Origin of the sequence: Thioalkalivibrio sp. ALE12, assembly GCF_000381105.1 — a bacterium.
Lineage (GTDB): Bacteria > Pseudomonadota > Gammaproteobacteria > Ectothiorhodospirales > Ectothiorhodospiraceae > Thioalkalivibrio.
In genome coordinates, this window is the sequence record NZ_KB905905.1 from 627,657 (window position 1) to 715,879 (window position 88,223).

Sequence of the window (88,223 nt, forward strand, 5' to 3'; positions counted from 1 at the left end):
ATGGATATTTGAGCGAGTCCAGGGTTCGAACCTGGAAGGTTCGGCGAAGCGCAGCGGAGCACTGCACGCGCGCCGCGCGTGCAGCCCCGAAGGGGTGAGGCGGCGTAGCCGCCGAATCATCCTGGTCCCCCAGCCATGGCGGTGTGCCCCTCGATGGGGCTCACCGTCATTTGCTTCAGAATGGTCACTCCTTCAGGTGAAGCCCCTTCGCGGGGCCCTTTTCTATGGATATTTGAGCGAGTCCAGGGTTCGAACCTGGAAGGTTCGGCGAAGCGCAGCGGAGCACTGCGCGCGCGCCGCGCGTGCAGCCCCAAAGGGGTGAGGCGGGGCAGCCGCCGAATCATCCTGGTCCCCCGCCATAGCGGTGTGCCCCTCGGTTTGGCATGTCCGCATTTCAGCATTGACGGGCAACCAACCATGCGGTGCTTCTCGCACGGGTCAGGCACGATCGCGCCCGTGAGTGGCAATCATTCCCTCAGGCCCTGCGGCGTCAATCTGCGTCCTGCCGAAGGTGGAGGGCTGTTGGCCCGGCCTCTTCTGGGTTGTGCTCCTCGGGTGGCTTCTCATCGTTGTTCCCGGCTCCGCTACAATCCCCGGGCGGGGATCGGGAATTGCAGGGAATTCTCCGGTCTTTTCTCCGTCCAATAACGCAGAGCCCGTCCACGGGCCGAATGGATACGCATCAAGAAGAGGAGTGGAGCAAAGATGTCGGTACCCGATAACCCCTACGAGCCCGTGACCGTCGATACCACCGCCCACGAAGTGGAGGGCGCGGACACCTGGTACATGATCGGGATCTCCGGCATCCCGGACCCCGACAATGAGGGCCACACATCGAACGCCGGATTCGTCGTGACCGACGAGGGGGTGGTGGTCTACGACGCCCTGGGGACCCCGCCGCTGGGCTTCGAGATGATCCGCCGGATCCGTGAGGTGACCGACCAGCCGATCAAGTACGTGATCGCCGGGCATTACCATGCGGACCACATCTACGGCCTGCAGGCGTTCGCCGACCATACCGACGCGAAGATCATCGGTCAGGCACGGGCACGCGACTACCTCGGCGGGCCAGGCGCGGTGGCGCGACTGGAACAGCGTCGCGGGGTGCTGACGCCATGGGTGGACGAGGACACGCAGATCATCCCGCCGGACGAGTTCTTCGATGACGAGTACACCATCCGTCTGGGCGGCAAGACCTTTCGCTGCGTGCACGCCGGCCCGGCCCATTCACCCGACGACATCATCATGGTGGTGGAGGAGACGGGCGTGGTGTTTGCCGGCGACATCGTCTTTGACGGCCGTATCCCGTTTCTGGGGGACGACGCGCTGGATTCGGAGAACTGGGTCAATCGTCTGGAAGAACTGATGGAGATGGACCTTAAATTCCTGGTCCCGGGGCATGGCGAGGCCACCGATCAGGCAAGCCGAGCGGTGAAGTTTACGCGTGACTACCTGGTGAAGCTGCGCGAGCACATGGGCGCGGCCGTGGAGAACATGGAGACCTTCGACGAGGCCTACGCGGCCATGGACTGGAGCGACTACGAGGATCTCCCGGCCTTCGAGCAGACCAACCGCAGCAATGCCAACGCGGTCTATCTCGAGATGGAAGAAAAACTGTTCTGAACGCGCCGGCGTTCGGCAAGGGAGTCGCTGCATGACGCTGCATATTGACCCGAGCCTGCTGATGGCCATCCTGTCGCTGGTGGCGGGGATTCTGATCCTGATCCGTCCCCGGCTCCTCAATTACATCGTCGCGATCTACCTGATCGTGATCGGGGTGCTGGGGCTCCTGGCCCACTGGTAGGGCACACTGCGGGACCGCCCGGGCCGCGAGCCCGGGTAGTTCCCGGGGGATAGTTTGGTGCCCAAAAGCATGGACCAACAGTGCGACTTCATGCGCAGGGCGCGCGGACCCGTTACTCTTTGGCCTCACTTTGATCGGGGGGCCACGCCTCAATGACCGCCGAACGCGTTCGAGAAATACCCTATAACTACACCTCCTTCTCCGACCGCGAAATCGTCATCCGTTTCCTGGGGTCCGATACCTGGGATCTCCTCAACGAGCTGCGTGGGGAGCGTCGGACGGGCGTGTCCGCGCGCATGCTGTTCGAGGTCCTGGGGGACATGTGGGTGGTCACCCGCAACCCGTATATCCAGGACGACCTGCTGGAGGACAAGAAGCGCCGCAAGGCGCTGATCGACGCCATGCAGCATCGCCTGGACCAGATCACGGCCCGGGCCGATGGCAACGAAAAGGCATTGAAGCTGGCCCAGCGCGCCCAGGCGGCGGTATCCGCCTTTGCCAAGGAATTCACCGACACCGCGGCGCTGCGCGACCAGGTGCGCAAGCGTATGAAGGGCCTCACGCACAAGGACAATATCCAGTTCGGCGGGCTGGCGCGGGTGTCCCACGTGACCGACGCGACCGACTGGCGCGTGGAACTGCCGTTCGTGGTGCTGACCCCTGATTCAGAGGAAGAGATGGGGCCGCTGGTCGCGGCCTGCATCGAGCTGGGCCTGACGGTGATCCCGCGCGGTGGCGGCACTGGCTACACCGGCAGCGCGGTCCCGCTGTCCAAGCGTTCCGCGGTGATCAACACCGAAAAGCTGGAGGGCCTCGGCGAGGTCAAGCGGCGACCGTTGCCGGGCGTGGAGCACGACGTGCCGGTGGTGCGCGTGGAGGCCGGCGTGGTCACCAAGCGCGTCTCCGAACTGGCCGATCGCAATGGCCTGGTGTTCGCGGTCGATCCGACCTCGCAGGATGCCTCGACCATCGGCGGCAACGTGGCGATGAACGCCGGTGGCAAGAAGGCCGTGCTGTGGGGTACCGCGCTGGACAACCTGGCGGCCTGGACGATGGTCACGCCCGAGGCGGAGTGGATGTACATCGAGCGCCTCGATCACAACCTGGGCAAGATCCACGATGCCGAGACGGTGCGCTTCCGCGTGACGCGCTATCAGCCGGATGGCAAGACCCCGAAGGGCGAGCCCGAGATCCTCGAGATGCCGGGGCAGCGCTTCCGCAAGCTGGGCCTGGGCAAGGACGTGACCGACAAGGCCCTGATGGGCGTGCCGGGCATCCAGAAGGAAGGCTGTGACGGCCTGATCACCTCGGCCGAGTTCATCCTGCACCGCATGCCCGACAACATCCGCACCGTGTGTCTCGAGTTCTACGGGACCGACCTGCACCAGGCCGTCCCGGCGATTGTCGAGATCAAGGACGCGGTGGATGCCGAGGACGACGTCCTGCTGGCCGGCCTCGAGCACCTGGACGAGCGCTATGTACGCGCGGTCAAGTACACGCCGAAAGGCGCGCGCGGCGACCTGCCGAAGATGGTGCTGGTCGCCGATATCGTCTCCGACGACGAGGATGCGCTGGGTCGGCTGGCCGCCCAGATGGTGCGCGCGGCCAATGCCCGAAACGGCGAGGGCTTCATTGCGGTCAGCCCCGAGGCGCGCAAGCGCTTCTGGGCGGATCGCGCCCGCACCGCGGCGATCGCCCACCACACCAACGCCTTCAAGATCAACGAGGATGTGGTGATCCCGCTGGAGCGTCTGGCGGAGTACACCGAGGGGATCGAATCCCTGAACGTGCGCGAGTCGCTGAAGAACAAGCTGACCATGGTCGACGAGGTGCTGGAGTGCATGCGCGGCGACCATCCCGAGCTGCGCGAGCTGCTGGACGACACCGGCGGCGAGGGCCAGCAGTGGTTCGAGTCCAAGCGCGAGCGCGCCGTGGAGGTCCTGGAGGCGGTGAAGAAGCGCTGGGAGGCGATCTCGGAGAACTTCTTCACGCTCGCGTCGGAGTGCGACGAGCTGCTCGACGAGTCGGCCCGCGCTGACCGTCGCGACCACGACAAGCTGATGAACCTGCTGCTGCGGCGCAGCCTGCGGATCTCCTACCGCGCCGAGGTCGAGCGCCCGCTGTTCGAGATCTTCGGTGGCCACCAGCTGGAGCCGGTGCGCAAGCGCCTGGCCGGGATCCACGACCGCGTGCTGACCAGCCGGCTGTTCATCGCCCTGCACATGCATGCGGGCGACGGCAATGTGCACACCAACATCCCGGTCAACTCCAACGACTACCAGATGATGCACCAGGCCGAGCGTCTGGTGGACGACGTGATGCGCCTGGCGCGCGAGCTGAACGGGGTGATCTCCGGCGAGCACGGGATCGGCCTGACCAAGATGCAGTACCTGGAACCCGAGCGCATCGAGTCGTTCGCGAAGTACAAGAAGCAGGTCGACCCGAACGGCGTGTTCAACGCCGGCAAGCTGCTCGAGGGCTCCGGGCTGTCCAATGCCTACACCCCTTCGCTGCGTCTGGTGAAGCAGGAGGCGCTGATCCTGGAGCAGAGTGAACTGGGCGATCTCAACGACGAGATCAAGGACTGCCTGCGCTGCGGCAAGTGCAAGCCGGAGTGCAATACGCATGTCCCGCGCGCCAATCTGCTCTACTCGCCGCGGAACAAGATCCTGGCCACCGGGCTGATCGTCGAGGCCTTCCTCTACGAGGAGCAGACCCGCCGCGGGCTGTCGCTCAATCACTTCGAGGAGATGAACGACGTCGCGGATCACTGCACGATCTGCCACAAGTGCCTGAATCCGTGCCCGGTCGACATCGACTTTGGCGACGTGACCATGCACATGCGTTCGATCCTCAACAAGAAGGGCAAGCGCAAGGCGACGCCGGCCACGATGATGTCCATGGCCTTCCTCAACGCGAAGGATCCGGCCACCATCAAGGGCATCCGCAAGGGCGCGATCCAGATGGGCTATGCCGCCCAGCGTCTGGGGCACTTCGCGTTCAAGAAGCTGAACCTGACCGGCGAGGGCAAGACCCCGCGCTCGACCACCGGCAAGGCGCCGGTGCACGAGCAGGTGGTGCACTTCGTGAAGAAGCCGATGCCCGCCGGCCTGCCGAGCCAGACCACGCGGCAGATGCTGGGGCTGGAGGATTCGCGCTACGTGCCGATCCTGCGCGACCCGGTGAAGACCGATCTGGATTCGGATGCGGTGTTCTACTTCCCCGGCTGCGGCTCCGAGCGCCTGTTCAGCCAGGTGGGGCTGGCGACGCTGGCCATGCTCTACGACGTCGGCGCGCAGACCGTGCTGCCCCCGGGCTACCTGTGCTGCGGGTATCCGCAGAACGCCGGCGGCGACTTCGAGAAGGGCCAGCAGATCAGTACCGAGAATCGCGTGCTGTTCCACCGGCTGGCGACCACGCTCAACTACCTCGACATCAAGACCGTCGTGGTGTCCTGCGGGACCTGCATGGATCAGCTGCTGAAGTACGAGTTCGAGCGGATCTTCCCGGGCTGCCGCCTGCTCGACATCCACGAATACCTGATGGAGAAGGGCGTGAAGCTCGAGGGGCTCAAGGGCGTGCAGTACATGTACCACGACCCCTGCCACTCGCCGATGAAGTCGCACAAGCCGACCGACGTCGCCTCCAAACTGATGGGACAGGACGTCCTGAAGTCCAACCGCTGCTGCGGCGAGGCCGGCACGTTCGCGGTGAGTCGCCCGGATATTGCCACCCAGGTGCGCTTCCGCAAGCAGGAAGAGCTGCACAAGGGCATCAAGGAGCTGACCGGCGAGGAGAAGGCAGAGAACGGCAACGTGAAGATGCTGACCTCCTGCCCGGCCTGCCAGCAGGGGCTGTCGCGCTATCGCGAGGACACCGGGCTGGATACCGACTACATCGTGGTCGAGATGGCCAACCGCCTGATGGGCGACGGCTGGCAGAAGAACTTCATCGACCGCGCGCGAGAGGGCGGGATTGAGAAGGTGCTGCTGTAGTTTCCGTTGCACACAAAGGGTGCGGGTTGGCTACAATCGGGCGAGGCGAGCGGCCGGGCCGGGGAATAAAGCCCCGTCTCGCCGCGTCGCCCAACGGGCGTCGAATACGCCCCAACAGGGCCGCGGCAGTGCGTGCGGCATGTTCACCCGTCCATGCAAGGGAGTTCGCATGACCTTTCGCTCTTTGAGTCCCCGCCTTGCCGTCATGGCCCTCTGTGTCGGGCTGGCCGGTGCCCCTGTCGTGGCCAGTGCCCAGGCCTTTGTCGAGTTCCCCGGACGCAGCCTGTACGAGCGCTTTGGTGTGGATGCCGTGGACCTGTTCGATCTGCGCGGTCAGCTGTCGCGTTCCACGGTGATCGACGTCCGCCCGCGCCTGGAATACGACATCCTGCACATCGAGGGGGCGCATCACGTCCCGCTCGGGGCCCCGGATTTCGAGGACCAGGTCCGTGCACTGGAGGAGCAGCACGGTGGCCCGCTGGTGTTCTACTGCAACGGTCGTGAGAGCTATCTGTCGTATCGCGCCGCGGCGCGTGCCAACTCCGCGGGGCTGGGCCCGACCCAGGCGTATGATGCCGGCGTCAAGGACTGGGCGGAACGCTATCCCGGACTGGCACTCCTGCGCGGTGAGCCCATCGAGGACCCCGAGACGCAGTTGATTGCCGACGACGCCTTCGAGGCGCGTCTGCTGGAGGCCGACACCTTTGCCCGTCGCGTCCGCGAGAACGACGATGCCGTGGTGGTGGATGTGCGTGGCAACGAGGAACGCGACGAGATTTCGCTGTTCGCCGGGCGCGAGATCTCCGCGCCGCTGGAGAATATCGACACGCTCAATCGGATCGTCGACCAGGCCCGCCGGGACGGTGCCCCGCTGCTGATCTTCGACCAGAACGGGCAGCAGGTGCGCTGGCTGCAGTATCACCTGGAGGAGCGGGGGGTCGAGGACTACCGCTTCCTCGAGGGCGGCCTGCAGCGCTTCTACGACGAGGTGATGGCGCGCTAGGCGAGGCCCGGAGCGTTTCCTGCATCCGCGTTTTTCGCACTGAAAAAGGGCCGGGATCATGCGATCCCGGCCCTTTTGTTTGACAGCGCGTGCGCTGGCGGCGGGTCAGCGCCGGAAAAGCGCCAGCAGGATCGAGATCACCACGCTGACGATGATCATGGTGGTGATCGGGAAATAGAACCGGCTGTTTTCCCCCTCGATCACGATATCCCCGGGCAAACGGCCCCAGGGGATTTTGCCCAGCCAGGGCCAGAGCAGGCCGATCACCACGATCAGCCCGCCGATGACGATCAGCCACTTGCCCGTGTCGGTCATGACGATCGCCCCGATCGATTACTTGGCGGTCATCTCCTCGACGCCCGTGGACGAACCCACCAGCATCACGTCCGCCGGCCGCCGAGCGAACAGGCCGTTGGTCACGACACCGGCGATGTGGTCCAGTTCGGACTCCAGCTCCACCGGGTTCATGATGCGCAGGTTGTGCACGTCGAGGATCACGTTGCCGTTGTCGGTCTTGAAGCCCTCGCGCAGCTCCGGGTTGCCGCCCAGCTTCGACAGGGCGCGGGCGACATGGCTGCGGGCCATCGGGATCACCTCGACCGGCAGCGGGTAGGCGCCCAGGTAGTCCACGACCTTGGTCTCGTCGACCACGCAGACGAAGGTCTTCGATGCGGCCGCGACGATCTTCTCGCGGGTCAGGGCCCCGCCCCCGCCCTTGGTCAGGTGCAGGTGCCGGGTGGCCTCGTCGGCGCCGTCCACGTAGATCGGCAGCGGGCCGGCGGAGTTCAGGTCCAGCACCTCGATGCCATGTCCGCGCAGGCGCTCGGCGCTGGCCTCGCTGGAGGCGACGGCCCCGTCGATCTTGCCCTTGATGCCCGCCAGGGCGTCGATGAAGTAGTTCGCGGTAGACCCGGTACCCACACCCACGATCCAGCCGTTCTCGATCCGTTCCAGCGCCGCCTCGGCCACGGCCTTCTTCATTTCGTCCTGATTCATCAACATCTCTCGCATGTACGATCCATAACCCATTGAGGATACCGACTGCTCCGGCCCCGGGACAAGCGGAACCGTGAACCGCTCGCATGCTATGGTTTCGCCATGCAAATCCCCTACCTCGAGAAGATCCTGACGGCGCGCGTCTACGACGTGGCCCGCGAGACACCCCTGGACTCGATGCCGACCCTGTCGCAGCGCCTGGGCTCGACGCTCTGGCTCAAGCGCGAGGACCTGCAGCCGGTGTTCTCGTTCAAGCTGCGCGGTGCCTACAACAAGATCGCCCAGTTGACCCCGGAACAGCGCGCAAAGGGCGTGGTGGCGGCCTCCGCGGGCAATCATGCCCAGGGGGTCGCGTTGGGGGCGAACCACCTCGGCATCAAGGCCGTGATCGTGATGCCGGTGACCACGCCCTCGATCAAGATCGCCGCGGTGCGTCGTTTCGGCGGCAAGGCCGTACTCCACGGGGATTCCTTCGACGAGGCCGCCGCCCACGCCCGCGAGCTGGAAGCCAAGCACGGCTACACGTTCATCCATCCGTTCGACGACCCCGACGTGATTGCCGGGCAGGGCACGGTGGCCATGGAGCTGCTGCGTCAGCATCCGGGCGAACTCGATGCCGTGTTCGTCTGTATCGGAGGCGGTGGGCTCGCCGCTGGCATGGCGGCCTATATCAAGCGCCTGCGCCCGGAGATCAAGGTCATTGGCGTGGAGCCGGACGACGCGCCCTCGATGTACAAGGCGCTGCAGCAGAACCGCCGGGTCAACCTCAAACAGGTCGGTATCTTTGCCGACGGCGCGGCGGTGCGCCAGGTCGGCAAGGAGACCTTCCGCCTGTGCCGCGATCTGGTCGACGAGGTCCTGCTGGTAGATACCGACTCCATCTGTGCGGCGATCAAGGATGTCTTCGACGATACCCGCGTGGTCGCCGAGCCGGCCGGTGCCCTGGCGGTGGCCGGGATGAAACAGTACCTCCAGCGCGAGGGCGTGCAGGGCGGGAACTTCGCCGCGGTCTTAAGTGGTGCCAACATCAATTTCGACCGGCTGCGCCATGTGGCCGAACGCGCCGAGATCGGCGAGCATCGCGAGGCCCTGTTCGCGGTCACCATCCCGGAGCGCCCGGGGAGTTTCCGCCAGTTTTGCCAGGCTATCGGCAAGCGCGGGATCACCGAGTTCAACTACCGCTATGCTGACGACGAGCACGCGCAGGTGTTCGCCGGGATCAAGCTGGAGGGCGGTGATCGCGAGCGCCGGGAGATCCTGGAGGCCCTGGAGGGGGCGGGGTACGAGGTGCTCGATATGACCGAGAACGAGGTCGCCAAGCTGCACCTGCGGCATATGGTCGGCGGCCATGGGGGCGAGGTCCGCAATGAGCGGATCTATCGCTTCGAGTTTCCGGAGCGACCCGGGGCGTTGCTGAATTTCCTGACGCATATGGGGCAGACCTGGAATATCAGTCTGTTCCATTACCGCAATCACGGGGCGGCCTACGGGCGTGTGCTGGTCGGTATGCAGATCCCGTCCGAGGATCGGGCCCGGTTCCGCGAGTTCCTGAAGGAGGTCGGGTATCCGTGGCACGAGGAGACCAGTAACCCGGCCTACTCCCTCTTCCTTCGCTGACTGCATCTCACCAGGCGCTTGTTCGTCAGCGCAGCCAGGTCCTTCGTCTGGCCGCCTGCCTTGCTGTGGCTGGTCCTGGTTCGTCCTCCGGTGTTTACGGTGCCTTCGGTCCGCAACCTGCCGATTTTTGGCTAGGCCTGGTTCAGCATCCGGTGTTTACGCGCCTTCGGTCCACGTACTGCCGTGCGCTGACTCGCCAGCGCGCCGCGAGGTACTTCTTTGCTCGTGCAAAGAAGTACCCAAGAAACACGCCCGACTGCCGCGACCCCGGCCCGCTGCGCGGGCCGGGGTTTCCCTCGCTCCGAGGCTTTTCGCGGGCGGCGCTGAACTCGCTGCGCCTGCGGCTCCGCTCAGACATCCAGCGCCTCTAATCCCGCGAAAACCCTCTCCGCTCGGCGCGACGACAACGGGGGTTCAAGGTCAAGACAACAGCCGTCCCGACGGTCGTGCCAGTGAAGGATGGCAAGGTCTTCGCACATCTTGGGCACGCTCGGCCTTCGGCCGTTGCTTGCCGCGCCCGCGCAGCGGGCGCCAGGGGCTTTCGGACGGCGTTGCCTATGGTTAGGCATAAAGGTGGGGATTTGTTCGGATTTGACCTTCGCTTCCCGTATAGAGCCCCTTGCGGAAGGGTTCTCGGGCCGGCCCGTTTTCTATAAATTCGGGGCGCTGGGTGTCTGAGCGAAGCGCAGCATAGCGAGTTCAGCGCCGCCGGCCCGAGGACCCTGGAGCAAGGTTCCCGGGCGAAATCCGGGTGCCCTTCTTTGGGTGCTTTCTTGGGCAAGCAAGAAAGCCAGTTGTTGATCAAAAACGGGCGGGGCGCGCTGGCGAGTCAGCGCACGGCAGTATGTGGACCGAAGGCACGTAAACACCGGAGGACGAACCAGGACCAGCCACAGAAAGGCATGCGGCTGAACAAAGTCTCCGGATACACCCGATGCCGAAACAGGGTCTTGATGGGGCCGGGCAACCGAGGCGCTCGGCCAGCGGCGGACAAGCCGCGTCACCCGTCCACTTTGGATGGCGCACCGAACGCGTCGCGCAGCCAGCCTCGCAGGGCATCAAACCCTTCTTCGGCAGACTCGGACGGCGGCTGCATCCCCGACACAAAGCCGCGCGCGCGGAACGGCTCCAGCAACTCTGGATCGCCCGAGATCACATGCACCGGCACCGCCCAACTGGCGTCCTGCCCGGTGATCAACGCCGCCGGCTGATGATCCCCCAGCAGGAAAAACAGCGTGTCCTCGTCCGCATAGCGTGCCGCATAGTCCCCGGTCACCTCCAGCGAATAGCGCACCGACTCTGCGTAGAAATCGCGCACCCGGCCGAAGTCGCGCCAGAGCACCTCCGGCTCCGGCCCCCTCCCCGCCCACTCGTGGAACCGTTCACCATCCCCGATGCCCTCCCAGTCCTCCAGGACCGGCAGGATGGGGGTCCACGGCGCATGCGAACTGACCAGCGCGAGCATCGCGAACACCGGTGCATCGGAAGGCGACCGAACCTGCTGTTCGAAGAACGACCAGGTGTACTGGTCCGGCATGGTCACCCAGAAGAACGGCGGGCCGGCGTAGTCAAAGCCATGCTTGTCCACGATCCGATCCCAGCCGAACCAGCGTCCCTCGGGCCAGTCGAGCTGGATGGCCGGGGACAGCATCGCCGTGTGGTGGCCGGTCGCCTGGAAGTCCTGCACCAGGGTGTCGCGCGGCGTGTCCTGCAGCGCGTCGTAGTGTCCGGCGTAGCGCACCGGCAGGCCGGATAGCAGGGAGGCATGAGCCAGCCAGGACTGCCCGCCCGCGATCGGCGCCTCCAGTACGCCGCTCACCACGTGCAGGTCCGCGGCCTCCAGGTCCTCTTCCAGCCGGTCGAGCGCGGGCACGATGACCGGCGCGTAGCGCGCGTCGAACACGGCGGAGACGCCATAGGACTCCACCAGCCCGAGGATCACGTCGACCCCCGCGAGTCCCGGAAGAGCTACCGCAACGGCCTCTTCGCGGGTCGCCTCCAGACGGGCACGAAAGCGCTGGTTCTCGGCAAGGGCCGACCGCCCCGCCGCGACCTGCTGCTGGATCATCGCCATACCCGGCGCAGCCGTTCCCGGGGGTGCTGCTCCGCGCTCGGCGGCCAGCACGCCCCCCAGACCGACGCCAAACGCCCCGATGGCGATGGCCAGCGGAACACGACGACCGCCCCCCGCAGGCGCCGCGAGGGCACCGAGCCCCCGCCCGGCTCCCCAGATGACCGCCACCAGCAGGGTCACCAGGAAAACCCCCAGCAGCCCGGTCGCCAGCGCGCCCAAGTTGCCGGTCACCAGGCGGTAGACGGCGTCCAGCAGCACCCAGTCCTGCACCACGTTCAACGGTCGGGACAGGCTCGCGCGGGTCAGGGCATCGAACAACGCCAGCACCACCAGGATCAGGAGCACCGAAGCAACGAGCCAGGCCAGCCCCCGCGCAAGCCGGCCCGCCGGCAACAGTGCGAACAGGCCGACCAGCACGAAGGCCTCCCAGGCCAGCCCGTACGGCGCGAGCCCCGCATGACGCGGAATCTCCAGCCCCAGAAGGACCGCGTTCAGCGCCACCAGCGTCAGCAGCCACCGCGTCATCGGTATGCCGGGATCAGGATCGGCCTCGCCCGAAGGTCATGCGCTGCATCACCCCGTCGCGGCGAATGCGCCAGTGGTAGAGCGCGGCAACCACATGTCCCGCCACCAGGATCAGGGTCACCCGACCCAGGGCCTGATGCCAGGCGAACAGCGTCTCCGACAACGCCTCGTTCTCCGGGAACAGGCCCGGCAGGATCAGCGGTCCCAGTTGCACCGGGTAGCCACCGGCCGCGGTCGCCCACCAGCCGATCACCGGCATCAGGATCAGCAGGACGTACAACAGCCCGTGCACGGCCTCGGAACCCATCCGCTGCCAGCGAGCCAGCGCGACCGCATACCCCGGCTTGCCGCGCCGCAGGCGCAGTCCGATCCGCACCAGCATCAAGACCAGAATCAGCACCCCGAAACTCTTGTGCCAGGTATAGAGCGTGTTGGTCGCCGCCTCGCCAAAGCGCGCCTGCAGACCCTCGAAGCCGAACCAGCCAATGGTCCCGCCCAGCCCCAGCGCCCCCAGCACCAGCACAGCCACCAGCCAGTGCAACACCCGCTGCGCGAGGCTGTAGCGCGGCCAGACGGCCGCATCCCCTTGCTGTCGCATCCCGAACCACCTCCTCGAGTCGGCTTTGCTGTCCGAAGGAAACACCCTATCAGTCCGCCACGCCCGAAGTATCCCCAACGACATCGGCCATATAACCGCTGCGTGCGGTGCCCGCGCTACCCTTGCGTGGATGAACCGTTCCCCCATCAGCGGACCGTCCCGGTCACATCCACTCGACCCGACCCGCATCCGCTGCCTGACGTTCGACCTCGACGACACCCTGTGGCCGGTGATGCCGGTCATCCACCACGCCGAGGCGCGCTTCTACGCCTGGCTGCGGGAACAGGCCCCCGCGGTCTGCGAACGCTTTGATCCAGACGCCCTGATCCAGTCCCGCACGGCCTTCATGCGCGCGGCCCCCGACCACGAGCGCCACGACCTGACCCGCCTGCGCAAGCGCTGGCTGCGCGAACTGGCCGAGACCTGTGGCTGCTGCCCGGAGCGTCTGTCGGGTGAAGGCTTCCAGGTGTTCTGGGAGGCGCGCAACGAGGTCACGCCCTACCCCGAGGCCGCGGGCGTGCTGACTACCCTGGCCCGCCACTTCCGTCTGGGCGCAATCAGCAACGGCAATGCCGACGTATTCCGCACCCCCCTCGGGCGGCACTTCGACTTCGCCATCGCCGCAGGCGAAGCGGGTGCGGCCAAGCCCGACCCGCGCATCTTCCACCAGGCCCGCGAGCAGGCCGGAGTCGAACCCGACGCCATCCTGCACGTTGGCGACGACAGCACCGCGGATGTCCTCGGTGCCCTGCAGGCCGGCTTTCGCGCCGCCTGGTTCAACCCGGCGTCCCTGCCCTGGGAGCACGGCCAGCCGCGCCCCTGCCTGACCCTCGGGCGTCTCGGCCAGCTGCCCCGCCAACTCGGCATCCCCACCTGACCCTGCACCGCCTTCCGTAGGAGGCCAGCCCCCTGGCCGATAGGGCGCTGATGAACACCGAATCGGCCAGGGGGTCGGCCTCCTACAGGGGGGACACCACCACACCCGTGGGAGCCTGCTTGCAGGCGAAGCCCCTGCCCGCGCCCGACTCTGGCAGGGCTTCGCCTGCAAGCAGGCTCCCACGGGGCAGAACCGATGAAGGAGCCCATCCTGCGATCCGGGATTGGCTTTGCCCCGCGATTCTTCCAAACTGCCGCCATGATCCCGACTGCCTCCCTGCGCCCATGAAGCTCCTGTGCGTGGGCGACATCCACCTGGGCCGTCAGCCCTCGCGCATCCCGCCCGCGGTCGATGACGCGGTCGGCATTGCGGCGCTCGGCCCCGCGGCGGCCTGGCGGCGCAGCGTCGACTACGCGCTGGAACAGCCGGTCGACGCCGTCCTGCTGGCCGGCGACGTTGTGGAACAGGAGGACGACTTCTTCGAGGCCTACCGCGACCTGCGCGAAGGCGTTCAGCGCCTGACCGCTGCCGGCATCCGCGTCCTCGGGGTCGCCGGCAACCATGATGTCCAGGTGCTCCCGCGCCTCGCAAAGGCCCTGCCGGCGTTCGAGCTGCTGGGCGCCGGTGGTCAGTGGGAGACCCGCGAGCTTCAAAGCCGCGAGGGCGGCCGCGCGCGTATCGCGGGCTGGTCATTCCCGCAGGCCCGCGTCAGCGAAAGCCCGCTGGAGTCCGGCTTTCCCGAGCCCGTCGACTGCCCCACCCTCGGTCTGCTGCACTGCGATCGCGACCAGGCGCGCAGCCCGCATGCACCGGTGCGCAGCAGCGCGCTGGAGGCGGCCCCGGCGGAGGCCTGGCTGCTCGGCCATATTCACCGCCCCGATGCCCTCGCCGCGCCGCGCCCGATGGGCTACCTCGGCTCCCTGACCGGCATGGACCCGGGCGAGCCCGGGCGCCACGGCCCCTGGCAGCTGGAACTGGCCGCGAACGGCACGCTCTCCATCCAGCAGATCCCGCTGGCACCGCTGTACTGGGACACCCTGGAGATCCCGGTCGACGGCCTGGACGTCGCCGCGGACATCCATCACCGCGTAACCGAGGCCCTGGAACGCCTGCACACCGAAATCGAGCAATGGCCGCAGCGGCCACGGGCGGTCGGCTGCCGGCTGCGATTCACCGGCCGCAGCGACCAGCGCGCGGCACTGGAGCGCGTCCTGAATGCGGACGATCCGCGTGCCACGGTGCAGACCCTGGGGGATCGCCTGTACTTCGTCCACGACTGGCGCCTGGAGGCCCAGCCGGCCGTGGACCTCGAGGCGCTGGCCGCGGGGAGTGACCCGGCCGCCCTGCTCGCGCGCAAGCTTCTGCTGCTGCAGGGGGCGGACAGCGAAGCGCGCCGCGCCCTGCTGGACGCCGCGCGCGAGACCCTCGCCGAGATAACCCGCGCCCCGCACTACCGCGCGCTGGGGCGCGAGGCTCCGGATGACACCGCGCTCGCGGCGACCCTGGAGGCCGCGGCCCTGCACGCACTGGACCGCCTGCTGCTGCAGCGCGAGGGCGACCAGTGAAGCTGGAATCCCTGGACATCCACCGCCTCCCCGGCATCCATCCGGGCTTCCGGCTGGAGGCCCTGGGACCGGGCGTGAACGTCGTGGTCGGCCCCAACGCCTCGGGCAAGTCCAGCCTGCTGCGCGGCCTGCGCGCCGCCCTCTATCCACAGGAACAGCGCAACAGGGGCGTGCAGGTCGCGGCCCGTTTCAACGACGCACAGGGCCGGCTCGAGGCGCAGCGCGTCGGCACCGACCTGTACTGGCTGCGTGACGGGCAGCGCAACGACCCGCCGCCGCTGCCGGATCATCGTTTCATCGACTGCTACACCCTGCACATCGAGGACCTGCTGGCCGCGGACCACGCGACCGAACGGGCGATCGGCGACTGGCTGGCGCGCGAACTGGCCGGCGGCTACGACCTCCCCGCCCTGCGCGCGGACCCCGCCCTGGCCCTGAAGACCACTCATGCCCGCAACGAAGCACAGGCCCTGGCCACCGCCGAGCAGGAGCTGCGCCAGCGCACGCGCGAACAGCGCGCCCTGCAGGAGGACGAACAACGCCTCGCCGAACTGGAGACGCAGCGCCAGGACGCGCAGCGGGCCAGCGACGCGGCCGCCCAGTACGAACGCGCCCTGGAGCTGCTGGAGGCCCGCCGCGAACGCCAGTCCCTGGAGACCCGGCTGGCGGCCTTCCCGGACGGCCTGGCCCGGCTGCGCGGCGACGAACTGGACAGCCTGGAACAGCTGCGCAAGACGCTGCGCCGCCTCGACCACGAGCGCCAGCAGGCCCAGGCCCGGCTCGATGCGGCCCGCGACCAGCTGGATACCAGTGGACTGTCCGAAAGCCCCCTGGAAGCCGCCGCGTTCGACGACCCGCGCGCCCGCGTACGCGAACTGCAGGGACTGGAGAGCCGCGCCGACCAGGCCGCACGCGAGCTGCAGTCCGCCCGTTCGGCCGTCGCCTCGGCAGCTGACGCCCTGGGCGCCGACCCGGCTGCCGTCCCGACGCTGGACCCGACCGCGGTCCACACGACGGAACAGGCCCTCGAAACCCAGCGCCAGCTGCAGGCCGCGATCCGCCGCCGCGAGGACGAACTGGCCGGCCTGCCCGCGGCCGACCCCGACCGGCCCGACCCGGAGGCGCTGCGCCGCGCACGGGACGAACTGCTGCACTGGCTCGGCGCCCCGCGCCCGCCGGCGAACTCCGTCCTGCACCGAGCGGCGCGGATCACGGCCCTGGCCGCAGCTGCGGCGGCCATCGGGAGTGCGGCCCTGTGGGTCCACTGGGGCTTCCTCGTCCTGGCGCTCCCCGTGGCCTGGTCGGGCTGGATACTGGCACGACCGAACTACGACGCCGTCCCGCGCCAGGCGGCCGAGGCGCGTTACCGCGATACCGGCATCGAGCCACCCTCGGCCTGGACGCCGGAGGCGGTGCGTGAACGCCTGGAGGCCGTGGAACGGGACCTGCGCGCAGCCGAGGCCGACCGCCACGCGGCCGAACGCCGCACCCGGCTGGAGCGTGAACTGGAGGAGAAGCACGACGCGCTGGCAGCTGCTCGGGAACAACTGCGCCAGACGGCCGCGGCGGTCGGCTTCGACCCCGAGTGTCTGGATGCCTCGTTGCAGCGCTGGATCCACCTGAGCGCGGAACTGGACCGCGCCCGTCGCGACGAGGCCACGGCCCGGGGCGAGCAGGAGCAACTGACGGCCCGTATGGACGAACTGCGCACGGCCCTGGTGCGGTTCCTGGACGCGTACGCGGCCGCCCCGGAGGACGCGCAGCCCACGGCCGACGCCCTGGCGCAGCGTCTGGAACGGCTGGCCCGCCGCCTGCAGGATCGGGACGAGGCACGCCGCGAACAGCACGAGGCGCAGCGCGAGCTCGAGCGCCTGGAAGTCGAGGCCGACACCACGCGCGCACGCGTCACCGAACTGTACGCCCGGGCCGGGCTGGAAGAGGATGACGAAGCGGGACTGCGCGAACACCTGCGGCTGCGGCCGGAATGGCAGCGCCTGCAGGATGAGCTGCGCGACGTCCGCGCCCGCGAAGGCGATCGCAGCCGTCACCTTGAGGCACAACCGGACCTGGTGGCGCTGGTCGATCAGGACGCCGAGGCGGCGCTGCGCGAAGCGCTGGCCGAATGCGAACACCAGGCGCAGCAGCGCGACGAGCTCACCCGCGAAATCACCCGCATCGAGACCGAGATCGACCGCGCCGGACGGGATCGCGCACTGGAGACCGCGCGCGCCCGGTGGGCCCAGGCCCGCGACGCCCTGGACACGCGTCTGGACGAGGCCCTGTTCGCCACCGCGGGCCAGTTTCTGCTGGACCAGGTCACCATCGAGCACGAAGAGACCGCGCAGCCCGCTGCCCTGCGCCGGGCACGTGACTGGTTTCAGCGTTTTACGCGCCATCAATACGAGCTGCTGTTCAGCCCCGGCGAGACGGCCACGCCATTTGGCGCGCGCGAGACCGCCAGTGGCGACACCCGCGGCCTGTCGGAACTCTCCAGCGGCACGCGCATGCAGCTCGTGCTGGCCGTGCGCATCGCCTTCGCGCTGGAGGCCGAACGCGGGCGCACGCCCCTGCCACTGTTCCTGGACGAGGCCCTGGGCACCGCCGACCCCGAGCGCTTCCGCGCGGTCGCCGAAAGCCTCCAGCTACTGGCACAGGAGGATGATCGGCAGGTCTTCTATCTTACGGCCCAGCCCGAGGATGCGCGCTACTGGTCCGCCCGGGACGCCACGGTGCGGATCATCGACCTGCCGGCCGTGCGCGGCGCCCAGCACGCCATCACCGATGCCGGTGACCTGGCCCTGCCCGAACGCCTGGCGATCCCGAGCCCGGGCGACGCCCGCCCCGAGGACTACGCCACCACGCTCGGCGTGCCCGCGATCGACCCGTGGCAGGATGCGGCGCGGATCCACCCGTTCCATCTGCTGCGCGACGACCTTGACGCCCTGCACCGGCTGCTCACCCTGGGGGTGGACAGCATCGGCACGCTGGAGACCGTCCTGCGCGGGCCCGATGCCGAACTCCTGGGGGACCCGGCGCGGCGCGAGCAGCTTGCGGCCCGGGTCGAGGGCGCGCGCGCCTGGCTACGCGCCTGGCGCCAGGGCCGCGGGCGCCCCGTGGACCGTGCCGCGCTGGAGGTCTCCGGCCTGATCAGCGATGCCTTTATCGAAGCGGTCAGTGAACTGGCCGCGCAGGTGGACGGAGACGCCGAGGCCCTGGTCCGGGAACTGGAGCAGGGCGCGGTCAAGCGCTTCCAGAGCGCGACGCGCGAGCGCCTGGAGGCATGGCTCGGCGAGCACGGCTACATCGACCCGGAACCGACCAACAGCGACACCACCCTCGAGCACCGGGTGATCGCCACACTGCAACCCTTCAGCCCCTCCCCGGACGCCGCGACCCGCGACGGCCAGGCCCTGGCGCGCAGTCTGCAGGCGGGCCTGCGCTCGAACTGAGTCCGCGGGCGGGGATCAGGCGCGGGCACGCCCGGACAGGAAGGCGTCGACGCGGTCCAGGTCTTCCGGGGTGTCGACGCCGGGGGGATGGGCCTCGGTGCGGCGGCCGACCTGGATCCACGCGCCCATGTCGAGGGCGCGCAGCTGCTCCAGCTGCTCCAGTTGTTCCAGCGGGGCCGGCGGTTCGGCGCTCATACGCCGCAGGAACCCGGCACGGTAGGCGTACAGCCCCAGATGACGGGTGGCCTGCTCTACTGCCGGTACCTGCCCGGCGCGGTGGGCCTCGCGATCCCAGGGGATCGGGGCACGGGAGAAGTACAGCGCCCGGCCGCTGCGGTCGGTCACCAGCTTGACCTGGTTGGGGTCCGCCAGGTCCTGTGCGCAGCGGATGGGCACGCCGAGGGTGGCCATGTCCGCCTGCGGGGTCTGCGCCAGCAGGGCCGCCAGGTCATCCAGCAATGGTCCCGGGGTCAGCGGTTCATCGCCCTGCAGGTTGACCACGATGGACTCGTCCCCCCAGCCCTCGGCGGCCGCGACCGCGGCGATGCGGTCGGTGCCCGAGGGCAGCGCGGGATCGGTCAGGAAGGCTTCGGCCCCGCACTGGCGCGCGACCGCGAGGATGCGCTCGTCATCCCCGGCCACGATCACGCGGCCCGCTGCACTCTCCTGCGCCCGGCTGATCACATGCGCGATCAGCGGGCGCCCGGCGACCGCCGCGAGCGGCTTGTCCGGCAGCCGGCTGGAGGCCATGCGGGCCGGGATCACCACGACGAAGCCCGTCATGCGGCGACTCAGGCCTCGCGCCAGCGTCCCTTCTCGTCCTCGGAGAGCACGCGGGCCTCGTCCTCCAGCATCACCGGGATGTCGTCGCGGATCGGATAGGCGAGCCCGGCGGAGACCGAGATCAGCTCCTGGTTCTCGCGGTCATATTTCAGCGGACCCTTGGTGACCGGGCAGACCAGAATATCGAGCAGACGCTTGTCCATGCATTACCCCAGGTGTTTGAGCCGACTGACGGTCTCCAGACGCGCGAGCAGCGCCGGCTCGAAAGTGGTTGGCAACCGGGCCGCGATCGGCCAGTACCAGTGATTGTCCTGCGCAAACGACCGGCATTTTACGGCATCCTTCTCGGTCATCAGAACCGGCAACTCGTCATCGAAGCGGATCTGGTGCGGCAGGAAGCGATGATGGTCGGGAAACGGATGTCGAATGATACCGATCTTCGCCGCCTCCAGGGTACGGAAGAAGCGCTCCGGATCGGCAATACCGGCGATCGCGTGGGCATCGCGCCGGGCAAACCGGTGGGGCTTGCGCGACTCGTCGGCCCCATCCACCCGCAGCAGCCGGCTGGCCGGGACCAGTTCCATCGGAATCTCGCCGGGGCCGGCTTCGCCCCCGGTCACGATCACGAAATCCGCCCGCTCGCGCGCCCGCCTGGGCTCGCGCAGCGGCCCCGCCGGCAGGCACAGCCCGTTACCGAAGCGGCGCTTGCCGTCGACCATCAGGATGGTGATGTCGCGCGGCAGGCGGTGATGCTGCATGCCGTCATCGGCGATGACCACGTCCACCCCCTGCTCGGTCAGGGCCCGCGCGCCGCGAACCCGGTCGCGGTCCACCTGCACCGGCACCCCGGTGCGGCGCGCGATCAGCAGGGGTTCATCCCCCACCACCACCGGATCGGAATCGGGGGTCACCGCAATCCCGGCGACGTCCCCGCGCCCGCCGTAGCCACGGCTGACAATACCCGGCCGATACCCGGCGGCACGCAGACGCTTGGCCAGCCAGACGGTCATCGGCGTCTTGCCACTGCCACCCAGCGTGAGATTCCCCACCACGATCACTGCCTTGGCCGGGATGGTGATGTCGCGCCGCAATTGTTCCTGGCGCTGACGGTTCCACTCGGCCAGCCCGGCATACACCAGCGACAGCGGAAACATCGCCGCCGCGAACGGCCCGCGCTGGCTCCACTGATCCCACAGCCGGGCACCAAACCATGCCTGCAGCGAGCCCATGGCTACCAGTCCCAGACCTGCTGCAGTACGGCGTCGAAATTTGCATCCACCTGGCGTCGCTCCTCCCAGAAGCGTCGGCGGGCCGCATCACCCTGCTGGCGCCGCGCAGCCGGGTCGTCCCGCAGTGCCTGCCAGGCCGCCAGCACCGCGGCCGGCTCGCCCAGCACCGGGCAGGGCACCTCCGCGGCCGGCGCCTCGCCCAGGCTCACGGCCGCCCCGCCAGCCAGGCCCTGCCACAGGGCCTGGCGATCCGGCGCGGCCAGATGTACTGCATGGGCGGCACTGGCCGCGGCCGCGAACCAGCGCCGATCATCCAGGTGCAGGATGGTCCCCGGCGGCAACGCCGACCGGTCCCAGCCCGAGACCACCTGATCGGCACCCGGCAACGGGGCGGCGTCCGTCTCCCCGCGCAGGCTGGCCAGCAGGATGTCGGCCTGCCCCCAGCCGGAGCCCTCCCAGGCCGCCCGCCACTCCGCCCACTGCGCCGGCGTGCCATGCCACCACCACAGGCGTTCCACCCCGCCCCCGACCAGCGAGCGCAGCACCACATCGGCCTGCGCCTCGACGAACCGGGCCTGGGGGTCGGCCGGGTCCAGCGCCCGAACGCGGGCGGCCGGCCAGCCATCAGCGGCGACAGGATCGACGGGCCAGTGGCAGGCCACCGGGGACATGGCCCCGGCAGCCGGCTCGGTGTTCACCGCGATCACCGGCGCCTCGGTCTCCTGCAACAGATGGACCGGCGCCCGGCCACCGGCCAGCAGGATGCCGTGGGGCTGAAAGCGCCGCAGCACCCTGCGCACCACCCGCGGCCGGTCGCAGGGGCCGTAGCCCACCCCGACCTTGCGAAACGGCTGCATGTGGCGCTCGAAGAGCTCCGGGTAATCCTGCTCGAATGTCAGGACGATGCGCACGTCCTGGCGCTTGTCGCGCACCGCACCCAGCAGCTCGATCCCCAGGCGCACGTCCTCGGGGCTGCCGCCGGCCTTGATCCAGATCAGCCGCCCGCGATCCGCGGGCGGGGTGAGGAAACCCCGCCGGGCCCGTGCCCGGCTGCCATCGCCCCGGCGGTAATCCCGCCAGGTCGCGCGCCAGACCGGGAGCGGACGATCCCCGTAGCCCCCGGCATCAGCCCGCATCCCCCGCCTCCTCGCGGAACTGCAGGCGGTGCAGGTGGGTGTAGACCCCGCCTCGAGCAATCAGCTCCTCGTGCCGCCCGCTCTCCACGATGCGGCCGTTGTCCATCACCAGGATGCGGTCGGCGCCCTCGACCGTGGAAAGGCGGTGGGCGATGACCAGCGTGGTGCGCGTGCTCACCAGCGCATCCAGCGCGGCCTGCACCTGGCGCTCGGATTCGTTGTCCAGGGCGGAGGTGGCCTCGTCCAGGATCAGGATCGGGGCGTCCCGCAGCAGGGCGCGGGCGATCGCCAGACGCTGGCGCTGCCCCCCGGAGAGACGGGTACCGTTTTCCCCCACCAGGGTCTGCATCCCGTCGGGCAGGCGCTCGATGAATTCCAGTGCATGCGCGGCGCGCGCCGCCTCGCGGATCTCCGCCTCGGTCGCCTCGGCGCGCCCATAGGCGATATTGGCGGCGACGGTGTCCGCGAACAGGGTGACGTTCTGGCCGACATAGGCAATCTGCCGACGCAGGTCGCGCAGGCGGATGGTCTCGAGGTCGTGGCCGTCCAGCAGGATGCGCCCCTCGGTCGGGTGATAGAAACGCGGCAGCAGATTGACCAGCGTGGTCTTGCCGCTGCCCGAGCGCCCGACCAGGGCCACGTTCTCGCCTGGCTCCACCGCGAAGGAGATGGCCTTCAGCACATCCGGGCCGTCCGCGCTGTAGCGAAACGCCACGTCCTCGAATGCCAGCTGGCCCTCGGCGCGGTCCAGCGGCACGTGGCCGGTGTCGCGCTCCGGCGTCTCGTCCAGCACCGCGAAGATGTTCTGCCCGGCCGCGATACCGCGCTGCAGGGTCGCGTTGATCATCGACAGCCGGCGGATCGGGCTCAACAGTAGCAGCATGGCGGTCAGGAAAGAAACGAACGTGCCGGCCGTGACCGTGTCGTCGCCGAAATCCGAGGTCGCGACCCAGATCACGAAGGCCAGTACCGCCGCGACCAGGAACTGGATGGTCGGGGTATAGGCGGCCTTGATGCCCTCCATGCGCATATGCAGCCGGCGGTTGCGCTCGTTGATGTCCTCGAAGCGCCCGCGCTCGTAGGTCTCGCCGCCGAAGATGCGCACCACCCGGTGGCCCTCGATCACCTCCTGGGTCACGTGGGTGACATCGCCCATGTTGTACTGCAGGCGGTGCGAGATGCGGCGAAAGTGCTTGGTGACGACGCGCACCAGCACGGCCAGCACCGGGGCGATGATCAGGATGGTCAGGGTCAGGGTCGGCGTCAGCCAGAACATCCAGGCCAGCAGCGCGATGATCGTCAGGGTGTCGCGCACCAGGGTACTGAAGCCGTCGGTCGCGGCCGTCGCCACCTGCTCCACGTTGTAGGTCACGCGCGAGATCAGCTCGCCGCTGCTTTGCTCCTGAAAGCGCTGCACCGGCATGTGCAGCAGCCGCTCGAACAACTCCTCGCGCAGGCGCTTGACCACCTGCCGCCCGACATAGCGCATCGCATAGACGGACCCGAACTCGGCCACGCCGCGGACCAGAAACAGGCCGATCAGGGCCAGCGGAATCCACGCCACCAGGGGATGGCCCTCGCCCTCGGCGAAGGACTCGTCCATCAGCGGCTTCATCAGCGCGGCGAAGCCCGCCTCGGTCGCCGCCATGCCCAGCATCGCGACCGTGGCAATCGCCAGCAATGGCCAGTAGACGAAGGCATAGCTCAGCAGGCGACGGTAGACCGTCCAGCCGGAATCGAAGTGCTGCGGGTGCTGCTCGTCAGTCGTCATCGGCAGCCTCGCCCAGCGTGGCGATCGACACGGATGTAATGCCCAGGCGGCCCACCACGTCCAGGGCGCGCACGACCGACTGATGGCTGGCGTTGGCGTCCGCTCGGATCAGCACCGGGTCATCTTCGCGACCCTCGCGCGCCTCGGACAGCACACGCTCCAGGGTCTCGGCGCGGCGATTGATCAGCTCCTGGCCGTTGATGAAGTAGTTGCCGTTGGCATCCACCACGATGTCGATCCAGGCGCGCTCCACCGCTTCGGCCTCGCGGTCGGCCGAGGGCAGGGTCAGCTCGATGTCCGCATGCTGGTCAAAGGTCGTGGAGACCATGAAGAAGATCAGCAACAGGAAGACGACGTCGATCAACGGCGTCAGGTTGACACCCGGCTCCTCCTGGCGGCGTGGCGCGCGGAAGTTCACGCCTGCGCCCCGCCCTCGGCCGCGCCGGCCGCGCGCTCGCCGTGGATCACCTCGACCAGCTTGGTGGCCTCCTGCTCCATCTCCAGCACCAGCTCGTCGATATGCCCGCGGAAGTAGCGGTGGAAGGCCAGTGCCGGGATCGCCACGCCGATGCCGGTCGCGGTGGTGATCAGGGCCTGGGAGATGCCCCCGGCCAGATCACGCGGACTGCCCACGCCGATCTCGGTGATCACGGTGAAGACCTCGATCATCCCGACCACGGTGCCAAGCAGGCCCAGCAGCGGGGTGATCATCGCGATGGTGCCCAGCGTATTCATGTAGCGCTCGAGCTCATGCGCAACGCGCCGGCCGGCCTCCTCGATGCTCTCCTGCGTGATCTGGCGCGCGCGGTCATGGGTGGCCAGGCCGGCAGCCAGGATCGCGCCCAGCGGTGACCCTGCACGCAGGCGCTGGATGTCGTCGAGCTTGAGCCCCTGGGTGCGCATCTGCTCCCACACCGAGGTCAGCAGGCGCGGCGGGACCACGCGCGAGCGGCGCAGCGTCCACAGCCGCTCCAGCACGATGGCGACGGCCAGTACGGAACACAGCAGGATCGGCAGCATCAGCCACCCGCCCGCTTGTACGATCTCCAGCATGCAATTCCCCTCGGATATCGACGCGCGTCAGGCGCGCCGGAATACGGCCATGGATTCCACGTGCGCGGTATGCGGGAACATGTCCATGATCCCGGCCCGCTCCAGGCGATAGCCATGATGATGCACCAGGCGCTCGGCGTCACGGGCGAGCGTGGCCGGGTTGCAGGACACATACACCATGCGCTCGATCCGCTGCGGCGCCAGCGCCTCGATCACCGCGGCCGCGCCGGTGCGCGGCGGATCCAGCAGCACGCGATCATAGCGTTCGGCCAGCCAGCCGGCGTTCTTCAGGGCCTCCACGTCATCCAGGTCGGCGCGTTCGTAGCGGGTGTTGGCGATGCCCTGGTCGCGGGCATTGGCGCGCGCCCGTGCCAGCATCGCGTCGTCCACCTCGACACCAACTACTTCGCCGGCCACCTCGCCGTTCGTCACGCTGCGCGCCAGCGGCAGGGTGAAGTTGCCCAGCCCGCAGAACAGATCCAGCACCCGCTGGCCCGGCTGCAGGTCCAGCGCGGCCAGCGCCTGCGGGACCATCTTGCGGTTGATGCCGGCATGCACCTGGATGAAATCCGTGGGCATGAACGGGACCGACACGCCGTAGTCCGGGTGGCGATAGACCAGTGGCTCGATCGGCCCGGCCAGCGGTTCCACCGTCTCCGGGCCGCCGGGCTGCAGGTACACCTGAATGCCCTCGGCCTCCGCCCAGGCCGACAGGCGCGCGCTGTCTGCCTCGGACAGCGGATCGAGGTTGCGGAAGATCAGCGCCACGCGCTCGTCGTCATCCACCGCCACCTCGATCTGCGGCAGGCGGTCGCGCGCCTCGAGGCCGCCGATCAGCTCGCGCAGGGCCCGAATGCGCTGCCCCACGGCCGGGTGCAGCACCTCGCAGTGGTCCATCTCGGCCAGATACGGGCTGCCGCGCTCGCGAAAGCCAACCAGCACCCCGCCCTTCTTCGGCACGTACTTCGCCCCCAGCCGCGCGGTGCGGCGGTAGCCGAGGGTGGTGTCGGTCAGCGGCTCGAAACGGGCCTCCGGGGTCACGTGGCCGATACGCTCCAGGGCATCGAACAGGGCCTGCTCCTTGATCGCACGCTGGGTCTCGATGGAGGCATGCTGCAGCTTGCAGCCGCCGCACAGGCCGAAAAACTCGCAGGGCGGATCGACTCGGCCCGGGGCCGGCTCCAGCACCTCGACCACCTCGGCGCTGTCGAAACGGCGCTTGCGCCCGGTCTGCTGGGCCATCACCCGCTCGCCCTTCAGGGCACCGTGGATGAAGCAGGCCTTGCTATCGCGGCGGATTACCCCCTGGCCGTCCAGCGTGACCTCCTCGATGGTGGCCTCGAACGGGGTCTTGTCGATGCGTGCCATCAGTCCGCGCGTCCGGCCGGCTGCCAGGCGTCGAGGAATTCGCGGTGGTGGGCCGCGCCGCTGGCCTCCAGGTACTCGGCCAGCTGCTGCTGGCGACTGGCCAGGGCCGCGTCGGTCAGATTGCCGCGCATGTACTCGAAGCGCAGCCAGACCAGATAGGTGTTCAGCACGTCGTGCTCCACATAGTCGTGGATCTCGGCCTGACGCCCGTCACGCCAGGCCGGCCAGACCTGGGAGCCATCCATGCCCAGCTTGCCGGGGAAGCCGAGCAGGCTCGCCATCATGTCGAGGCTGGTGACCGCGCGGCCCTGGAACCCCGCCAGCACGTCCATCAGGTCCACATGGCGCCAGTGGAAGCGCGACAGGTAGTTGTTGTAGCGAAACTCGCGGTCGTCGTCGCCCTGCTCCCAGTAGCGCGGGGCCTGCACACCGTTGACCAGCGCGCGGTAGTGCAGCACCGGCAGGTCGAAGCCGCCGCCGTTCCAGCTGACCAGCTGCGGCGTGCGCTTGTCGATTACATCGAAGAACTGGCGCAGGAGCTCGGCCTCGGTCGGTGCCTGGCCATCCTCGCCCTCGCGCCCGAAGGCGGAGAGTTTCAGCGCGTCGCCCCCCTGGTAGAGCACGCCGATGGAGACGATACGGTGCAGCGGGTGCTTCAGGAACTCCGTGCCGGCTTGCGCGCGGCGCAGGGCGAACAGCGCCTCGGCCACCTCGTGATCGCTCAGGCCCTCGAAGTCGTGCAGGCGCCGGGCGCCGTCGATGTCGGGGACGGTCTCGAGATCGAAGATCAGGACCGGGGCACTCATGACGGGAACACGCCGGTGGAGATGTAGCGGTCGCCGCGGTCACAGATGATCGCGACGAAGGTGCCGCCCTCGGTCGCGGCTGCAAGCTTCAGGGCCGCGGCCACGGAACCGCCGGAGGAGACCCCGGCAAAGATGCCCTCCTCGGCGGCCAGCCGGCGCATGGTGTCCTCGGCCTCCTCCTGGGTCACGTCCACGGTCTGGTCCACGCGCGAGGCCTCGAAGATCGTCGGCAGGTACGCCTCCGGCCAGCGCCGGATACCGGGGATCGACGATCCCTCAGTGGGCTGCACGCCGACGATCTGCACACTGGGGTCGCGCTCCTTCAGATAGCGCGACACGCCCATGATGGTGCCGGTGGTCCCCATAGCGGAAACAAAATGGGTCACCGTGCCCTCGGTGTCGCGCCAGATCTCCGGCCCGGTCCCGATGTAGTGGGCTTCGGGGTTGTCCGGGTTGCCGAACTGGTTCAGTACCCGGCCCTTGCCCTCGGCCTCCATGCGGTCGGCCAGATCACGCGCGCCCTCCATGCTCTCCTCGCGCGAGACCAGCACCAGCTCGGCGCCAAAGGCCTTCATCGAGGCGCGGCGCTCGGCGGACATGTTGTCCGGCATCACCAGGACCATGCGATAGCCCTTCATCGCCGCGACCATCGCCAGCGCGATGCCGGTATTGCCGCTGGTCGCCTCGATCAGGGTATCGCCGGGCTGGATGTCGCCGCGGCGCTCGGCCGCCTGGATCATGTTCAGCGCGGGCCGGTCCTTGACCGAACCGGCGGGATTGTTGCCCTCGAGCTTCACCAGCACGGTGGACGGCAGGTCCGCCGCCATGCGCTGCAGGCGCACCAGCGGCGTGTTGCCGACAAAGTGCTCGAGGGTCGGGAAGGATTCAGGGTGCAGGCGTTTCTTCATGCGCGCAGAGTATAACGACCGGGCCCTGTCCCTGCCCATGCACGCGACGGTCCGGCGTCGGGGCTTCCCATGGAGATTGCTTCGTCGCGCTGCTCCTCGCAATGACGCGAAGGGGGCACCGTCATCGCGAGATTCCGCCGGGGGCGCGGCAACTTCCGTCCGGAACCACCGGAACCGAATTTCGGGCGCCCCGCAAGCGTCAGGCGATTGCTTCGTCGCTTGGCTCCTCGCAATGACACCAAAAGGGCACCGTCATCGCGAGGCGCGCAGTGCCGTGGCGATCGGTGTGATCAGGCCGCCTGCGCAAGCTTATCTCGCAACCTTCCGGCTTCCGGCCTAAGATCCAGTCATGCTCGTACTGCTGGAATACCTCGTCGTCACCTTCCTGGCGGTGTTCGTGATCGTGAACCCGCTGACCACAGCGTTCATCTTCACGGCGATGCTGCCACGCGCCTCTGAGGAGAAACGGCGCGCGATCGCGCTGCGTTCGGTGAAGGTAGCCACCTCCCTGCTGTTCGCCTTCGCCCTGCTGGGCGGGGTGATCTTCCAGTTGTTCGGAATCACCCTGGCCGCGTTTCGCATCGCCGGCGGCATCATCCTGTTCGGCATCGCGATCGGCATGATTCGGCAGAAGGGAGCGACCGAAAAGGAGACCGCCGAAGAGGTGAAGGCCGACAAGGGGCACGTGACCGAGGATATCTCGGTGATCCCGCTGGCGATCCCGTTCATGAGCGGTCCGGGTGCGATCGCCACGGTGATGATCCTGACCAGCGAGGCCCCGACGGTCTATCACACGGGGCTCGTGTTCCTCGGCGTACTGGCCTGCATGGTGGCCTGCTACTACGCGATGATCTATTCGCGCTACATCGTCCAGTACCTGGGCGACACCGGGAAGGACATCCTCACCAAGGTCTTCGGCCTGATCCTCGCAGTGCTGGCCGTGCAGTTCGTGATCAACGGCATCAGCGACGCCGCGATCGGCTTCATGCTGGATACGCAGATGCTGGACGAGAACGAGGTCGAGGACCCGCGCATCCCTCCGCGCGAGCTCGACTGACCTGCCCCGTCCCGCTACGACTGGGCGCTGGCGTGCCAGGACCGCAACGTGGCCACATCCACCGCCGGGCCCGGCAACGCGGGACCGGCCAGAACCCTCGCCGGTGCGTCCGGCTCGCCGAACCCGTCCAGCACCGCCAGCGCGCCCTCGAAGTCCTGTTCCCGGGTGTAGTCGTTGGTGGTGACCACCACCTCCAGCCCGGCGCCGCACGCGGACCGGACCCCGTTGTCGGAATCCTCCAGGGCGAGGCAGGCGCTGGCGGGCAGGTTCATCGCCTCCAGCGCATGGGTGAAGATATCCGGCGCGGGTTTCTTGGCCGGCACCACGTCCCCGGCGGAGATCACCTCGAAGCGGTACGGCCCCGCGTTTCCCAGCGTGGCCTCCAGCAGCGCGGTCACGTTCTCGGGGGTGGTGGTGGTCGCGATGGCCAGGCGCAGTCCCTCGGCCTCCGCCTCGTCCAGCAGGCGGCGAACGCCCGGGCGCAACGGGATCGCGCCGGACTCCAGCATGGCCACGTAGTGACGCGTCTTGGCCGCATGCAACTCGCGGATGCGGGCATCGATCCCCGGCTCTTCGAGAGCCTCGGGATGATCTTCCGACAGGTACTGGCGAATGCGTTCCTTGCCGCCGGTGACCCGCAGCAGTTCGCCGTAGCGCGCCACACTCCAGTCCCAGTCCAGGCCCGCGTCCGCGAACGCCTTGTTGAACGCCACCCGATGACCGTCCCGCTCGGTGTCCGCCAGCGTGCCGTCGACGTCAAAGATCAGTGCCTGCAATTCCGCCATCGTGATTCTCGGTCCCTTCTCGTATCTCGCTGAAAACAGTGCCCCGCCGCTCGCAGCCCCTGCAGGTCCGGAGGCGACCGGGCGCAAACCGTCATGGCACGGGACTTGCCCGCCCCGTCCGACTCTGGTACTAAGTGCGCCTCATTTTTCCAGCCGGAGAAAGCCCGCATGGCTGCAGACGAAAAGACCGACAAGCCCTCCACCCAGCACATGGTCGCCGGGGGCATTGCGCCCTACGAGCCGAAGCCGGACGAAGAGTACATGAATCCGGATCAGCTGGACCATTTCCGCAGCCTGCTGCGGGCATGGCGCCAGGAACTGGCGGAGGAAGTCGATCGCACCGTGGGGCACATGCGCCAGGACGCGGCCAACTTCGCCGATCCGGCCGACCGCGCCACCCAGGAAGAAGAATTCGGTCTGGAACTGCGGGCCCGCGACCGCGAGCGCAAGCTGTCGAAGAAGATCGACGAGGCCCTGCGCAAGATCGAGACCCACGACTACGGCTACTGCGAGACCTGCGGCGTGGAGATCGGCATTCGTCGCCTGGAGGCCCGCCCGACGGCCACCATGTGCATCGACTGCAAGCAGCTCGACGAGATCAAGGAAAAGCAGCGCGCCTGATCCCGGCCGGGCCGTGACCCCCACGCCCGAACCGCAGTCCCCGGTCGACGGCTACGTCGGCCGGTTTGCCCCGACCCCTTCCGGCCCGCTGCACGCGGGCTCCCTGCTGGCCGCCGTCATCTCCTGGCTGGACGCCCGGAGTGCCAATGGCGAGTGGCACCTGCGTATCGACGACATCGACGCCCCCCGGGTTCGCCCGGGGGCGGCCGATGCCATTCTGCGCACCCTCGAGGCCTTCGACCTCGGCTGGGACGGACCGATTGTCTGGCAAGGCCAGCGCGGCCCCACCTACCAGCGGGCCCTGGATACCCTGATGGACACCGACCGGGCCTTCCCCTGCGGGTGCACCCGCAAGGACCTGGCTACCCACGGCCACCCTGGCTGGGAAGGCCCCGTCTATCCGGGCACCTGCCGCCACGGCCTGCCGCCCGGTCGCGAGCCCCGCGCCCTTCGCGCCCGCGCCAGCCGGCGCCACTGGACCATCGAGGACCGTTTTCTCGGTGCGGTCGCCTTCGACCTGGAGGCCCTGGGCAGTGACTTCATCATCCGCCGCGCGGACGGCATCGTGGCCTACCAGCTCGCCACCGTGGTCGATGACCTCGACCTGGGCGTCACGCATGTGGTCCGCGGGATCGACCTTCTGGGCTCTACACCGCGCCAGATGCAGCTTTACCGGGCACTGGGACACCCCCCGCCAGCCTATGCCCACCATCCGGTGCTGGTCGCGCCCGGCGGCGACAAACTCGCCAAGGCCACGGGTGCCACAGGGATTCGAGCGGATGCGGCGCGGCGCCACCTCGCCGACACCCTGGGGCAGATCGGACTCGCGCCTTCCGACCGACAGGCCCCGGACGCGCCCGGTGCCCAGCTGGCGGAGGCCCTGGAACCGCTACGGCGCCGGCCGCTCGCGGCATATCTGCCGCTGCACGCCGCGCTGCCCGGAGCCACCGCCGCGGTGTAGACTCGCCGCATGCTATCCCGCCGCGCGCCAATCCGGAAGGCCCCGCAGGAACCCGTGCCCCGCAGCGGCCCGGCACGGGGGAACATCTGACCATGGACGCCCCGCGCGCCATCCTGATCGCCCTCCTCGGGGCCCTGCTGTTCCTGAGCCCGCTGGTGATCTGGGTCGCCCACCTGAGCCCCGCCTGGTGGTGGCCGTTCGCCGCCTGGGCAGTCTTCATCCTGGCCATCGCGGCCCTGAGCCGGGGCGGTCGTCGTGACCCTTAGCCTCGGCCTGCTCTATGCGGTGGGCGTGGCCTACCTGGCCCTGCTGTTCGGCATCGCCTTCCTGGCCGACCGCGTCCCCCGGGTCGGCCGGCTGGCGGCGAACAGCTGGGTCTTCAGCCTGTCGCTGGGGGTCTACGCGACCTCCTGGACGTTCTACGGCAACCTCGGCTTCCTGGCCGACCAGGGCTATCTGTACCTGACAATCTACCTGGGCGTGACCCTGGCCTTCGCCGCCACGCCCTGGCTGCTGCGCCCGATCCTGCGCGTGACCCGCGAACAGCAACTGACCTCACTGGCCGACCTGTTCGCCTTTCGCTACCGCAGTCGCCTGACCGGACCGGTGGTGGCCCTGTTCATGCTGGCCGGCGTGCTTCCGTACATCGCCCTGCAGATCAAGGCGGTGGCCGAGTCCGCCGCGGTCCTGACCGCGGAAACCCCGCCCCACCTGCTCGCCCTGACCTTCAGCGCCACCATCGCACTGTTCGCGATCCTGTTCGGGGCCCGCCACATCGCCCCGCGCGAGAAGCACGCCGGCCTGGTGCTGGCCATCGCCTTCGAATCCATCGTCAAGCTGATCGCCATCCTCGGCATCGCGGCGGTGGCCCTGTACGCGGTGTTCGGCGGTTTCGCCGGCCTCGACGACTGGCTGGCCGCGCATCCCGAGGCGGTCGATGCGCTGTACGCCCCGGTGCGCGAGGGTGGCTGGTTCGCAATGATGATTCTCGCCTTTGCCGCGGCCTTCCTGCTGCCGCGCCAGTTCCACATGCTGTTTACCGAGAACATCAACCCCCAGGCCCTGACCACCGCTGCCTGGGCCTTCCCGGCGTTCCTGCTGCTGCTGAACCTGCCGATGCCGATCCTCTACTGGGCCGGCGAGGCGGCCGGCCTCGGCATCTCGCCGAACTACTACGCCATCGGGATCGCCGGACTGCTGGAGTCGCCCAGCCTGGCGCTGCTGGTCTTTATCGGCGGGCTGTCCGCCGCCAGCGCCATGATGATCGTGACCACCCTTGCGCTGGCCCACATGGGGACCAACTACCTCTCGCCGCTGACCCGGCTGCACGAAGAAGAACGCAGCGCCAACATCTATACCCGCCTGCTCTGGGGGCGGCGCATCTGGATCGTGTTCATCATCGGACTGGGCTATGCCTTTTACGGCCTGTTGCAGGTGGTCGAGGGGCTGGCGCAGCTGGGGCTGATCTCGTTCGCCGCGGTGGCCCAGCTCCTGCCGGGCCTGATCGGTCTGATGCTGTGGAAACAGGCGACTCGGGTCGGCTTCCTGCTCGGACTGGCCGCGGGCATCGCCGGCTGGGCCTTCACCCTGGTGATGCCGCTATTGTCGGATGCCGGCATCGCCACCGGACTGCCGGACCCGCAACAGTGGCTGCTGGCCGGGATGCTGGACCCGTGGACCTTCGCCCTGATGCTGAGCCTGGGCATCAACGCCCTGCTGTTCGTGACCGGGTCGCTGCTGACCCGCCCCAACCGCGAGGAGATCGAGGCCGGCCGAGCCTGCTGCCCCAACGAGTCCACCGGGGCCGGGGCCGGCCTGCCCCTGGCTGGCGACGTGACCGAGATGGAAACCGCCCTGGCGGCCACCCTGGGGCCGGGTGCCGCGCATCACGAGGTCCAGCGCGCGCTTGACGACCTCGGCCTGCCGCGGCACACGCGCTCGCGCAGCGACCTGCGCCACCTGCGCGAGCGTATCGAGCGCAACCTGTCCGGTCTGCTCGGGCCGGTTCTCGCGCGCATGATCGTCGACCAGCACCTGCGCCTGGATGCCGCCGGCCGCCAGACCCTCAGCGAGAGCCTGCGGCGCATCGAGGAGCAACTGGAGACCCGTTCCCTGCCACTGTCCGGTCTGGCCGCCGAACTGGATGCCCTGCGCCGCTTTCATCGCCAGATCCTGCACGAGCTGCCGCTGGGGGTGGCCAGCCTGACCAACAGCGGCGAGATCACCGGCTGGAACCAGGCGCTGGCGCAACTCACCGGTGTGGCCACAGAGGACGCCGTGGGCCAGAACATCGGCCGGCTCGACAGCCCCTGGAGCGGCCTGCTGACGGCCTTCCTCGAGAGCCCGGACCGGCAGTGGTACAAGCTGAACGTGGACCTGCCCGCCGGCAATCGCCGCCTGAACCTGCACCGTTCCGAGCTGCAGGATGCCCATGGCCAGGTGGAGGGGCGCGTGGTCCTGATCGAGGACGTGACCGAGCGCGCCCAGCTCGAGTCCGAGATCGCCCACGGCGACCGTCTGGCCTCCATCGGCCGCTTTGCCGCCGGGGTCGCCCACGAGATCGGCAATCCGCTGACCGGGATCGCCTCGCTGGCCCAGACCCTGCCGCTGGAGGACGATCCCGACGAGATCCGCGGCATTGCCGACGACATCCTCGCGCAAACCCGGCGAATCAATGCGATCGTGCAGTCCCTGATCACCTTCGCCCACGCCGACGAGGGGCCGTCCGCGGGGCACTTCGAGACTATCGCGCTGGACGAACTCCTGGCCGAGGCCATCCGCCTGACGCGCCTGGCCGGGCGCAAGGACCTGCAGTTCTCCACCACCGGCCTGGAGGGGCTGCATGTCCGCGGGTCGCATGCCACGCTGCTGCAGGTCTTCATCAACCTGCTGACCAACGCCGAGCAGGCCTCGCCCGAGGGCTCCACGGTCGTGATCGCCGCGCGCGTCCATGGCCGCCACATCCAGATCACCATCGACGATGCCGGCCCCGGGATCGACGAATCCAGCCTGGAACGCCTGTTCGAGCCCTTCTTCACCACCAAGCCGGCCGGTCAGGGCACCGGCCTGGGCCTGCCGGTGGCCTACAGCATCGTGCGCGACCACGGTGGTACCCTGATGGCCGCCAACCGCCCCGAGGGTGGGGCCCGATTCCTGCTCATGCTGCCGCACCAAGACCGATGACCCGCATCCTGCTCGTAGACGACGAAGCCCCGATCCGCCGCGCCGTGCGCCGGTTCCTGGAGCATCACGGCTTCGAGGTCGGCGTGGCCGAGAACCTGGCCGAGGCGCGCGCCCTGGCCGCGGCCGACCCCTACGACCTCCAGCTGGTGGACCTGCGCCTGCCGGACGGCGAGGGCATCGAGCTGCTGCCCGAGTTCACCCGCTCGCCCACGGTCATCATGACCAGCTACGCATCGGTCCCCTCGGCGGTAAACGCGATGAAAGAGGGCGCGGCCGACTACATCGCCAAGCCGTTCGACCACGACGCCCTGTTGCTGACCCTGCGCGCCGCCCTGCGCGAACGCGAGGCGCGCGACCGCCTCCCGCCCAAGGCGCCCGACGCCGGGACCGAAACCCTCAGTCACCCGGGCCTGGGCCTGATCGGCGACAGCCCCGCGATGCAGCGGCTGCGCGACCAGATCCGGCGCGTGGCGGCCACGCACTCCACCGTGCTGCTGCGGGGGGAATCCGGCACCGGCAAGGAGCTCGCCGCGCGCGCCCTGCATGAACTGAGCCCGCGCGCCGGGGGGCCCTTCGTGGCCGTCAACTGCGCCACCATCCCGGAGGGCCTGGTGGAGGCCGAGCTGTTCGGGCACGCCCAGGGCGCCTACACCGGGGCGGTCAAGGCCCGCACCGGCCTGATCCAGAGCGCCCATGGCGGCACCCTGTTCCTGGACGAGATCGGCGAACTCGCGCCGGCGGCCCAGGCGCGCCTGCTGCGCGTACTGCAGGACGGCGAGATCCGTCCGGTGGGCGCCAACGAGAATCAGAAGGTCGACGTGCGCCTGCTGGCCGCGACCCATCGCGATCTGGAGGGCATGATCGAGGATCAGGCCTTTCGGGCCGACCTCTACTACCGCCTGCGGGTACTGGAGCTGGCGATCCCGCCCCTGCGCGAGCGGCGCGAGGACATCCTGCCGCTGGCGCAGCATTTCCTCGAGGGGCTGGCCGGATCGGGAACGGTCCCCCGCCTGACGCAAGCGGCCCGGGATGCCCTGGAGGCCCAGGACTGGCCGGGCAACGTGCGCGAACTGGCCAATGCCCTGGAGCGCGGATGGGTCCTCTGCCCCGATGGACACATCGCGCCGGAGCACATGGGCCTGGAGGCCCCGGACGCCGGCGCGGCCGGGGAACACCCCAACCCGGCCTTCCCGACGCGCCGCAAGCCCCGGGGCTCGAGCCTGAACGAGTACTTCCGCCAGTTCGTGCAGGAGAACCAGGACCGCATGACCGAAACGGAACTCGCGCGGGCGCTGGGCATCAGCCGCAAGACCCTGTGGGAACGCCGTCAGCGCGAAAATCTGCCGCGACCACGCACCTGAACCCGCCGCCGTGGCCGAGGTACCCGAGTTCCGACGAGTCTTCCTCGCCCTGTGGCCCGACACGGCCACACGCGAACGACTGGATCGGCTGGGACGCACCCTGGATGGTCCCGGCCGTCCGATCCCGCCCGAACATCTGCATCTGACGCTGGCCTTCGCCGGCACGGTTCCCGCCGGGCAGGCCGAGTGCCTGGCCGGTCACCTCGGGGCCCTGGCCTCCGAGCCGCTGGAACTGACCCTGGACCGGCTGGGGCACTTCGCCCGTCCGCGCATTACCTGGGTAGGCCCAAGCGATCCGCCAGCGGCCCTCCTGGACCTCGCGGATCGGGCCCATGCCCTCTGCCGGGAGTGCGGCATCGACACCGGCCCGCCCCGCCCGTTCCGGCCTCACGTTTCGCTGCGCCGCCACGCGGCGCCGCCCGCCCGCGAGCGGATCAAAACGCCGCTGCACTGGGCGACGGACACGATTGCCCTGATCGAGTCCGGCCGCGACGGGCATCCCGGGCCCTACCGCATCCTCGCCCGGACGTAAGGCGGGCCCGCTTCGCGCCCTCCCGGACGAAGTGCGATGTCCCGGGCCGCCGCGATCAGTCCACCGGCGGGAGATTGCCCGTTTCTGCAGGGTCCGCCGGCTCTGCCGGATCGGCGGGTTCGGCCGGGCGGTTACCGGTGTCCGGCCGCGTCGGGGTCTGGTCCCCCAGCGGAGGCGCATCCGCGCCTCGGGGCTGACGCTGCTGGCCCAGCGGCGGCGCGTCCTGGGGCTGCCCCTGGCCACCGGGCGGCTGGCCCTGCCCCTGAGGCGCCGTCGGCGCGCCGCCCTGACCGGGGGCCGGCTGACCACCGCGCTCCATCTGGCCCGGCGGCTGGCCGGGTGCCTGCTGTGGCTGCCCCGGGGGCATGCCCTGACCACGCTCCTGGCCCTGGCCGCGCGGCATGCCCTGACCGTGCTCCTGGCCCTGGCCGCGCGGCATGCCGCCGTGCCCCGGGGTGTCCTGCCCGCCCGCCGGAGGGGCACCCCGCTCGGCGGGGGGTGTACCCTGGCCCATGCCACCTTGCTGGCCGCCTTGCTGCGCCTGGGCATGGGCCGTTCCCACGGCGAAGAGCGAGCCAAGGGCAATGATCAATGCGGTACTGCGAAACCGGGTCATGGGAAACTCCTTGCGGCCGTGAAGCCATTGGTTCAGGCCCCCGGTGATAGCAGCCGGGCCCCGCGGCCCCCAAGGCGCACGGGCGAGTTCCCCGGAATTTCGTGAAGCACTTCACTTCGTGGAGGCTGCCTGACTGTCCGGCCGGATCAATTCTTCAAGTCGACGGGCACGGTAAACATCAGCAACCCATAGTCCGACTCGTACTGTTCCTTGAACCGGGCCGCGATCCGCTCGCACAGCTCCGACGAGGCCACGACCTCCAGCTTGATGTTGCCACCGGCCCGCCAGTTGCCCCGGCGCTTGCCGTGCCGGCCCCAGCCACGCGCATCGGTGACGGTGTAGCCGGCTGCTCCCATCGCGCGGACCTCGTCGATCAGCATCTCCTCCAGGATCGCCTCGGCCACCACCGTCAGCAGGTACATGTCATCGCCTTGCATCGAGCTAGCCTCCGAGCGAATAAAGGGTCTGGGCCATCCAGAAATACAGCGGAACGCCCAGGAAGATATTGAACGGGAACGTCACACCCAGCGAGGCCCCGATCGACAACGCGGGGTTGGCCTTGGGCACGGCAATGCGCATCGCGGCCGGCGCCGCGATGTACGACGCACTGGCATACAAGGTGGCCAGCAGCAGCGTGCCCCCCAGGCTCATACCCAGGCCCCATCCGAGCAGGATCCCGAGGATCGCGGAGACGATCGGCATGACGATCGCAAAGACGATGAGGAACAGCCCGTACTGGCGGACATCCGCGATGCGGCTGGAGGCCACCAGCCCCATCTCCAGCAGGAACAACGCCAGCACCCCCTTGAACAGATCAAAGAACATCGGCTCCAGCGGCTCGATGTGATCCGGGCCGGCAACGAACCCGATCACCAGTCCACCGGCCAGCAGGAAGATGCTCTTGCCAAAGATGACCTCGTGCAGGGTCTTGCCCCAGCGAGTGGGGCCCCGGCTGCCCATGCGCGCCAGCAGGATCCCGATGACCAGCGCCGGCATCTCCAGGAGTACGAGGAACACCACCATGTGCCCCTCGTAGTCCAGACCCCGGGACGCCAGAAACGCGACCGCGACCGAGAAGGTCACGACCGACACCGAACCGTAGTGGGCCGCAATGGAAGCCGAATCCGCCCGCGGCATCCGCCCGAGAAGGTACAGCACCGGAAACGCGATCAGCGGGATCAGCGAACCCACGGCGAGCACCGCCAGGCCCGGCAGCAGCAACGGAAGCAACTCGCTTTCCGCCAGCTTGACCCCGCCCATCAGGCCGATGGCCAGCAGCAGGTAGATCGACAGCGCCTCGTAGATCGCCATCGGGATCTTGAGGTCCGACTTCGCCAGACCCGCGATCGCCCCCAGCAGGAAGAACAGCACAACCGGATCGAATGCCATTTCGCCTCCGCGTCCCGACGCTACAAGCCACCGCAGCGCACCCCGTTATGGTAGGCAAGACCCTCGTGCCAGGGAACCGGTTTCCGGAGGCGTTTTTGGCGGCCAACCAACCGCCCCCTCACACCACGGCCCGTACCGGAACCACCGCGTCCGCCGGCTGGGCTACGCTTGGGAAACGGGCTCAGCCATCACGAGGGCCAACGCATGACGCGAATCCTGATCCTCCAGGGGCACCCGGACCCGGCCGGCGGCCATCTCGACCACGCGCTCGCCGACGCCTACCGCGAGGGGGCCGAACAGGGCGGCTTCGCGGTGGACACCTACACCATCGCCCATCGTGATGTCCCGCTGCTCAGGAGCCAGGCCGAGTTCCTCGACGCAAGCGTCCCGCCCGCGATCCTCGAGGCCCAGGCCCTGATCGAGGCCGCCCACCACATCGTGCTGATCTACCCGCTGTGGCTGGGCGACATGCCGGCCGGGGTGAAGGCCTTCCTGGAACAGACCCTCAGGCCAGCCTTTGTCGCCGATGGCGACATGAACCGCCTGCGCCACACGCGGCTGAAGGGCCGCTCAGTGCGCATCGTGGTCACCATGGGCATGCCGGCCCTCGCCTACCGCTGGTGGTTCGGCGCCCACAGCCTGAAGAGCCTGGAGCGGAACATCCTGCGCTTCTGTGGCTTCGGCCCCGTCCGCCACACCCTGATCGGCCAGAACGGCGGCAACGCGGCTGCGCGCGAGCGCTGGCTGCAGCAGCTGCGCACGCTCGGCCGCCAGGCGAAGTAACGGACCAGTCGGTGCACTTGGGGACCATTCCCATCCAGCCGGCCTGTGTGTACCCCAACGACCTCCCACTGAGCGAAGGACGGGAGCACCGATCGAGACGTCCGAAATGAATTGACCACTACACGGTCAAACGGAGACCGCCCCACCCCGGGAACACGTGCGCAGGGCGGATCCGCCGCGCTCGGTCAGAGCCCCGGGAGATCCGGGCTCGGCGGGGTGGGCGGCTCGGGGAGATCGGACGGGTCCGGCAGCGGCGCGTCGTCCGGCGACGGCGGCGAGGACGGATCCGGCGCCCGCGGAAGGTCGGGCCCCCCATCGGGGCGCGGGTCGCCGCGGCGCTGCCCGGGCGGAGTACCGCCGTGTCCGGGTGGCAGGTCGCCAGCGGCCGGCGTGTCGCCACTGGCGCCCGGGGCGCCCGAAGGCGGCCCGCCCGCCGGCTGCGCCTGAACGCCGCCAGACGCCAGGAGGGCACTCACGAACAAGACTTGAAGCCAATGACGCATGGAGATCTTCATGCCACACACTCCTTTGGTGGATACCTGACCCTGAGGCGTTGCCGTATCCGCACGAGTTCTCGCCATCGCGCGACTCTGACGACCCGTTCACACCCGGGCCCACCCGAGTGCTGTCCTACGCCTCGACCACCAGTTGCTGGAACAACCCGCCCAGGATCACCAGGGCGAAGCCTGCGTACAGGCCGGCGACCACATCGTCCATCATGATCCCGTGGCCGTCCTGCCACTTGTGGTCGAAATAGTTCGCCGGCCAGGGCTTGAGGATGTCGAAAATCCGGAACAGCAGAAAGCCGACCACCACCCACATCAGCCCCGCGGGGGCAAAGGCCAGGGTAATCAGCATGCCCGCCCATTCGTCCCAGACGATGCCCGGGTGATCGTGCACACCGAGCTTGCGGGCACTCTCGCCACAGATGTGGAAGCCGGCCATGACCACGATCACGGTCACGGCGATATAGGCCCATTCCGGGAAATTCATGATCGCGAAGTACAGCACCAGCGCGCCCAGCGAGCCGGTGGTGCCCGGGGCCCAGCGCGACAGGCCGCTGCCGAAGCCAAAGGCCAGCAGGTGGATCGGATCGCCGAATACGGTCTTCGCCGATGGCATCTGCGGCTTGCGGCTCTTCTGCTCCGTCATGGCTACCCTGTCCCTAGTGTTCTTCGGTGTCCGCGAAATGATCGTGCCCCGCCCGCGTCACGTCCAGTCGCCGCCCGTCCGCGTCCTCGACGACCACCGCGTCACCCTCCGTGCATTCCCCGATCACGGTCAGCGGCAGATCCACGCTGAAGGCCAGCAGATCCAGCGATTCCCCGGCCGGCAGTGCGAACAGCAGTTCGTAGTCCTCGCCTCCGCCGAGCGCATACTCGCGGGCCTGATCGTCCGGGATCTGTGCCAGCAACGGATCGCGGGGGACGGCGGGCCAGTCGACCCGCGCGCCACAGCCCGACGCGGCACACAGGTGCCCGAGATCCGCCAGCAGGCCGTCGGAAATATCGATAGCCGCCCGGGCACGGTTCCGCAGGCCGCGCCCCAGGGCCAGCCGCGCCCGGGGCCAGAACAGCCGGTCGCAGGCCGGCTCCCGGGCATCGGCGGGCAGAGTCGCGCCCGCGGCGCCCCGCGCCCGCCGGGCGGTCTCGTGGGCAAGCCCGAAGGCCGCCCCGCCCAACGCACCGGATACCACCAGTCGGTCGCCGGGCCGGGCCCCGGCCCGGCGCAGGGCCTGGCCCGCGGGCACGGTACCCAGCACGGTCACGCTGATTGCCAGAGGGCCCCGGTTGGTATCCCCGCCTACCAGCGGGATACCAGCCTCTTCGGCCAGCGCCAGGAAGCCCTCGCTGAAACCCGCCAGCCAGTCATGATCGACCCGGGGCAGGGTCAGCGACAGCAGCGCGCCCAGCGGCTCGGCCCCCATCGCAGCCAGGTCACTGAGGTTGGAAGCCAGGGCCTTGTGGCCAACGCTCGCCGGCGGGTGATCGGGGAAAAAATGGGTACCCTCAACCAGGGTGTCGACAGTGACGGCCAGCTCGTGGCCGCTCGCCACAGCCAGCAGGGCGGCATCGTCCCCGATGCCAAGCCGAACGCCCTCGGCGTTCACGTCCGCCAACGGCGCGCCGAAATAACGCTGAATCAGGTCGAACTCGGAGTCGGGGCCGGCCATTGCCGTGCTGCGGAGTTGCGCGGGGTCAGCGCGGCGTGGCGCGCTCGGGACCGCGCAGCTCGGCCGAGAGCCGGTCCAGCACACCGTTGATGTAGCGATGCGACTGTTCGGCACCATAGCGCTTGGCCAGGTCCACGGCCTCGTTGATCACCACGCGGTAGGGCACCTCGATACGCTCGGCCAGCTCCCACTGACCCAGCCACAGCAGGGCATGCTCCACCGGGTCGAGCTGGTCCAGCGGGCGGCCGAGGTACGGCTCCATGCGGGCATCCAGGGCCTCGCGATCGCGGGTCACACCGATCAGCAGCTCGCGGAAGTACTCGGCATCCGCCTTCGCGTGTTCCTCGTCGTCACGGAACTCGGCCAGGATGTCCTTGGGGTGGGCGCCGGTCATCTGCCAGGAGTAGAGCGCCTGCATGGCGCGGCGCCGCGCGAACGAGCGCGCATGGCGCGCCCGCTGTTCGGGCGTGCTGCGCGGGCGCTTGCCGCGTGCGCCGCCCGCGCCCTTGGCGGCGGGACGGTCGGGTTGGGAGGGATTGCCCGGTTCGGTCACGTCGGTTTCGTGCTCGCTCAGGCGCCGCCGCGCAGCTGGCGCATCAGGCTGACCATCTCGATCGCGCCCATCGCCGCATCCGCGCCCTTGTTGCCCGCCTTGGTGCCGGCACGTTCGATCGCCTGTTCGATGGAATCCGTCGTCAGGACACCGAAGCTGATCGGCAGATCTTCGGCCATCTGCACCTGGGCCAGGCCCTTGGCCGCCTCGCCGGCGACGTAGTCGAAATGCGGGGTGGAGCCACGGATCACGCAGCCCAGGGCAATGACCCCGTCATACTGCCCGGAACGCGCCATCGCCTGGGCCGCCAGCGGCAGCTCGTAGGCCCCCGGCACACGGGCGATGGTCAGATTCTTTTCCTGCACGCCATGGCGCTTCAGGGTATCCACTGCGCCTTCCAGCAGGCGCTCGACGATCAGGCTGTTGAAACGCGCCAGCAGCAGGCCATAGCGATGGTCGGCGGCGTCGGTGAATACGCCTTCCAGGGTCTTGATGTCGTGCATGGTTTCATTCCGATTGAGACGGAGACGAGGCGGCCGTTCGGGGCCGACCCGCGGGGCCGAGTTGCAAAGGCCGCCTAGTGTAGCACCGCGAACCCGCGCGGTAGAGCGCGCCCGCACGAATCGCGCAGCCGCCCGCCTGCCATGGCGCTGACTGGACCTGCATTTGGCGCCGGTATGCTCAGTGGCGTCGGCCCGGCGTCCTGCCCGATCATGGCGGACCCTTGTTCATCGCTCGGTGGTTGACGGTCCCTTCGTTAGGTCGCCTGCCTCGTGGTGGCTGGTCTGGGTTCGGCATCCGGTGTTTACGTGCTTTCGGTCTACATACTGCCGTGCGCTGACTCGCCAGCGCGCCCCGAGGCACTTTCTTGCTTGCCCAAGAAAGTACCCAAAAAAGGCACCCGGATTCCGCCCGGGAACCTTGCTCCAGGGCCCTCGGGCCGGCGGCGCTGAACTCGCTACGCTGCGCTTCGCTCAGACATCCAGCGCCTTCTTCCGGCCCGAGAACCCTTCCGCAAGGGGCTCCATACGGGAAGCGAAGGTCAAAACCTACCGTATCCCTATGCTTACTCCTAACCATAGGCACCGCCACCCGAAAGCCCCCGGCGCCCGCTACGCGGGCGCGGCACGCAACGGCCGAAGGCCGAGCGTGCCCAGATGTCCGGAGACCTAGCCTTCGTCCACTCGCAATATCGTCGGGACGGCCGTTGTTTTGACCTGCATCCCCGTTGTCGTCGCGCCGAGTGGAGAGGGTTTTCGCGGGAGAAAAGGCGCTGGATGTCTGAGCGGAGCGCAGCGCAGCGAGTTCAGCGCCGCCCGCGAAAAGCCTCGGAGCGAGGGAAACCCCGGCCCGCACAGCGGGCCGGGGTCGCGGCAGTCGGGCGTGTTTCTTGGTGACTTCTTTGCACGAGCAAAGAAGTCACTCGGGGCGCGCTGGCGAGTCAGCGCCTGGCAGGTGGCGGACCGAAGGCACCGTAAACACCGAGCGACGAACCATGGCCAGCCACCACGAGGCAGGCGGCCGGGGGCTACTCGTGGACGTAGTCCACGACCTCCAGGCCGAAGCCACCGAGGCCATGAAAGCGCTTGGGCGCCGACATCAGCTTCATGCGCCCCACCCCGCAGTCAGCCAGGATCTGGGCACCAATGCCATACATGCGCCACTCGGCGGAGTTCTCCCGCCCACTGCGCTCTTCCGGCGCCGGCTGGCCGATATGCTCCAGACGCTGGGCCAGGGCCTCCGGGCTCTCGTGCTTGCGCAGCACCACCACCACACCCTCGCCGGCCGCGTCGATCCGGCGCAGGGCATCGTCCAGCGGCCAGCCACGATCCGGACCGGCGTAACCCAGCGTGTCGTACAGCGTGCTTTCCAGGTGGACACGCACCAGGGTCTCCTGGTCCGGCTTCGGCTCCCCGCGCACCAGCGCGAAATGCAGCTCGTGATCCACCTCGTCCTCGAACGCCAGCAAGCGGAACTCGCCGTACTCGGTCGGGAAGGGGCGTTCGGAAACCCGCTGCACCGTCTTCTCGTTCTCGATCCGGTAGCGGATCAGGTCCTCGATGGTGCCCATCTTGAGATCGTGCTCGGCGCAGAAGCGTTCGAGATCCGAACGCCGCGCCATGCTGCCGTCCTCGTTCAGGATCTCGACAATCACCGCCGCCGGTTCGGCCCCAGCCAGGCGCGCCAGATCGCACCCGGCCTCGGTATGGCCGGCGCGCACGATGACCCCGCCGGGCTGTGCCATCAGCGGAAACACGTGCCCCGGCTGGACGATATCCTCGGGCTTCGCGTTGGGCGCGACCGCGGTCCGGATGGTGTGTGCGCGATCGTAGGCCGAGATGCCGGTGGTCACGCCCTCGGCGGCCTCGATCGACAGCGTAAAGTTGGTGCCATGCACGTCATTGGTGTCGGTCACCATCAGCGGCAGCGCGAGCTGCTTGCAGCGCTCGCGGGTCAGCGTCAGGCAGATCAGGCCGCGGCCGTACTTGGCCATAAAGTTGATGTCCTCGGGCCGCGCGTGCGAGGCCAGCATCAAGAGGTCGCCCTCGTTCTCGCGGTCCTCGTCGTCGACGATGACCACCATGCGTCCGGCCTGCAGTTCCTCGAGGATCGTTTCGGTACTGGAAAATTCCATGCGTGCCTTCGGTCGGGGGCCGTGCGCTCAGTCGCGCGGCCCGGATTGATTGGGAAAGCCCTGTTCAGCCAGCCAGGCCTCCGACAGGTCGCCCGCCTGCGCGCCGGGCTCGGCCGCCCGCTCGCCCAGCATCAGACGCTCCAGGTAGCGGGCGATCAGGTCGACCTCGAGGTTGACCGGGGTGCCCACCGTATAGACGGCGAAGCGGGTCAGGGACCAGGTATGCGGGATGATGTTGACCTCGAACTCGGCGCCGTCCACGCGGTTCACGGTCAGGCTGGTGCCATCAATAGTGATCGAGCCCTTGGCCGCGATGTAGCGGGCCAGTGCCGGTGGCGCGCGAAAGCGCACGCGGGTCGAGCGCGCATCGGGCTCCATCGCCACCACCTCGCCGACGCCGTCGACGTGCCCGGACACCATGTGCCCGCCCAGGCGGTCGCCCAGGGCCAGCGCCCGTTCGAGATTCACCCGGTCCCCCGGTCCGAGATGGCCCAGCGTGGTCACCTCCAGCGACTCGCGCGAGACATCGGCGGCAAAGCCGCTGCCCGCCAGATCGGTCACCGTCAGGCAGACCCCGTTCACCGCGATCGAGTCCCCCAGCCGGGTGTCCGACAGGTCCATCCCGGTCGCGTTCACGTGCAGCCGCACGTCGCCACCACTGGGGGTCAGGCGCTCCAGGCTGCCTAGGGTCTCGATGATTCCGGTAAACATGGACGTCCGCTCGTTCCGGGGTGCCCGCACGAACCGCGCCGGGCTGCTCGCCGCCCATCATAGGGAAACCCTAATGAGTTCGCACCACGCCCCGCCCTTTTACCCGGTTCCTGCCCGGAAACCCCTTGTTCACCACGAAGCACACGAAGACACGAAGAAGGTCAAAGGCGGTTCACAGGAAGATGGGAAAACTGGAAGGGTTTTTCGGTAAATAACAATAGCGGATGGTCATGGTCTGCCCATGCGATGCCGTTGCGCACCCCGTTTCAAACCCAGTCATCCTTCCACTCTTCCCGTCTTCCTGTAGACCGCCCTTGACCTTTCCCTTCTTCGTGCCTTCGTGCGCTTCGTGGTGAAATCAGCCCTTACGAACGCGGGTGGGCGCGCAGGCGCAGGGTTTCGCCGACCCAGCGGGAATCGACGATCTCGAGTTCGGCGCGCTCGGACATGCGGGCCAGCGGCCACTCGACCAGGGGGCGAGCATTGGAGCCCATCAGCAGGGGGGCCTGGTAGATCAGCCATTCGTCCACCCAGCCACCACGGGCGAGCGCCCCGGCCAGCCCCGGCCCGGATTCCACATGCAGCTCGTTGACCTCGGCGCGGCCCAGCTCCGCCAGCACCGCGCCCAGATCCAGCCCGCCCTCGGCGGATTCCTCCGCCAACGGCACGGGCCGGACCTCCGCCCCTCGGCCGCGCAGGGTGTCGGCGGCCGGCGAGTCCGCGGCATCGGGGCCCGTGAGGATCCAGACCGGTCCCTCGCGCAGGATCTGCGCGCCTGGCGGCGTCCGCAGGCGGGCGTCCAGGATCACCCGCAGGGGCTGGCGTCCCGGCAGGTCGTAATAGCGGGGGTCATCCGGAAACCCGGCATGGGCGGCCAGGTCGAAGGGCTTCATGCGCACGTTCAGGCGCGGGTCGTCGGCGACCACGGTGCCGCTGCCGGTCAGGATCGCGCCCGCGCGGGCCCGCCAGAGCTGGACGTCGCGGCGCGCCGCCTCGCCGGTGATCCACTGCGACTCGCCGGAGGCCATGGCGGTACGCCCGTCGAGGCTCGCGGCAAGCTTGACGCGCACCCAGGGGTGTCCCTGCTCCATGCGCCGCACGAATCCGGGGTTCAGGGCACGCGCCTCGGCCTCCAGCACGCCGCTGTAGACCGGGATACCTGCTGCCCGCAGGGCCTCGATCCCGCCGCCACAGACCTGCGGGTTGGGGTCCTGCATGGCGATCACGACCCGGGCTACCCCGGCGCCGATCAGGGCATCGGTGCAGGGCGGGGTCCGGCCGTGATGGCTGCAGGGTTCCAGGGTGACGTAGGCGGTTGCGCCGCGCGCGGCCTCGCCGGCCGCCCGCAGTGCGTTCACCTCGGCATGGGCCTCGCCGGCCTTCCAGTGCAGTCCCGCGCCGACTTCGTGTCCGTCGCGCACGATCACGCACCCGACCCGCGGGTTCGGGTCCGCGGTGAAGCGGCCGTAGTCGGCCAGCTCCAGGGCCCGCGCCATGTAACGGCGGTCCGTGATCGCCTGCTCGGTCGTGGGTGCTTCCATCACTCCCCCCTGGACGAGTCACCACTCCCCGGTGGCTCCTGCGGGCCACCCGCCGCCGATTCCGGGGCAGGACCGGGCGCCTCCTCGTCGATCAGGCGCAGCTGCGAGCGGCGCATCTCCGGGCTGAGGTCTTCCTCCAGCCGTTCGATGGCCTCGCGGAAGGACTGCACGCTGGCGAAGCTGAGATAAATGGAGGCAAACCGGATATAGGCCACATGGTCGAGGCCGTGCAAGGCGGCCAGAACCATTTCGCCGATACGGTCGGATTTCACTTCCGGGGCGGTGAGCGCGGACAGCTGACGCTTGATGTCGTCGATGACCCGCTCGACATCGTCGGTCTTCACCGGGCGCTTGTGCAGGGCCCGACGCAGACCGCTGCGCAGCTTCTCCTCGTCGAAGGCGACGCGTTCGCCGGAGCGCTTGACCACCCGCGGCAGGCTGAACTCCGCCCGTTCGAAGGTGGTAAAGCGCGCCCCGCAGGCGCGGCACTGGCGCCGGCGCCGGATCTGTTCCTGCTCCGGGCCGGCCACCCGCGAATCGACCACGCGGGTATCCTGATCATGACAGGACGGACAGCGCATCCCGCGCCCGCGACCCGTGACTCGCCGAGATTATTCGGGCGCGCCGTAGACCGGGAAGCGGCGGCAGATCTCGACGACCTTGTCGCGGGTCGCGTCGATCACCTGCTCGTTCTCGTGGTCGTCCAGCACGTCGGCGATCCAGCCGGCCAGCTCGCGCGACTCGGCCTCGGTAAAGCCACGCGTGGTCAGCGCGGCGGTGCCGATGCGGATGCCGGAGGTTACGAACGGGGACTGCGGGTCGTTCGGCACCGCATTCTTGTTGACCGTGATGTTGGCGCGACCCAGCGCGGCATCCGCGGCCTTTCCGGTCATGCCCTTGGACACCAGACTCAGCAGGAACAGGTGGTTGTCGGTGCCGCCGGAGACGATGTCATAGCCGCGCTCGACCAGGACCTCGGCCATCGCGCGGGCGTTGGCGATCACCTGCTTCTGGTAGGTCTTGAATTCCGGTTCCAGGGCCTCCTTGAACGCCACCGCCTTGCCGGCGATCACGTGCATCAGCGGGCCACCCTGGGTACCCGGGAAGATCAGCGACTGGAACTTCTTGTTCAGCTCCGGCTGACCCTTGGTGATGATGAAGCCGCCACGCGGCCCGCGCAGGGACTTGTGCGTAGTGGAGGTGACCACGTGGGCGTGGTCGATCGGGTTCGGGTATTCGCCGGCGGCGATCAGGCCGGAGACGTGGGCCATGTCCACCATCAGGTAGGCGCCCACGGAATCGGCGATCTCGCGGAAGCGCTTCCAGTCGACCACACGCGAGTAGGCGGAGAAGCCGGCGACGATCATCTTCGGCTGGTGCTCGGTGGCCAGGCGCTGGACCTCGTCGTAGTCGATCAGGCCCTCGTCGGTGATGCCGTACTGCACCGCGTTGTAGATCTTGCCGGAGAAGTTCGGCTTGGCGCCGTGGGTCAGGTGGCCGCCGGCGTCCAGGCTCATGCCGAGCACGGTGTCATGCGGCTGCAGCAGGGCCATGTACACAGCCGCGTTGGCCTGCGAGCCGGAATGCGGCTGCACGTTCGCGTAGTCGGCGCCGTAGAGCTCCTTGAGGCGATCGATCGCGAGCTGTTCGACGATATCCACGTACTCGCAGCCACCGTAGTAGCGCTTGCCCGGGTAGCCCTCGGCGTACTTGTTGGTCAGCACGGAGCCCTGGGCCTCCATCACGCGCGGGCTGGTGTAGTTCTCGGAGGCGATCAGCTCGATGTGCTCTTCCTGGCGCTGCGCCTCCTTGCTGATGGCGCCCCAGAGTTCGTCGTCGTAACCGTGGATACTCATGTCGATCGAAAACATTCGGTTCTCCCGTTCAAGGCTTCGGATTCGGTGGATTGCGGCGCGCCCGCCGGAAGGCGGCACTGCCGTCAAAAAGGCCGCTTATCATACGTCATCCGGCCCCTCTTTTCAGACCGGGCGGCTCCCGGGGCGCCCACCACGACGCCTCGCGAACGCCCCGAAATTGCGGGTTTCGCAAGCCCGATCAAGTACTTTGATGCCGGTCCCTTAGGCGCGGACGGGGCCGGCTCAAGCCCCTTCCAGCGACCGTGGAATACCGCGCCCGGCGCGCGTCAGGCGGGTCCGTCGATCCGCTCGACACCCACCTCGTGGCGGATCGGGTAGACCGGGAGCCCGAACTGGTTGTAGATCGCCACGTCCGCCGCGTCGCGGCCGTAGCCCACCACCACGTAGCCGCCCCGCAATTCCGTCTGGGTCGCATCGAAGCTGTACCAGCGACCGCCGACGAAGGCCTCGAACCAGGCGTGCATGTCCATCGGCTGCAGGCCGTGCAGATACCCGACCACCATGCGCGCCGGGATGCTGAGACTGCGGCAAAGCGCAATGCCGAGATGCGCCAGGTCGCGGCACACCCCGCTCCCGCGCTGGTTCACCTCCACCGCGGACACCGGGACGTCGCTGGTGCCCGGCAGGTACTCGATGCGCTCGCGCAGCCACTGCTCGATCGCGGCCACCTGGTCGTAGCCCAGCCACTGGCCAGCGGTGATCTCGGTGGCCATCAGATTGAAGCGGTCCGATTCGCAGAAGCGGCTGGGCAGCAGGTAGCCAAGGGTCGCGTCCGGCAGGGCCTGTACCTCGACAAACGGGGCGCCGGGGGCGCGATCCAGGGCATCGGCCGTCTGCACCTCGGCCGCCGTGTGGATCGAGAATGGCCCCGGCGGCGCGACCAGACGCTGGCAGAGATTGCCGTAGACATCCACGAACTCGGTCACCGGGGCGTTCGGCACCAGGCGATACTCCTCGCGCGCGATCCACTGCAGCGGACCGCTGCGCGGGCGCAGCATCAGCACGAACGGGGTCGGGACCGGGATCTCGAAGTCGAAGTCACAGCGGGTTTCAAGCCACATGGGGCAATGCCTGCGTCGGATGGAGGCCCCACCCTACGCGCCGCTTGGCCGCAGAACCAGAAAAACCTTGTCGCGTGCCTCGGACTGGCGAGCGTGTACATTGCGGCCCGATTCCCTACACTCGCGATACCGCCTGTTCCCGGGAGAACACATGCGAGGATCCCCCGTGCACCGCACCCCGACACGTCACCTGACCCGCGGGCTGCCGGCCCTGGGCCTGAGCCTGGCTTTGCTGCTGCTCGCGCCCCTGGCGGCGGCCGAGCAGCGCTTCATCAATATCGGTACCGGCGGTGTCACCGGGGTCTACTACCCGGCCGGCCAGCACCTGTGCCGCCTGTTCAACACCCGCCGCGACGAACACGGGATGCGCTGCACCGCGGAAAGCACCGGGGGCTCGGTGTTCAATCTGAACATGGTGCGCTCCGGCGACATGGATTTCGGCGTGGCCCAGTCGGATCTACAATACCACGCCTACCACGGCAGCGGCCGCTTCGAGGCCTTCGGGCCGGCCACGCACCTGCGGGCCATGTTCAGCCTGCACCCGGAGCCCCTGACCCTGGTGGTGCGTCCCGACGCGGAGATTGCCGGACTGGATGATCTGCCGGACAAGCGCGTGAACATCGGCAACCCCGGATCCGGCCAGCGCACCCTGATGGAAGAGCTGATGGAGAAGCTCGGCTGGGATCACGATACCTTCCGCCGGGTCAGCGAGCTGCCCTCGCGCGAGCAGGCCCAGGCCCTGTGCGACAATCGCATCGACGCCTTCGTGTTCTCCGTCGGCCACCCCTCGGCGGCGATCCAGGAGCCCATCGCCACCTGCGATGCGCGCCTGGTCTCCATCGAGGGCCCGGCCATCGAGGAGCTGATCCGCTCGACCCCCTACTACCTCACCGCCGTGATCCCCGCCGATACCTACCCGGGGCAGGACCAGGACATCCGCACCTACGGCGTGGGTGCCACCCTGGTCACCTCGGACCGCACGTCGAATACCGCCGCCTTTGAACTGACCCGCGCCGTGTTCGAGAACTTCGAGACCTTCCGCGGCCTGCACCCGGCCTTCAGCGGGCTCGAACGCGAGGGCATGGTGGACGAGGGCCTGTCCGCGCCCATGCACCCCGGCGCCCGACGCTACTTTCGCGAGGCAGGACTGATCGATGACTGATACCCGAGCCCAGGATGCCGCCAGCCCGGAAGACCGTCAGGTCGCCGAGCTGGAGACCGGCGGCCGCCACCCCGGCCGCGCGACCCGCAGTCTCATCTGGATCACGGCCGTCGCGTGGTCGCTGTTCCAGATCTGGATCGCCGCGCCGATGGCCGACTGGGTGGATGTCTTCGTGGTCTCCGAGACCGAGGCCCGCTCCATCCATCTGGCCTTCGCGATCTTCCTCGGCTACCTGCTCTTCCCCGCGGTACGTCCCACCGCCCGCGGCAAGGGCTGGCAGCACGCGATCGGCATCCTCTATGCCCTCGGCGGCCTGGCCCTGATCGCACTAGGGCTATGGCAGCTGCTGGGCCTTGAACGCCTCGGCGAGGTCTATCTGGCCCTGGGCATTGCTTTGGTAGTAGTGGCCTGGCCCCTGCTGCGCGGGAACGACCCCGTGCATCGTGTGCCCCTGGGCGACTGGGTATTCGCCGCGGTCGCGGCCTTCAGTGCGCTCTACCTCTACCTGTTCCACGAGGCCCTGGCGGCGCGCCCCGGCGCCCCCACCGAGCTGGACCTGGTGATGGCCGGGATCGGCCTGATCCTGCTGCTGGAGGCGACCCGTCGCGTGCTCGGCCCGGCGCTGACCATCATCGCGGCGATCTTCCTGTTCTACACCTTCGCCGGACCGCTGATGCCGGACCTGATCGCCCATCGCGGCGCCAGCTACCCGCGCGCGATGGCGCAGCAGTGGCTGTCCAACGAGGGCGTGTTCGGGATCGCGCTCGGGGTCTCCACCAGCTTCGTGTTCCTGTTCGTGCTGTTCGGCGCGCTGCTGGAACGCGCCGGCGCCGGCGACTACTTCATCCGTGTCGCCTTCTCCCTGCTCGGGCACCTGCGCGGGGGGCCGGCCAAGGCCGCGGTGATGGCCTCGGGGATGACCGGGGTGGTCTCCGGTTCATCCATCGCCAATGTGGTCACCACCGGCACCTTCACCGTGCCGCTGATGCGCCGGGTCGGTTTCGCCCCGCACAAGGCCGGCGCGGTGGAGGTGGCCAGCTCGGTCAACGGCCAGTTGATGCCGCCGGTGATGGGGGCCGCCGCCTTCCTGATGGTCGAGTACGTCGGCATCCCCTACGTGGAGGTGCTCAAACACGCGATTCTGCCGGCGCTGATCGCCTATATCGCGCTGATCTATATCGTGCATCTGGAGGCCTGCAAGAACGGCATGGAGGGGCTCCAGCGCGCCACCGTGACCACCTGGCGCGGGCGCCTGATCAGCTTCGGAATCACCGTCTCCAGCCTGATCATCCTGGCCGCCGCGGTGTACTGGGGGCTTGGCTGGATCAAGGAGGTGGCCGGCGACGCCGCCGCCTGGATCATCGCCGGCCTGCTGTTCGCCGCCTACCTGATCCTGCTGTGGATCGTCGCCCGCGAACCCGAGCCGGAACCCCTGGACACCGAGCAACCCCTGCCGCGCGTGCTACCCACGGTACTGGGCGGTCTGCACTATGTGCTGCCGCTGGTGGTGCTGGTCTGGGCCCTGGTAGTGGAGCGCCTGTCGCCGGGGCTGGCGGCGTTCTGGGCGGTGGCCTTCATGATCTTCATCGTCCTGACCCAGCGCCCGCTGGTCGCGCTGTTCCGGCGCCAGGGCCGGCTGCTGCAGGCGACCTGGGTCGGGGTATGGGAGCTGTTTCAGGGCTTCGAGACCGGCGCGCGCAACATGATCGGTATCGGCCTGGCCACCGCCGCGGCCGGGATCATCGTCGGCACCGTGGCAATGACCGGCGTCGGGCTGGTGCTGACCGACCTGGTGGACACCCTGTCCGGCGGCAACCTGCTGCTGGTGCTGGTGCTGACGGCCCTGATCAGCCTGATCCTGGGGCTGGGCCTGCCGACCACCGCGAACTACATCATCGTGGCGACCCTGATGGCCCCGATCATCGTCGACCTGGGCGCCCAGCACGACATCCTGATCCCGCTGATCGCGGCCCACCTGTTCGTGTTCTATTTCGGCATCATGGCCGACGTGACGCCGCCGGTGGGTCTGGCCTCGTTTGCCGGCGCGGCGATCGCGAAGGCCGACCCGATCCGCACCGGGATCCAGGCCTTTGCCTACAGCCTGCGCACCATCGCATTGCCGTTCTTCTTCATCTTTAACAGCCAGTTGCTGCTGATCGGCGTGGACAACGTGTTCCAGCTGACGCTGGTATTCCTCGGCTCGCTGGCGGGCATCCTCGCGTTTACCGCAGCCACCCAGGGCTGGTTCCTGACCCGCAGCCGCTACTGGGAATCCGGCGCCCTGCTGGTGGTGGCCTTCGTGCTGCTGGTGCCCACGGTACTGATGGACCGCATCGCGCCGCCCTTTGCGCACCAGCCGCCGGAGACCCTGCTGGAGGTCGTCGAAACGATCCCGGATCGTGACTCGCTGCGCGTGGAGGCCACCGGCATCGACCTGGAGGGCCGCGAGATCACCCGCACGGTGATGTTCCCGCTGGGCAGCCCGGACCTGGCTCCGCGCGAACGCCTGGCCGATGCCGGCCTGGACGTGCGCTTCGATCCCGACGCGCAGAAGGCGCAGATACAAACGGTTGCTTTCGGCAGCCCGGCCGGCCGGGTAGGCTTGGAGGGTGGCTGGGCCATCACCGGCGTGCTGGTGCCCACCGACCGTCCGAGTCCCTACTGGTTCTACCTCCCCGCACTGGCCCTGGGGCTCCTGGTCGCCTGGAACCAGCGCCGGCGCACGACACCACCGGGAGGCGGGCCATCCGCCGACGCCCCGGCGCTGTCGGCGTAACCCGAACTCACCACGAACGGAGGACCCGCGATGGAACAACCTCAATACGGCTTCAACGTGATCGTGCCGGGCGCGATCGATCAGGTGATCGAGCGCACCACGGCCGCCCTGGGCGAGGAAGGCTTCGGCATTCTCAGCGAGATCGACGTGGCCGCGGCCTTCAAGAAGAAACTGGACCTGGATCATCGGGCCTACCGCATCCTCGGCGCCTGCAACCCGAACCTGGCCCGCCAGGCGATCGAGGCGGATCCGAACATCGGGCTGCTGCTGCCCTGCAACGTCCTGGTACAGGACAACGAGAACGGGACCTGCACGGTCGGCTTCATGGACCCGGTCGCGGTGATGGGTCTGGTCAACAAGCCCGGTGTCGAGGACCTTGCTCAAGATGTGCGGCATCGCCTGGAACGGGTACGCCTGACACTGGAGACGGGCTAGTGGGCCATGCGGGAAGTTCGGTGACGATGGAGCACAGCCAGAAGTGCCGGAGCAAGGCGGGCAAGTGCCGGAATAGCCACGCTATTTCAAACTTGCCCAACGCAGCGCCGGCGCTTCTGGCGAAGCGATCCGTTACCGAACTTTCCACGAGGCCCACTAGCCCCGGCCGCGCCCGCATCTGATGGAACCCGGAACCGACCAGTCCTTGCTACTGGCCGAGCGCATCCGTTCGGCCAGTGCAGCCGGCCACCGCCTGGCCATCACCGGCAGTGGCAGTCAGCGTGCCCTCGCGTTCCCCGAAGGATATCCGGCGGGTGTGCAGCTGCTGGAGGCAGGCCGCCACCACGGCATCGTCAATCTGGCCCCCAGCGAGCTGGTGGTGACGGTGCGTGCCGGCACACCGGTGATGGAATTGCAGGCCGCGCTGGAAGAGGTCGGCATGATGCTGCCCTTCGAGCCGGCCATGCCCACCCCGTCCAGCACCGTGGGCGGCATGGTCGCCCTGGGGCTGTCCGGCGCGCGCCGCCCCTGGACCGCCAGTCTGCGTGACGCGCTGCTGGGTACGCGCATCGTGAACGGCCGCGGCGAGATCCTGCGCTTCGGTGGCGAGGTCATGAAGAACGTCGCCGGCTTCGACGTCTCGCGCCTGATGGCGGGCAGCATGGGCAGTCTGGGCCTGCTGCTGGAAGCCAGTTTCAAGCTGCTCCCCGCCCCCGCCTACCAGGCCTGGCTGCGCCGCGAGGCCTCCGCGGCCGAATTCATCCAGCAGGCTCGGGACTGGGGACGCACCGCCCTGCCCTTCTCCGGCCTGGCCTGGGCCGACGGGATCACCCGGATCCGCCTGGGCGGTGGGCAGGAGGCCGTGCAGGAGGCCGCCGAGCGCCTGGGCGCGGATGCCGATCTGGAGGGTCCGCCCTTCTGGACCCGGCTGCGCGATCGTCACCTGCCGTTCCTGACCGGTTCGGTGACCGGCGACGAACGCCTGTGGCGTCTGAGCCTGCCGCCGGCGACCCAGCCCCTCGACCTGCCGGGTGAGTGGCTGATGAACTGGGGCGGCGGCGAGCGCTGGCTGCGCTCCAGCGCGGCCCCGGAAACGGTCCGCACGACGGTCGCAGACGCGGGCGGGCATGCCCGGCTGTGGCTGGGCAATCCCGCCGGCGGCTCCTGGCTGCATCCGCGCCCCGCGCCGCACGCGCGCCTGGAAGGGGAAGTCCGCGCGGCGATGGACCCGGACGGGGTATTTTTCGCCCCACTGATTGCCCCCCATCCACGCCCCGCCCGGGCGAGCTGAGACCATGGAAACCCGCCTGCACCCCCGCTTCGAGAACGACCCGGCGGCGCGCATCGCCGAGGACGCGCTGCGCGCCTGCGTGCACTGCGGCTTCTGCAACGCGACCTGCCCGACCTATCAGGAACAGGGCGACGAGCTGGACGGCCCGCGCGGCCGGATCTACCAGATCAAGGAGGTCCTGGAGAGCGGCGAGGCCAATGCCACGACGCGCACCCATCTGGACCGCTGCCTGACCTGCCTCAACTGCATGACCACCTGCCCCTCCGGCGTGGACTACAACCACCTGGTGGCGGTGGGCCGCGAGGTCGTCGAGCGCGACCTCGACCGCCCCTGGCGCGAGCGGCTGCTGCGCGGCCTGCTGGCGCGCGGCCTGCCGGCGCGCTGGCCGTTCCGTCTGGCCCTCGGGCTGGGGCGTCTCGCCCGCCCGGCCCTGCCCGCGCGACTGAAGCGGCGCGTGCCGCCGCGCCAGGCCACCGGGACCGTACCCCGGCCCGCCAACGGTGCTGCGGGACCCGGCTTCCAGCATGGGCGCGTGCTGCTGCTGGGCGGCTGCGTGCATGACGCCATCGACGCCCGCATCAACGCGGCCCTGCGCCACCTGCTGGCCCGCCGCGGCGTCGAGGTAGTGGAGACCGGGGCGGCCCGCTGCTGTGGAGCGGTGGAACACCACCTGGCCTTCGAGGAACGGACCCGCGCCCGGGTCCGCGCCAACCTCGACGCCTGGGAACCGGTCCTGGAGCGCGGCGTCGACGCGGTCGTCAGCACCGCCAGTGGCTGCGGCGTGCTGCTACGCGACTACGGGCACATCCTGGCCGACGACCCGACGTACGCCGAGCGCGCGGCCCGGCTGGCGGCACGGGTTCGCGACCCGGTGGAACTGTTCGACGCCGAAAGCATCCGCGAGCTCGGGATCCGCGCACCGGCCGATCACCCACCAGTGGCCTGGCACGCCCCCTGTACCCTGCAACACGGCCAGGCCCTGCCCGGGCGCGTGGAACCGCTCCTGCAGGCCGCCGGTTTCAATCTGGTTCCGGTCATCGAGCCGCACCTGTGCTGCGGCTCTGCCGGCACCTACTCGATCCTGCAGCCGGAGATGGCAGGTCGGCTTCGCCAGCGCAAGCTGGACAACCTCGAGGCCGCGGGCCCCGCGCGCATCGTCACCGCCAACATCGGCTGCCAGACCCATCTGCAAAGTGGCACGGACACCCCGGTCGAGCACTGGCTCACGCTGCTCGAGCGTCACTGTCCGGCAACTCCCGCCGGTGCGTAGGGGCGCTTGCCCGCGCCCCGGCGGCGATCTAGATTCCCCCTTTTCCAATCCGGTAGACGCATCCATGCAGGCAAAATCCTTTCTCCCCCCGCAGCGCACCCTGATGGGCCCCGGCCCCTCCGATGTGAACCCGCGTGTTCTGAGCGCGATGAGCCGCCCGATCATCGGCCACCTGGACCCGGTTTTCGTCGGCATGATGGAGGAGATGAAAGGCCTGCTGCAGTACGCCTTTCAGACCAGTAACGCGCTGACCCTGCCGGTCTCCGCCCCCGGCTCCGCCGGCATGGAGACCTGCTTCGTGAACCTGGTCGAGCCGGGCGACAAGGTAATCGTCTGCATCAACGGCGTGTTCGGCACGCGCATGAAGGAAAACGTCGAGCGCTGTGGCGCCACTGCCGTGGTGGTCGAGGACGACTGGGGCGCCCCGGTCTCCCCGCAGAAGGTCGAGGACGCGCTGAAGGGCAACCCGGATGCGAAGATCCTGGCCTTCGTGCACGCCGAGACCTCCACCGGCGCGCGCTCGGACGTCGAGACCCTGTGCCGGCTGGCGCGCGAACACGACTGCCTGACCATCGTCGACTCGGTCACCGGCCTCGCCGGCAGCCCGCTGTACGTGGATGACTGGGGCGTGGACGCGATCTACTCCGGCTCGCAGAAGTGCCTGTCCTGCACCCCGGGCCTGTCGCCGGTCAGCTTCAGCGAGCGCGCGGTGGAACGCATCCAGGCGCGCAGCCACAAGGTCCAGAGCTGGTTCCTCGACCTGAACCTGGTCATGGGTTACTGGGGCGGCGGCGGCAAGCGCGCCTACCACCACACCGCCCCGATCAACGCCCTGTACGCCCTGCACGAATCGCTGGTGATCCTCGCCGAGGAAGGCCTGGAGAACAGCTGGTCGCGTCACTGCCGCCACCACGACGCCCTGCGCGCCGGCCTCGAGGCCATGGGCCTGAGCTTCCTGGTGGATGCCGAGCACCGCCTGCCGCAGCTCAATGCGGTGCACGTGCCCGAGGGCGTGGACGAGGCCGCGGTGCGCAGCGAACTGCTGAACCGCTACGGCCTGGAGATCGGCGCCGGGCTGGGACCGTATGCCGGCAAGGTCTGGCGTATCGGCCTGATGGGCTACGGCGCCAACGAGAAGAACGTCCTGCTGTGCCTGTCCGCGCTCGAGGCCGTGCTGGCCGACATGGGGGCCGTCACCCCCGGCCGCGCGATGCCCGCTGCCCGGGCCGCCTACGCGCAGCAGGGCTGAATCCACCAAGTACCGGCCGCCGCCGCGCCCGTGCGCGCTGGCGGCCCCGCGAGACCCAACGGGAGGCGCACCATGACGCTAAGCGAACTGCTGCAGTACCTGGATGAACACATGGACGGCGTGTTCCTGGACGGCGACCCTGCCGCGTCGCTGGAAAAGGCGCGCAGCGGCGAACACCGCAACCCCATCGCGGCCGAGGTCCTGGTCGCACTGATGGACGGGGCCGGCGCCGACAGCCCGGACACCACCCTGGAACGCGCCGAGGCGGTCAAGGCCATCGGCCCGACCCGCCTGAAGTACATGGGCGATGATGCACCCGTGGAGGGCTTCCGCCTGGTGGAAAAGACCATCGTCACCATCGACGCCGCCTACAACGAAGAGGCGCTCGCCTCCCGCGGCTGATCCCGCCCGCTAAGGTGTCATCCCGGAAACCGCGCAGCGGTTATCCGGGATCTCCGACGCCAGGGCAGATCAGGGCGATGGGGCATCCGCGACGCGGGGATCCCGGCGCTTCGCTGCGCTTCGGCCGGGATGACGAGAGGTGTTCCCCTAGAACAGCCCGGCGAGCCAGAGCACCGCGCCGGCCATCGAGGCCCCGATCAGCGCGCCAATGGCGACGTCGCTTGGATAGTGCAGCGCCAGTACCAGCCGCGAGGCGGCCACCAGCGCCGCGAACGGCACCACCAGCCAGGCCCAGACCGGGAACCACGCCACCAGGACCACGGTGAATCCCACCGCGTGCATGGTATGGCCGGAGGGGAAGCTGAACTCGTCCAGCGGGTCCACCGTCCGCGTGAACGGGCGATCACGGTGGCAGGGCCGCCGCCGGCTGGTGCGTCGCTTCAGCCACTTGTACACCGGCAGCGACGCCAGACCCACCACCGCCATCTGCAGGCTGACCCAAGCCGCCTGCGGCCCGTGCAGCAACGGCAGCACCAGCATCAGCGCATACCAGGCCACCCCGTCGCCTAGCCGGCTCACCCCGCCAAAGAACCCGCTGACGACGCGGCGCCGATTGTAGTGGTTGAACTGCCGGCAGACCGCCAGCTCCAGCTCATCCATCCATTGCAGGACTCGCATCGCGACCCTCCTTGAGGATTCCCAGACACTGGGACTCGAACTCGGCCACCACCTCGACCCAGTCGAGCCCGCGGGCATGCGCTCGCGCCTGACGGCCCATCTCGCGCCAGGCCTCCGGATCCTGCGCGAGAGCGCCCGCCGCGCCGACGAAGGCGGCGGCATCCTCGGACGCCGTTCCCGTCAGCGGCACCCGGGCGCCACTCACGCCGCTGGTCACATGCTCGTGAGCCGCGGCCGAATCGAAGGCCAGCACCGGGAGCCCGCTCGCCATGGCCTCGATCACCACATTGCCGAAGGTCTCGGAAGTCGACGGAAACAGGAACAGATCGGCGCTGGCGTAGTGCTGTGTCAGGGCCTGGCCCACCTGCTGGCCGGTGAAGATCGCGTCCGGATTGGCCCGCTCCAGCTCCGTTCGCGAGGGGCCATCGCCGACCACCACCAGGCGCGCGTCGGGGCGCGCCGCCTGGATGGCGCGAAAGGCATCCACCACCAGGGCCAGATTCTTCTCCGGTGCCAGGCGCCCGACGTACAGCACGACCGGTGTGGCGGTCGCCGCACCCCATTGCTGGCGCAGGCGCGATGACCGCCGCGCCGGGGTGAAACGCCGGGTATCCACGCCCCGCGCCATCACCCGCACGCGCTGGAATCCCTGCGCCGCCAGCGTGTGCGCCAGTGCCCCGGTCGGGGCCAGAGTCACGTCACAGCGGTTGTGGAAACGGCGCAGGACAGCGCGCACCAGCGGGGTCAGCCAGCCGACACCGTAGTAGCGGGCATAGCCGTCGAAATGGGTATGGAAACCCGAGGCGACCGGAATCCCGAGGCGCCGCGCCGCGCGCAGGGCCGCATGCCCCAGCGGACCCTCGGTGGCGATATACACGGCATCCGGGCGGTCCTCCGACCACAGGGCCTGCAGCCGGCGGCGCGCCGGGAGACCCATGCGCAGGCCGCTGTAGCCAGGCAGCGGCAGGCCCGCGAGCAGGTGGTCACACGCCCCTGATTCGTCGCCCGCCCCGCAGGGGCGCGCCACCTCGCCCGGCTGGCGCGGGCGGGCGACCTGCACCCGGTGGCCACGCTCGCGCATCCCCTCGACCAGCCGCGCGAGGGTATGCGCCACGCCGTTAACCTCCGGCGGCCAGGTCTCGGTGACCAGCGCCAGATGCAGGCGTGTGCGGCAGGGGCCCGGGGACTCGATGTGCGGTTGCGACCACATGATGAATCCCCGTGCCGCGGCCGGCGCTATGCAGGCGAGCGATCGCTTTCGCGACCAGCTGGCGGTTCCAGTGGCAGGTCCAGCACGCGGACGATGGCCTCACGGGCACCGTCCGCCAGGCTGCGCCGGTCCTGATCCGCGACTTCCAGCGGCGCCAGAAAATGCAGGTCCACACGCGTCTCGCGGCGGCACAGCAAGCGCCATACGTTGGGGATCAGGCGATCCCCGCCGGAATACGACACCGGAACCGCGCCATCGGGCGTCCGCTCGTAGGCCAGCGCCACCGGCTGCACCGGATGCCGAGTGCCGGTGACGGCCGCGAACAGGCGCGGGTGGAAACGGCGCACGAACTCGCCCCGGCTGGTCGTCCCCTCCGGAAACACCACGAAATGGCGGCCCTCGTCCAGGCCAGCCCGCATGGCCTCGACATGGGCGGAGGCCTGGTGCGCACCGCGCTCGATGAAGCGGGTGTCGTGCTGCCGGGCCAGCCAGCCGATGACCGGCCAGCGCGCGATCTCCGCCTTGGACAGGAAGCACGGGTCCAGCGCTGCCCCGATCAACGGGATATCCAGCCAGGAGACATGGTTGGAGACCACCAGCGACGGCCGCCGGGGCGGCTCGCCATGGATCCGGAAACGCACCCCCGCGATCCACAGGGCACGGTCGTACCAGGCCCGGCGGATGCGACTGCGCTCCTCGAAGTCGGCCTCGCGGCGGGCCATCCGCCAGGTCAGCCAGACCCCCGCCAGCATGTGCAGCACGATACGCATCAGCCTAGCCAGTGCCCGCAGTGTTCCGGTCATGTTCCGTTCCTCGGCTTGCAGGCGCCGCGGCGCCCAGGAAGTGCCGATGGTAACGGTCCGGCATGGCGCGCACATCCAGCAAGACGAGCACGTCGGCCACATTGAAATCGGGATCGAAACAGGCCTCGCCGCAGACCCGCGCGCCCAGGCGCAGGTAGGCCTTCAATAGCGGCGGCATACCGCTGCGGCTGGGCGTGCCGTGGCAGATGGTCAGGGCGTTGGGAAGCGGTCGGCGCGGGGTGACCCGCAGGCGCGACGGGGCCCGATGGAACATGCGCAGCCAGGCCAGCTGGGCCGGTGTCTGCTCGGTCAGGGGCAGGCTGGCGCAGCCCATCAGGTAGTCGTAGCGATGGGCATTCATGAAACGCGCCAGCCCGGTCCACAGTGCGTTGATGGCGCCGCCCTGGCGATGGTCCGCGCGCACGCAGGTACGACCGACCTCCAGAGTGCGCCCGGGCAGATTCATCAGCGGGCCCAGTTCGAATTCGGACAGCGAATAGAAACCGCCGGCCGTGCTCGCACTCTCTTCGGTCAGGATGCGCGTGCAGGCCACCACACCGCCCGAACGTCGGTCACGCACCAGCAGGTGATGACAGAAGGCGTCCAGCGGGTTACGATCCAGCCCCGAGGCGGTGTCCGGCAGCGCTGCCCCCATCTCGCCGGCGAAGACCTCGTGGCGCAGGCGCTGGGCGGCTTCCAGATCCGCGGGGCTGGAAGCCAGATGGACGCGATAGGCAGTTTCGGCATCCGTGGAGGACACGGACAGGGAGCGAGGCGGTGCGGTCATGGTGGCGACCTCCGGTTGAACTGCCCCGGAGACTACGCCGCGCGCTTGACCATCCCGTGTAGAAACGATGACGGTCGGGTGAATCCGCCGTCGGATGCCCACCCGCAGAGGGTGGCATTGGGGGCGGAGGCACCAGCCCCCGCCCCGCGAGGCCGTGCTACGGCAGCTTGCCGGTGTAGGCGCCGGATTCGACCGGCAGGTCCTCGCCTTCCCAGCCCTTGATGCCACCGGCGATATTCACCACGTTGGTGAAGCCCATCTCCTGCAGCCGCTGCACGGACATCGCGGCGCGGCCGCCGGTCGCGCACATCACGGCCACCGGTTTCTCGCGGGCCTCCACCAGGGCGTCGATGCGGTGCGGGGTGTTGGGGTCGGCCGCGCCCTCCAGCAGGCCGCGCGGGACGAGGATGGAATTCGGCGCGTGCATCTTTTCGAACTCATAGGGTTCGCGCACGTCGACCACCAGCCAGTCCTCGCCCGCTTCCATCTTCTCGGCGAGATCCGCCGGGGCAATCTCCTTCACGTTCTTGCGTGCCTCGGCGACGAAATCCATCAGCTTCTTCTCGCTCATTCGAATCTTCCCTTTTGCAATGATCTGGATGTCTTTGTAGGAGCCTGCTTGCAGGCGAAGCCCCTGCCCATGTCGGAGTTTGGCAGGGGCTTCGCCTGCAAGCAGGCTCCTACCACCGGACGCATTCTACCGTGGGTACGCGACCCGGCGTTTCAACCCTGTGAGAGCGCGCTGTCCAGCGCCGCAGGGTCAGTCACCGGCGCCTCGCACTGCAGGCCGCGGCAGAGATAGGCACGCACACCCGTCTCCGGCGCGGCCTTCTCCGCCAGCGCAGCGGGCAGGTCGCCGGCATCGGCCGGGATCGCGAGGGCCCATACCGGAGCAGCCTGCGCCCGCAGGCGCTGCTGCCACGCGGGAAGTTCGTCCGCCGCCCCGCGCAGCACGACCAGGGCCGGCGGCTGGTAGTGGATGTCCAGCGCCATCAGCAGGCTCATGTGTCCCACCGGGGCCTGCTCGATCATCGGTCCGGCGTTGGCGAGGGTGCGCTCGGCCGCCTCGATATACCGTGGCTCGGCCAGCATGAACCCGAGCTTCTGCAAGGCCTGCGCCGCGACACCGTTGCCATTGGCCATGGCATCGTCGGAATACACTTTCGGGCGCTGGATCAGCGCCTCGTGATCGCCGGCGGTAAAGAAGAAACCGCCGTGCTCGCGGTCCTCGAATTCCGCCAGCAGGGTATCGGCCAGAGTCACGGCCCAGCCCAGCAGCTCGCTGTCCCATTCAGTCTCCAGCAACGCCAGCGTGGCCTCCAGCAACAGGGCGTGATCGTCGAGATAGGCGCGCGGCATCGCACCGGTGGCCCCCTCGCGCACGCTGGCGTACAGCCGGCCGTCGCGCCACAGGCGCTCGCGCACGGCGGTCATCGCGTCACGTGCCAGGTGCAGCCATTCCGGACGCCCCAGGGCGCGCGCGGCCCGCGCCAGTCCGGAAATCATCAGGGCATTCCAGGCGCCGAGGATCTTCTCGTCCCGGTGCGGTCGCACCCGATCCGCGCGGGCCGTCAGCAGACGTTCCCGGGCCTGATCCAGCCGCCGGTTCACCTCCGCCTCGTCGATCCCCAGCGCCTCCGCGCCGGTCGCCGGCGGCACGACCTCGTGCAGATGCCAGCGCCCCTCGAAATTGGCCGGGCCATTGAGCCCCCAGACCCGGCTGGCAACGGCCCATTCGTCCTCCGGCAACAACGCCTCCACGGTGTCCGGATCCCAGACGTAGAAGCGTCCCTCCTCGCCCTCGGAGTCCGCGTCCAGGCTCGAGTAGAAGGCCCCGGAGCCGTCCCGCATCTCGCGTTTCAGCCAGGCGACCGTCTGTTCCACCACCCGCAGCGCGCGAAGATCGCCGCCGGCCGCGCGCTCGGCATAGAGCCCCAGCAGCGGGCCGTTGTCGTAGAGCATCTTCTCGAAGTGCGGAATCATCCAGCGGGCATCCACCGAGTAGCGACAAAAGCCACCCCCCGCCTGATCAAAGATGCCACCCGCGGCCATCGCGTCCAGGGTGCGCCCCAGCATGCGGTCGGCCTCGGCATCGCCATGGCGCGCCGCATGCCAGGCCAGCCACTCGAGCGAGGCCGGGTGCGGAAACTTGGGGGCATCCCCGAAGCCGCCAAACTGCTCGTCGAAGGTCTTCGCCAGTTCCGCGCGCCCCTTGTCGATGACACTGAGCGCCGGGATCGCGCCTCCGGCGGGGCGGTAGATCCGACCCAGCGCCTGCTGCAGCGATTCGTTCTGGCGCTGGATCTCGTCGGGGTGCTCGGCGAGGAAGTCGGCAACCCGCGTCATCAGATCCACGAACGATGGCAGGCCGTGGCGCGGGGTGCTCGGGAAGTAGGTCCCGGCAAAGAACGGCACCTGGTCGGGCGTCAGGAAGACGGTCAACGGCCAGCCCCCGGGACGCTGCGACAGCAGCATATGCGCGTTCTGGTAGATGCGGTCGAGATCCGGGCGCTCCTCGCGGTCCACCTTGATATTGACGAACCGCTCGTTCATCACCGCGGCGGTGTCCGGGTCCTCGAAGGACTCGTGCGCCATCACATGGCACCAGTGGCAGGCGGAGTAGCCGATCGACAGCAGGATCGGCTTGCCCTCGCGGCGGGCGCGTTCCAGCGCCTCCTCGCCCCAGGGGTACCAGTCCACGGGGTTGTCGGCGTGCTGCAACAGATAAGGGCTGCTGGCCCCGGCCAGTCGATTCATCGCGCGACCTCCTGGAAAGTGGATCCGACGACCCGCATGCAGGTGCATGCCGGCGCCCGGCCGGGTAGCATGTGCAGCCGGTTTTTCATCCGCAAGCGCCCATGCCCACACACCCGTTTATCGACCCGGTCGCGCTGTCCATCGGCCCGCTGACCCTGTACTGGTATGGCCTGATGTACCTGGTCGGCTTCATCGCCTTCTGGGCACTCGGCGTCTGGCGCACGCGCACCCGCGACTGGGACCCCCTGCACCCCTGGCAGGTCGGCGACCTGCTGTTCTGGGGCGTGGTCGGGGTCGTGGTCGGCGGACGGCTCGGCTATGCCCTGTTCTACAACCTGGACGCCACACTGGCCGACCCGGTGAGCCTGTTCCGCATCTGGGAAGGTGGCATGGCCTTCCACGGCGGACTCGCCGGGGTGCTGGTCACCTGCTGGCTGTATGCCCGCAAGATCGGCCAGCCGTTCTTCCGCCTGACCGACTTCATCGCCCCGCTGATCCCGATCGGCCTCGGCGCCGGCCGCATCGGCAACTGGATCAACGGCGAACTGTGGGGCAAGCCCACCGACCTGCCCTGGGCCATGGTCTTCCCGGCCGCGGACTACATCCCGCGCCACCCGTCGCAGTTGTACCAGGCCTTTCTCGAGGGGCTGGTGCTGTTCGTGGTGCTGTGGATCGTCTCGCGCCAGCCGCGCCGCACGGGCCTGATCTCCGGGCTGTTCCTGACGCTCTACGGCGGCTTCCGCTTTGCGATCGAGTTCGTCCGCGTGCCCGACGCCCACATCGGTTACCTTGCCTTCGACTGGCTGACCATGGGCCAGGTCCTGAGCCTGCCGGTTATCCTGTTCGGCGTGGCCCTGATCGTCTGGTCGCGGCGCAACCCGCTGCCCGCAGCCCGCCCGGCCCCGGAGGCCTCCTGAGATGCAGCAATACCTCGATCTGGTGCGGCACATCCGCGACCATGGCACGGATCGTCCGGACCGCACCGGTACCGGCACGCGCTCGGTGTTCGGCTACCAGATGCGGTTCGATCTGGCTGACGGCTTCCCGCTGGTAACCACCAAGCGCACTCACCTGCGCTCGGTGATCCACGAGTTGCTGTGGTTCATCGCCGGCGACACCAATATCCGCTACCTGCGCGACAACAAGGTCCGCATCTGGGACGAATGGGCAACCGAGGACGGCGACCTGGGCCCGATCTACGGCGCCCAGTGGCGCAACTGGGCCGGCCACGACCAGTTGGCCGAACTGGTCGACAACCTGCAGAACCGGCCGCATTCCCGGCGCCACATCATCAGCGCCTGGAACGTGGCCGATCTGCCCGACGAGTCCGTCTCGCCGCAGGCCAACGCGGCGGCCGGGCGCATGGCGCTGGCGCCCTGCCACACCCTGTTCCAGTTCTACGTGGCCGACGACCGCCTGTCCTGCCAGCTCTATCAGCGCAGCGCCGATGTCTTCCTCGGGGTGCCGTTCAACATCGCCAGTTACGCGCTGCTGACCCACATGCTCGCGCAGGTGGTCGGCCTGAAGCCGGGCGAATTCGTGCACACCTTCGGCGACGCCCATCTCTACCGCAACCACCAGGACCAGGTCGAAGAACTGCTCGGGCGCGAGCCGCTGCCGCTGCCGACCCTGCACCTGAACCCCGACGTCACCGACCTGTTCGCCTTCACCTTCGACGACATCGAGGTCCGCGACTACCAGTCCCACCCCCCGATCAAGGCCCCCATCGCCATCTGACTCCGCTACCCTCGCAAATGGATACCGGCAAGGAAGCCGAATGAAGATCAAGGAACTGATCAGATGCCTGGAACGCGATGGATGGGTTCAGGTTCGACAAAGAGGCAGCCACCGCCAATTCAAGCATCCAACGAAGCCGGGACTTGTAACCGTGGCGGGAAAACCTGATCTGGATATTCCCCCCGGAACACTGAACAATGCGCTGAAACAGGCGGGTCTCAAGGACAAAAACCCGAGGAGGCGATGATGAACTACACCGTGATCATCGAGGAAAGCGAGGATGGTTGGGGTGCATATGCGCCCGATCTACCCGGCTGTATGGCCTCGGCGGCCAGCCGCGAAGAGGTCGTAACCCTAATCCGGGAGGCCATCAAGTTCCATCTCGAAGGCCTCCGGGAGCAAGGGGAGCCCATTCCCGAGCCGCACTGCCAGAGCGAAATCATTCAGGTCGACGCCGCCTGACCCATCCGCGATCGGACTATCTCTACATGCGCCAACCCGAGATCCACCTGATGGTCGCGCTCGATCCGGATCACGTGATCGGGCGCGACAACGACCTTCCCTGGCATTTGCCGAAGGACCTGCAGCACTTCAAGCGCGTGACCAACGGCCACCCAATGATCATGGGGCGGCGCACCTTCGAGTCCATCGGACGACCGCTACCGAAGCGGCGCAATCTGGTCCTGACCCGCCAGTCGGACTGGCGCGCCGACGGCGTCGAGGTCTACCCGGATCTGGACGCGGCCCTGGCCAGCATCGAGGCGGGCCCGGCCTTCGTGATCGGCGGCGCGGGTCTGTTCGAGGAGGCCCTGCCGCGCGCCGACGTGCTGCACCTGACCCGCGTGCACGAGCGCCACGCCGGGGATACGTACTTCCCCGCGATCGACCCCGCGGACTGGGACGTCGTCTGGTCCGAACACCACGAGGCCGACGACCGCCACGCCTGCCCCTTCACCTTCGAACGCCTCGAACGCCGCACCCGCTGACCACGCCCCGCCGCCCTTTTTGTTCACCACGAAGCACACGAAGGCACGAAGAAAAGCTAGGTCAAAAGCAAAAAGCTTGAACAGGAAGAAAGGAAGTCAGGAAGGATTCTGAAATGGGTCTGTGCCTGCGGCGCGGGCCTGCGCACGCCGGTTCGCCCTGATTCACATCATCCTTCAAATCTTCTCATCTTCCTGTTAACGCCCTTGACCTAGCTTTTCTTCGTGCCTTCGTGTGCTTCGTGGTAAATACAAAGGGGTTCAGCGGCCGCCGAAATGGGGGATCAGGCGGCCCGGCAGCAGATGCACCAGGATGAAGCCGAGCATCGCGGCAACCACGATGGTCGGGCCGGTCGGCGTGTCGTACTGGAAGGAGCCCCACAGACCGGCCCCCACTGCCAGCATGCCGATGATGCCGGCAAGGATCGCCATCTGCTCGGGGGTGGTGGCGAAGCGCCTTGCACTGGCGGCCGGGATGATCATCAGCGCGGTGATCAGCAACACCCCGACGACCTGCATCGCCGCGGCGATCACCAGCGCGATCAGCAGCATCAGGCCCAGCCGTACCAGCAGCACCGGTACGCCCTCCACCTGTGCCAGCTCCTCGTGCACCGTGAGCGCCAACAGCGGGCGCCACAGGACGATCAGCAGCAGCAGGGCCACGCCGCCGCCAATGGCGATCGACAGCAGATCCCCGGTCCCGACCGCGAGGATGTCGCCGAACAGGTAGGCCATCAGGTCCACCCGCAGGCCCTCGATGAAGGTAACCGCCACGATCCCCAGCGACAGCGCGCTGTGCGCGAGGATCCCGAGCAGCGTGTCCGCGGCCAGTTCCTGGCGGCGTTGCAGCAGTACCAGCAGGATCGCGATGGCCACGCATACCAGCGTGACCATCAGGTTCAGGTTCAACCCCAGCAACACCCCGAGGGCCACGCCGAGCAGGGCCGAATGCGACACGGTATCGCCAAAATAGGCCATGCGCCGCCAGACCACGAAGGCCCCCAGCGGCCCGGCCACAGCCGCCACCATCAGGCCCGCCAGCAGCGCGCGCACCAGGAAGTCGTCGAGCAGCCCTTCCATCATCGGGACCCGCCTCCGCCGGGGCCTGACGGCCGACCATGGGCACAGCCGGAGTGATGCTCATGCACCTCCCCGGCCACGTCATGCACGTGGTCGTGATCGTGCCGGTAGACGCCGATGCCCTGCATGTCCGACTCCGGGAACAGGCGCTGGTATTCCGGGTGCCGCGATACTTCTTCCGGCCGCCCGGTACAGCACACATGCTGGTTCAGGCAGATCACCGCATCCGCCCCCGCCATCACCAGGTGCAGGTCGTGCGAGACCATCAGCACCCCGCAACCCGTCTCGTGGCGGATATCGTCGATCAGCTTGAACACCTCGCCCTGGCCGGCGATATCCACCCCCTGAGCCGGTTCGTCCAGCACGAGCAGGTTCGGTCGATTGAGCAGCGCGCGGGCGAGCAGTACCCGCTGCATCTCTCCCCCGGAGAGCGACTGCACGGGCTTGTGCAGCAGGTGCGGCACCCCCACCCGTTCGAGCCGTTCCCGCAGCACCGCCTCCGGGGCCCGCTGGCGCAGGGTCAGGAAACGCCGCACCGACAGCGGCAGCACCGGCTCGATCTGCAGGCGCTGCGGCATGTAGCCGATGCGCAGGCCGCGTCGGCGCTGCACCCGCCCGTGCCCCGGCTTCCACAGTCCCAGCAGTACCCGCAGAAGGGAGGTCTTGCCGGCGCCATTGGGGCCGATCACCACCGTCACCTCGGCCGGGCGCACCTGCACCGTCACGTGGTCGAGGATCACCCGTCCGGAACGCTCCAGCGAGACGTCGCGGGCCGCCAGCAACGGGGCGGCATCGTTTTCCGGAGCGGCTGCCCGGGAGGGGATTTTTTCAGGCATATTGGTATACTATAACGTTATTAGACCCGATGGAGAATCCGCCCATGCGTCCCGCCGACCGGCGTCCGAATCGTCTCGCCCTGTTGACTGCCCTGGCACTGTTGCTGGCACTCGCTGCACCGGCCCAGGCCGAAGGCACGCGTATCGTCGCCTCGATTCTACCGGTCCACAGCCTCGTTGCGGCGCTGGCGGGGGACACACACGAGGTCGAGCTGCTGGTGCCGGCCAGTGCCTCGCCGCACGGTTACGCTATGCGGCCCTCCGAGGCCCGGCGCCTGCAACAGGCCGACATCGTGGTCTGGGTCGGTCCGGAACTGGAAGGCTTCCTTGAACGCTCGTTGCAAGGGGTGACCAACCGCGCGACCGTGATCAGCCTGTTGCACGACCTGGACCTGCCCCTTCTGGAGGGGCGCAGCGGTGGCGTCTGGGAGGGCCATCACGACCATGGCGACCATGGCGACCACGCGCACGACGATCAGCCTCACGACCACCACGGGCATGGCGAGCGCGGCGATCACCACGAAGCGCTCGACAGGCATGAACACGACCACGCTGACCACGAACACGGGGACCACGCACACGCCCATGACACGCATGCCCCCGATGCACACGGATCGGGCGATCATGGGCACGGCGGCCATGACCACGATCACGGGCATGCGCATGGCGATGTCGATAGTCATCTGTGGCTGTCGCCGGCTGTGGCGACGGCCGTCGTCGAACAACTGGCCGACCGCCTCGCGGAACACGACCCGGACCAGGCCGCCACCATCCGCGACAACCGGGATCGCCTGCTCCAGCGAATCGAAGACCTGGATGCCGGGATCGCCGAGCAACTGGAGCCGGTACGGGACCAGCGCTTCATGGTGTTCCACGACGCCTACCAGTACTTCGAGCGGCACTACGGCCTGAACGCGGCCGGCTCCATCAGCGTCGACCCGTCGCGCATGCCCGGGGCGCGCCGACTGTCCGAACTGCGCACGCGCCTGGCCGAGGGCGATGTCACCTGCCTGTTCACCGAACCCCAGTTCCGCCCGGCCCTCGCCGAGACCGTGGTCGAAGGTACGGACACCCGACTCGGCATGCTCGACCCCATCGGGGCGGAACTGGAGCCGGGCCCGGATGCCTGGTTCGACCTGATGCAGGGCCTGGCCGACGGCTTCACCGACTGCATGGCGGCGGACGCTCGCTGATCGCCACACGCCCCGCGTCCGCCATCCCGGGCACCGCGCAGCGGTGACCCCGGAGCCTCGCGCCTCGTGGTACCTCCTGCGCCAGAGATCCCGGCTCTACACTTCGCTACGGCCGGGATGAGCCAGGCCAGCGGCGCGGATGCCCCGACGATCAGAGCAGGACCAGGCCCCAGACCAGTGCCGCCAGCAGGAAGCTGACCAGCACGGCGGCCGAGGCAATATCCTTGGCCCGCGCCGACAACGGGTGATGCCCGTCGCCGAAGCGGTCGATCGCCGCCTCCACCGCCGAGTTCAGCAGTTCCACCACCAGGATCAGCAGCACGCTGCCCGCCAGCAATGCGCGTTCGACGCCATCCTGCCCCAGCACCATCGCCAGGGGCAGGAGCACGACCGCCAGCGCCAGCTCCTGGCGAAATGCGGCCTCGTGACGGAATGCCTCGCGCAGCCCGCGCCAGGAATACCCGAAGGCGTGCCACACCCGACTCAAGCCGCGACGCCCGCTATGCGCCATCGGGTTCGTCCCCGGTCCGGACGACCGAACCTGCCGGCGGGTCCGCGATCGCCACCCGGTTGCGACCCTCGCGCTTTGCCCGGTAAAGCGCCTCGTCGACCCGGCGCAACAGGTCACTGCGCGGTTCGCCAAAGGTGAAGGCCGCCACCCCGAGGCTGATGGTCACGCGGCCCACCTCGGGGAAGGCATATTCGGCCACGCGTGCGCGGATCGATTCGGCGACCCGTGCACCCGCCTCCGCGTCGTCCCCCGGCAGCAGGACCATGAATTCCTCGCCGCCCCAGCGCCCCAGCACATCCGAAGCGCGCAGGCGCTCGCCCGCCACCCGGGTGACGTCCTGCAACACGACATCCCCGGTGGCATGGCCATAGGTATCGTTGACGGCCTTGAAATGATCAAGATCGAACATCACTAGGGAAAAGGCCTGTCCATAGCGTTCGGCACGCCGGAGTTCGCGGTCCAGCAGGCTTTCGAAGTACCGCCGGTTGGCGACACCGGTCAGACGGTCGTAAAACGCCTGACGCTCCAATTCAGCCTGATTGCGCTCCAGCTCCATCTGCGTGGTCTTGAGTTCGGTGATATCGACGGCGGTGCCCGCGACTCGGGTAACGTGACCCTCCGGATCCGTCACCGGATAGCGGTGGACGCGCACCCAGCGTTGCTCCCCATCCGGCCGCCGGATCCGGAAAGTCTCGTCGGTCCGGGCATTCCACAGTGGCTGCGCCAGAAAAACGGATTCCACCCGTGCCCGGTCCTCCGGGTGCACCGCCTCCAGCATCGCCGCCGGATCGCGCAACAGATGTTCACGACTGTAGCCCCAGACCCGCTCGTAGGCCGGGTTCACGTACAGGATGGAGTCCGCGTCCTGGAGCCAGAAGACCTCGTTGACCGAGCCGGCCAGCTGGCGGAATCGCTGCTCACTCTCGCGCAGGGCCTCTTCGACCGCCTTGCGCTGCGAGATGTCGCGCAGGATGGTGGAGATCTGTCGCACATCCCCGTGGCCATCGCGGCGTACGACAATCACCTGCGACACTGGCACCTCCCGACCCTGGGCGTCGAGTATCGCGGTCTCCCCTTCCCAGACCCCGTCCCGCATCGCGACGGGTGCGGCCTCCTGAAGGATCTGGTCGGCCGCCCAGGGCGGGTGGAACCGCCGAATCGCGGTCTCCAGAGAGCCCGTTTCGGCCGGCAGATCGCGGCTGTTCCAGCCGCCTTCGGGATCCCAGGGCTCCCCGGAGGACAGGGGCAGGCCGAACAGACGCCGCCCGGCACCATTCAGGAACAGCATGTTGCCGGCCGGGCCGTGCATCGCGACCACGTCCGGAGTGGACTCCAGGATGCCGACCAGCCGGCGCAGGTTCTCCTCCAACGCGTGGCGTTCCGTCACGTCCTGCACGGTCCCCATCATGCGACAGGGTTTGCCCCCTGCATCGTGTTGCGTCGATCCGCGTGCATGGACTACGCGCTCGCGCCCGTCGGGGCGCACGATCCGGAAATGGATGTCGTACTCACCACTCTCCAGCGAGGCCTCGACCGTCGCGGCCACGCGATCGCGGTCGTCCGGGTGCACGGCCTGCAGGAATCCCGCGTAGTTCGCCTCCTGATCTTCCTTGCGCAGACTGAAGAGACGGTAGACCTCGTCCGACCAGTGTGTGCGATCGGCCGCGATGTCCCAGACCCAGCTCCCCATGTGCGCGATGCGCTGTGCCGCGGCAAGCTCCTCGCCCCGCGCGCGCAGGGCGTCCTCCATAGCTACCTGCTCGGAGATGTCGATCATCACCCCGTGCCAGACGATGCTGCCATCCGGGCGCGGTGCCTCCGGGGTCGCGCGACCCTCGACCCAGAGCGTCCCGCGCAGTGGATGACGTACGCGATAACGGACCTGCCAGGGGCCCATGGTGCGCGCCGACTCCTCGATGCTCGCCTGGATACGCGGAAGGTCGTCTGGATCGACCCGGGCAAAGGCGGCATCCGCGTCCTCCTGGATGAGATCGGGAGAAACCCCGTACACCCGCTGCGCACCCTCGCTGACAAACGGGAATTCATGACGACCGTCCGGATACAGCCGGTACTGGTAGATCGCACCCGGCAGATGACCGGTCGCCTTCAGCAGGTGGGCCTCGCGCTCGCGCCGGGCCGTCTGGTCCTGGAACGAGACCACGGCGCCGTCCACCCGACCGGACACGTCGAATGTGGGTGCGGCAAACACACTGACCGGGAACAGGCTCCCGTCGGTGCGCACGAAGTGATCATCCCAGGCCTCCAGTGGCCTGCCCGTCTCGAGGACGCGGTAGATGGGACAGGCCTCTGGCGGGTAGGGCGTCCCATCTGCCAGCACGTGATGGTTGGTCGAATGCGATTCCTGCCCCAGGGCATCCAGCTCCCGTTCGAAACCCAGCAGACGGCAGGCCGCCGGATTCAGGAAGGTGTAACGGCCATAGCGATCCAGCCCGAATACGCCTTCGGCAAGGCTTGCCAGCAGGCGCGTCTGGAACGCCTCGGCCGCGCGCAGCTCGGTGATGTCCTCGATCACCCCGTCGAACACACACTGACCGTCCGCATCCTCGGTCCGGTAGGCGGTAATTCGGGCGCGGAAGGGGCACCCCCGCAGCGTCTTCAGATCCACCTCGCGTCCGACCACCCGCCCGTACGCCGCCAGATCGCGACTGAGCGCCGTCCGCTCGGCAGGGTCCCGGTAGAGCTCGCGGACCGGCTTCGATCGCAGCTCGGTCTCGGTCGCGGCCTCGAACAGCTCCACCATCGCCGGGTTGAGCCGCACGAAGCGGCCCTCCGGCCCCGGTGTATTGCGGTAGACGCCCACCGGCAGCCGGCCGAACGCCACCCCGTAGAACTCCAGCTCGCGTTCGTAGCGGCGGGTCTCCGAGACATCGTGGATGATCGAGTAGAGGTAGCGCCGGCCGTCCAGCACCACCGGACCCGAATACACCTCGACATCGCGCACGTCGCCACCGCAGACGCGGTGCCGGAAGCGGAAGAACCGGCGCTCCTCGCGCGCCGCCCTGGCCATCTCGGCGCGTACCTCGGCCGCCGACAGCGTATTGATCTCGTGGATGTGCATCGCCTTGAGCCGCGCGACCGAATAGCCGTAAAAGGCCTCCGCGGCGGGGTTGGCATCCACGATGGCACCGTCCTCGGGATCGATCAGCAGCTTCGGCGCGGTATTGGCGGTAAAGGTCTGCTCGTAGACCCGGGCCGCCGAGTCACCCGGCTCCCGGCGCTGCACCGTGGCCAGCCGCCCGTCCGGATCGGGCGCCAGCACAACCGTGCAGGCCAGCGCCGCTCCGCCTCGATCACTCGGGGCCGCAAGCGCCAGGTCCAGGGTGACTTCGCCCGCTCCGGCGCGGGCCAGCGCATCGCGCAGGGCCTTGCGCGCGTCCTCGGGGACACACTCGGCCAGCGACTGCCCCTCGAGATCCTCCGCGGCACAGCCCAGCCAGTCCGCCAGGCGCGCGTTGGCGGCCCGCACGCGACCGTTCGCGTCCAGATACAGCAACCCCACGGCCGCGCGATCGAACAGACCGTCACGCCCGGATTCTGCCCGCGCGTCCCCCGCTCCGGCTCGGCGTCCATGGTCGTTCAATCGCGTCGCACCACCTGATTCCGTCCGGAATGCTTGGCCCGGTACATCGCGTCGTCCGCGCGCTTGATCCAGTCCTTGATCGCCTCGCCCGGGCGACATTCGGCCACCCCCAGACTGATGGTCACCGATCCCACATGGGGCAACTCCAGCGCGGCCACCTGGCGCCGCAGGTCCTCCGCCAGGCTACAGGCCGCCTCGGCCTTCGTGCTCGGGAGCAGGACCATGAACTCCTCCCCGCCCCAGCGACCCAGCACATCGGCCTGGCGCAGCCGATCGCTCGTGGTGGCGACCACGCGCCGGAGCACCTCGTCCCCGACATCATGGCCATGGGTGTCGTTGATCCGCTTGAAATGGTCCAGGTCCAGCATCACCAGCGAGCAGGGATCCGCATAGCGATCGGCGCGCCGGGCCTCCTGTTCCAGCAGGGCCTCGAAGTGGCCGCGATTGGCCGCATCGGTCAGCGGATCGTAGAAGGCCTGGTGTTCCAGCGCCGCCTCCAGCTCCTTCTGCCGCGAGATATCGTGAAACATGGCGACGTAATACTCGATCGCCCCGGTGGCATCCCGGATCGCGGTGACGATCTCGTGCAGCGGGAAGACGCGGCCGTCCTTGCGCCGGTTCCATACCTCGCCCGACCAGTGCCCCTGCTCGCGCACGGCTCGGAACATCTCCTCGTAGAAGCTGCGGTCCTGGCGGCCGGAGTTCATGATCCGGGGGTTCCGGCCCAGCGCATCGGCCTCGGTGAAGCCGGTCAGCTCGGTGAAGGTGGCGTTGACGCGCTGGATCGTCCCCTCGACGTCGGTGATGAAGATCGCCTGACTGCTGTCGAAGGTCGCCGCCAGCAGGCGCTGCTCGCGCTCCAGCTGGTGACGCTCGGTGATGTCCTGCACCGTCCCGATCATGCGCAAGGCCCGGCCGTCCTCGGCGAATTCGACGTAGCCGCGCTCGTGCACCACGCGTTCCTCGCCGCCGGGGCGCAACACGCGATGGATGGTATCGAGCGTTCCCTCCCCGGCCATCGCCGCATCCACCTCGGCCTGGATGCGGTCACGATCGTCGGGATGGACGGACTGCATGAAGGCCTCGTGCGTCCCGCCCCACTGGCCCCGCCGCAGGCCGAAGATCCGGAAGACCTCGTCGGACCAGCGAATCTCGTTGCGCACGAAGTCCGACACCCAGTTGCCGATATGGGCAATGCGCTGGGCCTCGGCCAGCTCGCGCTCACGCTGATGGAGCGCCTCCGCGGCCCGCACCTGCTCGGTGATATCCAGGATCACGCCATTCCAGAGCACACTGCCGTCGTCCAGGGCCTCGGGGCTGGAGTGCCCTTCCAGCCAGATTTCGCCGCGGTCGGGATGGTGCACTCGGTAGCGCTGGCGCCAGGGGGTCAGACAGCGCATGGACGCCTCGATGCTCACCGTCACGCGGTCCAAGTCCTCCGGATGGACCACCTCAAAGACGCAACGGGCGTCCCGCATCACTGCCTCGGGCGTGACCCCGTAGACATCCACGATCCCCTCGCTGGCATACGGGAACGTCGCATGCCCGTCCGGGGACTGACGGTACTGATAGATCACCCCCGGCAGGTTCTGCGCGATCTTCTCGAGGTGACGCTCGGTTTCCACCCGGGCGCCCACGTCCTGGAAGGCGCCGATCAGCTCGACCACCGCCCCCTGATCGTCCCGGATCGCGGTGACCTGGTCCTCCAGCCACTGCCAGTGTCCGCCGGGCATGCGCTGGCGATAGTTCAGGCGACAGAATCCGCGGGCGCCTTCCGCCAACCAGCGTTTGATCTGGCTTGCGCAGCGCCGATAGTCCTCGGGGGCGAGATGGGTGAGGAGCCAGTCCGGCTCGCGCGTGATCTGCTCCGGACTCCAGCCGGTCACCGTCTGCACGTTGCGGCTGAGCCAGGTCATGGTGCCCAGATCCGACGGATCCATGGTGTAGATCACCGCCGGGCTGGCCCGCAGGAGGGTCTCGGTGCGCTGCTCGGCCGCCTTGCGCGTGCCGATATCGTTGACCACCACGAGCAGCGCCTCGGGGCTGTCCTCGGTGGCCGGGATGCGGCTGGTCGTCAACTCCACCCACTGGGCCTGGTCGGTGGCATCCAGCAGCCGAGCCTCGACCTTGCCGTTGCCGCACCCGCCATTCAGCAGGGCATGGCGATGAGCCTCCACCCGCTCGCGGTCGTCCGGGCAGACGTGCGCTTCCAGCGTGGCACCGGCCAGATCCGCCGGATCAAAAGCCAGCAGGGCCCCAAGGCGGAGATTGGCGCGCAGGATGCGCCCCTCGGTATCCATCTCGGCCAGCCCCACCGGCGCATGTTCGAACAGCGCCGCATAGCCGTGGATGCCACAAATCTCGCTCATTGGATTGCATTCCTTGCCCGTCTTGGTCTCTCTTGGCGGAGACTTGATCGACACACGCTCGCGGTGCCGGCTGCCCTCGGGCCTGACAGTGCTTGAGTAGACTGAATCCAGAAACTACCAGATGCCGAGTCTGGTTTCTGCTTGACCCTACAAAATCGCGATTACTGCCGTGCAAAACGAGAACGCCCCCGGCGAGCGGGGGCGTCTCGAGCAGGGCGCCGAAGCGCCCGGGGTGGATCCGACCCTAGCCGTGAGTACCGGTCCGGGGCGCGCTGTCGTCCCCTTCCTCGGCGGGCTGGAACACCACATCCAGCGCCTTGGCCGCGGCCACCTCGTTGAAACGCCGATTGGGCAGCGTGTGCGGGGCGGCCTTGATGGTCTCCATGTCGTTCTCCGACTCGGCCAGGATGCAGGCCATCGCCTCGACGAAGCCGTCCAGCGTCTCCTTCGATTCGGTCTCGGTCGGCTCCACCAGCAGGCACTCCGGCACCAGCAGCGGGAAGTACGTCGTCGGCGCGTGGTAACCGTGGTCCAGCAGGCGCTTGGCGACGTCGCCCGCGGTCAGGCCGCGTTCCTTCGCCTGCTTCTTCAGCGTGACGATGAACTCGTGGGTGGCGCGGCGCTTGGGATAGGCCAGATCGAAACCGGCCGCGGCCAGTTCCCGGGCCAGGTAGTTGGCGTTCAGGGTAGAAAACTCGGAGACCCGCACCATGCCCTCGCGGCCCAGCATGCGCATGTACACATAGGCGCGCAGCAGCACGCCGGCATTACCGGCAAACGCGGACAGGCGGCCGATGCTCTGCGGGCGGTCGGACTCCTCGGCAAAACGGTAACCGCCCTGCTCCGCTTCGATCACGTGCGGGATCGGCATGAACGGCAGCAGGCGCTCGGAGACGCCCACGGCACCGGAACCCGGACCACCCCCGCCATGCGGCGTGGAGAAGGTCTTGTGCAGGTTCATGTGGATCACGTCGAAGCCCATGTCCCCCGGGCGCACCTTGCCAAGGATCGCGTTCAGGTTCGCGCCGTCGTAGTACAGCAGGCCGCCGGCGTCATGGACGATCTTCGCGATCTCGGAGATCCGCCGCTCGAATACGCCCACGGTGGACGGATTGGTCAGCATGATCCCGGCCGTCTGCGGGCCCACCGCGGCCTTCAGGGCCTCGATATCCACGTCGCCGGTCTCGTCGGTGGGGATCTCGCGCACCTCGTAGCCGCACATGATCGCAGTCGCGGGGTTGGTGCCGTGCGCGGCGTCCGGGACGATGATCTCGCGGCGCTCGGTATCGCCGCGGGCGTCGTGGTAGGCGCGGATCATGGCCACGCCGGTGTACTCGCCCTGGGCACCCGCCATCGGCGCCAGCGACACGGCCTTCATGCCGGTCACTTCCTTCAGCATCTCCTGCAGCTCGAACATGGTCTGCAGGAAGCCCTGGCTGTGGCTGGCCGGGGCGTGCGGATGCCGGTTCAGGAATCCGGGCAGCATCGCCAGGCTGTTACAGGCACGCGGGTTGTACTTCATCGTGCACGAGCCCAGCGGGTAGAACTCGGTGTCGATGGAGAAGTTCTTCTGCGACAACCGCGTGTAATGCCGCACCACGTCCAGTTCCGAGGCGGCCGGCAGACCCGGCGCGGACTTGCGCTGCAGGTTCGCGGGGATACGGGTCGCGGCATGGTCGCGCGGCGCCTGGGCCACGGCCGAGCGACCGGCGCGGGAACGTTCGAAGATGAGATGGGCGTCTGTGGTGCTCATAGCGGTTTCTCGCTTGCATATTCGGGTGACGGCGACCGGGCACGGGCCCGGCCACCGGCGGCGCGGTGGTTCTCCGCGCCGGTTACTGGGTCGGGCTCAGGTTGGCCCGGTCATCCAGGGCCGCGAACGCGGCGTCGTAGTCCGGCTTGTCGCCGATCTCGGAGACCAGCTCGGCGTGCATCACCAGATTGTCGGTATCCAGCACGACCACGCCGCGGGCGGTGATCCCGGCCAGCGGGCCGTCCTGGATCAGCACGCCGTAGTCCTTGGCGAAATTGCGATCGCGCATCATCGACAGCACGGTCACGCGCTCGAGGTTCTCGGCGGCGCAGAAGCGGCTCATCGCGAACGGCAGGTCGGCGGAGACGATCAGGATCTCGAGATCCGGACGGCTGGCCACCATCTCGTTGAACTTCTTGGTGGAATCGGCGCAGACCGGCGTGTCCAGGCTGGGCACGATGGAGATCAGCTTGCGCTTGTCGCCGAAGTCGGCCAGCGAGACATCCTGCAGATCCTTGTTGGTCAGCTTGAAGTCCGGGGCCGGCGAGCCCACATGCGGCAGGTCGCCGTTGGTGTTGATCGGGTTACCTTGCAGCTTGATTTCGGCCATGGTTGCCTCCCGGCGTTGTGTGTATGGCGCGTGGGGTCGTTGACCCGGGGAATCAGACCGCCTCAGGCGGCCTGCTCCCACGTGGTCACGTACTGCTCGAGGTCGGATTCGGTCTTGGTCTCGGTGGCGCAGGCCAGCACGCAGCCATCCAGCTGCGCGTAGTCGCGGCCCAGCTCGAAGCCCGCGAGCACGCCGGCGTCGGCCATGGTCTGCACGCGGCTGGCGGCATCGCCGCCGAAATCCAGCGCGACTTCGTGGAAGTATTCGCCGGTAAAGCGCGGCTTGATGCCCTTGGCCGCCAGCTTTTCCACCAGTGCGTGGGTGTTGGCATAGCAGGCCTCGGCCACGCGGGTCAGACCCTCGTCACCCAGCATGGACATGTGGATGGTCGCGGCCGTCACCACCAGGCCCTGGTTGGTGCAGATGTTCGAGGTCGCCTTGGAGCGGCGGATATGCTGCTCGCGCGCCTGCAGGGTCAGCACGAAGCCGGGCTTGCCGTCGGCATCCTCGGCGCGGCCGACGATCCGCCCCGGCATCTGCCGGATGTGCTTCTTCAGGGTGGTCATGAAGCCGAAGTACGGCCCGCCGGAGGACAGCGGCGCCCCCAGTGGCTGGCCCTCGCCGACCACGATGTCGACGCCGTTGGTGCCCCACTCGCCCGGCGGCTTCAAAAGCGCCAGCGAGACCGGATTCACCACGGCGATCACCGGGACGCCGCGCTCCTCGGCCCAGCCGGTCAGGGCGTCCACATCCTCGAGGATGCCGAAGAAATTCGGCTGGCTGATCACCATGGCGGTGACGTCCTCGTCGGCATACGGCGCCAGGGCGTCCACCGGGGTCTGGCCGGTGGTCTCGTCGAACGGCAGCTCGACCAGCTCGATGCCCTGGTTGCCGATCAGCGTCCTGACCACCTTGCGGTAGTCCGGGTGCAGCGCGCCCGGCAGCAGCACGCGCTTGGCCTTGGAGCGGCGGTTCACGCGAACCGCCATCAGCACGGCCTCGGCCAGGGCAGAGGCGCCGTCATACAGCGAGGCGTTGGAGACCTCCATCCCGGTCAGGCGGCTGATCATGGTCTGGTATTCGTAGATCAGCTGCAGCGTGCCCTGGCTGGCCTCGGCCTGGTAGGGCGTGTAGGCGCTGTAGAACTCGCCGCGGGTGGCGATCTGCCACACGGCGGCCGGGATGTGGTGCTCGTAGGCACCGGCCCCGATGAAATTCGATGGCATGCCGTCCTTCGCGGCCCGCTCCTGCATCAGGCGGGTAATCCCCATCTCGTTCTCGCCCTCGGGGATCCCCGTGAGCGGCGGCGAGCGCAGATCGGCGGGGATCTCGTCGAAAAGATCCTCGACGGATTCGGCACCGATGCTATCGAGCATGGCGCGGATGTCTTCTTCGGTATGCGGGATAAACGGCATGTCAGGTCTCGCTTCCGCCAATGATGGCGAAGTTCGGTTGGGTCCCGGCCGGACATGACCGGGACCAGTGATGCACAGCCAGGCTCAGGACTCGGCCTCGACGTGCGCGGCATAGGCATCCGCGTCCATCAGGGCGTCCAGCTCACCGGCATCGGAGGGCTTCACCTTGAACAGCCAGCCGTCCTCGAAGGGCGACTCGTTGACCTTCTCGGGGCTGTCTGCCAGGTCCTCGTTGACCTCGGTCACCTCGCCGGAGATCGGCGCATAGATATCCGAGGCGGCCTTGACCGATTCCACGGTGGCACAGGCCGAACCCGCCTCGATGCTGCTGCCCGCTTCCGGGGCCTCGACGAACACCAGATCACCCAGCAGTTCCTGCGCGTGATCGGTGATGCCCACGGTCACGCTGCCATCGGCCTCGCTGCGCACCCACTCGTGGCTCTTGGTGTACTTCAGGTCCTTCGGTGCTTCGCTCATGACGTCTTCCTTTTTCGTTTGGATCCCGCCTGCGCAGTGTAGTCCGGCACACGCGGCATGAGGCAATAATTCGTTAGCGATTCAGTTCGATCTGCGGCTCGCCATTGCGGACGAACACCGGCTTCACCACGCGCACCGGCAGCTTGCGGCCGCGGATGTCCGCGTGCAGCTCCTCGGCCTCGACCCCGGCCGGGATCCGCGCGAAGGCGACCGACACCCCGAGGCTGGGCGAGAAGCTGCCGGAGGTGACCACGCCGTCGCCGGCCTCGGTCTCGATGCGGGTGCCGCCACGCAGCACCCCGCGCCCGTCCAGCACCAGCCCGACCATGCGTTCCGGCACGCCCGCGGCCTTTGACTGCTCGATCGGCGCGCGGCCGATGAAATCGCGCTCGGCATCCTTCAGCGCGATGGTCCAGCCGAGGTTCGCGGTCAGCGGATTGGTCTGGTCGTCCATGTCCGTGCCGTAGAGATTCATGCCGGCCTCCAGGCGCAGGGTGTCGCGCGCGCCGAGACCGATGGGATGCACGCCGGCGGCCTTCAGCTTCTCCCAGAAACCGTCGGCGGCCTCGGCCGGCAGCATCACCTCGAAACCGTCCTCGCCGGTGTAGCCGGTGCGGGCGACAAACCACGTGTCATTCCAGACCGCGGAGAACGGCTTGAGATCCCCGGCACTACGCAGGTCATCCGGCAGCAGCGGCAGGGTCTTCTCCACCGCCTGCGGCCCCTGGATCGCGATCAGCGCGAACTCCGGGCGCGGCTCGACGTTCACGTCGAAATCCTTCGCGACCTTCTGCATGTGGGCGATATCGCCCTCGGCGGTAGCGGCATTGACCACCGCGCGGTAACTGGCGCCCCCGGTCCAGTAGATGATCAGGTCATCGATCACCCCGCCGGCCTCGTTCAGCATGCAGCTGTACAGCGCGCGGCCCTCGGTCTTCAGCTTGGCCACGTCGTTCGCCAGCAGGTAGCGCAGGAAGGCCTGCGCCTGCGGGCCACGGATATCCACGACCTGCATGTGCGAGACATCGAACATCCCGGCGGATTCGCGCACTCGCTTGTGCTCCTCCATCTGGGAGCCGTAGTGCAGCGGCATCTCCCAGCCGGCGAAATCGACCAGCTTGGCCCCCGCGCGCTGATGCGCGGCATGGAGCGGAGTTGTCTTCAACGTCGTCATCTGATTCTCGCCTTGCGTCCGTTTCGTGGTCGATTCGCCGGCAGCCGCCGGTGGAACCGCGAGGCCCGGTCGCCGTGCGCCGGGCATAAAAAAAGGGGCGGCCAGCAGGGATGATCTGCCAGCCGCCCCTCTGTCCTGAAACCTGAGAGTTTGCGTCGCGTCAATCCGTTTCCGGACTGCGTGACCGCCCCCTTCGGTGGGCCGTTTCCGGCCGCTCTCCAGAGTGTGTCTCCTGCACCGTTCCGGTCCTGTAGCCTGAGCGATTCCGGGCGGATGTTGCGCCTTCGGCGTCTGCCAATCGACTCGCGATCGCAGATCTCTTCCAGAACGGTGTGCGGGCATTGTCGGGCACCCGCAGACGAAACTAATTGTAGACCAAAATATCTCCGGCGCGAAAGCCCGGACGCCCGGCGGCGACTTTCCGGCCCGGAGCAACCGCTCGACCCGCGCCCCCTTCGCGCAACCGGGGCACCGTCATTGCGAGGAGCGCAGCGACGAAGCAACCTCCTTACGAAACCACCGGATGCTGACGCGCGGCCAGCTTTCGAAGGTGACTCGCTGCGCCCGCCCTTCGGGCCGCCCTGCGGCCGTTCAGCGCGCAGCGCGTTTTTGTGCCGCGTCGTCTGGGGTTCCTCGGAATGACGGTGCATGTGCGTGGCGCCCTACAGCGCCAGGTCGATCGCCAGCAGGACGACGAAACCGACCAGCACGCCGACCGTCGCCTGCGCCTCGTGCCCCTTGCGGTGCGACTCGGGGATGATCTCGTGACTGATGACGAACAGCATCGCCCCGGCCGCGAAGGCGAGCCCCCAGGGCAACAGGAACTCCATCAGCGTGATGGCGCCGGCCCCGATCAGACCACCGACCGGCTGCACCAGCCCGGTCAGCAGGGTCACCCCGAATGCGGCCCACTTGCTGTAGCCCAGCGACAGCAAGGCGATTGCCACCACCAGCCCCTCCGGCATGTTCTGCAGACCGATCGCGATGGCCAGCGCGATCCCGTCACGGACGTCATCGCCCCCGAAACCTACGCCGACGGCCAATCCCTCGGGCAGGTTGTGCAGGGCGATGGCAAAGATAAACAACCAGACACGGCGGATCTTGGCGGGGTCTGCCCCGCTTTGCGGGCCGATGTGGAAGTGTTCGTGCGGCACGCACTTGTGCAAGGCGAGCAGCGCGCCGCCCCCGAGCGCCATACCCACCGCCAGCACGACAATCGCCATACCCACGCCGCCATACTGCAGCTCGGCCTGTTCCACCGACGGCAGAACCAGCTCGAAGGCCGTGGCAGAGAGCATCACTCCGGCGCCGAAGCCCATCATCGCGTCCTCTACCGACTGGCTGATCCGGCGCAGGAAGAAGATCGGAAGCGCGCCCACGGCTGTCATCAGCCCGGCCACGAAGCTCGCCAGCAGGCCGATCTGCAGCGTACTCAGGCCGACGAGCCGCTCTTCCAGCGAAGGCCAGACCAGACTGACCAGCCAGATGAAGGCCGCCAGCGCGATCAGCGACCCGATCAGGAAGACCCGGGGGACCGGTTTGCCGTGATCGTATTCGACAACGGGCTCGTTTGATTCGCTCATGCTCGATCCTTGAACGTCCTGACGGCGTGGTGTTTCTACCATGGATTCCCGGGCCGCCTGCGGGTTTCACAGGCACAGGCTATGGCCGCGGTGCGCTCAACCTATCGTAAACGACGGCCGTGCGCGGTAGAGTTTTCGGCCAGCACTGCGGCCGTCCCACCCGGATTACAAGGACCCACCGATGCTCGACACCATCGACCAGTTCCTCGGCGACACCGCCGGCCTTCTCTGGGGCAACCCGATTACCCTGATCCTCCTGCTGGGCACGGGGCTCTATCTCACCATCCGCCTGGGTCTGGTTCAGGTCGTGGCCTTCCGCGAGGGCTGGCGTGCCCTGCGCGGGTCGGACGGTCGGGCCGGCGGCACCGGACAGATCTCGCCGTTCCAGGCGCTCTCCACCGCGCTGTCCGGCACCATCGGGACCGGGAACATCGCCGGCGTAGCCACGGCCATCGCGCTGGGCGGCCCGGGGGCGTTGTTCTGGATGTGGGTCACCGCCTTCTTCGGCATGGCGACCAAGTTCGCGGAGACCACCCTGGCGGTGCGCTACCGCGAGATCGCCCCGGACGGCAGCATCGCCGGCGGGCCGATGTTCACACTCCTCAACGGCCTGAAGATGAAGAAGCTGGCGATCCTGTTCGCCGCCTTCACCCTGATCGCCTCGTTCGGTATCGGCAACATGGTGCAGGCCAACTCCGTGGTCGACGGCCTGACCTTCATCGTGCCGGACCTGCGCGCGGACGACGACATCATGGGCTGGATGGCCCTGATCATCGGCCTGACCATGGCCGTGCTCGTGGCGCTGGTCATCATCGGCGGCGTCAAGCGCATCGCCATGATCGCCTCGACCATCGTCCCGTTCATGGCCGTGATCTACATGCTGGGTGCCTTCGTGGTGATCGTCGCCAACATCGATGCCGTCCCGGCCGCGGTCGCCACCATCCTGAACCTTGCGCTCAATCCGTGGGCCGCCGGCGGCGGCGCGATCGGCCTCGCCATCCAGTACGGCGTCGCGCGCGGCATGTTCTCCAACGAGGCGGGCCTGGGCTCCTCGGCCATGGCGCATGCCGCGGCCAAGAACGGCGATCCGCCGCGCGAGGGCTCGGTGGCCATGCTCGAGCCGTTTATCGATACCATCGTGGTCTGCACCCTGACCGGTCTGGCCATCGTGGTGACCGGGGCCTACATTGACCGCGCCGACGACGTCGTGGGTGCCTCCCTGACCGCCACCGCCTTCAGCTCCACCCTGGGCCCGTTCGGCGCCATGGTGGTAGGGATCAGCCTGATGCTGTTTGCCTTCTCCACCATGATCGCCTGGTCCTACTACGGCGACCGCTCGGCCTACTTCCTGTTCGGCGAGCGCGCGGTCATGCCCTACCGCATCGTGTTCGTCATCCTGATCGTGATCGGGGCCACCATCCCGCTGGGCGTGGTCTGGAACTTCTCCGATATCGCCAACATCGCCATGGCCGCACCTAACCTGATCGCGCTCATCCTCCTGGCCGGCCTGGTGAAGAAGCTGCGCGACGACTACGTGGCCTACCGCCCGATGCCGGATCGTCATGACGGCTAAGGCCCCGGTCGCCGGCGGCCCCAGCGACCCGTTCGCCCAGGGCCCCGCGCGGCCCGATGCCGCCATGCTCGTGCGCGAGGTCGAGGCCGCCCTCGCGGAAGACCTGGGCCCCAACGGTCTGGACGGCGACCTGACCGCCGCCCTGGTCCCGGCCGAACGCGTCGCGCGCGCCACGCTGCTGCTCAAGGAGCCCGCGATCGTCTGCGGACAGGCGTGGTTCGAGCGCGTATTCACCAGCCTCGCGCCGGAGACCCGCATCGACTGGCAGGTACCCGAGGGCGCCCGGGTAACCGTGGACGGCCAACCCCGGGTGATCGCGACGCTCGAGGGGCCGGCCCGGGCCGTCCTGGCCGCCGAACGCGCGGCCCTGAACCTGCTGCAGACCCTCTCCGGAACCGCCAGCGAGACCGCGCGCTGGGTCGCGCGCCTGGAGGGTACCGAGAGCCGCGTCCTGGACACCCGCAAGACCCTTCCGGGGCTGCGGCATGGGCAGAAGTACGCGGTGCGCTGCGGCGGCGGCTACAACCACCGGCTGGCGCTGTGGGATGCGGTGCTGATCAAGGAAAACCACATCGCCGCCTGCGGCTCCATCGCCGCCGCGGTCGAGCGCGCCCGCACCCTGGGTGCCGGACGCTGGGTCGAGGTGGAGACCGAGACCCTCGACGAGGTGGACCAGGCCCTGGCCGCCGGTGCCGACGTCATCATGCTCGACGAGTTGTCGCTGGACGACCTGGCCACTGCGGTGCTGCTCATTCGTGGCCGCGCGATCTCCGAGGCCTCCGGCGGAGTCACCGCCGACAGCCTGGCGGCCATCGCGGCGACCGGCGTGGACTACATCTCCGTGGGTGCGCTGACCAAGCACCTCCACGCGATCGACTACTCCCTGCGCCTGGACTAGTCCACGTCTCGCGCAGTACGGCCCCGACGATCTGCGCCGCGCTCCTCCCGTCTGCCGACGCGCCCTGTGGCCGGTCCTCGTCCGTCGTTTGGTGGCTTCGGACAGCCGTCTGCCTTGTTGAGGCTGGCCCTGGTTCAGCATCCGGTGTTTACGGTGCCTCCGGTCCACATACTGCCAGGCGCTGACTCGCCAGCGCGCCCCGAGGTACTTCTTTGCTCGTGCAAAGAAGTACCCAAGAAACACGCCCGACTGCCGCGACCCCGGCCCGTGTAGCGGGCCGGGGTTTCCCTCGCTCCGAGGCTTTTCGCGGGCGGCGCTGAACTCGCTACGCCTTCGGCTTCGCTCAGACATCCAGCGCCCCCGTTTCTATTTAGAATCGTCCCGCGAAAACCCTCTCCACTCGGCGCGACGACAACGGGGTTAAGGTCAAGACAACGGCCGTCCGGACGTTCTTGCAAATGGATGAAAGGCTAGGTCTTCGAGCATCTTGAGCACGCTCGGCCTTCGGCCGTTGCGTGCCGCGCCCGCATGCGGGCGCCGGGGGCTTTCAGGCGGCAGGGCCGTTGTGCTGCCGTGGGGCTGGAATACCTTCTGTCTTGACCTTCGCCTCCCGTATGGAGCCCCTTGCGGAAGGGTTCTCGGGCCGGCCCGTTTTCTATAAATTCGGGGCGCTGGATGTCTGAGCGTAGCGAGTTCAGCGCCGCCGGCCCGAGAGCCCTGGAGCAAGGTTCCCGGGCGAAATCCGGGTGCCCTTCTTTGGGTCCTTTCTTGGGCAAGCAAGAAAGGACCTCGGGGCGCGCTGGCGAGTCAGCGCATGGCAGGCGGCCGGCCGAAGGCACGTAAACACCGGAGGACGAACCAGGACCAGCCGAACCACCGCATTCATTAGCCGAATGCCGAGCGCTGATGCCAGACATGCAAAAGGGGCCACGCGGGCCCCTTTGCTTGAATCTGGCGGAGAGGGAGGGATTACGGCGACGGAGTCGCCGCCCTGCGGGCCGCCTCCGCTGCGCTTCGGCGTTCCGGCGTCGCTACGCGCCACCGGTCGAACCATCGTGTCTATCAATCGAGGGTTCGAATCCCGGCACCTCCGGGGCCAAACATGCAAAAGGGGCCACGCAGGCCCCTTTGCTCGAATCTGGCGGAGAGGGAGGGATTACTCGGCACGTTGTGCCTCGCCCTCCGGGTCGTCGCCTGCGGCGACGCTCGGGTGCCGCTCCGCGTCACCCGTCGAACCAGCGTTCTTGTTCCTCGGGTTCGAATCCCGGCACCTCCGGGGCCAAACATGCAAAAGGGGCCACGCAGGCCCCTTTGCTCGAATCTGGCGGAGAGGGAGGGATTCGAACCCTCGATACGGGGTTACCGTATACACACTTTCCAGGCGTGCGCCTTCGACCGCTCGGCCACCTCTCCGTTTTCCGCAACCGCTGGACGGCTACAGAGCGCGGAATCCTAAACCAGGCGCGGCAGCGGCGCAATGGAGGGCCGGTGGAAAACGCTTGCGGATCAGGACCCACCCTTGCCTGGCAACCCCGGGAAGGCATGCACGTTTCCACCCACCGCGCCCGCGTCGTGGATGCGCGGCGTCCCCACGGCGGTGACCTCGTCGATGCGAATCAGGGCATGCATCGGCACGTGGAAGCGCTCCACTCCCTCGAACTCGGTACGCAGGCGTTCCTCCGAGGGATCCACCACGACCTGCGAGCGCTCCCCGAACAGCAGACCCTCGATGGTCACGAACCCGTACAGTTCATCCTGATAAACATCACGGGCGAACAATTCGTAGGTTTTGCCATTGTTCAGAAAGCTGATCCGGTAACGTATGTTCTTGTCCATGATCTTAAGGAGACGCTGATTGAATCGCACGTCCGCGCTCGAGTCGCTTTTGCGTGCGAACAAGGCGCGGTGACTGCCCTGCAGTCATTCTGCACAAGGGAACCGCAACGCCGTTCCCGCGCCCGTTTTTGATCAACAACGGGCGGCCGAGCCCCTGCTTTCAATGGCTTGTGGGGTTGGTGCCCCCTGTTCCCCGATCCTGCGTTGCGCCGCTTGCGGGTAGAACCACTACCCGCTGCACGACGCGCCTTGTCTCGGAAAACAGGGGGCACCAACGCGGACGTGCGATTCAATCAGCGTCTCCTTAATCATGGGGGAGCAACCGCAGATTGCAACGGGTTGGCGTTGGTCCGGACGGGCAGAGCCGGTATGATTCCC

Annotated in this window: 79 protein-coding genes, 1 tRNA gene, 1 other RNA gene, 1 pseudogene and 2 riboswitches; of the genes and pseudogenes, 32 read left to right on the forward strand and 50 right to left on the reverse strand. The window is 68.4% G+C overall.

Translation table 11 applies throughout. The features are described from left to right. Nucleotides 1-705 precede the first annotated feature (705 nt). From F614_RS0102900 to F614_RS0102915, 4 genes are all read left to right on the forward strand, one after another. Nucleotides 706-1,623 carry an MBL fold metallo-hydrolase gene (locus F614_RS0102900; RefSeq protein ID WP_018882738.1) on the forward strand — a complete coding sequence of 306 codons (918 nt, stop codon included), beginning with the start codon at nt 706-708 and terminating at the stop codon, nt 1,621-1,623. A 31-nt stretch (nt 1,624-1,654) separates the two neighbouring features. Next, nucleotides 1,655-1,804, forward strand: a complete 150-nt coding sequence (locus F614_RS14235) for a DUF3096 domain-containing protein (RefSeq protein ID WP_018867185.1) — start codon at nt 1,655-1,657, stop codon at nt 1,802-1,804. 152 nt (nt 1,805-1,956) lie between these two features. Beyond that, on the forward strand, nt 1,957-5,799 hold the full coding sequence (locus F614_RS0102910) for a DUF3683 domain-containing protein (RefSeq protein WP_019558220.1): 3,843 nt from the start codon (nt 1,957-1,959) through the stop codon (nt 5,797-5,799). Between the two features lie 169 nt (nt 5,800-5,968). Further along, entirely contained in the window at nt 5,969-6,802 is an 834-nt protein-coding gene (locus tag F614_RS0102915) for a rhodanese-like domain-containing protein (RefSeq protein ID WP_026279275.1), read from the forward strand. 105 nt (nt 6,803-6,907) lie between these two features. Here F614_RS0102915 and F614_RS0102920 read toward each other — a convergent pair whose 3' ends face one another. After that, nucleotides 6,908-7,117 carry a DUF2905 domain-containing protein gene (locus tag F614_RS0102920; protein WP_018867188.1) on the reverse strand — a complete coding sequence of 70 codons (210 nt, stop codon included), beginning with the start codon at nt 7,115-7,117 and terminating at the stop codon, nt 6,908-6,910. 18 nt (nt 7,118-7,135) lie between these two features. Further along, nucleotides 7,136-7,798, reverse strand: coding sequence for a ribose-5-phosphate isomerase RpiA (rpiA, locus tag F614_RS0102925; protein WP_026329789.1), 663 nt, complete (start codon nt 7,796-7,798; stop codon nt 7,136-7,138). 102 nt (nt 7,799-7,900) lie between these two features. Here rpiA and ilvA point away from each other — a divergent pair, with 102 nt between their 5' ends. Further along, nucleotides 7,901-9,415: a threonine ammonia-lyase, biosynthetic gene (gene ilvA / locus F614_RS0102930; RefSeq protein WP_018875837.1), complete on the forward strand. Its 1,515-nt coding sequence runs from the start codon at nt 7,901-7,903 to the stop codon at nt 9,413-9,415. Nucleotides 9,416-9,874: 459 nt separating this feature from the next. Next, on the forward strand, nt 9,875-10,093 hold the full coding sequence (locus F614_RS14950) for a hypothetical protein (RefSeq protein ID WP_081619670.1): 219 nt from the start codon (nt 9,875-9,877) through the stop codon (nt 10,091-10,093). 322 nt (nt 10,094-10,415) lie between these two features. Here F614_RS14950 and F614_RS0102935 read toward each other — a convergent pair whose 3' ends face one another. Further along, the gene (locus F614_RS0102935; protein ID WP_019558222.1) at nt 10,416-12,014 is read right to left on the reverse strand and encodes a hypothetical protein; all 1,599 of its coding nucleotides are present in this window, start codon (nt 12,012-12,014) and stop codon (nt 10,416-10,418) included. A gap of 13 nt (nt 12,015-12,027) precedes the next feature. After that, the gene (locus F614_RS0102940; RefSeq protein ID WP_018875781.1) at nt 12,028-12,612 is read right to left on the reverse strand and encodes a cytochrome b; all 585 of its coding nucleotides are present in this window, start codon (nt 12,610-12,612) and stop codon (nt 12,028-12,030) included. 130 nt (nt 12,613-12,742) lie between these two features. On the opposite strand from F614_RS0102940, the gene F614_RS0102945 reads away from it, so the two are divergent. The 3 genes from F614_RS0102945 (at nt 12,743) to F614_RS0102955 (ending at nt 18,503) form a co-directional block, all read left to right on the forward strand. Then, the gene (locus tag F614_RS0102945) at nt 12,743-13,489 is read left to right on the forward strand and encodes an HAD family hydrolase (protein WP_018866914.1); all 747 of its coding nucleotides are present in this window, start codon (nt 12,743-12,745) and stop codon (nt 13,487-13,489) included. Between the two features lie 284 nt (nt 13,490-13,773). Further along, nucleotides 13,774-15,054, forward strand: a complete 1,281-nt coding sequence (locus F614_RS0102950) for a metallophosphoesterase (protein WP_019558223.1) — start codon at nt 13,774-13,776, stop codon at nt 15,052-15,054. Further along, on the forward strand, nt 15,051-18,503 hold the full coding sequence (locus F614_RS0102955) for an AAA family ATPase (RefSeq protein WP_019558224.1): 3,453 nt from the start codon (nt 15,051-15,053) through the stop codon (nt 18,501-18,503). Before F614_RS0102950 ends, F614_RS0102955 begins: the two co-directional genes overlap by 4 nt. A gap of 15 nt (nt 18,504-18,518) precedes the next feature. Here the strand turns inward: F614_RS0102955 and kdsB are convergent, their stop codons facing one another. Genes kdsB through cysM form a run of 10 tightly spaced genes read right to left on the reverse strand, consistent with a single transcriptional unit; the run spans nt 18,519 to nt 27,557 of the window. Next, nucleotides 18,519-19,286 (reverse strand): 3-deoxy-manno-octulosonate cytidylyltransferase, encoded by a 768-nt coding sequence (gene kdsB, locus F614_RS0102960; protein WP_018878567.1) that lies wholly within the window; start codon nt 19,284-19,286, stop codon nt 18,519-18,521. Between the two features lie 8 nt (nt 19,287-19,294). After that, nucleotides 19,295-19,489: a Trm112 family protein gene (locus F614_RS0102965; protein WP_018878568.1), complete on the reverse strand. Its 195-nt coding sequence runs from the start codon at nt 19,487-19,489 to the stop codon at nt 19,295-19,297. Between the two features lie 3 nt (nt 19,490-19,492). Then, nucleotides 19,493-20,515: a tetraacyldisaccharide 4'-kinase gene (lpxK, locus tag F614_RS0102970; protein WP_018875787.1), complete on the reverse strand. Its 1,023-nt coding sequence runs from the start codon at nt 20,513-20,515 to the stop codon at nt 19,493-19,495. A 2-nt stretch (nt 20,516-20,517) separates the two neighbouring features. Further along, nucleotides 20,518-21,651, reverse strand: coding sequence for a glycosyltransferase N-terminal domain-containing protein (locus tag F614_RS0102975; RefSeq protein ID WP_018878569.1), 1,134 nt, complete (start codon nt 21,649-21,651; stop codon nt 20,518-20,520). Further along, a complete protein-coding gene (msbA, locus tag F614_RS0102980) occupies nt 21,641-23,422 on the reverse strand; it encodes a lipid A export permease/ATP-binding protein MsbA (RefSeq protein WP_018878570.1) in 1,782 nt (593 codons plus the stop codon). Before msbA ends, F614_RS0102975 begins: the two co-directional genes overlap by 11 nt. After that, nucleotides 23,412-23,840, reverse strand: a complete 429-nt coding sequence (locus F614_RS0102985) for a biopolymer transporter ExbD (protein ID WP_018875790.1) — start codon at nt 23,838-23,840, stop codon at nt 23,412-23,414. The genes msbA and F614_RS0102985 overlap by 11 nt, the downstream gene beginning before the upstream one ends. Further along, nucleotides 23,837-24,475 (reverse strand): MotA/TolQ/ExbB proton channel family protein, encoded by a 639-nt coding sequence (locus F614_RS0102990; protein WP_018878571.1) that lies wholly within the window; start codon nt 24,473-24,475, stop codon nt 23,837-23,839. The genes F614_RS0102985 and F614_RS0102990 overlap by 4 nt, the downstream gene beginning before the upstream one ends. Before the next feature lie 27 nt (nt 24,476-24,502). Beyond that, nucleotides 24,503-25,843, reverse strand: a complete 1,341-nt coding sequence (gene rlmD, locus F614_RS0102995) for a 23S rRNA (uracil(1939)-C(5))-methyltransferase RlmD (protein WP_019558225.1) — start codon at nt 25,841-25,843, stop codon at nt 24,503-24,505. After that, nucleotides 25,843-26,649: a 3'-5' exonuclease gene (locus F614_RS0103000; RefSeq protein WP_018878867.1), complete on the reverse strand. Its 807-nt coding sequence runs from the start codon at nt 26,647-26,649 to the stop codon at nt 25,843-25,845. Before F614_RS0103000 ends, rlmD begins: the two co-directional genes overlap by 1 nt. Next, nucleotides 26,646-27,557 carry a cysteine synthase CysM gene (gene cysM / locus F614_RS0103005; protein WP_019558226.1) on the reverse strand — a complete coding sequence of 304 codons (912 nt, stop codon included), beginning with the start codon at nt 27,555-27,557 and terminating at the stop codon, nt 26,646-26,648. Before cysM ends, F614_RS0103000 begins: the two co-directional genes overlap by 4 nt. A 349-nt stretch (nt 27,558-27,906) precedes the next feature. On the opposite strand from cysM, the gene F614_RS0103010 reads away from it, so the two are divergent. Further along, a complete protein-coding gene (locus tag F614_RS0103010; protein ID WP_018882721.1) occupies nt 27,907-28,614 on the forward strand; it encodes a MarC family protein in 708 nt (235 codons plus the stop codon). 14 nt (nt 28,615-28,628) lie between these two features. Here the strand turns inward: F614_RS0103010 and F614_RS0103015 are convergent, their stop codons facing one another. Continuing rightward, complete coding sequence (locus tag F614_RS0103015; RefSeq protein WP_018882720.1) at nt 28,629-29,399, reverse strand: HAD family hydrolase; 771 nt, start codon at nt 29,397-29,399, stop codon at nt 28,629-28,631. A 168-nt stretch (nt 29,400-29,567) separates the two neighbouring features. Between F614_RS0103015 and dksA the strand changes: the two genes are divergently transcribed. The 6 genes from dksA (at nt 29,568) to thpR (ending at nt 36,057) form a co-directional block, all read left to right on the forward strand. Further along, nucleotides 29,568-30,020: an RNA polymerase-binding protein DksA gene (gene dksA / locus F614_RS0103020; protein ID WP_018866929.1), complete on the forward strand. Its 453-nt coding sequence runs from the start codon at nt 29,568-29,570 to the stop codon at nt 30,018-30,020. A gap of 13 nt (nt 30,021-30,033) precedes the next feature. Continuing rightward, on the forward strand, nt 30,034-30,981 hold the full coding sequence (gluQRS, locus tag F614_RS0103025; RefSeq protein WP_018882719.1) for a tRNA glutamyl-Q(34) synthetase GluQRS: 948 nt from the start codon (nt 30,034-30,036) through the stop codon (nt 30,979-30,981). 92 nt (nt 30,982-31,073) lie between these two features. After that, entirely contained in the window at nt 31,074-31,247 is a 174-nt protein-coding gene (locus tag F614_RS14880; protein WP_018866931.1) for a hypothetical protein, read from the forward strand. Next, entirely contained in the window at nt 31,237-34,164 is a 2,928-nt protein-coding gene (locus F614_RS0103035) for a sensor histidine kinase (RefSeq protein WP_019558227.1), read from the forward strand. The genes F614_RS14880 and F614_RS0103035 overlap by 11 nt, the downstream gene beginning before the upstream one ends. Continuing rightward, complete coding sequence (locus tag F614_RS0103040; protein WP_019558228.1) at nt 34,161-35,525, forward strand: sigma-54 dependent transcriptional regulator; 1,365 nt, start codon at nt 34,161-34,163, stop codon at nt 35,523-35,525. The genes F614_RS0103035 and F614_RS0103040 overlap by 4 nt, the downstream gene beginning before the upstream one ends. A gap of 10 nt (nt 35,526-35,535) precedes the next feature. Continuing rightward, the gene (gene thpR, locus F614_RS0103045) at nt 35,536-36,057 is read left to right on the forward strand and encodes an RNA 2',3'-cyclic phosphodiesterase (RefSeq protein ID WP_019558229.1); all 522 of its coding nucleotides are present in this window, start codon (nt 35,536-35,538) and stop codon (nt 36,055-36,057) included. A 55-nt stretch (nt 36,058-36,112) separates the two neighbouring features. On the opposite strand, the gene F614_RS0103050 is transcribed toward thpR, so the two are convergent. The 3 genes from F614_RS0103050 to F614_RS0103060 all read right to left on the reverse strand — a co-directional run bounded on the left by F614_RS0103050 (nt 36,113) and on the right by F614_RS0103060 (nt 38,062). Next, complete coding sequence (locus F614_RS0103050; protein WP_019558230.1) at nt 36,113-36,673, reverse strand: hypothetical protein; 561 nt, start codon at nt 36,671-36,673, stop codon at nt 36,113-36,115. A gap of 146 nt (nt 36,674-36,819) precedes the next feature. After that, nucleotides 36,820-37,110: a nitrogen regulatory protein P-II gene (locus F614_RS0103055; RefSeq protein WP_026280909.1), complete on the reverse strand. Its 291-nt coding sequence runs from the start codon at nt 37,108-37,110 to the stop codon at nt 36,820-36,822. 4 nt (nt 37,111-37,114) lie between these two features. Beyond that, complete coding sequence (locus tag F614_RS0103060) at nt 37,115-38,062, reverse strand: sodium-dependent bicarbonate transport family permease (RefSeq protein WP_018881507.1); 948 nt, start codon at nt 38,060-38,062, stop codon at nt 37,115-37,117. A 204-nt stretch (nt 38,063-38,266) separates the two neighbouring features. Between F614_RS0103060 and F614_RS0103065 the strand changes: the two genes are divergently transcribed. Further along, the gene (locus F614_RS0103065; protein WP_018881508.1) at nt 38,267-38,845 is read left to right on the forward strand and encodes an NAD(P)H-dependent oxidoreductase; all 579 of its coding nucleotides are present in this window, start codon (nt 38,267-38,269) and stop codon (nt 38,843-38,845) included. Between the two features lie 185 nt (nt 38,846-39,030). On the opposite strand, the gene F614_RS14245 is transcribed toward F614_RS0103065, so the two are convergent. From F614_RS14245 to F614_RS0103115, 12 genes and pseudogenes are all read right to left on the reverse strand, one after another. Then, nucleotides 39,031-39,360, reverse strand: a complete 330-nt coding sequence (locus tag F614_RS14245; RefSeq protein WP_081619671.1) for a hypothetical protein — start codon at nt 39,358-39,360, stop codon at nt 39,031-39,033. A gap of 115 nt (nt 39,361-39,475) precedes the next feature. Then, nucleotides 39,476-39,997 (reverse strand): phosphatidylglycerophosphatase A, encoded by a 522-nt coding sequence (locus F614_RS0103070; RefSeq protein ID WP_018866939.1) that lies wholly within the window; start codon nt 39,995-39,997, stop codon nt 39,476-39,478. Between the two features lie 13 nt (nt 39,998-40,010). After that, nucleotides 40,011-41,018 carry a thiamine-phosphate kinase gene (gene thiL / locus F614_RS0103075; protein WP_019558231.1) on the reverse strand — a complete coding sequence of 336 codons (1,008 nt, stop codon included), beginning with the start codon at nt 41,016-41,018 and terminating at the stop codon, nt 40,011-40,013. A 25-nt stretch (nt 41,019-41,043) separates the two neighbouring features. Then, nucleotides 41,044-41,571: a transcription antitermination factor NusB gene (gene nusB / locus F614_RS0103080; RefSeq protein WP_018875806.1), complete on the reverse strand. Its 528-nt coding sequence runs from the start codon at nt 41,569-41,571 to the stop codon at nt 41,044-41,046. Between the two features lie 17 nt (nt 41,572-41,588). Continuing rightward, nucleotides 41,589-42,074 carry a 6,7-dimethyl-8-ribityllumazine synthase gene (gene ribE, locus F614_RS0103085; protein ID WP_018875807.1) on the reverse strand — a complete coding sequence of 162 codons (486 nt, stop codon included), beginning with the start codon at nt 42,072-42,074 and terminating at the stop codon, nt 41,589-41,591. Between the two features lie 471 nt (nt 42,075-42,545). Continuing rightward, nucleotides 42,546-42,728, reverse strand: a pseudogene (locus F614_RS15075) (hypothetical protein). A 371-nt stretch (nt 42,729-43,099) separates the two neighbouring features. Further along, a complete protein-coding gene (gene ribBA / locus F614_RS0103090; RefSeq protein WP_018875808.1) occupies nt 43,100-44,206 on the reverse strand; it encodes a bifunctional 3,4-dihydroxy-2-butanone-4-phosphate synthase/GTP cyclohydrolase II in 1,107 nt (368 codons plus the stop codon). Nucleotides 44,207-44,233: 27 nt separating this feature from the next. Further along, nucleotides 44,234-44,917 (reverse strand): riboflavin synthase, encoded by a 684-nt coding sequence (locus F614_RS0103095; RefSeq protein ID WP_018875809.1) that lies wholly within the window; start codon nt 44,915-44,917, stop codon nt 44,234-44,236. Between the two features lie 365 nt (nt 44,918-45,282). Then, complete coding sequence (ribD, locus tag F614_RS0103100; RefSeq protein ID WP_026329790.1) at nt 45,283-46,458, reverse strand: bifunctional diaminohydroxyphosphoribosylaminopyrimidine deaminase/5-amino-6-(5-phosphoribosylamino)uracil reductase RibD; 1,176 nt, start codon at nt 46,456-46,458, stop codon at nt 45,283-45,285. Next, nucleotides 46,458-47,039, reverse strand: coding sequence for a transcriptional regulator NrdR (gene nrdR / locus F614_RS0103105; protein ID WP_026280521.1), 582 nt, complete (start codon nt 47,037-47,039; stop codon nt 46,458-46,460). Before nrdR ends, ribD begins: the two co-directional genes overlap by 1 nt. 30 nt (nt 47,040-47,069) lie before the next feature. Beyond that, nucleotides 47,070-48,329, reverse strand: a complete 1,260-nt coding sequence (gene glyA / locus F614_RS0103110) for a serine hydroxymethyltransferase (RefSeq protein WP_018867832.1) — start codon at nt 48,327-48,329, stop codon at nt 47,070-47,072. A 272-nt stretch (nt 48,330-48,601) separates the two neighbouring features. Further along, a complete protein-coding gene (locus tag F614_RS0103115; RefSeq protein ID WP_019558233.1) occupies nt 48,602-49,396 on the reverse strand; it encodes a transglutaminase family protein in 795 nt (264 codons plus the stop codon). A 151-nt stretch (nt 49,397-49,547) separates the two neighbouring features. On the opposite strand from F614_RS0103115, the gene F614_RS0103125 reads away from it, so the two are divergent. The 7 genes from F614_RS0103125 (at nt 49,548) to F614_RS0103155 (ending at nt 57,981) form a co-directional block, all read left to right on the forward strand. After that, nucleotides 49,548-50,558: a TAXI family TRAP transporter solute-binding subunit gene (locus F614_RS0103125; RefSeq protein WP_026280520.1), complete on the forward strand. Its 1,011-nt coding sequence runs from the start codon at nt 49,548-49,550 to the stop codon at nt 50,556-50,558. Then, entirely contained in the window at nt 50,551-53,334 is a 2,784-nt protein-coding gene (locus tag F614_RS0103130) for a TRAP transporter permease (protein WP_019558234.1), read from the forward strand. The genes F614_RS0103125 and F614_RS0103130 overlap by 8 nt, the downstream gene beginning before the upstream one ends. A gap of 30 nt (nt 53,335-53,364) precedes the next feature. After that, entirely contained in the window at nt 53,365-53,769 is a 405-nt protein-coding gene (locus F614_RS0103135; protein ID WP_018867836.1) for a DUF302 domain-containing protein, read from the forward strand. Between the two features lie 181 nt (nt 53,770-53,950). After that, nucleotides 53,951-55,060: a glycolate oxidase subunit GlcE gene (gene glcE, locus F614_RS0103140; protein ID WP_018878850.1), complete on the forward strand. Its 1,110-nt coding sequence runs from the start codon at nt 53,951-53,953 to the stop codon at nt 55,058-55,060. A gap of 4 nt (nt 55,061-55,064) precedes the next feature. Next, nucleotides 55,065-56,330, forward strand: coding sequence for a glycolate oxidase subunit GlcF (gene glcF / locus F614_RS0103145; protein ID WP_019558235.1), 1,266 nt, complete (start codon nt 55,065-55,067; stop codon nt 56,328-56,330). 64 nt (nt 56,331-56,394) lie between these two features. Continuing rightward, nucleotides 56,395-57,579 carry an alanine--glyoxylate aminotransferase family protein gene (locus F614_RS0103150; RefSeq protein ID WP_026329791.1) on the forward strand — a complete coding sequence of 395 codons (1,185 nt, stop codon included), beginning with the start codon at nt 56,395-56,397 and terminating at the stop codon, nt 57,577-57,579. Nucleotides 57,580-57,651: 72 nt separating this feature from the next. Continuing rightward, nucleotides 57,652-57,981 carry a hypothetical protein gene (locus F614_RS0103155; protein ID WP_018867840.1) on the forward strand — a complete coding sequence of 110 codons (330 nt, stop codon included), beginning with the start codon at nt 57,652-57,654 and terminating at the stop codon, nt 57,979-57,981. Between the two features lie 147 nt (nt 57,982-58,128). Here the strand turns inward: F614_RS0103155 and F614_RS0103160 are convergent, their stop codons facing one another. The 6 genes from F614_RS0103160 to F614_RS0103185 form a co-directional block, all read right to left on the reverse strand. Beyond that, the gene (locus F614_RS0103160) at nt 58,129-58,659 is read right to left on the reverse strand and encodes a phosphatase PAP2 family protein (protein ID WP_026280251.1); all 531 of its coding nucleotides are present in this window, start codon (nt 58,657-58,659) and stop codon (nt 58,129-58,131) included. Then, nucleotides 58,634-59,869 carry a glycosyltransferase family 1 protein gene (locus F614_RS0103165; RefSeq protein ID WP_019558237.1) on the reverse strand — a complete coding sequence of 412 codons (1,236 nt, stop codon included), beginning with the start codon at nt 59,867-59,869 and terminating at the stop codon, nt 58,634-58,636. Before F614_RS0103165 ends, F614_RS0103160 begins: the two co-directional genes overlap by 26 nt. A gap of 26 nt (nt 59,870-59,895) precedes the next feature. Beyond that, entirely contained in the window at nt 59,896-60,639 is a 744-nt protein-coding gene (locus F614_RS0103170; RefSeq protein WP_018867843.1) for a 1-acyl-sn-glycerol-3-phosphate acyltransferase, read from the reverse strand. Between the two features lie 4 nt (nt 60,640-60,643). Continuing rightward, complete coding sequence (locus F614_RS0103175) at nt 60,644-61,459, reverse strand: GNAT family N-acetyltransferase (protein ID WP_019558238.1); 816 nt, start codon at nt 61,457-61,459, stop codon at nt 60,644-60,646. Between the two features lie 157 nt (nt 61,460-61,616). Further along, nucleotides 61,617-62,030, reverse strand: a complete 414-nt coding sequence (locus F614_RS0103180; protein WP_018867845.1) for a rhodanese-like domain-containing protein — start codon at nt 62,028-62,030, stop codon at nt 61,617-61,619. Between the two features lie 152 nt (nt 62,031-62,182). After that, on the reverse strand, nt 62,183-64,216 hold the full coding sequence (locus F614_RS0103185; protein WP_019558239.1) for a thioredoxin domain-containing protein: 2,034 nt from the start codon (nt 64,214-64,216) through the stop codon (nt 62,183-62,185). Nucleotides 64,217-64,317: 101 nt separating this feature from the next. On the opposite strand from F614_RS0103185, the gene lgt reads away from it, so the two are divergent. Genes lgt through F614_RS0103205 form a run of 5 tightly spaced genes read left to right on the forward strand, consistent with a single transcriptional unit; the run spans nt 64,318 to nt 66,939 of the window. After that, on the forward strand, nt 64,318-65,133 hold the full coding sequence (lgt, locus tag F614_RS0103190) for a prolipoprotein diacylglyceryl transferase (RefSeq protein ID WP_018867847.1): 816 nt from the start codon (nt 64,318-64,320) through the stop codon (nt 65,131-65,133). 1 nt (nt 65,134) lies between these two features. Then, a complete protein-coding gene (locus F614_RS0103195) occupies nt 65,135-65,953 on the forward strand; it encodes a thymidylate synthase (protein WP_018875823.1) in 819 nt (272 codons plus the stop codon). A 40-nt stretch (nt 65,954-65,993) separates the two neighbouring features. After that, nucleotides 65,994-66,200, forward strand: a complete 207-nt coding sequence (locus F614_RS14255) for a type II toxin-antitoxin system HicA family toxin (protein ID WP_018867849.1) — start codon at nt 65,994-65,996, stop codon at nt 66,198-66,200. Continuing rightward, nucleotides 66,200-66,415 carry a type II toxin-antitoxin system HicB family antitoxin gene (locus F614_RS0103200; RefSeq protein WP_018867850.1) on the forward strand — a complete coding sequence of 72 codons (216 nt, stop codon included), beginning with the start codon at nt 66,200-66,202 and terminating at the stop codon, nt 66,413-66,415. Before F614_RS14255 ends, F614_RS0103200 begins: the two co-directional genes overlap by 1 nt. Before the next feature lie 26 nt (nt 66,416-66,441). Next, nucleotides 66,442-66,939, forward strand: a complete 498-nt coding sequence (locus tag F614_RS0103205; RefSeq protein ID WP_019558240.1) for a dihydrofolate reductase — start codon at nt 66,442-66,444, stop codon at nt 66,937-66,939. A gap of 258 nt (nt 66,940-67,197) precedes the next feature. Here F614_RS0103205 and znuB read toward each other — a convergent pair whose 3' ends face one another. Next, a complete protein-coding gene (gene znuB, locus F614_RS0103210) occupies nt 67,198-68,019 on the reverse strand; it encodes a zinc ABC transporter permease subunit ZnuB (protein WP_019558241.1) in 822 nt (273 codons plus the stop codon). Next, nucleotides 68,016-68,798, reverse strand: coding sequence for an ATP-binding cassette domain-containing protein (locus tag F614_RS0103215; RefSeq protein WP_019558242.1), 783 nt, complete (start codon nt 68,796-68,798; stop codon nt 68,016-68,018). Before F614_RS0103215 ends, znuB begins: the two co-directional genes overlap by 4 nt. 98 nt (nt 68,799-68,896) lie before the next feature. Here F614_RS0103215 and znuA point away from each other — a divergent pair, with 98 nt between their 5' ends. Next, nucleotides 68,897-70,045 carry a zinc ABC transporter substrate-binding protein ZnuA gene (gene znuA / locus F614_RS0103220; RefSeq protein ID WP_019558243.1) on the forward strand — a complete coding sequence of 383 codons (1,149 nt, stop codon included), beginning with the start codon at nt 68,897-68,899 and terminating at the stop codon, nt 70,043-70,045. 151 nt (nt 70,046-70,196) lie between these two features. Here the strand turns inward: znuA and F614_RS0103225 are convergent, their stop codons facing one another. The 9 genes from F614_RS0103225 to F614_RS0103265 all read right to left on the reverse strand — a co-directional run bounded on the left by F614_RS0103225 (nt 70,197) and on the right by F614_RS0103265 (nt 83,538). Further along, a complete protein-coding gene (locus tag F614_RS0103225; RefSeq protein ID WP_028484892.1) occupies nt 70,197-70,556 on the reverse strand; it encodes a diacylglycerol kinase in 360 nt (119 codons plus the stop codon). Then, nucleotides 70,546-74,157 (reverse strand): PAS domain S-box protein, encoded by a 3,612-nt coding sequence (locus F614_RS0103230; RefSeq protein WP_019558244.1) that lies wholly within the window; start codon nt 74,155-74,157, stop codon nt 70,546-70,548. The genes F614_RS0103225 and F614_RS0103230 overlap by 11 nt, the downstream gene beginning before the upstream one ends. Further along, nucleotides 74,154-76,526: a PAS domain-containing protein gene (locus F614_RS0103235; protein WP_018867857.1), complete on the reverse strand. Its 2,373-nt coding sequence runs from the start codon at nt 76,524-76,526 to the stop codon at nt 74,154-74,156. Before F614_RS0103235 ends, F614_RS0103230 begins: the two co-directional genes overlap by 4 nt. 244 nt (nt 76,527-76,770) lie before the next feature. Next, nucleotides 76,771-78,279, reverse strand: a complete 1,509-nt coding sequence (gene gcvPB, locus F614_RS0103240; RefSeq protein WP_018882701.1) for an aminomethyl-transferring glycine dehydrogenase subunit GcvPB — start codon at nt 78,277-78,279, stop codon at nt 76,771-76,773. 82 nt (nt 78,280-78,361) lie between these two features. Continuing rightward, a complete protein-coding gene (tpx, locus tag F614_RS0103245; RefSeq protein ID WP_019558245.1) occupies nt 78,362-78,889 on the reverse strand; it encodes a thiol peroxidase in 528 nt (175 codons plus the stop codon). Nucleotides 78,890-78,951: 62 nt separating this feature from the next. Then, nucleotides 78,952-80,304, reverse strand: coding sequence for an aminomethyl-transferring glycine dehydrogenase subunit GcvPA (gcvPA, locus tag F614_RS0103250; protein ID WP_019558246.1), 1,353 nt, complete (start codon nt 80,302-80,304; stop codon nt 78,952-78,954). A gap of 84 nt (nt 80,305-80,388) precedes the next feature. Further along, on the reverse strand, nt 80,389-80,781 hold the full coding sequence (gcvH, locus tag F614_RS0103255; RefSeq protein ID WP_018867861.1) for a glycine cleavage system protein GcvH: 393 nt from the start codon (nt 80,779-80,781) through the stop codon (nt 80,389-80,391). 73 nt (nt 80,782-80,854) lie between these two features. Beyond that, the gene (gcvT, locus tag F614_RS0103260; RefSeq protein WP_018878837.1) at nt 80,855-81,955 is read right to left on the reverse strand and encodes a glycine cleavage system aminomethyltransferase GcvT; all 1,101 of its coding nucleotides are present in this window, start codon (nt 81,953-81,955) and stop codon (nt 80,855-80,857) included. A gap of 120 nt (nt 81,956-82,075) precedes the next feature. After that, nucleotides 82,076-82,187, reverse strand: a riboswitch (glycine riboswitch). 1 nt (nt 82,188) lies between these two features. After that, nucleotides 82,189-82,290, reverse strand: a riboswitch (glycine riboswitch). Nucleotides 82,291-82,617: 327 nt separating this feature from the next. Beyond that, nucleotides 82,618-83,538, reverse strand: coding sequence for a ZIP family metal transporter (locus tag F614_RS0103265; protein WP_018878836.1), 921 nt, complete (start codon nt 83,536-83,538; stop codon nt 82,618-82,620). 181 nt (nt 83,539-83,719) lie between these two features. On the opposite strand from F614_RS0103265, the gene F614_RS0103270 reads away from it, so the two are divergent. Continuing rightward, nucleotides 83,720-85,111 carry a sodium:alanine symporter family protein gene (locus F614_RS0103270; RefSeq protein ID WP_019558247.1) on the forward strand — a complete coding sequence of 464 codons (1,392 nt, stop codon included), beginning with the start codon at nt 83,720-83,722 and terminating at the stop codon, nt 85,109-85,111. Next, nucleotides 85,101-86,009 carry a carboxylating nicotinate-nucleotide diphosphorylase gene (gene nadC / locus F614_RS0103275; RefSeq protein ID WP_019558248.1) on the forward strand — a complete coding sequence of 303 codons (909 nt, stop codon included), beginning with the start codon at nt 85,101-85,103 and terminating at the stop codon, nt 86,007-86,009. The genes F614_RS0103270 and nadC overlap by 11 nt, the downstream gene beginning before the upstream one ends. Nucleotides 86,010-87,148: 1,139 nt before the next feature. On the opposite strand, the gene F614_RS14265 is transcribed toward nadC, so the two are convergent. The 3 genes from F614_RS14265 to F614_RS0103285 form a co-directional block, all read right to left on the reverse strand. Then, a non-coding RNA gene (locus F614_RS14265) (RtT sRNA) lies at nt 87,149-87,294 on the reverse strand. A 37-nt stretch (nt 87,295-87,331) separates the two neighbouring features. Next, nucleotides 87,332-87,422 (reverse strand) — tRNA-Ser (locus F614_RS0103280). Nucleotides 87,423-87,515: 93 nt separating this feature from the next. After that, complete coding sequence (locus F614_RS0103285) at nt 87,516-87,845, reverse strand: DUF1820 family protein (RefSeq protein WP_026279324.1); 330 nt, start codon at nt 87,843-87,845, stop codon at nt 87,516-87,518. Nucleotides 87,846-88,223: the final 378 nt, after the last annotated feature.

Bases quoted from the DNA above. Each gene is read 5' to 3' on its own strand.
- F614_RS0103175 (WP_019558238.1), bottom strand. From the start codon at position 61,459: ATGACCGCACCGCCTCGCTCCCTGTCCGTGTCCTCCACGGATGCCGAA.
- F614_RS0103180 (WP_018867845.1), bottom strand. From the start codon at position 62,030: ATGAGCGAGAAGAAGCTGATGGATTTCGTCGCCGAGGCACGCAAGAAC.
- F614_RS14950 (WP_081619670.1), top strand. From the start codon at position 9,875: ATGGCAAGGTCTTCGCACATCTTGGGCACGCTCGGCCTTCGGCCGTTG.
- F614_RS0102945 (WP_018866914.1), top strand. From the start codon at position 12,743: ATGAACCGTTCCCCCATCAGCGGACCGTCCCGGTCACATCCACTCGAC.
- F614_RS0102915 (WP_026279275.1), top strand. From the start codon at position 5,969: ATGACCTTTCGCTCTTTGAGTCCCCGCCTTGCCGTCATGGCCCTCTGT.
- cysM (WP_019558226.1), bottom strand. From the start codon at position 27,557: ATGAAGAAACGCCTGCACCCTGAATCCTTCCCGACCCTCGAGCACTTT.
- znuA (WP_019558243.1), top strand. From the start codon at position 68,897: ATGCGTCCCGCCGACCGGCGTCCGAATCGTCTCGCCCTGTTGACTGCC.
- F614_RS0103130 (WP_019558234.1), top strand. From the start codon at position 50,551: ATGACTGATACCCGAGCCCAGGATGCCGCCAGCCCGGAAGACCGTCAG.
- F614_RS14255 (WP_018867849.1), top strand. From the start codon at position 65,994: ATGAAGATCAAGGAACTGATCAGATGCCTGGAACGCGATGGATGGGTT.
- F614_RS0103060 (WP_018881507.1), bottom strand. From the start codon at position 38,062: ATGGCATTCGATCCGGTTGTGCTGTTCTTCCTGCTGGGGGCGATCGCG.
- F614_RS0103065 (WP_018881508.1), top strand. From the start codon at position 38,267: ATGACGCGAATCCTGATCCTCCAGGGGCACCCGGACCCGGCCGGCGGC.
- F614_RS0102975 (WP_018878569.1), bottom strand. From the start codon at position 21,651: ATGCGGGCTGATGCCGGGGGCTACGGGGATCGTCCGCTCCCGGTCTGG.
- F614_RS0102920 (WP_018867188.1), bottom strand. From the start codon at position 7,117: ATGACCGACACGGGCAAGTGGCTGATCGTCATCGGCGGGCTGATCGTG.
- F614_RS0103070 (WP_018866939.1), bottom strand. From the start codon at position 39,997: ATGACGGAGCAGAAGAGCCGCAAGCCGCAGATGCCATCGGCGAAGACC.
- nadC (WP_019558248.1), top strand. From the start codon at position 85,101: ATGACGGCTAAGGCCCCGGTCGCCGGCGGCCCCAGCGACCCGTTCGCC.
- F614_RS0103055 (WP_026280909.1), bottom strand. From the start codon at position 37,110: ATGCAAGGCGATGACATGTACCTGCTGACGGTGGTGGCCGAGGCGATC.
- F614_RS0102900 (WP_018882738.1), top strand. From the start codon at position 706: ATGTCGGTACCCGATAACCCCTACGAGCCCGTGACCGTCGATACCACC.
- glcE (WP_018878850.1), top strand. From the start codon at position 53,951: ATGGAACCCGGAACCGACCAGTCCTTGCTACTGGCCGAGCGCATCCGT.
- F614_RS0103265 (WP_018878836.1), bottom strand. From the start codon at position 83,538: ATGAGCGAATCAAACGAGCCCGTTGTCGAATACGATCACGGCAAACCG.
- lpxK (WP_018875787.1), bottom strand. From the start codon at position 20,515: ATGGGCTCGCTGCAGGCATGGTTTGGTGCCCGGCTGTGGGATCAGTGG.
- F614_RS0103235 (WP_018867857.1), bottom strand. From the start codon at position 76,526: ATGAGCGAGATTTGTGGCATCCACGGCTATGCGGCGCTGTTCGAACAT.
- F614_RS0102935 (WP_019558222.1), bottom strand. From the start codon at position 12,014: ATGACGCGGTGGCTGCTGACGCTGGTGGCGCTGAACGCGGTCCTTCTG.
- znuB (WP_019558241.1), bottom strand. From the start codon at position 68,019: ATGATGGAAGGGCTGCTCGACGACTTCCTGGTGCGCGCGCTGCTGGCG.
- F614_RS0102990 (WP_018878571.1), bottom strand. From the start codon at position 24,475: ATGCTGGAGATCGTACAAGCGGGCGGGTGGCTGATGCTGCCGATCCTG.
- F614_RS0103185 (WP_019558239.1), bottom strand. From the start codon at position 64,216: ATGAATCGACTGGCCGGGGCCAGCAGCCCTTATCTGTTGCAGCACGCC.
- gcvH (WP_018867861.1), bottom strand. From the start codon at position 80,781: ATGAGCGAAGCACCGAAGGACCTGAAGTACACCAAGAGCCACGAGTGG.
- msbA (WP_018878570.1), bottom strand. From the start codon at position 23,422: ATGACGACTGACGAGCAGCACCCGCAGCACTTCGATTCCGGCTGGACG.
- F614_RS0102910 (WP_019558220.1), top strand. From the start codon at position 1,957: ATGACCGCCGAACGCGTTCGAGAAATACCCTATAACTACACCTCCTTC.
- F614_RS0103115 (WP_019558233.1), bottom strand. From the start codon at position 49,396: ATGTGGCTTGAAACCCGCTGTGACTTCGACTTCGAGATCCCGGTCCCG.
- F614_RS0103000 (WP_018878867.1), bottom strand. From the start codon at position 26,649: ATGAGTGCCCCGGTCCTGATCTTCGATCTCGAGACCGTCCCCGACATC.
- ribBA (WP_018875808.1), bottom strand. From the start codon at position 44,206: ATGGAATTTTCCAGTACCGAAACGATCCTCGAGGAACTGCAGGCCGGA.
- F614_RS0103125 (WP_026280520.1), top strand. From the start codon at position 49,548: ATGCGAGGATCCCCCGTGCACCGCACCCCGACACGTCACCTGACCCGC.
- lgt (WP_018867847.1), top strand. From the start codon at position 64,318: ATGCCCACACACCCGTTTATCGACCCGGTCGCGCTGTCCATCGGCCCG.
- F614_RS14245 (WP_081619671.1), bottom strand. From the start codon at position 39,360: ATGAAGATCTCCATGCGTCATTGGCTTCAAGTCTTGTTCGTGAGTGCC.
- F614_RS0103150 (WP_026329791.1), top strand. From the start codon at position 56,395: ATGCAGGCAAAATCCTTTCTCCCCCCGCAGCGCACCCTGATGGGCCCC.
- F614_RS0103015 (WP_018882720.1), bottom strand. From the start codon at position 29,399: ATGGCGGAATTGCAGGCACTGATCTTTGACGTCGACGGCACGCTGGCG.
- F614_RS0103285 (WP_026279324.1), bottom strand. From the start codon at position 87,845: ATGGACAAGAACATACGTTACCGGATCAGCTTTCTGAACAATGGCAAA.
- glyA (WP_018867832.1), bottom strand. From the start codon at position 48,329: ATGTTTTCGATCGACATGAGTATCCACGGTTACGACGACGAACTCTGG.
- F614_RS0102940 (WP_018875781.1), bottom strand. From the start codon at position 12,612: ATGCGACAGCAAGGGGATGCGGCCGTCTGGCCGCGCTACAGCCTCGCG.
- F614_RS14880 (WP_018866931.1), top strand. From the start codon at position 31,074: ATGGACGCCCCGCGCGCCATCCTGATCGCCCTCCTCGGGGCCCTGCTG.
- ribD (WP_026329790.1), bottom strand. From the start codon at position 46,458: ATGGAAGCACCCACGACCGAGCAGGCGATCACGGACCGCCGTTACATG.
- F614_RS0103010 (WP_018882721.1), top strand. From the start codon at position 27,907: ATGCTCGTACTGCTGGAATACCTCGTCGTCACCTTCCTGGCGGTGTTC.
- nrdR (WP_026280521.1), bottom strand. From the start codon at position 47,039: ATGCGCTGTCCGTCCTGTCATGATCAGGATACCCGCGTGGTCGATTCG.
- F614_RS0103270 (WP_019558247.1), top strand. From the start codon at position 83,720: ATGCTCGACACCATCGACCAGTTCCTCGGCGACACCGCCGGCCTTCTC.
- F614_RS14235 (WP_018867185.1), top strand. From the start codon at position 1,655: ATGACGCTGCATATTGACCCGAGCCTGCTGATGGCCATCCTGTCGCTG.
- ilvA (WP_018875837.1), top strand. From the start codon at position 7,901: ATGCAAATCCCCTACCTCGAGAAGATCCTGACGGCGCGCGTCTACGAC.
- F614_RS0103170 (WP_018867843.1), bottom strand. From the start codon at position 60,639: ATGCGTATCGTGCTGCACATGCTGGCGGGGGTCTGGCTGACCTGGCGG.
- F614_RS0103165 (WP_019558237.1), bottom strand. From the start codon at position 59,869: ATGTGGTCGCAACCGCACATCGAGTCCCCGGGCCCCTGCCGCACACGC.
- dksA (WP_018866929.1), top strand. From the start codon at position 29,568: ATGGCTGCAGACGAAAAGACCGACAAGCCCTCCACCCAGCACATGGTC.
- rpiA (WP_026329789.1), bottom strand. From the start codon at position 7,798: ATGAATCAGGACGAAATGAAGAAGGCCGTGGCCGAGGCGGCGCTGGAA.
- gcvT (WP_018878837.1), bottom strand. From the start codon at position 81,955: ATGACGACGTTGAAGACAACTCCGCTCCATGCCGCGCATCAGCGCGCG.
- thiL (WP_019558231.1), bottom strand. From the start codon at position 41,018: ATGGCCGGCCCCGACTCCGAGTTCGACCTGATTCAGCGTTATTTCGGC.
- F614_RS0103195 (WP_018875823.1), top strand. From the start codon at position 65,135: ATGCAGCAATACCTCGATCTGGTGCGGCACATCCGCGACCATGGCACG.
- F614_RS0102950 (WP_019558223.1), top strand. From the start codon at position 13,774: ATGAAGCTCCTGTGCGTGGGCGACATCCACCTGGGCCGTCAGCCCTCG.
- glcF (WP_019558235.1), top strand. From the start codon at position 55,065: ATGGAAACCCGCCTGCACCCCCGCTTCGAGAACGACCCGGCGGCGCGC.
- F614_RS0103160 (WP_026280251.1), bottom strand. From the start codon at position 58,659: ATGCGAGTCCTGCAATGGATGGATGAGCTGGAGCTGGCGGTCTGCCGG.
- tpx (WP_019558245.1), bottom strand. From the start codon at position 78,889: ATGGCCGAAATCAAGCTGCAAGGTAACCCGATCAACACCAACGGCGAC.
- ribE (WP_018875807.1), bottom strand. From the start codon at position 42,074: ATGCACGACATCAAGACCCTGGAAGGCGTATTCACCGACGCCGCCGAC.
- gcvPB (WP_018882701.1), bottom strand. From the start codon at position 78,279: ATGAGCACCACAGACGCCCATCTCATCTTCGAACGTTCCCGCGCCGGT.
- rlmD (WP_019558225.1), bottom strand. From the start codon at position 25,843: ATGGCACGCATCGACAAGACCCCGTTCGAGGCCACCATCGAGGAGGTC.
- gcvPA (WP_019558246.1), bottom strand. From the start codon at position 80,304: ATGCCGTTTATCCCGCATACCGAAGAAGACATCCGCGCCATGCTCGAT.
- kdsB (WP_018878567.1), bottom strand. From the start codon at position 19,286: ATGACGGGCTTCGTCGTGGTGATCCCGGCCCGCATGGCCTCCAGCCGG.
- F614_RS0103050 (WP_019558230.1), bottom strand. From the start codon at position 36,673: ATGACCCGGTTTCGCAGTACCGCATTGATCATTGCCCTTGGCTCGCTC.
- F614_RS0103095 (WP_018875809.1), bottom strand. From the start codon at position 44,917: ATGTTTACCGGAATCATCGAGACCCTAGGCAGCCTGGAGCGCCTGACC.
- F614_RS0103225 (WP_028484892.1), bottom strand. From the start codon at position 70,556: ATGGCGCATAGCGGGCGTCGCGGCTTGAGTCGGGTGTGGCACGCCTTC.
- F614_RS0103135 (WP_018867836.1), top strand. From the start codon at position 53,365: ATGGAACAACCTCAATACGGCTTCAACGTGATCGTGCCGGGCGCGATC.
- F614_RS0102965 (WP_018878568.1), bottom strand. From the start codon at position 19,489: ATGGACAAGCGTCTGCTCGATATTCTGGTCTGCCCGGTCACCAAGGGT.
- F614_RS0103205 (WP_019558240.1), top strand. From the start codon at position 66,442: ATGCGCCAACCCGAGATCCACCTGATGGTCGCGCTCGATCCGGATCAC.
- F614_RS0103200 (WP_018867850.1), top strand. From the start codon at position 66,200: ATGAACTACACCGTGATCATCGAGGAAAGCGAGGATGGTTGGGGTGCA.
- F614_RS0103040 (WP_019558228.1), top strand. From the start codon at position 34,161: ATGACCCGCATCCTGCTCGTAGACGACGAAGCCCCGATCCGCCGCGCC.
- F614_RS0103155 (WP_018867840.1), top strand. From the start codon at position 57,652: ATGACGCTAAGCGAACTGCTGCAGTACCTGGATGAACACATGGACGGC.